General features: G+C 72.1%; 104 protein-coding genes and 2 pseudogenes (2 of these 106 running past the window's edge). 58 read left to right on the plus strand and 48 right to left on the minus strand.

Annotation, left to right across the window (positions count from 1 at the left end):
• On the plus strand, positions 1 to 502 hold the 3' portion of the coding sequence (locus tag ACWD5O_RS05780; RefSeq protein WP_354963586.1) for an SDR family oxidoreductase. Its footprint begins 413 nt before the window's first position; 502 of the gene's 915 nt are visible here — the last part of the coding sequence; its start codon lies beyond the left edge, outside the window; it ends in the stop codon at positions 500 to 502.
• On the opposite strand, the gene ACWD5O_RS05785 is transcribed toward ACWD5O_RS05780, so the two are convergent.
• Genes ACWD5O_RS05785 through ACWD5O_RS05805 form a run of 5 tightly spaced genes read right to left on the minus strand, consistent with a single transcriptional unit; the run spans position 493 to position 5,057 of the window.
• Complete coding sequence (locus ACWD5O_RS05785) at positions 493 to 1,461, minus strand: helix-turn-helix transcriptional regulator (RefSeq protein WP_450084690.1); 969 nt, start codon at positions 1,459 to 1,461, stop codon at positions 493 to 495. The genes ACWD5O_RS05780 and ACWD5O_RS05785 overlap by 10 nt on opposite strands.
• Positions 1,462 to 1,483: 22 nt before the next feature.
• Entirely contained in the window at positions 1,484 to 2,125 is a 642-nt protein-coding gene (locus ACWD5O_RS05790; protein ID WP_450084691.1) for a response regulator, read from the minus strand.
• On the minus strand, positions 2,122 to 3,390 hold the full coding sequence (locus ACWD5O_RS05795; RefSeq protein ID WP_354963589.1) for a sensor histidine kinase: 1,269 nt from the start codon (positions 3,388 to 3,390) through the stop codon (positions 2,122 to 2,124). The genes ACWD5O_RS05790 and ACWD5O_RS05795 overlap by 4 nt, the downstream gene beginning before the upstream one ends.
• A gap of 11 nt (positions 3,391 to 3,401) precedes the next feature.
• The gene (locus ACWD5O_RS05800) at positions 3,402 to 4,136 is read right to left on the minus strand and encodes an ABC transporter permease (protein ID WP_450084692.1); all 735 of its coding nucleotides are present in this window, start codon (positions 4,134 to 4,136) and stop codon (positions 3,402 to 3,404) included.
• Positions 4,137 to 4,148: 12 nt separating this feature from the next.
• A complete protein-coding gene (locus ACWD5O_RS05805; RefSeq protein WP_450084693.1) occupies positions 4,149 to 5,057 on the minus strand; it encodes an ABC transporter ATP-binding protein in 909 nt (302 codons plus the stop codon).
• A gap of 240 nt (positions 5,058 to 5,297) precedes the next feature.
• Here ACWD5O_RS05805 and ACWD5O_RS05810 point away from each other — a divergent pair, with 240 nt between their 5' ends.
• The gene (locus ACWD5O_RS05810; RefSeq protein ID WP_450084694.1) at positions 5,298 to 6,128 is read left to right on the plus strand and encodes an EI24 domain-containing protein; all 831 of its coding nucleotides are present in this window, start codon (positions 5,298 to 5,300) and stop codon (positions 6,126 to 6,128) included.
• Position 6,129: 1 nt separating this feature from the next.
• Entirely contained in the window at positions 6,130 to 6,654 is a 525-nt protein-coding gene (locus ACWD5O_RS05815; RefSeq protein ID WP_450084695.1) for an O-acetyl-ADP-ribose deacetylase, read from the plus strand.
• A gap of 210 nt (positions 6,655 to 6,864) precedes the next feature.
• Here ACWD5O_RS05815 and ACWD5O_RS05820 read toward each other — a convergent pair whose 3' ends face one another.
• The 8 genes and pseudogenes from ACWD5O_RS05820 to ACWD5O_RS05855 all read right to left on the minus strand — a co-directional run bounded on the left by ACWD5O_RS05820 (position 6,865) and on the right by ACWD5O_RS05855 (position 14,823).
• A complete protein-coding gene (locus tag ACWD5O_RS05820) occupies positions 6,865 to 7,761 on the minus strand; it encodes a GNAT family N-acetyltransferase (protein ID WP_450084696.1) in 897 nt (298 codons plus the stop codon).
• Between the two features lies 1 nt (position 7,762).
• Entirely contained in the window at positions 7,763 to 8,176 is a 414-nt protein-coding gene (locus ACWD5O_RS05825; protein WP_450084697.1) for a RidA family protein, read from the minus strand.
• 59 nt (positions 8,177 to 8,235) lie between these two features.
• Positions 8,236 to 9,243: a LacI family DNA-binding transcriptional regulator gene (locus ACWD5O_RS05830; protein WP_450084698.1), complete on the minus strand. Its 1,008-nt coding sequence runs from the start codon at positions 9,241 to 9,243 to the stop codon at positions 8,236 to 8,238.
• 18 nt (positions 9,244 to 9,261) lie between these two features.
• Positions 9,262 to 10,644, minus strand: coding sequence for a GH1 family beta-glucosidase (locus ACWD5O_RS05835; RefSeq protein ID WP_450084699.1), 1,383 nt, complete (start codon positions 10,642 to 10,644; stop codon positions 9,262 to 9,264).
• Entirely contained in the window at positions 10,641 to 11,474 is an 834-nt protein-coding gene (locus tag ACWD5O_RS05840) for a carbohydrate ABC transporter permease (RefSeq protein ID WP_450084700.1), read from the minus strand. Before ACWD5O_RS05840 ends, ACWD5O_RS05835 begins: the two co-directional genes overlap by 4 nt.
• Positions 11,471 to 12,478, minus strand: coding sequence for a carbohydrate ABC transporter permease (locus ACWD5O_RS05845; RefSeq protein WP_450084701.1), 1,008 nt, complete (start codon positions 12,476 to 12,478; stop codon positions 11,471 to 11,473). Before ACWD5O_RS05845 ends, ACWD5O_RS05840 begins: the two co-directional genes overlap by 4 nt.
• Before the next feature lie 70 nt (positions 12,479 to 12,548).
• Positions 12,549 to 13,856, minus strand: a pseudogene (locus ACWD5O_RS05850) (ABC transporter substrate-binding protein).
• A gap of 208 nt (positions 13,857 to 14,064) precedes the next feature.
• Complete coding sequence (locus ACWD5O_RS05855; protein ID WP_450084702.1) at positions 14,065 to 14,823, minus strand: maleylpyruvate isomerase family mycothiol-dependent enzyme; 759 nt, start codon at positions 14,821 to 14,823, stop codon at positions 14,065 to 14,067.
• Positions 14,824 to 14,892: 69 nt separating this feature from the next.
• On the opposite strand from ACWD5O_RS05855, the gene ACWD5O_RS05860 reads away from it, so the two are divergent.
• Positions 14,893 to 15,975 carry a UDP-N-acetylmuramate dehydrogenase gene (locus tag ACWD5O_RS05860; protein ID WP_450084703.1) on the plus strand — a complete coding sequence of 361 codons (1,083 nt, stop codon included), beginning with the start codon at positions 14,893 to 14,895 and terminating at the stop codon, positions 15,973 to 15,975.
• 18 nt (positions 15,976 to 15,993) lie between these two features.
• On the opposite strand, the gene ACWD5O_RS05865 is transcribed toward ACWD5O_RS05860, so the two are convergent.
• Positions 15,994 to 16,794: a class I SAM-dependent methyltransferase gene (locus ACWD5O_RS05865; protein ID WP_450084704.1), complete on the minus strand. Its 801-nt coding sequence runs from the start codon at positions 16,792 to 16,794 to the stop codon at positions 15,994 to 15,996.
• Between the two features lie 55 nt (positions 16,795 to 16,849).
• Complete coding sequence (locus ACWD5O_RS05870; protein ID WP_450084705.1) at positions 16,850 to 17,629, minus strand: SDR family oxidoreductase; 780 nt, start codon at positions 17,627 to 17,629, stop codon at positions 16,850 to 16,852.
• 216 nt (positions 17,630 to 17,845) lie between these two features.
• Between ACWD5O_RS05870 and mshA the strand changes: the two genes are divergently transcribed.
• The 3 genes from mshA to ACWD5O_RS05885 all read left to right on the plus strand — a co-directional run bounded on the left by mshA (position 17,846) and on the right by ACWD5O_RS05885 (position 21,074).
• Positions 17,846 to 19,210 carry a D-inositol-3-phosphate glycosyltransferase gene (gene mshA / locus ACWD5O_RS05875; RefSeq protein ID WP_450084706.1) on the plus strand — a complete coding sequence of 455 codons (1,365 nt, stop codon included), beginning with the start codon at positions 17,846 to 17,848 and terminating at the stop codon, positions 19,208 to 19,210.
• A 55-nt stretch (positions 19,211 to 19,265) separates the two neighbouring features.
• A complete protein-coding gene (locus tag ACWD5O_RS05880; protein WP_450084707.1) occupies positions 19,266 to 19,775 on the plus strand; it encodes a YbjN domain-containing protein in 510 nt (169 codons plus the stop codon).
• A gap of 360 nt (positions 19,776 to 20,135) precedes the next feature.
• Positions 20,136 to 21,074 carry a hypothetical protein gene (locus ACWD5O_RS05885; protein ID WP_450084754.1) on the plus strand — a complete coding sequence of 313 codons (939 nt, stop codon included), beginning with the start codon at positions 20,136 to 20,138 and terminating at the stop codon, positions 21,072 to 21,074.
• 390 nt (positions 21,075 to 21,464) lie between these two features.
• Here ACWD5O_RS05885 and ACWD5O_RS05890 read toward each other — a convergent pair whose 3' ends face one another.
• Both ACWD5O_RS05890 and ACWD5O_RS05895 read right to left on the minus strand, forming a co-directional pair.
• On the minus strand, positions 21,465 to 22,748 hold the full coding sequence (locus tag ACWD5O_RS05890) for an MFS transporter (protein WP_450084708.1): 1,284 nt from the start codon (positions 22,746 to 22,748) through the stop codon (positions 21,465 to 21,467).
• A gap of 118 nt (positions 22,749 to 22,866) precedes the next feature.
• A complete protein-coding gene (locus ACWD5O_RS05895; RefSeq protein ID WP_450084709.1) occupies positions 22,867 to 24,147 on the minus strand; it encodes an MDR family MFS transporter in 1,281 nt (426 codons plus the stop codon).
• A gap of 161 nt (positions 24,148 to 24,308) precedes the next feature.
• On the opposite strand from ACWD5O_RS05895, the gene ACWD5O_RS05900 reads away from it, so the two are divergent.
• Positions 24,309 to 25,076, plus strand: a complete 768-nt coding sequence (locus ACWD5O_RS05900) for a phosphoglyceromutase (protein ID WP_450084710.1) — start codon at positions 24,309 to 24,311, stop codon at positions 25,074 to 25,076.
• A gap of 60 nt (positions 25,077 to 25,136) precedes the next feature.
• Here the strand turns inward: ACWD5O_RS05900 and phoU are convergent, their stop codons facing one another.
• The gene (gene phoU / locus ACWD5O_RS05905; RefSeq protein WP_450084711.1) at positions 25,137 to 25,790 is read right to left on the minus strand and encodes a phosphate signaling complex protein PhoU; all 654 of its coding nucleotides are present in this window, start codon (positions 25,788 to 25,790) and stop codon (positions 25,137 to 25,139) included.
• 203 nt (positions 25,791 to 25,993) lie between these two features.
• Here phoU and ACWD5O_RS05910 point away from each other — a divergent pair, with 203 nt between their 5' ends.
• Complete coding sequence (locus ACWD5O_RS05910; protein ID WP_354963607.1) at positions 25,994 to 27,277, plus strand: sensor histidine kinase; 1,284 nt, start codon at positions 25,994 to 25,996, stop codon at positions 27,275 to 27,277.
• Positions 27,278 to 27,300: 23 nt separating this feature from the next.
• A complete protein-coding gene (locus ACWD5O_RS05915) occupies positions 27,301 to 27,984 on the plus strand; it encodes a response regulator transcription factor (protein WP_074314832.1) in 684 nt (227 codons plus the stop codon).
• Between the two features lie 253 nt (positions 27,985 to 28,237).
• Here ACWD5O_RS05915 and ACWD5O_RS05920 read toward each other — a convergent pair whose 3' ends face one another.
• Complete coding sequence (locus tag ACWD5O_RS05920) at positions 28,238 to 29,035, minus strand: hypothetical protein (RefSeq protein ID WP_354963670.1); 798 nt, start codon at positions 29,033 to 29,035, stop codon at positions 28,238 to 28,240.
• Between the two features lie 80 nt (positions 29,036 to 29,115).
• Between ACWD5O_RS05920 and ACWD5O_RS05925 the strand changes: the two genes are divergently transcribed.
• Positions 29,116 to 30,060: a Ppx/GppA phosphatase family protein gene (locus ACWD5O_RS05925; protein ID WP_354963608.1), complete on the plus strand. Its 945-nt coding sequence runs from the start codon at positions 29,116 to 29,118 to the stop codon at positions 30,058 to 30,060.
• A 76-nt stretch (positions 30,061 to 30,136) separates the two neighbouring features.
• Positions 30,137 to 30,943, plus strand: coding sequence for a sugar phosphate isomerase/epimerase family protein (locus ACWD5O_RS05930; protein WP_354963609.1), 807 nt, complete (start codon positions 30,137 to 30,139; stop codon positions 30,941 to 30,943).
• Between the two features lie 38 nt (positions 30,944 to 30,981).
• Here the strand turns inward: ACWD5O_RS05930 and ACWD5O_RS05935 are convergent, their stop codons facing one another.
• From ACWD5O_RS05935 to ACWD5O_RS05945, 3 genes are read right to left on the minus strand one after another with little or no spacing between them, the layout of a single operon-like run.
• Positions 30,982 to 31,569, minus strand: coding sequence for a CGNR zinc finger domain-containing protein (locus tag ACWD5O_RS05935; RefSeq protein ID WP_354963610.1), 588 nt, complete (start codon positions 31,567 to 31,569; stop codon positions 30,982 to 30,984).
• A 19-nt stretch (positions 31,570 to 31,588) separates the two neighbouring features.
• On the minus strand, positions 31,589 to 32,755 hold the full coding sequence (locus ACWD5O_RS05940) for a glutathionylspermidine synthase family protein (protein ID WP_450084712.1): 1,167 nt from the start codon (positions 32,753 to 32,755) through the stop codon (positions 31,589 to 31,591).
• A 1-nt stretch (position 32,756) separates the two neighbouring features.
• A complete protein-coding gene (locus tag ACWD5O_RS05945; protein ID WP_354963612.1) occupies positions 32,757 to 33,029 on the minus strand; it encodes a hypothetical protein in 273 nt (90 codons plus the stop codon).
• A gap of 85 nt (positions 33,030 to 33,114) precedes the next feature.
• Between ACWD5O_RS05945 and ACWD5O_RS05950 the strand changes: the two genes are divergently transcribed.
• The 11 genes from ACWD5O_RS05950 to ACWD5O_RS06000 all read left to right on the plus strand — a co-directional run bounded on the left by ACWD5O_RS05950 (position 33,115) and on the right by ACWD5O_RS06000 (position 42,934).
• Positions 33,115 to 34,035 (plus strand): proline dehydrogenase family protein, encoded by a 921-nt coding sequence (locus ACWD5O_RS05950; protein ID WP_354963613.1) that lies wholly within the window; start codon positions 33,115 to 33,117, stop codon positions 34,033 to 34,035.
• Positions 34,036 to 34,087: 52 nt separating this feature from the next.
• Positions 34,088 to 34,888, plus strand: coding sequence for an alpha/beta fold hydrolase (locus ACWD5O_RS05955; protein ID WP_450084713.1), 801 nt, complete (start codon positions 34,088 to 34,090; stop codon positions 34,886 to 34,888).
• 21 nt (positions 34,889 to 34,909) lie between these two features.
• Entirely contained in the window at positions 34,910 to 35,038 is a 129-nt protein-coding gene (locus ACWD5O_RS05960; RefSeq protein ID WP_450084714.1) for a hypothetical protein, read from the plus strand.
• On the plus strand, positions 35,035 to 36,324 hold the full coding sequence (locus ACWD5O_RS05965; protein ID WP_450084715.1) for a hypothetical protein: 1,290 nt from the start codon (positions 35,035 to 35,037) through the stop codon (positions 36,322 to 36,324). The genes ACWD5O_RS05960 and ACWD5O_RS05965 overlap by 4 nt, the downstream gene beginning before the upstream one ends.
• A 41-nt stretch (positions 36,325 to 36,365) precedes the next feature.
• Positions 36,366 to 37,757: an efflux RND transporter periplasmic adaptor subunit gene (locus ACWD5O_RS05970; protein ID WP_450084716.1), complete on the plus strand. Its 1,392-nt coding sequence runs from the start codon at positions 36,366 to 36,368 to the stop codon at positions 37,755 to 37,757.
• A complete protein-coding gene (locus tag ACWD5O_RS05975) occupies positions 37,754 to 38,683 on the plus strand; it encodes an ABC transporter ATP-binding protein (protein WP_450084717.1) in 930 nt (309 codons plus the stop codon). Before ACWD5O_RS05970 ends, ACWD5O_RS05975 begins: the two co-directional genes overlap by 4 nt.
• Positions 38,680 to 39,864 carry an ABC transporter permease gene (locus tag ACWD5O_RS05980; protein WP_354963619.1) on the plus strand — a complete coding sequence of 395 codons (1,185 nt, stop codon included), beginning with the start codon at positions 38,680 to 38,682 and terminating at the stop codon, positions 39,862 to 39,864. Before ACWD5O_RS05975 ends, ACWD5O_RS05980 begins: the two co-directional genes overlap by 4 nt.
• Before the next feature lie 223 nt (positions 39,865 to 40,087).
• On the plus strand, positions 40,088 to 40,297 hold the full coding sequence (locus tag ACWD5O_RS05985) for a helix-turn-helix domain-containing protein (RefSeq protein ID WP_007465625.1): 210 nt from the start codon (positions 40,088 to 40,090) through the stop codon (positions 40,295 to 40,297).
• 249 nt (positions 40,298 to 40,546) lie between these two features.
• Entirely contained in the window at positions 40,547 to 40,648 is a 102-nt protein-coding gene (locus ACWD5O_RS05990; RefSeq protein WP_007465623.1) for a 30S ribosomal protein bS22, read from the plus strand.
• Positions 40,649 to 40,769: 121 nt separating this feature from the next.
• Positions 40,770 to 41,843, plus strand: a complete 1,074-nt coding sequence (locus ACWD5O_RS05995) for an NAD-dependent epimerase/dehydratase family protein (RefSeq protein ID WP_450084718.1) — start codon at positions 40,770 to 40,772, stop codon at positions 41,841 to 41,843.
• A gap of 182 nt (positions 41,844 to 42,025) precedes the next feature.
• Positions 42,026 to 42,934 carry a lysophospholipid acyltransferase family protein gene (locus ACWD5O_RS06000; RefSeq protein WP_450084755.1) on the plus strand — a complete coding sequence of 303 codons (909 nt, stop codon included), beginning with the start codon at positions 42,026 to 42,028 and terminating at the stop codon, positions 42,932 to 42,934.
• A 12-nt stretch (positions 42,935 to 42,946) separates the two neighbouring features.
• Here the strand turns inward: ACWD5O_RS06000 and ACWD5O_RS06005 are convergent, their stop codons facing one another.
• From ACWD5O_RS06005 to ACWD5O_RS06015, 3 genes are all read right to left on the minus strand, one after another.
• Complete coding sequence (locus ACWD5O_RS06005) at positions 42,947 to 43,846, minus strand: HAD family hydrolase (RefSeq protein WP_354963671.1); 900 nt, start codon at positions 43,844 to 43,846, stop codon at positions 42,947 to 42,949.
• A 119-nt stretch (positions 43,847 to 43,965) separates the two neighbouring features.
• Positions 43,966 to 44,844 carry a DUF5667 domain-containing protein gene (locus ACWD5O_RS06010; protein ID WP_450084719.1) on the minus strand — a complete coding sequence of 293 codons (879 nt, stop codon included), beginning with the start codon at positions 44,842 to 44,844 and terminating at the stop codon, positions 43,966 to 43,968.
• A gap of 288 nt (positions 44,845 to 45,132) precedes the next feature.
• Positions 45,133 to 46,083, minus strand: coding sequence for an ECF subfamily RNA polymerase sigma factor, BldN family (locus tag ACWD5O_RS06015; RefSeq protein WP_354963623.1), 951 nt, complete (start codon positions 46,081 to 46,083; stop codon positions 45,133 to 45,135).
• Between the two features lie 574 nt (positions 46,084 to 46,657).
• On the opposite strand from ACWD5O_RS06015, the gene ACWD5O_RS06020 reads away from it, so the two are divergent.
• Genes ACWD5O_RS06020 through ACWD5O_RS06030 form a run of 3 tightly spaced genes read left to right on the plus strand, consistent with a single transcriptional unit; the run spans position 46,658 to position 49,219 of the window.
• Entirely contained in the window at positions 46,658 to 48,292 is a 1,635-nt protein-coding gene (locus ACWD5O_RS06020) for an AMP-binding protein (RefSeq protein ID WP_450084720.1), read from the plus strand.
• Complete coding sequence (locus tag ACWD5O_RS06025) at positions 48,282 to 48,536, plus strand: glutaredoxin family protein (RefSeq protein ID WP_354963625.1); 255 nt, start codon at positions 48,282 to 48,284, stop codon at positions 48,534 to 48,536. Before ACWD5O_RS06020 ends, ACWD5O_RS06025 begins: the two co-directional genes overlap by 11 nt.
• A 20-nt stretch (positions 48,537 to 48,556) precedes the next feature.
• Entirely contained in the window at positions 48,557 to 49,219 is a 663-nt protein-coding gene (locus ACWD5O_RS06030) for an HAD family hydrolase (protein ID WP_354963626.1), read from the plus strand.
• Here the strand turns inward: ACWD5O_RS06030 and ACWD5O_RS06035 are convergent.
• Positions 49,200 to 49,853: a response regulator transcription factor gene (locus ACWD5O_RS06035; RefSeq protein WP_450084721.1), complete on the minus strand. Its 654-nt coding sequence runs from the start codon at positions 49,851 to 49,853 to the stop codon at positions 49,200 to 49,202. The two genes, ACWD5O_RS06030 and ACWD5O_RS06035, sit on opposite strands and share 20 nt — an antisense overlap.
• A 58-nt stretch (positions 49,854 to 49,911) precedes the next feature.
• Entirely contained in the window at positions 49,912 to 51,216 is a 1,305-nt protein-coding gene (locus tag ACWD5O_RS06040) for a sensor histidine kinase (RefSeq protein WP_450084722.1), read from the minus strand.
• Positions 51,217 to 51,583: 367 nt separating this feature from the next.
• On the opposite strand from ACWD5O_RS06040, the gene ACWD5O_RS06045 reads away from it, so the two are divergent.
• The 6 genes from ACWD5O_RS06045 (at position 51,584) to ACWD5O_RS06070 (ending at position 58,057) form a co-directional block, all read left to right on the plus strand.
• Complete coding sequence (locus ACWD5O_RS06045) at positions 51,584 to 52,354, plus strand: redox-sensing transcriptional repressor Rex (RefSeq protein ID WP_354963628.1); 771 nt, start codon at positions 51,584 to 51,586, stop codon at positions 52,352 to 52,354.
• Positions 52,351 to 53,748 carry a glutamyl-tRNA reductase gene (locus ACWD5O_RS06050; RefSeq protein ID WP_450084723.1) on the plus strand — a complete coding sequence of 466 codons (1,398 nt, stop codon included), beginning with the start codon at positions 52,351 to 52,353 and terminating at the stop codon, positions 53,746 to 53,748. Before ACWD5O_RS06045 ends, ACWD5O_RS06050 begins: the two co-directional genes overlap by 4 nt.
• The gene (gene hemC / locus ACWD5O_RS06055) at positions 53,745 to 54,713 is read left to right on the plus strand and encodes a hydroxymethylbilane synthase (RefSeq protein WP_450084724.1); all 969 of its coding nucleotides are present in this window, start codon (positions 53,745 to 53,747) and stop codon (positions 54,711 to 54,713) included. Before ACWD5O_RS06050 ends, hemC begins: the two co-directional genes overlap by 4 nt.
• Positions 54,710 to 56,290 carry a bifunctional uroporphyrinogen-III C-methyltransferase/uroporphyrinogen-III synthase gene (locus tag ACWD5O_RS06060; RefSeq protein WP_354963631.1) on the plus strand — a complete coding sequence of 527 codons (1,581 nt, stop codon included), beginning with the start codon at positions 54,710 to 54,712 and terminating at the stop codon, positions 56,288 to 56,290. The genes hemC and ACWD5O_RS06060 overlap by 4 nt, the downstream gene beginning before the upstream one ends.
• Before the next feature lie 21 nt (positions 56,291 to 56,311).
• Entirely contained in the window at positions 56,312 to 57,295 is a 984-nt protein-coding gene (gene hemB / locus ACWD5O_RS06065) for a porphobilinogen synthase (protein WP_354963632.1), read from the plus strand.
• A gap of 258 nt (positions 57,296 to 57,553) precedes the next feature.
• Entirely contained in the window at positions 57,554 to 58,057 is a 504-nt protein-coding gene (locus ACWD5O_RS06070; RefSeq protein ID WP_354963633.1) for a helix-turn-helix domain-containing protein, read from the plus strand.
• Between the two features lie 89 nt (positions 58,058 to 58,146).
• On the opposite strand, the gene ACWD5O_RS06075 is transcribed toward ACWD5O_RS06070, so the two are convergent.
• From ACWD5O_RS06075 to ACWD5O_RS06085, 3 genes are all read right to left on the minus strand, one after another.
• Entirely contained in the window at positions 58,147 to 61,425 is a 3,279-nt protein-coding gene (locus ACWD5O_RS06075) for a lamin tail domain-containing protein (protein ID WP_387324485.1), read from the minus strand.
• A 93-nt stretch (positions 61,426 to 61,518) separates the two neighbouring features.
• Entirely contained in the window at positions 61,519 to 62,535 is a 1,017-nt protein-coding gene (locus ACWD5O_RS06080; protein ID WP_354963672.1) for a GNAT family N-acetyltransferase, read from the minus strand.
• Between the two features lie 72 nt (positions 62,536 to 62,607).
• Entirely contained in the window at positions 62,608 to 64,002 is a 1,395-nt protein-coding gene (locus ACWD5O_RS06085) for a lytic transglycosylase domain-containing protein (protein WP_354963635.1), read from the minus strand.
• 55 nt (positions 64,003 to 64,057) lie between these two features.
• On the opposite strand from ACWD5O_RS06085, the gene ACWD5O_RS06090 reads away from it, so the two are divergent.
• Together ACWD5O_RS06090 and ACWD5O_RS06095 are read left to right on the plus strand one after the other, a co-directional pair.
• On the plus strand, positions 64,058 to 64,270 hold the full coding sequence (locus ACWD5O_RS06090; protein ID WP_354963636.1) for an FmdB family zinc ribbon protein: 213 nt from the start codon (positions 64,058 to 64,060) through the stop codon (positions 64,268 to 64,270).
• A gap of 152 nt (positions 64,271 to 64,422) precedes the next feature.
• Complete coding sequence (locus ACWD5O_RS06095; protein WP_354963637.1) at positions 64,423 to 67,263, plus strand: ATP-binding protein; 2,841 nt, start codon at positions 64,423 to 64,425, stop codon at positions 67,261 to 67,263.
• 108 nt (positions 67,264 to 67,371) lie between these two features.
• Here the strand turns inward: ACWD5O_RS06095 and ACWD5O_RS06100 are convergent, their stop codons facing one another.
• Together ACWD5O_RS06100 and ACWD5O_RS06105 are read right to left on the minus strand one after the other, a co-directional pair.
• Positions 67,372 to 67,908, minus strand: coding sequence for a phospholipase (locus tag ACWD5O_RS06100; RefSeq protein ID WP_354963638.1), 537 nt, complete (start codon positions 67,906 to 67,908; stop codon positions 67,372 to 67,374).
• A gap of 187 nt (positions 67,909 to 68,095) precedes the next feature.
• Positions 68,096 to 69,757 (minus strand): glycoside hydrolase family 10 protein, encoded by a 1,662-nt coding sequence (locus ACWD5O_RS06105; protein WP_450084725.1) that lies wholly within the window; start codon positions 69,755 to 69,757, stop codon positions 68,096 to 68,098.
• Between the two features lie 376 nt (positions 69,758 to 70,133).
• Between ACWD5O_RS06105 and ACWD5O_RS06110 the strand changes: the two genes are divergently transcribed.
• On the plus strand, positions 70,134 to 70,562 hold the full coding sequence (locus ACWD5O_RS06110; protein ID WP_354963673.1) for an amino acid permease: 429 nt from the start codon (positions 70,134 to 70,136) through the stop codon (positions 70,560 to 70,562).
• A gap of 57 nt (positions 70,563 to 70,619) precedes the next feature.
• Here the strand turns inward: ACWD5O_RS06110 and ACWD5O_RS06115 are convergent, their stop codons facing one another.
• From ACWD5O_RS06115 to arfA, 5 genes are read right to left on the minus strand one after another with little or no spacing between them, the layout of a single operon-like run.
• Entirely contained in the window at positions 70,620 to 71,645 is a 1,026-nt protein-coding gene (locus ACWD5O_RS06115) for a glycoside hydrolase family 43 protein (RefSeq protein ID WP_354963640.1), read from the minus strand.
• On the minus strand, positions 71,642 to 72,496 hold the full coding sequence (locus ACWD5O_RS06120) for a carbohydrate ABC transporter permease (RefSeq protein ID WP_354963641.1): 855 nt from the start codon (positions 72,494 to 72,496) through the stop codon (positions 71,642 to 71,644). Before ACWD5O_RS06120 ends, ACWD5O_RS06115 begins: the two co-directional genes overlap by 4 nt.
• A 10-nt stretch (positions 72,497 to 72,506) precedes the next feature.
• On the minus strand, positions 72,507 to 73,472 hold the full coding sequence (locus tag ACWD5O_RS06125) for a carbohydrate ABC transporter permease (RefSeq protein WP_354963642.1): 966 nt from the start codon (positions 73,470 to 73,472) through the stop codon (positions 72,507 to 72,509).
• A gap of 6 nt (positions 73,473 to 73,478) precedes the next feature.
• On the minus strand, positions 73,479 to 74,810 hold the full coding sequence (locus ACWD5O_RS06130) for an ABC transporter substrate-binding protein (protein WP_354963643.1): 1,332 nt from the start codon (positions 74,808 to 74,810) through the stop codon (positions 73,479 to 73,481).
• Positions 74,811 to 74,869: 59 nt separating this feature from the next.
• On the minus strand, positions 74,870 to 76,384 hold the full coding sequence (gene arfA, locus ACWD5O_RS06135; protein ID WP_450084726.1) for an arabinosylfuranosidase ArfA: 1,515 nt from the start codon (positions 76,382 to 76,384) through the stop codon (positions 74,870 to 74,872).
• A 146-nt stretch (positions 76,385 to 76,530) separates the two neighbouring features.
• Between arfA and ACWD5O_RS06140 the strand changes: the two genes are divergently transcribed.
• Positions 76,531 to 77,580, plus strand: a complete 1,050-nt coding sequence (locus ACWD5O_RS06140) for a LacI family DNA-binding transcriptional regulator (RefSeq protein ID WP_354963645.1) — start codon at positions 76,531 to 76,533, stop codon at positions 77,578 to 77,580.
• On the opposite strand, the gene ACWD5O_RS06145 is transcribed toward ACWD5O_RS06140, so the two are convergent.
• From ACWD5O_RS06145 to ACWD5O_RS06155, 3 genes and pseudogenes are all read right to left on the minus strand, one after another.
• Positions 77,577 to 78,302 carry a methyltransferase domain-containing protein gene (locus ACWD5O_RS06145; RefSeq protein WP_450084727.1) on the minus strand — a complete coding sequence of 242 codons (726 nt, stop codon included), beginning with the start codon at positions 78,300 to 78,302 and terminating at the stop codon, positions 77,577 to 77,579. The genes ACWD5O_RS06140 and ACWD5O_RS06145 overlap by 4 nt on opposite strands.
• Before the next feature lie 465 nt (positions 78,303 to 78,767).
• A pseudogene (locus tag ACWD5O_RS06150) lies at positions 78,768 to 79,013 on the minus strand (hypothetical protein); the annotation flags it as partial.
• Positions 79,014 to 79,051: 38 nt separating this feature from the next.
• Positions 79,052 to 80,689: an ABC-F family ATP-binding cassette domain-containing protein gene (locus ACWD5O_RS06155; protein WP_354963647.1), complete on the minus strand. Its 1,638-nt coding sequence runs from the start codon at positions 80,687 to 80,689 to the stop codon at positions 79,052 to 79,054.
• Positions 80,690 to 80,751: 62 nt separating this feature from the next.
• On the opposite strand from ACWD5O_RS06155, the gene ACWD5O_RS06160 reads away from it, so the two are divergent.
• From ACWD5O_RS06160 to ACWD5O_RS06170, 3 genes are all read left to right on the plus strand, one after another.
• Entirely contained in the window at positions 80,752 to 81,522 is a 771-nt protein-coding gene (locus ACWD5O_RS06160) for an ROK family protein (protein ID WP_354963648.1), read from the plus strand.
• Positions 81,523 to 81,622: 100 nt separating this feature from the next.
• Positions 81,623 to 81,991: a tetratricopeptide repeat protein gene (locus ACWD5O_RS06165; protein WP_089018862.1), complete on the plus strand. Its 369-nt coding sequence runs from the start codon at positions 81,623 to 81,625 to the stop codon at positions 81,989 to 81,991.
• Positions 81,992 to 82,112: 121 nt separating this feature from the next.
• Positions 82,113 to 82,367 carry a Smr/MutS family protein gene (locus tag ACWD5O_RS06170; RefSeq protein WP_007465523.1) on the plus strand — a complete coding sequence of 85 codons (255 nt, stop codon included), beginning with the start codon at positions 82,113 to 82,115 and terminating at the stop codon, positions 82,365 to 82,367.
• A 57-nt stretch (positions 82,368 to 82,424) separates the two neighbouring features.
• Here the strand turns inward: ACWD5O_RS06170 and ACWD5O_RS06175 are convergent, their stop codons facing one another.
• Complete coding sequence (locus tag ACWD5O_RS06175) at positions 82,425 to 82,970, minus strand: tyrosine-type recombinase/integrase (RefSeq protein ID WP_354963649.1); 546 nt, start codon at positions 82,968 to 82,970, stop codon at positions 82,425 to 82,427.
• Between ACWD5O_RS06175 and ACWD5O_RS06180 the strand changes: the two genes are divergently transcribed.
• Entirely contained in the window at positions 82,948 to 83,229 is a 282-nt protein-coding gene (locus tag ACWD5O_RS06180; protein WP_450004984.1) for an NUDIX hydrolase, read from the plus strand. The two genes, ACWD5O_RS06175 and ACWD5O_RS06180, sit on opposite strands and share 23 nt — an antisense overlap.
• Here ACWD5O_RS06180 and ACWD5O_RS06185 read toward each other — a convergent pair.
• A complete protein-coding gene (locus ACWD5O_RS06185; RefSeq protein WP_354963650.1) occupies positions 83,217 to 83,783 on the minus strand; it encodes an HD domain-containing protein in 567 nt (188 codons plus the stop codon). The genes ACWD5O_RS06180 and ACWD5O_RS06185 overlap by 13 nt on opposite strands.
• Before the next feature lie 265 nt (positions 83,784 to 84,048).
• On the opposite strand from ACWD5O_RS06185, the gene ACWD5O_RS06190 reads away from it, so the two are divergent.
• Positions 84,049 to 84,450, plus strand: a complete 402-nt coding sequence (locus ACWD5O_RS06190) for a hypothetical protein (protein ID WP_450084728.1) — start codon at positions 84,049 to 84,051, stop codon at positions 84,448 to 84,450.
• A 931-nt stretch (positions 84,451 to 85,381) separates the two neighbouring features.
• The gene (locus ACWD5O_RS06195; protein ID WP_450084729.1) at positions 85,382 to 86,437 is read left to right on the plus strand and encodes an IS110 family transposase; all 1,056 of its coding nucleotides are present in this window, start codon (positions 85,382 to 85,384) and stop codon (positions 86,435 to 86,437) included.
• Between the two features lie 1,559 nt (positions 86,438 to 87,996).
• Here the strand turns inward: ACWD5O_RS06195 and ACWD5O_RS06200 are convergent.
• The 3 genes from ACWD5O_RS06200 to ACWD5O_RS06210 form a co-directional block, all read right to left on the minus strand.
• Positions 87,997 to 88,443, minus strand: a complete 447-nt coding sequence (locus ACWD5O_RS06200) for a hypothetical protein (protein ID WP_450084730.1) — start codon at positions 88,441 to 88,443, stop codon at positions 87,997 to 87,999.
• Between the two features lie 372 nt (positions 88,444 to 88,815).
• Entirely contained in the window at positions 88,816 to 89,196 is a 381-nt protein-coding gene (locus ACWD5O_RS06205) for a hypothetical protein (protein WP_354964871.1), read from the minus strand.
• 234 nt (positions 89,197 to 89,430) lie between these two features.
• Positions 89,431 to 89,685, minus strand: coding sequence for a hypothetical protein (locus ACWD5O_RS06210; RefSeq protein WP_354964870.1), 255 nt, complete (start codon positions 89,683 to 89,685; stop codon positions 89,431 to 89,433).
• Between the two features lie 500 nt (positions 89,686 to 90,185).
• On the opposite strand from ACWD5O_RS06210, the gene ACWD5O_RS06215 reads away from it, so the two are divergent.
• The gene (locus tag ACWD5O_RS06215) at positions 90,186 to 90,506 is read left to right on the plus strand and encodes an ArsR/SmtB family transcription factor (RefSeq protein WP_354964869.1); all 321 of its coding nucleotides are present in this window, start codon (positions 90,186 to 90,188) and stop codon (positions 90,504 to 90,506) included.
• Positions 90,503 to 90,985: an SRPBCC family protein gene (locus ACWD5O_RS06220; RefSeq protein ID WP_354964868.1), complete on the plus strand. Its 483-nt coding sequence runs from the start codon at positions 90,503 to 90,505 to the stop codon at positions 90,983 to 90,985. The genes ACWD5O_RS06215 and ACWD5O_RS06220 overlap by 4 nt, the downstream gene beginning before the upstream one ends.
• Before the next feature lie 271 nt (positions 90,986 to 91,256).
• Here ACWD5O_RS06220 and ACWD5O_RS06225 read toward each other — a convergent pair whose 3' ends face one another.
• Entirely contained in the window at positions 91,257 to 93,677 is a 2,421-nt protein-coding gene (locus ACWD5O_RS06225) for a M28 family peptidase (RefSeq protein ID WP_450084731.1), read from the minus strand.
• A 297-nt stretch (positions 93,678 to 93,974) separates the two neighbouring features.
• Here ACWD5O_RS06225 and ACWD5O_RS06230 point away from each other — a divergent pair, with 297 nt between their 5' ends.
• The 7 genes from ACWD5O_RS06230 (at position 93,975) to ACWD5O_RS06260 (ending at position 102,706) form a co-directional block, all read left to right on the plus strand.
• Positions 93,975 to 95,192: a PP2C family protein-serine/threonine phosphatase gene (locus tag ACWD5O_RS06230; protein ID WP_354964867.1), complete on the plus strand. Its 1,218-nt coding sequence runs from the start codon at positions 93,975 to 93,977 to the stop codon at positions 95,190 to 95,192.
• On the plus strand, positions 95,189 to 96,937 hold the full coding sequence (locus ACWD5O_RS06235) for a sensor histidine kinase (protein ID WP_354964866.1): 1,749 nt from the start codon (positions 95,189 to 95,191) through the stop codon (positions 96,935 to 96,937). The genes ACWD5O_RS06230 and ACWD5O_RS06235 overlap by 4 nt, the downstream gene beginning before the upstream one ends.
• A complete protein-coding gene (locus tag ACWD5O_RS06240) occupies positions 96,934 to 97,386 on the plus strand; it encodes a response regulator (RefSeq protein ID WP_354964865.1) in 453 nt (150 codons plus the stop codon). The genes ACWD5O_RS06235 and ACWD5O_RS06240 overlap by 4 nt, the downstream gene beginning before the upstream one ends.
• Positions 97,379 to 98,188: an inositol monophosphatase family protein gene (locus ACWD5O_RS06245; RefSeq protein WP_354964864.1), complete on the plus strand. Its 810-nt coding sequence runs from the start codon at positions 97,379 to 97,381 to the stop codon at positions 98,186 to 98,188. The genes ACWD5O_RS06240 and ACWD5O_RS06245 overlap by 8 nt, the downstream gene beginning before the upstream one ends.
• 193 nt (positions 98,189 to 98,381) lie before the next feature.
• Positions 98,382 to 99,398: a coiled-coil domain-containing protein gene (locus tag ACWD5O_RS06250; protein ID WP_354964863.1), complete on the plus strand. Its 1,017-nt coding sequence runs from the start codon at positions 98,382 to 98,384 to the stop codon at positions 99,396 to 99,398.
• Between the two features lie 36 nt (positions 99,399 to 99,434).
• Complete coding sequence (locus ACWD5O_RS06255) at positions 99,435 to 100,997, plus strand: fused MFS/spermidine synthase (RefSeq protein WP_354964862.1); 1,563 nt, start codon at positions 99,435 to 99,437, stop codon at positions 100,995 to 100,997.
• A 71-nt stretch (positions 100,998 to 101,068) separates the two neighbouring features.
• On the plus strand, positions 101,069 to 102,706 hold the full coding sequence (locus tag ACWD5O_RS06260; protein ID WP_387324503.1) for a protein kinase domain-containing protein: 1,638 nt from the start codon (positions 101,069 to 101,071) through the stop codon (positions 102,704 to 102,706).
• Between the two features lie 47 nt (positions 102,707 to 102,753).
• On the opposite strand, the gene ACWD5O_RS06265 is transcribed toward ACWD5O_RS06260, so the two are convergent.
• Positions 102,754 to 103,422, minus strand: coding sequence for a potassium channel family protein (locus tag ACWD5O_RS06265; RefSeq protein ID WP_354964860.1), 669 nt, complete (start codon positions 103,420 to 103,422; stop codon positions 102,754 to 102,756).
• Positions 103,423 to 103,578: 156 nt separating this feature from the next.
• Positions 103,579 to 104,913: a TrkH family potassium uptake protein gene (locus ACWD5O_RS06270; RefSeq protein WP_354964859.1), complete on the minus strand. Its 1,335-nt coding sequence runs from the start codon at positions 104,911 to 104,913 to the stop codon at positions 103,579 to 103,581.
• A 480-nt stretch (positions 104,914 to 105,393) separates the two neighbouring features.
• Here ACWD5O_RS06270 and ACWD5O_RS06275 point away from each other — a divergent pair, with 480 nt between their 5' ends.
• The 7 genes from ACWD5O_RS06275 to ACWD5O_RS06305 all read left to right on the plus strand — a co-directional run.
• Complete coding sequence (locus tag ACWD5O_RS06275; protein ID WP_354964858.1) at positions 105,394 to 106,599, plus strand: substrate-binding domain-containing protein; 1,206 nt, start codon at positions 105,394 to 105,396, stop codon at positions 106,597 to 106,599.
• A 3-nt stretch (positions 106,600 to 106,602) separates the two neighbouring features.
• Complete coding sequence (locus ACWD5O_RS06280) at positions 106,603 to 107,346, plus strand: ABC transporter ATP-binding protein (RefSeq protein WP_354964857.1); 744 nt, start codon at positions 106,603 to 106,605, stop codon at positions 107,344 to 107,346.
• Positions 107,343 to 108,113, plus strand: a complete 771-nt coding sequence (locus ACWD5O_RS06285) for an ABC transporter ATP-binding protein (protein ID WP_354964856.1) — start codon at positions 107,343 to 107,345, stop codon at positions 108,111 to 108,113. Before ACWD5O_RS06280 ends, ACWD5O_RS06285 begins: the two co-directional genes overlap by 4 nt.
• Positions 108,113 to 109,003, plus strand: coding sequence for a branched-chain amino acid ABC transporter permease (locus ACWD5O_RS06290; protein ID WP_354964855.1), 891 nt, complete (start codon positions 108,113 to 108,115; stop codon positions 109,001 to 109,003). Before ACWD5O_RS06285 ends, ACWD5O_RS06290 begins: the two co-directional genes overlap by 1 nt.
• Positions 109,000 to 110,124, plus strand: a complete 1,125-nt coding sequence (locus ACWD5O_RS06295) for a branched-chain amino acid ABC transporter permease (protein ID WP_354964854.1) — start codon at positions 109,000 to 109,002, stop codon at positions 110,122 to 110,124. The genes ACWD5O_RS06290 and ACWD5O_RS06295 overlap by 4 nt, the downstream gene beginning before the upstream one ends.
• Before the next feature lie 134 nt (positions 110,125 to 110,258).
• The gene (locus tag ACWD5O_RS06300; RefSeq protein ID WP_450084732.1) at positions 110,259 to 111,005 is read left to right on the plus strand and encodes an SDR family NAD(P)-dependent oxidoreductase; all 747 of its coding nucleotides are present in this window, start codon (positions 110,259 to 110,261) and stop codon (positions 111,003 to 111,005) included.
• A 108-nt stretch (positions 111,006 to 111,113) separates the two neighbouring features.
• Positions 111,114 to 112,980, plus strand: the 5' portion of a protein-coding gene (locus tag ACWD5O_RS06305) for a DEAD/DEAH box helicase (RefSeq protein ID WP_450084733.1). 266 nt of this gene lie beyond the right edge of the window; 1,867 of the gene's 2,133 nt are visible here — the first part of the coding sequence; it begins with the start codon at positions 111,114 to 111,116; the stop codon falls past the right edge of the window.

The following is a 112,980-nucleotide window of genomic DNA, read 5'->3' on the forward strand; positions in this document are numbered from 1 at the left end:
CCACTTCGCGCTGCCGCTGCTGATCCGCAGGCCCGGCGGCCTGCTGGTGGAGATCGGCGACGGCACCAAGGCCTACAACGACGACAACTACCGACTGTCGGTCTTCTACGACCTGGCCAAGGTCTCGGTCAACCGGCTCGCCTTCAGCCAGGCGCACGAGCTGAAGCCGCACGGCGGCACCGCCGTCGCGCTCACCCCCGGCTGGCTCCGCTCTGAGGCCATGTTGGAGCACTTCGGCGTGACCGAGGAGAACTGGCGCGACGGGGCGGCCACCGACCCGCACTTCCTCATCTCGGAGACGCCGGTCTTCGTCGGACGCGCGGTGGCCGCGCTCGCCGCAGACGAGGAGAAGGCCCGCTGGAACGGCATGTCCGTCGACGCCGGCACGCTGGCCAAGGTGTACGGGTTCACCGATCTCGACGGCAGCCAGCCGGAAGCCATCCGGTACATCGTCGAGGTGGTCGAAACCGGTAAGCCGGCCGACGTCACCGGCTACCGGTAGAGCGCGCGGAGCCGGTCGGCCGCCCCGGCGAACAGCTCCCGCAGCTCGGGTGGATCGAGAATCTCCACCTCGGGGCCGAGCCCGAGAAGCTGGTGGTACGCCACCTCGACGGATTCGACCGGCAGCCGCGCCGTCACCCAGCCCTGGCCGTCGGGTTGGGTGGCGGCGGCGACCACCTCGTCGTACACGAAGGGGGCGTCGACGAGGTGTCGGAGCTGGCGCAGGCCGGCGGGGCTGAACCGGACGCCGACCGCGGCCCGCAGCATGGTCCGCAGGAACGACCCGGCCTGCTCGCGCCAGTAACCGGCCAGGTCGAAGGCCTCGTCCCGGTCGAAGCTCTCCTCGCTCACCTCAACCCCGGTCACCCGGTCCACCCGGTAGGTGCGGGTGTCGTCGCCGACCCGTCCCACCAGGTACCAGACCCCGTTCTTGAGCACCAGCCCGTACGGCCACACCCGGCGCGTCACCTCCTGGTCACCGCGCCGGTAGCGCAGCCGCACCACCCGGTCCCGCCAGACCGCCCGGGCCAGCTCGGCCAGCCACGGCGGCGGCCCGGTCTCCCGGAACCAGCCCGGCACGTCCAGGTGGAACCGCTGTCCGGCGCGGGCCGGGGCGTCCCGCAGGGCCGGCGGCAGCGCGGCGAGCACCTTCAGCTCGGCGGCGGCGACCGCGTCGGCGAGCCCCATGTCACCGGCCGGCCCGGGCAGGCCGGCGAGGAAGAGCGCCTCCGCCTCGTCCCGGGTCAGCCCGGTCAACCGGGTGCGGTAACCGCCGAGCAGACGGTAGCCACCGGCGCGACCCCGGTCGGCGTAGACCGGCACCCCGGCGGCGGAAAGCGCCAAAACATCCCGGTAGACGGTCCGCTCGGAGACCTCCAGCTCCCGCGCCAGCTCGCCCGCGGTCATCGACCCGCGAGCCTGCAACAGCAACAGCAGCGAGATCAGTCGGGAGGCGCGCACCCGCCCATCCTGCCCGGCCCGCTCACCGCCCGTTCGGGGTGAGCAGCCCCCGGTCGTACGCGGTGGCCACCGCCGCGGCCCGGTCGTTGACCCCGAGCTTGGCGTACACGTGCAGCAGGTGCGTCTTGACGGTGGCCTCGCTGATGAACAGCCGGGCCGCCGCCTCCCGGTTGGAGGCGCCCCGGGCCACCAGGGTGAGCACCTCCAGTTCGCGTTGGCTGAGCGGCTCCTCGGCCGGCGCGCGCAGCCGACCCATCAGCCGGCCGGCGACGCTCGGCGCGAGCACCGACTCGCCCCGGGCGGCGGCCCGTACCGCCCGGACCAGGTCGTCGCGGGGCGCGTCCTTCAGCAGGTAGCCGGTCGCTCCGGCCTCGATGGCCGGGAGCACGTCCGCGTCCGTGTCGTACGTGGTGAGCACCAGCACCCGGGCGGTACTGCCGGAGCGGGCCAACCGTCCGATGGCGGTCACCCCGTCCATCCCGGGCATCCGCAGGTCCATCAGCACCACGTCCGGGTGCAGCGCCGCGACCAGCGCCAACGCCTCGGCCCCGTCGGCGGCCTCGCCCACCACGTCGAACCTCGGGTCGCCGGTGAACATCCCCCGCAGCCCGTCCCGCACCACCGGATGGTCGTCGACGATCAGCACCCGGACCGGCCCGCTCATCCGGCGCTCCCGGCGAGCGCGGGCACGGAGGCCGAGACGGCGGTGCCGACGCCCGGCTCGCTCTCGACGGCCAGTTCGCCGCCGACCCGGGCGACCCGCTGCCGCATGACGGTCAGCCCGTACCCGCCGTCGGGTCGGCCCAGGTCGGTCAGGTCGTCAACCGCGAAGCCCACCCCGTCGTCCCGGACGTCGAGGGTGACGACGTCCCCCATGTACGACAGGGTGAGCCCGACCCGGGTCGCCCTGGCGTGCCGGCCCACGTTGGCCAGTGCCTCCTGGCCGGTCCGCAACAGGGTCACCTCGACCTCCGGGTGCAGCGGGCGGGCGTCGCCGGTGACGTTGACCTCGGCGCGGATCTCGTTGATCGTCGACCAGCGCTCGGTCAGCTCCGCCAGCGCTTCCGGCAGCCGCGTACCCTCCAGGGCCTCGGGGCGGACGGCCCGTACCGAGCGACGCGCCTCGGTGAGGCTCTCCCGGGCCAGGGTGATGGCCCCCGACACGTGCCGCTGCCAGTCGGCGTGCCGGTCCCGGGCCACCCCGGCGGCCTCCAGCTGGGTGATGATGCCGGTGAGACCCTGCGCCAGGGTGTCGTGGATCTCCCGAGCCATCCGCTGCCGCTCGTCGGTCACCCCGGCCTCCCGGGCCTGGGTGAGCAGTTGGGCGTGCAGCCCGTCGTTCTCCCGCATCGTCTCGGCCAGCCGGCGGTTCGTCTCGGCCAGCTCCTCGACCAGCTGCTTGCGGTAGGCGTGCTGCCGGTCGTTGACGGTGCTGAACCAGGTCACGGCGCCGGCCAGACCCAGATTGAACAACACCAGCACGCCCCAGAGCAGCCAGTGCGACAGCACGGACGGCAGGCCCCCGCTCTGCGCGGTGGCCACCAGGACGGCCGACACGGCAACCCCGGCGAACCGCCAGTTGCCGGGCAGCGCGAACGCGTGCAGGAAGCCGCTCCACGCGAGGAAGCCGTACCACGGACTGTCGAGCACCAGGATGGCGCTGAACGTGAGGAGACCGAGGTAGTAGACCACCATCAGCACCCGCTGTGTCGCCCACCCGGGGTGCAGGGTGACGAACCAGGCTACCCAGGCCGCCGTCGCGGCGGCGACGAACAGGTGGGGGACGAACGAGTGGCCCCCGGGCGCGGGCGCGGCGGTGGTGAGCAGCGTTCCGACGGCCAGCCCGAGGTACGGCGCCAACCGGTGCAGGCCCGCTTCCCGGGCCTCCCAGGCGGACAGGCGGTCGACCTGCTCGACGGTGCTGGCCATCGGACCCCCGCTCATTCCCAGCGGAACAGTTTCGCCGCCACCACACCCGCGAGCAGGGCGACCGCCGCCATTATCCCGAGGTGCAACGGGTGTGGCGACGTCCCGGTCCAGGCATCGAGCAGCGCCTGCACCCCGGGCGGCGTGTAGTCGCCGATCCGGACCAGGAAGTCCGGCAGGAGGAACCGGGGAAGGTAGACGCCGCCGAAGAACATGGTCAGCATGAACACGGGCACCGCCATGGCCTGCGCTGCCTTGGCCGTGCGGGCCACCGCCGCCACCAGCAGACCCAGCGCGAGCAGCGCCGCCGTGCCGAGGACGAGGGCCAGCGCGAAGCCGAGCGGGCGTTGCGGCAGCGGCACGTCGAAGGCCAGCCGACCGACCACGATGAGCAGCACGGCGCTGACCAGGATGGTGGCGAGCGAGATGACCAGTTGGGCGGCCAGCAGCGCGGTCGGGCTGGCCGGAGTGGTGGCCAGCCGGCGCAGCACCCCACGCTCCCGGTAGGTGGCCAGCACCGTGGGCAGGATGTTCACCGCCGACATGGCGAGCGTGATCACCAGCAGCGACGGGACGAAGTACTCGATGAAGGACCGGTCACCGAACGCCGGATCCGGTTCGCGTAGGGCCGGAATCAGACCGAACACCACGAGCAGCGCGAGCGGCAACGCGACGGTCGTCAGCGGCGAGCCGAAGTCCCGCAGGAAGAGCCGTGTCTCGATCTTGAGGATCTGCCCGAAGGCGTGCATGTCGGTTCTCCCTCAGGCGTCGGGCCGGTGCCCGGTCAGCTCGACGAACGCGTCGTCGAGGGTGGACTGCTCCAGCCGCAGGTCGGCGGCGATGATCTGGTTGCGGGCGAGCACCGAGGTGACCGCGTGCAGCACGTCACCGGTGCCGGTGACCACCAGTTGAGCGCCGGTGCGGTGCACCGCGCTCACCTCGGGCAGGTCGGTGAGGAGCCGGTCGTCGACCGGGCTGGACGGGCGGAACCGGATGCGCTGCTCCGGGACCACCGCCGACACCAGACCCGCCGGGCTGTCCAGTGCGACGACCCTGCCCCGGTCGATCACGGCGATCCGGTCACAGAGCCGCTCGGCCTCCTCCATGAAGTGGGTGACCAGCACGATCGTCACGCCACTGTCCCGGATCTGCTCGATGAGGGCCCAGGTGTCCCGCCGGGACTGCGGGTCCAGCCCGGTGGTCAGCTCGTCCAGGATTGCGATCTGCGGGTTGCCGACCAGCGCCAGCGCGATCGACAGCCGCTGCTTCTGGCCGCCGGAGAGCTTCTTGTACGCGGTGTTCCGCTTCTCGGCCAGACCCAGCCTGTCGATCAGTTGCGCCGGGTCGGCCGGGTCGCGGTAGAACGAGGCGTACAGTTCCAGCGCCTCGGCGACCCGCAGTTGGTCCGGCAGTTGGCTCTCCTGGAGCTGCACGCCAACCCGCTGGCGGAGTTGGGCCGCGTCCCGGCGGGGGTCGAGCCCGAGGACCGACACCCCGCCCCCGTCCGGGACGCGAAGCCCGGCGACACACTCCACCGTGGTGGTCTTCCCTGCGCCGTTCGGACCGAGTACGCCGAAGATCTCCCCGGCCTCGACCGTGAACGACACGTCGGCAACGGCGACGACATCGCCGTACCGCTTGTGCAGGTTGGTCACCTCAATGACCGGCATCGTGCCGCCTTCCGCCGTCGTACCCGTACCTCTTCAGCGTGGCGGCAGCGGCCCGGCGGCGAATCGACCGGCCGTTGGTGATCTTTGTGGCAGCGGCTGACCCCGGCGATCCACCAACCGGTTGATGTGCAAGGAAGGGCACCTTGTTAACGCCTCGTGTAGAGCTGGGGCCCCCTATTAACGCGCCGCGTCAACGCGCCGCCCGGCGGGGGTCGGCACTGATCGCTAGGCTGCTCGGTCGTGGACGCCAGCAGAATCGCCAGCCCGGTGACCGGGGCCGTCGGACGCTTCTTCACCGGGGCGGGGCTGCTCCTGCGGGGGCTGGGTCTCTACGTCCGCAGCCCCGGTCTGATGCTGCTCGGCATCGTGCCGGCACTGATCTCCGGTGTGCTCTTCGTGGCCGCGTTCGCCACCCTCGTGTACTTCGTGGACGACATCGCCGCCCTGGTCACTCCGTTCGCCGACGACTGGTCGACCACCGCCCGGAACCTGGTCCGGGTGATCGCCGGGCTGGCCGTCCTGGGCCTCGGCGGCCTGCTCGCGGTGGTCAGCTTCACCGCGGTCACCCTGGTCATCGGCGACCCGTTCTACGAGAAGATCTCCGAGCGGGTGGAGGAGCGGTACGGCGGCACCCCGGGTGCGGTGGAGGTGCCCTTCTGGTCGTCGCTGCGTCGCAGCCTCGCCGATTCGGTACGCCTGGTGGCCCTCGCGGCGCTGGTCGGTATCCCGCTCTTCGTGGCCGGCTTCATCCCGGTGGTGGGGCAGACCGTGGTGCCGGTGATCGGGGCGGCGGTGGGCGGATGGTTCCTCGCCCTGGAGCTGGTCGGGGCGCCCTTCTACCGGCGCGGCATGCGGTTGCCGGACCGTCGGTCGGTGCTGAAGGCGGACCGGCCCATGGCGCTCGGCTTCGGCGTGGCGGTCTTCGTCTGCTTCCTGATCCCGCTCGGCGCGGTACTGGTCATGCCGGCCGCGGTTGCCGGCGCCGCGCTACTGGCCCGCCGCTCGCTCGGCCAGTCGATCGACGAACGGGCGTCCACGCCGCCGGCAGGCCACCCCATCGAGGAGAGCTGACATGGAGATCACCCTGATCGAGGGAGACATCACCGCCCAGCGGGTGGACGCGATCGTGAACGCCGCGAACTCGTCCCTGCTCGGCGGCGGTGGGGTCGATGGCGCCATCCACCGGCGTGGCGGGCCGGCCATCCTGACCGAGTGCCGGGCACTGCGGGCATCGCGATACCCGGACGGCCTGCCCACGGGACAGGCGGTGGCGACCACGGCAGGGGAGCTGCCGGCCCGCTGGGTCATCCATACCGTCGGGCCGGTCTGGTCGACCACCGAGGACCGCTCGTCGCTACTGCGTGACTGCTACGCCAACAGCCTGCGGGTGGCCGACGAGCTGGGCGCGACCACCGTGGCGTTCCCGCTGATTTCCGCCGGCATCTACGGCTGGCCGATTGAGGACGCCGTCGGCCAGGCGCTGTCGGTGCTGCGCCCGGCCGCGCCGGTGAACGTCACCGAGGCCCGCCTGGTCCTCTTCGGCGCCGACACGCACGCAACCGCCCGCCAGGTCTTCGACGCCGGCCCTCCGGCATAGCGAAAGCCCCCGGAGACGCCGGGGGCTTTCGGGATGTAGCGGTCAGAAGGTGGTCTTCACCTGGTCAACGAACCCCTGCCACGCCTGGGGGTCGAACCGCTCCTCGACGAGGCGTTCGCTGACGCGGTGCAGCTCGGCCTCACCCCCGACCCGGCGGCGTACGTCGAACGGTTCCTCGTCTGGGTCCGTCCCCGCGTCGACTGACGCTGATCAGGTCAGCTCGGCCAGGCAGGACCACTGGGACGCGACCGGCCGGTAGCCGAGCTTGGCGTTGATCGCCAGCATCGGCGCGTTGGCCTCGTCGTTCGAGGTGTAGGCGACGCGGACGCCGCCCGCGGCGGCCCGGTGCAGCGCCGCCTTCTTGACCAGCCGGGCCAGCCCCCGACCCCGGTACGCCGGCACGGTGCCGGTGTAGTCCGACCACATCCGGTCCCCGTCCCGCTTCACGAGGCTGAACGCGGCCACCTTCCCGTCGACCTCGACGGCGGTGCTGGCCGTCTTGTCCAGGCCGAGGTTCTCCCAGACGTCGTACTGCCAGCTCTGGAAACTGATCGCGTCGATCGGCACGTCGCTGGGCTCGTCGACCGACGAGGCGGCGTTGGCCTCGTACAGCAGGTGCGGGTCCAGCTCGGCGATCGGGCGCAGTCGTACGCCCGGCGGCGGCTCGGGTAGCGGGGGCGCCGGATCCAGGTCGAGCGCGGAGTAGCGCAGCTCGCGGCTGGGTTCGAAGCCGTGCCGCCGGGCGAACGGCAACGCGTCCGGCTGCGCCCAGGTGCGTATCCGGCGGACCCCCAGCGGGGTGAGGTGCTCGGTCGCGGCCGTCAGCAGCGCGGTGCCGATGCCGCGTCGCCGGTGCTCCGGGCGGACGTGCAGCAGTGCGATGTCACCGATGTCCGGCGTCGACGTCCAGCCGGGGCGTTGGGCTGACACCCAGCCGACCACCTGGGCGTCCACCTCGGCCACGAAGGCGGTCCAGCCCGCCTCGGGTGGCGGTTGGGCGATCATTTTCCGGGTCGACTCCACCCCGCGCACCAGGTACGGGTAGACCATCGCCCGCAGCGCCACCACGGCGGGGGCGTCGTCCGGCTGCGCCACACGGATCCGCATGTCAGTCCGCCATCCGTACGGCGGCGACGGCCTCGACCTCGACGAGCTGGTCGATGTAGCCGAGCACGGCCACCCCGAGCAGGGTGCTGGGCGGGTCGTGGTCGCCGAAGGAGTCCCGGACCACCTCCCAGACCTTCACGAGATCGGCCTGCTCGGACGACGCCACGTACACCGTGGTCTTGACCACGTCGGTCAGCCGGGCGCCGGCGGCCCCGAGTGCGGTCTCCAGGTTCGCCATCACCTGCCGGGCCTGCGCGGCGTGGTCGCCGGGCGCGACGGTCCGCCCCTCCGCGTCGAGCGGGCACGCGCCAGCGGTGAACACCAGCCGGGCGGGCGGTTCGACGGTGGAGGCGTACGCGTACTCGGCAACGTCGGAGAGATCGGGGACGTGCAGCAATGCGACAGGATCCGGCATGCCCGCGAGGCTAACGACGACGGAACACCGGGGCGACGGATTAATGACCGGCGAGACGCTCAGGCGGAGGCGCGCCGGATCAGCTCGGTGGGGAGCATGACCGCCGGTTCGATGGTCTCGCCGGCGGCCATCCGGAGCAGCTGCCGGGTCATCCGCCGGCCGATCTCCACGATCGGCTGCCGGACGGTCGTCAGCGGCGGCTCGATGTACGCGGCGGTCTCGATGTCGTCGAAGCCGACCACCGCGACGTCCTCCGGCACCCGCCGGCCTGCCTCGCGTAGCGTCCGCAGGGCGGCGTGCGCCATCAGGTCCGAGGCGGCGAAGACCGCGTCCAGGTCGGGGTGCTCGGTGAGCAGCCGGTGCATCGCCGCCGCCCCGGATTCCCGGGTGAAGTCCCCGATCGCGACCAGCTCGGGCAGCCCCGCGTCGGCGACCGTGCTGCGGTAACCGCTGAGCCGTTCGATCCCGGCCACCATGTCCTGTGGTCCGGCGATGGTGGCGATCCGCCGGCGACCGCTGTCGATCAGGTGCCGGACGGCCGCGGTGACCCCGCCGACGTGGTCGACGTCGACGTACGGCACGGGCACGTCGCCGAGCGGGCGACCGCTGCACACCACCGGGATGCCGAGCCGGGCGAGCGTGCCGGGCAGTGGGTCGGCGCCGTGCAGCGAGGCGAAGAGCACCCCGTCGACGTGCCGTCCGGTGGTGAACCGCTCGACCCGGTGGTGCCCCGCCGGTGAGCCGGCCAGCATCAGCACCAGCTGCTTGTCGGCCGACTCCAGCTCCTGGCTGACCCCGCGGATGATGCCGGGGAAGACCTGGTCGTCGGAGAAGACCCGGGTGGCCGCCTCCGGCATGACCAGGGCGATCGAGTCGGTGCGTTGGGTGACCAGGCTGCGGGCGGCCAGGTTGGGCACGTACCCCAGCTCGGCGACCGCCCGGTTGACCGCCTCCCGGATGGGCTGGGCGACGGTGGTGGAGCCGTTGACCACGCGCGAGACGGTGGCCCGGGACACCCCGGCCCGCGCCGCCACCGCCTCGAGCGTCGGCCGTTGCGCCGTCGTCATCGCGACTTCCCCCGCTCGTCACAGCCCGTTCCGGGAGATCACCTCCTGGTACCACCGGGCGCTGGCCTTCGGTGTGCGCCGCTGGGTCAGGTAGTCGACGTGCACGATCCCGAACCGCTTGCGGTAGCCCTCCGCCCACTCGAAGTTGTCCAGGAACGACCATACGAGATAGCCGCGCAGGTCCACGCCCCGGGAGATCGCCTCGTGTGCGGCCCGCAGGTGTCCGTCGAGGTAGGCGATCCGGTCGGTGTCGATCACCTGCCCCGGCCCGTCGGGCGAGTCGGCGCCCGGCTTGTCGGGGAACGCGGCGCCGTTCTCGGTGATCAGCAGCGGCACACCGGGGTAGTCGGTGGCGATCCGCTCCAGCAGCCGGGTCAGTCCGGCCGGTTCGATCATCCAACCCATGGCGGTGAGCGGCCCGGCGGCTGGCAGGAACTGCACGGCGCCCTCGGTGCCCGGGTACGCACCGCCGCCGCCGGCTCCGTCGGGTCGACCGGCGACGTAGCTGGGCTGGTAGTAGTTGATTCCGAGCAGGTCGATCGGGGCCGCGATCAGCTTCTCGTCGCCGTCCCGGATGAACGTGGGCTCGACGATGCGCGCCACGTGCTCCCGCACGTCGTCCGGGTAGCCGCCGGCCAGCAACGGGTCGAGGAAGATCCGGTTGTGCAGGCCGTCGACCAGGCGGACCGCGGCGGCGTCGGCCGCGCTCTGCGGGTCGGCCGGCCGTACGTCGGCGGGGTTGAGGGTGATGCCCACGCTGCGTGCGCCGGCCGCGCGCAGCGCCTGCGCCGCCACGCCGTGCCCGAGCAGCAGATGGTGTACGGCGGTGAAGGCCGCCGCCGGGTCCTGCTCGCCCGGGGCGTGCACCCCGTTGCCGTAGCCGAGGTACGCCGAACACCAGGGCTCGTTGAGCGTGGTCCAGACGTCCACCCGGTCGCCGAGGCGGGCGTACACGGCCGTGGCGTACGTGGCGAAGTGCTCGGCGGTGTCCCGGTTGGTCCAGCCGCCCCGGTCGCCCAGCGTCTGCGGCAGGTCCCAGTGGTAGAGGGTGACGATCGGGTCGATCCCCTGGGCGAGCAGCTCGTCGGTGAGCCGGTCGTAGAAGTCCAGCCCGCGCGGGTTGGCCGGGCCCGTGCCGTCCGGTTGGATCCGGGGCCAGGCGACCGAGAACCGGTACGCCCGCAGCCCCAGCTCCGCCATCAGCGCCACGTCGTCGGCGTACCGGTGGTAGTGGTCGCAGGCGACGTCGCCGGTGTGGCCCTGGTACACCTTGCCCGGTGTCCGGCTGAAGGTGTCCCAGATGGACGGACCGCGTCCGTCGTCGTGGGCCGCGCCCTCGATCTGGTAGGCGGCGGTGGCCGCCCCCCAGAGGAAGTGCTCAGGAAACCGGAGTTCGTTCACGCCTTGACCGCACCTTCCATGATCCCGCCGATGATCTGCCGGCCAAACAGCACGAAGACCAGCAGCAGGGGCAGCGTCGCGATGGCCGTCCCGGTGAACACCTGCGACATGTCCTGGTAGTACCCGTCCGACAGCGCCCGCAGGGAGAGCTGCACGGTCGGGTTCGCCGGGTCGTTCAGCACAGCGTACGGCCACAGGAAGTCGTTCCAGGTGGTCATGAACTTGAGCAGGCCGAGCACGGCGGCGGCCGGGCGCAGCGCGGGCAGCACCACGTGCCAGAAGATCCGGGCGGTGCCGCAGCCGTCCATCCGGGCGGCCTCGATCAGCTCGTCGCTGACCGCCTGGCCCGCGTACTGCCGCATCATGAACACCCCGAACCCGGTGACCAGCGCCGGCACGATCACCGCCGGCAGCCGGTCGTTCCAGTGCAGCCGGGTCATCAGCATGTACAGCGGGATCACACCGAGCTGCGTCGGCACCATCATGGTCGCGATGACCACGAGCAGCAGCGCGTTGCGGCCGCGGAACCGCAGTTTCGCGAAGGCGAAGCCGGCCAGGCTGGCGAAGAACACCACGGAGACGGTCACCGTGCCGGCCACGATCGTAGAGTTGATCAGGCCGGTCAGGAAGTACGCGTCGGTGTTGTCGAACAGTCGGGAGATGTTGGCACCGAGGTTGCCGCCGGGGGTGATCGGCGGCGGCAGCTGACCCATCGCGTCGCTGGTCCGGCTGGCCACCACGAACATCCACCAGATCGGGAAGATCGACATCCCGGCGGCGGCCACCAGGGCCAGGTAGGTGAGCGGGCTGGCCCGCCAGAGCCGGCTCATCGGGCCGCCCCCTTCCCGCCGGCCGGCTTCCTGGCGTCCGGTCCGCCGCCCAGCCGGCGCAGGACCAGCACGTTGACCGCCGCCACGATGGCGATGAGCGCGAACAGCAGCCAGGCCACCGCCGAGCCGTACCCGAAGTTGTAGTGCGGCGCGAAGGCGTTCTCGAACATGTACATGGTCACTGTCTGTGATTCGCGGAGCGGTCCGCCCCGGATCGGATTGGTGCCGGAGTGGAACAGCCGGGGCTCGGTGAAGAGCTGCAACCCGCCGATGGTGGCGATGATGACGCAGAAGATGAGCGTCGGTTTGAGCAGCGGCACGGTGATCGACCAGAACTGCCGGACCCGGTTGGCGCCGTCGATCGCCGCCGCCTCGTACAGGTCGCGGGGGATGGCCTGCATCGCGGCCAGGAGGATCAGCGCGTTGTAGCCGGTCCACCGCCAGTCGACCATGGCGGAGATGGCCACCCAGGAGGCGACCCGGTCGGATTTCCACGCCACCGCGTCCAGCCCGACCAGGTCGAGCAGCCAGTTGACCATGCCGAACTCGCGGCCGAAGAGCACCCCGAACACGATCGCCACGGCGGCCGTGGAGGTCACGTTCGGGACGAGCACCGCCATCCGCCAGCCGATGCGGCCCCGCAGCCCCCGGTTGAGCAGGTTGGCCAGCCAGAGTGCGGCGAGCAGCTGCGGGACGGTGGAGATGACGAAGATGCCCAGCGTGTTGACCACCGAGTGCCAGAAGTCGACGTCGGCCAGCAGCCGGGTGTAGTTCTCCGCGCCGACGAACGGGTGGTCGGTGCCCAGCAGGTCCCAGTCGTGCAGCGAGACCCAGAACGTGTACACCAGCGGGTAGACCCCGAAGACCGCGAAGAGCAGGAAGAACGGGGCGATGTAGAGGTACGGCGAGAACTTGGTGTCAAGCCGGCTGAGCCGCCCCGACGATCGCCGATGGTCGCCGGGCGCCGGTGCGACCGGCGAACGGGCGTCAAGCTGGACGGTCATGCCCGGGAACTCCTTTCCGCCGTGCGGGCGGGACTCCGGTTGTCGGAGCCCGCCCGCACGCTGATTCGGGCTACTTGGCGGCGGCCTTCTTCGCGTTGGTCACCGCGTCGGTCCAGCCCTGCTCGGGGTTCCGCTGGCCCAGCTCCACCGTCCGTACGGCGTTCTCCACCTCGGTGCGGACGGCCTGGTTCTTGGGGCCCATGTAGACCGGCTTCAGGCTCTTCGCGCCGATGCCGAAGATCGTGCCGACCGGCGCACCGGAGAAGTACGCGTTGGTCGCTCCGGTGATCGCCACATCGTCGAGTGCCTGCGGCGAGGAGGGCAGCGGGCCCTTGGCCTTGAACGCGCCGATCTGGCCCTTGGCGCTGGTCAGGAACTTGGCCAGCTCGATCGCCTCGGCCCGGTGCTTGCTCTGCTTGGGTACGGCGAGGTGCGACCCACCCCAGTTGCCGCCGTTGCCGGGCACCTTGGCGATGTCCCACTTGCCCTTGGCGGCCGGCCCGGCGTTGCCCTCGATCACCCCGGTCATCCAGGAGGGGCAGGCGATGGTGGCGAACTTCGACTGCTTGAAGGCGGACACCCATTCCTCGGACCAGGAGCCGTACTTTCCGGAGAGGCCCGAGTCGATCATGTCCATGGTGGTGTCATAGGCCTGCCGTACCGCCGGGTTGCTGTCGACGACCAGGTTGCCGCTGGTGTCGTAGTAGCTGTAGCCGTTCGTGTTGCCGGCGGTCTGCAGCAGGATCGTGTTGAAGGTGTTGGTCGCCGCGTCGAGGAAGGACGCCCCGGTCTTGGCCGCGACGAACCGTTCGCCGGTGGCGATGTAGTCCTGCCAGGTGGGCCAGAGCTGGGAGACCGCGTCCCGTTCGGTGGGCAGGCCGGCCTTGGCGAAGAGGTCCTTGCGGTAGCAGATGGCGATGCCGCCGACGTCGGTGCCGAGGCCGATCAGCTGCTTGCCGTCGGCGGTCAGCCCGGCGTTCCACTTCCATTCGAGGAAGTTGCCCTTGAGGTCGGCGGCGCCGTGGTCCAGCAGGTTGACGAAGTTGCCCGGGTTGGCCTTGTACTCGATCATCAGGCCTTCCTCGATGGCCACCACGTCGCCGGCGCCTCGGCCGGCGGCGAGCCACTGGGTGAGCTTCGGTGAGTACTCGTCGAGGTTGGTGCCGGTGCCGCGCTCGACGATCTTCACGTCGGGGTGCGCGGCCATGTACTCCTGGTAGAGCTGCTCGTAGCCGAACTGGCCGAAGACGTCGACGGTCAGCGTGACCGGCCCGTCCCCGTCCGCCTCGTCGCCGCCGCCTTAGCCGGCGGTGACGAGCAGGGCGGTGGCGGCGGCGAGGGCCACCGCGGCGAGGCGGCGGCGCGGGAAGACAGCCATGGGATTCGGACCTCTCTCAAGGTGGTCGGGTGGTGGCGGATGGCCAAGAGAGCGCTCTCACGACAGGTGGTGAGCCGTCCGTCCGCTGTCAAGAGAGCGCTCTCTCATCGATGCCCGTCCGTGACGTGCACGCCCACACGACCGAGAGCGCCACCCCCCCGTGGGGTGACGCCCTCCTCGTGTCGTCCCGGGCCGGCCCGGGCGGCGGTCAGCGGGTGCGCAGCCCGTCGAGCAGGCTGCGGTCGCCGCTGACGTCCAGCGTCTCGAAGTTGATCCGGCCCCAGAGCGCCAGCAGCAGGTCGCTCGCGCTGCCGCTGACCTGCGCCCGGGCGTGGTGATCGTCGTGGTCGAAGATGGTCGCGGTGTCGAGCAGCGCCACCCCCTCCCCGCGCAGCCGCAGATACCACTCCTGGGCGGCGTCGGTCGCGGAGAGCTGCACCACGCCGTGCCACTCGCCCGGATCCCGCCGCCGGCCCGCGGGCAGCCAGGTGTCCAGCACCTCGCTCACCCCGTCGGCGGCGAGCTTCGCCTCCACCGGCTCACCGGCGGCGATGGCGAGCTGGGCGTCCCAGCGGTGCACCGCCGTCTCGTGCGCCATCCGGCGCGGCCAGAAACCGGCCTTCTTCGGCTGCGGGGCCCAGTTCCACGCCGGAGCCTCCGCGTCGAGCCCGTCGAAGAGGGTCATCAGCTGGTCGTACCCCTGCTGCCAGAGTTGGAGGGGACTCCGGCCCGGGTCCGCCACGAGTGGCTCCCGGCGGGGCGGCGCGGTGGACAGGCCGGAGCCGACAAACGAGGAAACCCAGTGGTAGATGCCGGCGAGGTGCAGAGTGAGATCGTTGACCGTCCAGCCCGGACAGGACAGCACCGGCGTCTCCGGCGGCGCTTCGGCCACCGCCGAGGCGAAGGCGGGGCCCTCCGTCCGGAGCGCTCCGATCCAGAAATCCTTGCTGCCCTGTAATTTGCTCATCGCCATCCTCCCGGGGGTGCCGGGCCACCACTGGGTGCCACGGCTGCCCCTCAGCCTAAGGTGAAAGACGTGTCAGACGCCTACGCCCAGCCGACAACCGAAGCCGATCGTGCCAGCACTGGTCCACTGGCCGGCTACACCACGCTGCGGATGGGTGGGCCGGCCCGGCGGATCATGGCGGCGGGCAGTGCCGACGAGATCGTCCGGGCCATTCGGGCCACGGACGACCCGCTCCTGATCCTGGCCGGCGGCAGCAACGTGGTGATCGGCGACGCCGGTTTCCCCGGCACCGTCGTCCTGGTGCGCTCCCGCGGCCTGCGGATCATCGCCGAGGACGCTGATTCGGTCACCGTACGGGTCGAGGCCGGCGAGCCGTGGGACGACCTCGTCGCGGCGACCGTGGCCAACGGCTGGGCAGGGCTGGAGTGCCTCTCCGGCATTCCCGGCTCGACCGGTGCCACCCCGATCCAGAACGTCGGCGCGTACGGCCAGGAGGTCGCCGAGACCATCACCGGGGTCGAGGTGTACGACCGGGCCGAGGACAACCGCCAGTTCGTCCCCGCCGCCGACTGCGGCTTCGCATACCGGGGCAGCATCTTCAAGTACCGGGACCGGATGGTGGTGCTCTCCGTCGACTTCCGGCTCGCCCGGTCCCCGCTCTCCGGCCCGGTGCGCTACGCCGAACTGGCCCGGGCGCTCGGTGTCGAGGTGGGCGAGCGGGTGCCGGTGGCCGATGCCCGAGCGGCGGTGCTGCGGCTGCGCGCCGGCAAGGGCATGGTGCTCGACGCCACCGACCCGGACACCCGCTCGGTCGGCTCGTTCTTCACCAACCCGGTGCTCGACCGGGCGACGTACGAGCTGCTCCGGGAGCGCGCCGCCGAGCTGGGCGAGCCGCCGGCCTGGCCCGGCCACGACGACACGATCAAGGTGAGCGCGGCCTGGCTGATCGACAAGGCCGGCTTCACCAAGGGCCACCCCGGCCCGGACGGCGTGGCGATCTCCGGCAAGCACACGCTGGCCCTCACCAACCGCAGCGGGGCAGCCAGCACGTCTGACCTGCTCACCCTGGCCGCCGACATCCGGGACACCGTGCACACCCGCTTCGGCGTGACCCTGCACCCCGAACCCGTCCTCATCAACTGCGCCCTCTGACCCCCCGGCCCGGCCCCGTCAGGTGCTGGGAGCGACGCTGGGCCAGGGGAGGGTCAGTTCGCCCTGCCGCCAGCGGTGGGGGCGGTTCAGGACGGGCCAGCCGGCTTCTTTCAGGTGGGTCACGGCGCGTAGCCAGCGTTGGCGGGGGCCGAAGGTGGCGTACGGGGCGGCGGCCTGCCAGGCGCCCTCCAGCGCCCGGATCAGGTCGTGCACCGGCTCGCCGGGGACGTTGCGGTGGATCAGCGCCTTGGGCAGCCGCTCGGCCAGCTCGGCGGGGCTGCCCAGCGTGGTGAGTTTCGCGGCCAGGGTCAGCGTCCGGGGGCCGTCGGCGTCGATCAGCAGCCAGCCGGCGAGCCGGCCCAGCTCGTCGCAGGTGCCCTCGACGAGCACCCCTCCGGGGGCCAGAGCGGCGGTCATCGTCCGCCACGCGTCCGACACCTCGTGCTCGTCGTACTGGCGCAGCACGTTGAACGCGCGGACCAGCACCGGCCGGAGCCCGGCCAGCTCGAATCCGCCCCGGGCGAAGGTCAGCCCGGGTGGGTCGGCGTCCGGCGTCGCGGCCGCCACCCGGGCCGGGTCGATCTCCAGCCCGACCAGCCGTACGTCCCGGCGGACCCCGGCGGCCAGTCGGGCCCGCAGCTCCACCGCGGTCACCGGGGTGGCGCCGTAGCCGAGATCGACCACCAGGGGATCGGCCGCCGCCCGTAGCCGGTCGGCGCAGGTGGAGACGATCCAGTTGTCCACCCGGCGGAGTCGGTTCGGATTCGTCGTCCCCCGGGTGACCACGCCGAGCGGCCGCCGCCGCGCCGCCCCGCTCACTCCCGGCGCTTCACTGCGGCCCTCGGCTCGCGACTGCGGGGCTCGCAAAATCGGCTCACTCCTCGCGCTTCACTGCGACCCGGTGCACCTTGTGCTGGGCGGCCTGCGCGCGCGGCCGGACCACCAGCCGGTCCACGTTGACGTGCTCGGGGCGGGTGGCGCACCAGGCGACGCAGTCCGCCACGTCCTCGGCGACCAGTGGATCGGGCACACCGGCGTAGACGGCGGCCGCCCGGTCCGCGTCGCCGTCGAAGCGGACCAGCCCGAACTCGTCGGTCTTCACCATGCCCGGGTCGATCTCGATCACCCGCAGCGGTCGCCCGCACAGCTCCAGCCGGAGCGTGCCGGCGATGGCGGTCTGCGCGTGCTTCGCGGCGGCGTAGCCGCCCCCGCCCTCGTACACGGTCAGGCCGGCGGTGGAGGAGACCACCACGATCGTGCCCGCCCCGGACGCCTCCAGCGCCGGCAGCAGCGCCTGGGTCACCCGCAGCGTGCCGAGCACGTTCACGTCGTACATCCACTGCCAGTCGTCGATCGAACCGGACTCCACCGGGTCCAGCCCGCGCGCGCCGCCGGCGTTGTTGACCAGCAGGGTGACCGGCCCCGGTGCCCGCGCGGCGGCCTCGGCCAGCCCGGCCACCGACTCGTCCGAGGTGACGTCGCAGGTCACCGCGGTGGCCTGCCCGCCGGCGGCGGCGATCTCGGCGATCAGGTCGGCGAGCCGGTCGGTGCGGCGGGCGGCGGCGAGCACGTGGAAACCCTCGGCGGCGAGCCGGCGGGCGGTGGCCGCGCCGATCCCGCTGGAGGCTCCGGTCACGATGGCGACAGAGGTCATCCCGTCATTGTCACCCCGGCCCTCCAGCCCGGTCCGGGCGGGCGTGACGGCTGTCGGCAGCGGGCATGGAGGGTGAGCGGTGATGAGGTCCGTCACGCCGGGGGGCCGCGCCGACGAATTTCCGTAGGCCGATGGGGAAGATGAGATCCGGCGTACGGGTTGACCGAGAAGCGCCGGTCGTGCGAGGCGGCATTAACCGTTACAAGAGGAGCGGACGTGGCGGAACTGCACACCGGCGTCGGGCGTCAGCGAGGTGCCCAACCGTGGCCTCGGCCCCGCCGCATCGCGACCCTGTCGGTGCACACATCCCCGCTGCACCAGCCCGGCACGGGCGACGCCGGGGGAATGAACGTCTACATCCTGGAGGTCGCCCGGCGGCTCGCCGAGGCCAACGTCGAGGTGGAGATCTTCACCCGCGCCACCTCCGGCGACCTGCCCCCGGTGGTCGAGATGGCCCCCGGCGTGCAGGTCCGGCACATCACCTCCGGCCCGCTGGAGGGGCTGACCAAGGAGGAGCTGCCCGGTCAGCTCTGCGCCTTCACGGCCGGGGTGCTGCGCGCCGAGGCGTCCCGCCCGCCCGGCCACTACGACCTGATCCACTCCCACTACTGGCTCTCCGGCCAGGTCGGCTGGCTGGCCAAGGAGCGCTGGGGGGTGCCGCTGGTGCACACCGCGCACACCCTGGCCAAGGTCAAGAACGCCCAGCTCGCGGCCGGTGACCGGCCGGAGCCCAAGGCCCGGGTGATTGGCGAGGAGCAGGTGGTCGCCGAGGCCGACCGGCTGGTCGCCAACACCCGGGTGGAGGCCCGCGACCTCGTCGAGCGGTACGACGCGGACCCCAACCAGGTCGCCGTCGTGCAGCCGGGCGTCGACCTGGACCGGTTCCGGCCCGCGCCGGGCGACCGGTCCGCGGTCGCCCGGGCCGCCCGCCAACGGCTCGGACTTCCGGTCGACGGGTACCTCGTGACCTTCGTCGGTCGGATCCAGCCGCTCAAGGCACCCGACGTGCTGATCCGCGCGGTCGCCGCGCTGCGGGAGCGCGATCCGGCGTTGGCCGACCAGGTGACGGTCGCGATCTGCGGCGGGCCCAGCGGCAGCGGGCTGGACCGGCCGACCGCGCTCATCGAGCTGGCCGCCGCGCTCGGGGTCACCGACCGGGTGCGCTTCCTGCCGCCGCAGACCGGGGACGACCTGCCGGCCTTGTACCGGGCGGCCGACCTGGTCGCGGTGCCGTCGCACAACGAATCCTTCGGGCTGGTCGCCCTGGAGGCGCAGGCCTCCGGTACGCCGGTGCTGGCCGCCGCCGTCGGCGGGCTGGTCACCGCCGTACGAGATCAGGTGAGCGGGGTGCTGATCGACGGGCACGACCCGGTGGACTGGGCCCTCGCGCTGGCTCGCCTGCTGCCGGACCAGGCCCTGCGGGCGGCGCTGGCCCGAGGCGCCGCGCAGCACGCCCGGCACTTCTCCTGGGACCGCACGGTCGCCGGCCTGCTCGCCGTCTACGGCGAGGCGACCGCCGCGCACCGCGCCCGCCTCGTCGCCGACCTCGCCGGCAACCCCGCGCTCTCCTGCTCCTGGTGACCGGGCGCTGGTCGCCGCCCGGTGCTCCGGCCGGGCCGGTCGTAGAGTGGGTCCGGTGAGCCCACAGAGCGATCTTGCGACCCTGATCGAGTCCGTCTGTGCCGAGCGCGAGCTGGCCTGCGAGTCGACCGGGCCGGGCTCGTACGCGGTGACCCTGCCGGGCACCCACAAGCTCAAGACGGTCTGCAACCTGATCGTCGGCGAGCACGCGCTGCGGATCGAGGCGTTCGTGATGCGCCAGCCGGACGAGCGGCGTGAGGAGCTGTGGGCCTGGCTGTTGCAGCGCAACGCCCGGATGTACGGGGTGTCCTTCTCCACTGACGCGGTCGGCGACGTGTACCTGACCGGGCGGGTCAACCCGGCCGGAGTCGACGCCGACGAGCTGGACCGGCTCCTCGGTGCGGTGCTCACGTACGCCGACGAGTCCTTCGACACCATGCTGGAAATCGGCTTCGGCAGCTCCATCCGCCGGGAGTACGAGTGGCGGGTCAAGCGCGGCGAGTCGACCGCCAACCTGGCCGCCTTCGCGCACCTCTTCGAGCCCTCCGGCTCCGACCCGGCCTGACCGCCCGTCGCACCCCGGCTCGACCCCAGCGCCCGGAGGCGGGTTGCCGGCTGGTGGTTCGGAGCGGTCCTGACGGGTATGCCGCACCGCGCGGTGCGGCAAGGGACCCCCGCGCGCCGAGGACGGAGTGTCGAGGAGCGTGAGCGTCCCATGGCTCAGCGGAACAGCTCAGGTCGCGGCGGGACTGCGACCAGGACGAAACGACAGACCGGCAACCAGACGCCGAACACTCCCGGAATCTCCGAGTCGGAGATCTCCGGGATGCGGGTGGACGACATCCGCGGGCAACTGCGCAAACGCGGGGTCTCCGGGATCTCCGCACTGCGCAAGCCCGACCTGGTGAAACAGTTGGTGCGCTCGCTGCGCGCCGAGAGCAGTGGCGCGGGCCGGCGCAGCACCGGTCCGGCCGGCCGGGCCGCCGGCACCCGGGCGTCGGCGGGTCGTGCCGCCGCGACGAAGAAGTCGGCGGCGCGGGCGGCGCCGAGCCGCGCGAAGGCCGCGCCGGCGAACAAGAGCGCCCCCGCGAAGCGGGCCGCGGCCAAGAAGACGACGGCCGCGAAGAAAACGACGGCGGCCGCCAAGAAGGCGACGGCCGCGAAGAGAACGACGGCGGCCGCCAAGAAGACGACGGCCGCGAAGAGAACGACGGCGGCCGCCAAGAAGACGACGGCCGCGAAGAGGACGACGGCGCCGGCGAAGAAGACGACCGCGGCGAAGTCGACGACCGCCCGCAAGACGGCGGCCGCCCGCAAGACGACGGCCGCGCGTAAGGCGACGACGGCCCGGAAGGCGACGACGGCCGGGACCGCCCCCGCGCGGAAGGCTCCGGCCAAGAAGGCCCCGGCGCGGCCGTCGGCGGCGAAGCGGGCGGCGCCCGCCAAGCGTGCTGCGACGGCCCGGCCGGCCGGCGGCGGTACGGCGGCTGGCGGGATCCGGACCGGTCGGGGCACCGGACGGTCGGTTCGCAGCTCGCAGGTGATCTCGTCGATCGCGGACCGGCCGGAGCGCCCGGGACGGAGCCTGATCACCGCGAACCACGAGGTGATCCAGCGCTGGGCACGCGAGCGCGGGGCGAAGCCGGCGACCATCGCCGGCACCGAGCGGGAGGGCCGGGCGGGGGTTCTGACCTTCAACATCCCCGGTTACCGGGAGAGCAGCCGGATCCGTGAGATCACCTGGGATGCCTGGTTCCACACCTTCGACCTGCGTCGGCTGAACCTGATCTACCAGGAGCAGATGCGGGACGGCCGGCAGAGCAACTTCTTCCGGACCGAATCACCCGATCGGGAGGACGGTTGAGGTGTTTGCGGGAATGCGCGAGGGGTATGCGGCTGTTGCCACAGACCGAGGCCCGAACTGCGGATACTCGCCGGTTGTGACCGGCAAGACAGTGGTCTGGGTTGAATCCAGAATCCGGGCGAACTAACTTTATTGCACCGCGCCACGCTTGGAAACGTTCGGGGGAGCGGCGGATCGATCAGATCCGCGCACCAGGCGAGGCGCGAGGGGACGGGTGGATCAACCGTTGGGGGACGGTGCCCACCTGTTTGGACCGGCGGCGCGAGCGGGCGACGCTTACGGGGGTGAGTGTTGCCCGCCGCCGCCGGCCCCGCCGGCGGGCGCCCACCACGACCTTTGGTCGTGGTGGGCGCTTTGCGTGTGTCGTACCCCGTGGCGGGTTCGGCCCGATCAGGCGGCCGGCACGCGGTCCCCGGGCGGTGTCGGCTCCCGGTCGGCGGCCCGGCGTAGCGCGGCGACGTGCCGCTCCCGGGACGGCCCGGCCAGCAGATGCCCGAACGCGGCCAGGAGGCCGAGCCCACCCACGATCAGCCAGTGCCGGTCGCCGAGGTACTGGAGGCTCACCCCGCCGAGCGTGGGTGCGACGAACGCCGCGGCGGGGAACGTCAGGTAGAAGACCGACTGGTACCGCGCGCGCAGTTGCGGCGGTGCCAGATCCGCGTTGATCTGCGCGTTGGGCGGGGCGGCGAGCATCGAGCCGACCGTCCAGACGACCGCGGCGCCCAGGTAGACGGCCAGCTCGTCGGCGACCGCGAGTACGCCGAAGCCGACCGCGAGCAGGGCGGTCGAGGCCGCCAGCACGACGTCCTTGCGGTGCCGGTCGATCAGCCGGGGTACGAACAGTTGCCCGAGCACGATCAGCGCGCCGCCGAGCGCCACGACCAGCCCGTACGCCGAGGGGCCCAGGCCGTCCGCGCGCATGGCCAGCGGCATGATCGTCTGGGTCTGCAGGGTGAGCACGGCCAGCACGAACGTGAGCCCGACGAAGACCAGGAAGGTCCGGTCGGTGAGCGCGGTGTGCAGACCCGGTCCCCGGGACCGGACGGAGCGCTCCGCAGGCGGTGCGGTCGGCGTCGTCGCACTGGGCCGCAGGGTTTCCGGCACCTTCCAGCCGATCACGGCGGCGGCGGTGAGGGTGGCGGCCGCGTCGACCAGGAACAGCGCGGTGAAGCTCGCCTCGGCCAGCACCCCGGCGAGCACCGAGGCGACCGCCATGCCCAGGTTGAACGCCCAGAACTGGAGGTTGAATGCGCGTGAGCGGCGCTGCGCGGGCACCACGTCCACGATCGCCGCGACGAAGGCCGGGCTCGGCATGGAGTGCACCACGCCGACCAGTGCCGAGAGCACCGCGATCAACAGCAGGGGTCGACTGAAGGCCAGCGCCACCATCAGGACGGCGGTGACCAGGTGCGCGGCGAGCAGGGTGGACCGACGGCCCCACCGGTCGGCCAGCACCCCGCCGAGCAGCACGCCGGCCGCCCCGCCGGCCCCGTACGCGCCGACCACCGTGCCGGCCAGCGCCTCGCTGGCCCCTCGCGCGTCGGTGAGGTACAGCGACAGAAAGAGCATGGCGAACGCGCCCGCTCGGTTGATGAGCAGGCCGGCCCAGAGGTACCAGAAGGTGGCGGGAAGCCCACCCGCGGTGTCGTGCCACCAGTGCCGCAGGGCGTGCACTCGACCTCCCGACAGTTCGGTTTCCTAACTGTTTCCTCTGAACGGTAGGAAATCGACCCGGGTCCCGCTACCCGATTACCTGATCATGGGCTCTTCGTCACAGCGATCGGTCCGCCGGTCAGACGGTCGCCGCCTCAGCGGGTTGCGCCGCGGGCGGCGGGGTGGCGCTGATCGGTGCCAGCGCCTCGCCGGTGCGGCGCAGGGTGGCGGCGCGTCGCTCCCGGGCCGGGCCGGACACCAGGTGTGCCACCGCGGTCACGACGCCGATCGCGGCACAGGCGAGCCAGAGCGTGGCGTTGGCGGCATGCTCGCGCACCAGGCCGCCGAGGATCGGCGCACAGGCACCGGCGATCTGCCACGAGAGGGAGAACACGCCCTGGTAGCGCCCGCGCAGCTCGGCCGGGGAGAGCTCGGCGATCAGGGTGGAGTTGGACGGCGAGTTCAGCATCTCGCCGACCGTCCAGATCAGCACGGTCAGCCCGTAGAGCCAGACGGTGCCGGCGAACGCGGTCAGCCCGAACCCGGCACCCATCACCACGGCGGCCAGCGCGAGCACGTGCGAGCGGCTCCGGCCCCGGATCAGTCGGGGCACGAAGAGCTGGCCGATCACGATCAGGACGCCGTTGAGCGCGATCACCGAGCCGTAGGTGGCGGGGCTGAGGCCGTCGTCGCTCATGGCGATCGGCAGCATCGAGATGTGCTGGAGGAACACCAGGGCGGCCAACAGGTTCAGCGCCACGAAGCCGAGGTAGACCCGGTCGCTGAGGATCGTCCGCAGGGCGCCGCGCGGGGCCTTCGCCGCGGTGGCCGCACGGCCGCTCTGCCGGGTCTCCGGCACCCGGGTGAAGATGATCAGCGCGGTGATCAGCATGGTGGCCGCGTCGACCACGAAGAGCAGCAGGTAGTCGGCCTGCGCCGCGAGGCCGGCGAGGACGGCGGCGCAGGCGAAGCCCAGGTTGATCGCCCAGTAGTTGAGCGAGAAGGCGCGCAACCGGTCCTTCGCCGGCACCACATCGATCATCATGGCCCCGAACGCGGGCCGGGCCGCCTCGGCGAACAAGCCGAGCAGCAGCGCGCCCAACGCCACGGCCCAGAGGTCCTTGGCCAGCCCGAGGCCGAGCATCATCGCGGCCGCGCCCACGTGCGCGGTGAGCAACGTCGGTCGCCGGCCCCACCGGTCGGCCAGGGTGCCGCCAGCGGTGGTGCCGACCGCGCCGCCGACGCCCCACAGCCCGAGCACCAGGCCCGCCTGGGAGGCGGAGAAACCGCGCTCCTGGGTGAGGTAGATGGCGAGGAAGACGAGGACGAACGAGCCGAGCCGATTGATCAGCGTGCCGGTCCACAGGTACCAGAAAGTGGTTGGCAGGCCGCCGGTGGTATCCCGGAACCAGCTCCGCATCGTCCGCACGTGGTGCCCCCGCTTGCAAGTAATGACCGATGTGACTTGAGCGCCTTACAACCTAGTCGGGCGCGGAGTCGCTGGTCACCAGCTTTTTCACGTGGTGGTCGTCACGACGGGTGCCCGCGTGTCCCGGCAGCGGTTGAGGCAGGATGATCCGCATGACTGCGAGCGAGGGGCCCACCGTCGGGACGCTGGTCCTGCTGCGGCACGGCGAGAGCGACTGGAACGCCAAGAACCTCTTCACCGGCTGGGTGGACGTCGACCTGACCGAGAAGGGCGAGGGTGAGGCGCGGCGCGGCGGCGAGCTGATGCGCGAGCACAGCCTGCTGCCGGACGTCGTGCACACCAGCGTGATGCGCCGGGCGATCCGCACCGCCGAGCTGGCGCTGAACGCCGCCGACCGGCACTGGATCGCGGTGCGCCGGTCCTGGCGGCTCAACGAGCGGCACTACGGCGCCCTGCAGGGCAAGAACAAGAAGCAGACCCTGGACGAGTACGGCGAGGAGCAGTTCATGCTCTGGCGCCGGTCGTACGACACCCCACCGCCGCCGATCGCCGCCGACGACGAGTGGTCGCAGGTGGGCGATCCGCGGTACGCGCTGCTGCCGACCGAGCTGATGCCGCGCACCGAGTGCCTCAAGGACGTCGTCGAGCGGATGCTGCCCTACTGGTACGACTCGATCGTGCCGGACGTCCTGGCCGGCCGGACGGTGCTGGTGGCCGCGCACGGCAACTCGCTGCGGGCCCTGGTCAAGCACCTCGACCAGATCTCCGACGAGGCGATCGCCAAGCTGAACATCCCGACCGGCATACCGCTGCGCTACGACCTCGACCCGCAGCTGCGCCCGCTCACCCTGGGCGGCACCTACCTCGACCCGACGGCCGCCAAGGCGGCCGCCGCCGCGGTCGCCAACCAGGGCCGCTGAGACGTTAGCAAGGGCCCCTTGTTATGCGAAAAGCGATAACAAGGGGCCCTTCCTTGCACGTCAGCTGGCGGTGGGGGCGCTCTCCCCGGTGATCAGGTAGACCACGTGCTCACCGGCGTTGACCGCGTGGTCGGCGAAGCGCTCGTAGAAGCGGCCGAGCAACGTGGCGTCGATAGCGGTCTCCACCCCGTACGGCCAGTCGTCGCCGAGCAGCATGGCGAACAGGTTCTTGTGCAGCTCGTCCATCGCGTCGTCGTCGCGGTCCAGCTCGCCGGCGAGGTCGGCGTCGGGCTTCGCCAGCACCGAGCCGATCTTCACCGCCATCCGGTCGGCGATGTCCGACATCTCGGTGAAGATCGTCCGCAGCTCCGCCGGTACGGCGGGCGAGGGGTGCCGGCGCAGCGCGGTCTTCGCCACGTGGTCGGCGAGGTCGCCCATCCGCTCCAGGTCGGCGGCCACGTGCAGTGCGGTGATCATGGCTCGCAGGTCGGAGGCGACCGGCGCCTGCCGGGCGAGCAGGTCACAGACCCTCTCCTCGACGTGCCGGTAGAGGTCGTCGATCTCGGCGTCCCGCTCGATGACCGTCTCGGCGGCCTGCCGGTCGGCGGTGAGCAGGGCCCGGGTGGCCTGGCGCATGGCGGCGCGGACGCCCTCCGCCATGTCCACCAGTAGTTGGCTGACGATCTGGAGATCGGCCCGGAACTCGTCGCGCATCATCACGTCCTGTGGTCGGTCGCCGCCGACGGGTGTCGGCGCAGGGGTTGAGCAGGTGCGCCGCCAACGGTAGGTGGCGCGGGCGGACCGTTGATGAACCCCGGTGAACGACGCCAGACGCGGGGGTGAACATTCGCGAAAGTGAGGGTGGTTCGTCCCGGTCTGTGTGGTAGCCAGGTTAACAATGACCCTACGATCGCCGGGTGGAGTGGGCGGTGGCGGTCGTGGTGGCCGTGGCGTTGGTGGCCGGGTTGGCCGCCGGTTTCCTGCTGTCCCGGTTCCTGCCGGCGCGGGAGGGCCTCTCCACGTCGACGGGGGGCGCAGGCTCCCGCTGGAGCAGGGGGAGGCCCGCGATAGCCGACGAGCAGCAGACCGGGCTCGGCCGCCGGACGATCGACTCGCTCCGGGCCGGTGTCGTGGTGCTGGACAACGACGACGTGCCCGTGCTGATCAACCCGGCCGCCCGCGCGATGGGTCTGCTGCGCACCGGCAGCACCCCGGGCTCGATAGCCGCACACCCGCTGATCCGTACCCTCGCTGGCCAGGTGCGGCGCACCGGGGTGCGGCGCGAGATCGAACTGGACCTGCCCCGGGGTCGCGACAGCGCCGGGGAGAACCCGCTCGGCGTGCACCTGCGGGCGATGGGTCTCGGCAACGGCTTCATCGCCGTGGAGGCGGTCGACGTGACCGAGTCGCACCGACTGACGCGGGTGCGACGTGACTTCGTGGCCAACGTGAGCCACGAGCTCAAGACACCGATCGGGGCGCTTCAACTGCTTGCCGAGGCGTTGCTCGACGCCACCGAGCCGGCCGAGGCCGCGGCACCCGACCTCTCCGAGGACCTGGTCGCCGCCCGCCGGTTCGCCGAACGGATCCAGCACGAGTCGACCCGGCTGGGTCGGCTGGTGCAGGAGTTGCTGGAGCTGACCCGGTTGCAGGGCGCCGAGCCGCAGCCGCCGGCGGAACCGGTGGCGCTGGACTGGGTGATCGCCGAGGTGGTCGACCGGACCCGCACCACGGCCTCCGCCCGGGGCGTCGAGGTGTCGGTGACCGGGGAGCGCGGCCTCACCGCGTACGGCAGCGACACCCAACTCGCCACCGCGGTGGCGAATCTGGTGGAGAACGCCATCAACTACTCGGGTGCGGACACCACGGTCCAGGTCGCCATCCACGGCGACGACGAGCACATCGAGATCGCCGTCGCCGACCAGGGCATCGGCATCGCCCCGACGGACGTGGACCGGATCTTCGAGCGGTTCTACCGGGCCGACCAGGCCCGCTCGCGTGCCACCGGCGGCACCGGGCTCGGCCTGGCCATCGTCAAACACATCGCGAGCAACCATGGCGGACGGGTGGAGGTGTCGAGCACTCTTGGTGGTGGATCGACGTTCACCCTCCGGCTGCCCGCCCGTCCACCGGACGACCTGCTGGCGACACTGCCGCCGGCTGGGATCGAGGCCGGTCCGGCCGAGCTACGGCAGGTCTGACAGCAATGGAAAGGAAATCCCCGTTGAGCCGCGTTCTGGTGGTCGAGGACGAGGAGTCGTTCTCCGACGCCCTGTCGTACATGCTCCGCAAGGAGGGCTTTGAGGTTTCGGTCGCCGCGACCGGCACCGACGCCCTCACCGAGTTCGACCGAACCGGCGCCGACATCGTGCTGCTCGACCTGATGTTGCCGGAGATGTCGGGGACCGAGGTCTGCCGCCAGCTCCGGCAGCGGTCGGCCGTTCCGATCATCATGGTCACCGCCCGCGACAGCGAGATCGACAAGGTCGTCGGCCTGGAGATCGGCGCCGACGACTACGTCACCAAGCCGTACTCGCCCCGCGAGCTGGTGGCCCGGATCCGGGCGGTGCTGCGCCGGCAGAGCCCGGAGGTGGCCGACTCGGGTGCCCCCACCCTGGCCGCCGGGCCGGTGCGGATGGACATCGAGCGGCACGTGGTGACCGTCGACGGTGGTGCCGTGCAGCTGCCGCTCAAGGAGTTCGAGCTGCTGGAGCTGCTGCTCCGCAACGCCGGCCGGGTGCTGACCCGGGGTCAGCTCATCGACCGGGTCTGGGGCGCCGACTACGTCGGTGACACCAAGACGCTGGACGTGCACGTCAAGCGGCTGCGCTCCAAGATCGAGCCGGAGCCGTCCGCGCCGCGCTTCATCGTCACCGTCCGGGGCCTGGGCTACAAGTTCGAGCCGTGATCGGCGTACCCGAAAGGGCCCGCGCTCGGTGGGGCCAGACCGGCCGGGGAGATCACCCTCCCCACCTGTAGAGCTGCCCCAGATGTGGGACCGCCCAACCCCCCGAGAGCCGCCCGGCAGCCACCAACCGCGCGGCTCTCGGTGAGGCTTGACGGGCCCGCGGCGCGACGCGCGGTCAGCCCCACATCTGGGGCAGGTCGACAGGGCCCACGGGGTACGGACGCCAGACCAGCCACGTCCAGGGCGATGCCGGTCAGACCTCGTCGGCGGGGTGCGGGGCGACCAGGCCCTGCTTCGTTCGGGCCGCGCACAGCTCGGCCAGCCGCTCGTACGCGGCCGCGCCAATCAGCGCCGTCAACTCGGGCCCGTACGACAGGTACATCGGCTCGGCGCCGACGTGCGCGTCCGTCGAGGAGGTGCACCACCAGTCCAGGTCGTGCCCGCCGGCACCCCAGCCCCGCCGGTCGAACTCGGACAGGGTGGAGACCAGCACCTTGCTGTTGTCCGGACGCTTGACCCAGTCCTGGTCCCGTCGGATCGGCAGCTGCCAGCAGACGTCCGGCTTGTACTCCAACGGGTGCACGCCGTCGCGCAGCGCCTGGGCGTGCAGCGCGCAGCCACCCCCGCCAGCGAAATCGGCGTCGTTGAGGAAGACGCACGGACCGTCGGGACCCTGGGTCGCGGTCCGGCGGGCCGGGTTCTTGCCGTCGATGGTGTCGTTGTCGGTCCAGTTCTTGAACCCTCGCCGGAAGTGCTGCCAGGTCGACGGGGTGAGCGTTTTGACGGCGTTGCGGACCCGCTTCTCGTCGTCCGAGTCGGTGAAGAACGCCCCGTGCGAGCAGCAGCCGTCGGCGGACCGGCCGGCGATGATGCCGTGGCAGCCCCGGCCGAAGATGCAGGTCCAGCGGGAGAGCAACCAGGTCAGGTCGGCCCGGATCAGGTGGGCCTCGTCCGCGGGGTCGGCGAACTCGATCCACTCCCGGGGAAAGTCCAGCGGCACCTCGCGGCTGCGCGGGTCACCCGGATCGTCCACCACTACGCGGAGCTCCATCGTCACCCGGCCCAGCGTACGCGCGGTCCCCTCTGCGGGCCGGCGAGCCGCGCAAACGTCTTGCACCTAGGGTCTTCACCATGCGACTGGGTGTCCTCGACGTCGGATCCAACACGGTGCACCTGTTGGTGGTGGACGCGCACCACGGCGCGCACCCGTGGCCGGCGCACTCGGAGAAGGTGGTGCTCCGGCTGGCCGAGCAGATCGGCCCCGACGGAGCGTTGACCGACGCGGGCGCGGACGGTCTGGTCAAGGCGGTCGGCATGTCGAAGGCGGCGGCCGCCGGGCTGGAGGCCGACGACCTGATCGCGTTCGCCACCTCCGCGGTGCGTGACGCCACCAACGCCGCCGAGGTGCTGGCGCGGGTCCGCGACGAGACCGGCGTACGGCTGGCGGTGCTCTCCGGGGCGGACGAGGCGCGGATGACCTTCCTGGCGGTGCGGCGCTGGTTCGGCTGGTCGGCCGGTCGGCTGCTGGTGCTGGACATCGGCGGCGGCTCGCTGGAGATCGCCGCCGGGATCGACGAGGACCCGACCGTCGCGGTCTCGCTGCCACTCGGCGCCGGCCGACTGACCCGGGAGCGGTTGCAGGTCGACCCGGCGAGCGCGGCGCCGCCGTCCGCGGAGGCCGTCGACAAGCTGCGGGAGTACGTGGACGGCCGGCTGGACAAGGTGGTCGACCAGATGACCGGCGTCGGCTGGGACCGGGCGGTGGGCACCTCGAAGACGTTCCGCACCCTTGCCCGGCTGGCCGGGGCGGCGCCGTCCGGGGCCGGGCTCTGGGCGCGGCGCAGCCTGACCCGCGCCGGGTTGCGGCAGGTCATCGGCTTCATCCGGCACATCCCGCCGGCCCAACTGATGGAGCTAGAAGGGGTCAGTACGGGCCGGGCCCATCAGTTGCTGGCCGGCGCGGTGGTCGCCGAGGCGGTCATGCGCCGTCTGGATCTGGAGTCGTTGGACATCTGCCCCTGGGCGCTGCGCGAGGGGGTCATCCTCCGCCGGCTCGATCAACTCGCACCGATGTGACCGGGGCGGGCGGTAACGGGTGGTTTGCCGGCGCTCGTCACGATGGCGACGGCGCAGCCGGGCTACCCTGGCTGATGTGACTTCCCGCGTTCCGGTGCTCCTGTCCAGCTCGTCGGTCTTCCCCGAGCCGACCGCGGCGGCGTTCCAGCTGGCCGCGGCGCTCGGCTACGACGGGGTCGAGGTGATGGTCTGGACCGACGTCGTCAGTCAGGACGCGGGCGCGCTGCGCGGTCTCTCCGCCCACTACGACGTGCCGGTGCTCTCGGTGCACGCACCCTGCCTGCTGGTCACCCAGAGGGTGTGGAGCCCCGACCCATGGGAGCGGCTGCGCAAGGCCGCCGAGCTGGCCGAAACGCTGGAGGCACCGACCGTCGTGGTGCACCCACCGTTCACCTGGCAGCGCGACTACGCGCGCCGGTTCACCGAGGGGCTCGCCGAGGTGGAGGACCGGTTCACCGGGCTGCGCTTCGCGGTGGAGAACATGTACCCGGTGCGGATGGCGGGCCGGCGGTTCGTCCCGTACGTGCCCGGCTGGGATCCGACCGACACCGGGTACCCGTCGTACACCCTGGATCTGTCGCACTGCGCGGCCTCGCACAGCGACCCGCTGGAGATGGCCGACCGGATGGGCGCCGGGCTGGCCCACGTGCACCTCGGCGACGGCACCGGTGAGGGTCGCGACGAGCACCTGGTGCCCGGGCGCGGCACCCAACCCTGCGGGGAGCTGCTCTCCTCGCTGGCCGGGCGGGGCTTCTCCGGAGCAGTGGCGGTGGAGGTGGCGACCCGGGGCGCGAAGAGCCGGGCGGTGCGCGAGGCGGACCTGCGCGCCGCGTTGGAGTTCGCCCGCCAGCACCTGACCGCGCCGTCTCCGGTCGACGCCTGACCCCCGACGGGGACGTCAGGGCGTCGACCGGGACGACGTCAGCTGACCGGGGTGAGCGAGTCGGCGCCCGCCGTCGGCTGCGCGGCGACCGTCAGCTGCTCGCCGACCGCGGCCCGCTTGCGGGCCCGGTGCGCCGCCACGTGCGAGCGGGTGGCGCAGCGCTCGGAGCAGAACCGCCGGCAGCAGTTGGACGAGGTGTCCAGGTAGACGTTGCCGCACCGCTCGTCGGCGCAGACGCCGAACCGGGCGCTGCCGTACTCGCAGAGCCAGACCGACAGCCCCCAGACCGCGCCGGCCAGGTATTCGGCGCTGACCGAAGCGCCCCGGCTGGTCACGTGCATGTGCCAGTCGCTGGAGTCGTGCCCGGAGATGCGCGGCTGGACCGGGAACGCCTCGAGCAGCGCGTTCAGCTCCGTCACCGCGTGGGCGTCCCGCCCCGAAGTGCCGTACTCGAAGACGTCGCGCAACCGCTTCTGTGCCCGCCGGAAAATCGCGACATCCCGTTCCGCGACCTCGTCGCGCATCCAGGCGTTTTCGTCGGGGAAGAGGGCCCGCAGGTCGTCGAGGTCGTCCAGGCGGGCGTTGACCAGGTCAACGCCGGTCCGGGCGTACGCGTCGAAGTTCACGCCCCCAACCGTAGACGACTCACGGGGTGCGCGGCGCGTCGATGTAGTGCGGCAGAAACCGCGCGTAGCCGTCGGTGATCAGACTCGCGCTCTCCCGCACCCCCACGCCCGCCGATTCGCGGTCGACGATCCAGCTGCCCAACACCATCCGGTTGCCGTCGAACTGCGGCAACGCCCGGAATTCCTGGTAGCACCAGCCCTCGTCGCCGTAGATCCCCGGGTTGGTGATCTCCTGCTCGGCGGTGACGATGCGTACCGAGCCGCCCTCCCGGCCCAGCAGCGGCTTGGCCACGTACTCCGGCATGTCACGCGGCGAGTCGAGGTACGCCGGCAGCAGGTACTCGTGGCCGGGGTACAGCTCCCACAGGACCGCGAGCAGCGCCTTGTTGGACAGCAGCAGCTTCCAGGCCGGCTCGATCCAGGTGGTCGGGGTGCCCGGGGCCAGCGCGGGCGGCCCGTACGGCTCGGCCAGCATCCACTCCCACGGGTAGAGCTTGAAGCAGGTGGTCACCGGGCGGCCGGTGGAGTCGACGAAGCGCCGGCCGTCCCAGCCGATCTCCTGGATGGGCTGTAGCTCCACGGTCAGGCCGGCCTGCCGGGCGGTCTCGGCCAGGTAGCCGGCGGTCATGTGGTCCTCGCCCGACTCCTCCTCGTTCGACCAGAGCACGTGCACCCGGGGGTCGTGCAGCCCGGCCCCGATCTTCGCCCAGGCGCCGACCAGCCGCTCGTGCAGGCTGTTCCACTGGTCCAGCTCCGGCCGGGTCTGCTCCAGCCAGTACCACTGGATGATGCTCGCCTCGACCAGCGCGGTCGGGGTGTCCGCGTTGTACTCCAGCAGCTTCGGCGGCCAGACGCCGTCGTAGGCGAGGTCGAACCGCCCGTAGAGGGTGGGCGGCGCCTCGCGCAGCGAACGGGCCACCGCCTCGGCCGCCCACTCCGGGATGCCGAACTCGGCGTACCGGTGCTGGGCCACCACCTGCTCGGCGGCAACCACCGACATCCGGTGCAGCTCCTCGGTGGCCTCCTCCAGCCGCAGCACCTCATCCAGGTCGAAGGCGTACGCGGCGGTCTCGTCCCAGTACGACATGACGCCGCCGTCGGGCAGTTCGGTGTCGACGTAGACCAGCCCCTGAGCCCGGATGGTGGCGTCCCAGTCGGGTCGTGGCGTGACCTGCTCGCGGCGCACCTCAGCCGCCGCAGGCGGCGAGGTGGGTGCCGAACCCGCCGCGCTCGGGCAGGGCCGCGGCCGTCGGCTCGGGGGCGGCGCGGCCGACGCCCGGGTCGGCGACCCGCATCGCGAGCGCGACCGTGTCGCCGCCGCCGACCGGCCCGAGGGCGCAGTCGTCGTCATCATCGTCGTCCGAGGTCATGTTGCAGCCGGAGAGGGCGAGCGCGAGTGCGGTGAGCGCGCCGAGCTGCACGGAGGCCGACCGGAGCCGGCGGCGGGGGCGTTGGTCCACGGCATCGTTGTAGCCGATCGACGCCACCGCCGCAGCCCCGGCCGCCCCTCGGCGGGGGCTCTGGCAGGGGCGTTAGGCTCGGCTCATGCTCCGTTCCGTCATCCTCGCCGCCTCCCGGTCATCCCAGGTCGAGCGGCTCGTCGCGACCGCCCCGTTCACCCGGGACGTCGTCCGCCGGTTCGTCGCCGGCGCCGCCACCGACGACGCGTTGCGCGCGACCCGCGGCCTCGTCGACGACGGCCTGGCGGTCACCCTCGACCACCTCGGTGAGGACACCGTCCGTCCCGAGCAGGCCACCGCCACCCGGGACGAATACCTGAAGCTGCTGAAGATGCTCGGCGCCGCCGGGCTGACCCCGGCCGCCGAGGTGAGCGTGAAGCTCTCCGCCCTCGGCCAGATGATCGACGAGCAGTTGGCGTACGACAACGCGCGGGCGATCTGCGCGGCCGCCGACGCGGCGGGCACCACGGTCACCCTGGACATGGAGGACCACACCACCACCGACTCGACGTTGGAGGTGCTGGAGAAGCTGCGCAAGGACTTCCCGTCGACGGGCGCGGTGCTCCAGGCGTACCTGCGGCGCACCGAGTCGGACTGCCGGGAGCTGTCCTCGGCCGGGTCGCGGGTGCGGCTGTGCAAGGGCGCCTACAAGGAGCCGGAGTCGGTGGCGTACCAGTCGGCCCGCGAGGTGGACAAGTCCTACGTCCGCTGCATGAACATCCTGATGTCCGGCGACGGCTACCCGATGCTGGCCACCCACGACCCCCGCATGATCGCCATCGGCGAGGACCGGGCCCGGTGGTTCGACCGGGGGCCGGAGCGCTTCGAGTTCCAGATGCTCTACGGCATCCGCCCCGAGGAGCAGGCCCGGCTGGCCGGTGAGGGCTACACCGTGCGCACCTACGTCCCGTACGGCGACGAGTGGTACGGCTACCTGATGCGCCGGCTCGCCGAGCGCCCGGCCAACCTGGTCTTCTTCGGCCGGGCCCTGATCTCGAAGAAGTAGTCCGCACGCGTATCCGGGTCGACGGTCGTGGCTAATAGGGTTAGCTACGGCTATGACAACCAGCCAGGTGCGGCGGGACGGCGGCCACATCGCGTACGAGGTGCACGGCGAGGGCCCGTTGGTCGTCCTCTCGCACGGCATGGGCGAGAACCGGGCGAGCTTCCGGCACCTGGCGCCGCTGCTGGTCGCGGCCGGCCACCGGGTCGCCTCGGTCGACGTTCGGGGGCACGGCGAGTCCAGCGTCGGCTGGCCCACGTACGCCCCGGCCGAGGTCGGCGCCGACCTGCTGGCCGTGGTCCACGACCTCGGCGCCGGGCCGGCGGTGCTGGTCGGCAGCTCGTCCAGCGCGGCGGCGGTGGTCTTCGCCGCGACCGACGCGCCCGAGCTGGTCTCCGGCATCGTGCAGATCGGCGCGTTCGTCGGTCAGCAGAAGCCCAACCCGGGGATGCGGGTGGCGCTGGCGGTGGTGCTGCGCAGCCCTCGACTGTTCGGGATGTTCCACAAGACGCTCTTCCCGGTGCACCGGCCCGCCGACGACGTGGCGTACCGCCGATCGATGGTGGCCAACCTGCGCGAGCCCGGCCGGATGGCCGCGGCGCGTCGGGTGGTCGCGCCGGTCGAGCCGCACTGGACCGCCCGCGCCCCACAGGTCCGGCAACCGGTGCTGGTGCTGATGGGCGCCAAGGACCCGGACTTTCCCGACCCCGGTGCGGAGGCGCGCGCGGCCCGCCGGCTGTTCCGCACCGCCGAGGCCCGGATGATCGAGGAGTCCGGGCACTACCCGCACGCCGACCGACCGCAGCGCACCGCGGATGAGCTGCTCGGGTTCCTGGCGGTGTGCATCAGTGCCTAGGTCGGCCTCAACCAGCAGACCGTGTCGCTGAAGGCCGCGGGCGGCTTCGGCCTGTCCCGAGGGGTGGACCGCTCGTACCATCAACTGGTCGTCGGCCTCGACGTCTCGTTCCGTTCCTGGCCGCGCGCTCGCGTACCCTTCGCCGGGTGACCGACGGGGTGCATCAGCCATCACTGCGACGGCTCTGGCCACTGTGGACGGCGCTCGTGGTGTTAGTCCTCCTGCTGGGCTGCGGCCTGCCGACGGTGCTGCTGGTCGGCGTGGTGCGCGAGTCCGGGGACCGGGCCGTCGTCGGCCGGGTCGGCACGTCGGCTCCCGACGATCCCGCCACCGCGGTCGCCCGAGGACTGGGCGACCGGATGACCGACCAGCTCAGACGGCAGTCCACCGCGCTGCTCGGCGGGGACCGGGCCGGCTTCCTCGCCGTCGCCGAGCCCGCGGCGCAGACCGACCTGCGCCGCCGCTTCGCCGCGCTGCGCGCGCTCAAGGTCACCGTGTGGCGGGCCGAACCGAGCGGCCTGCCGGCACCGGTCGTCGGCAAACCGGGTGAGTGGCGGCTGCTGGTGCGCTTCCAGTACTGCTTCGTGGTTCCCGGCTGCCGCCCCAGCCCGGTGCTGATCGGCACCCGCTGGCGGGAGAACGGCGCCCAGCCCCTGCTGGTCGCCATGGAGGAGTCCAAGTCGGCGGAGACCGGCACCCGACCCTGGGAGATCAGTGACCTGGCCGTGGCGATCGGCCCGCGGACCATCGTGGCCACCACCCCGGCGCTGCGCGGCAGGTTGCCCGGCCTGCTCGCGCAGGCCGAGGCGGCGGCCACGGTCGCCGACGGGTACGTGGTGACCGGGTCGCCACCGGACCGGTACCGGATCTTCTACGCCGGGCGCAGCGAGTGGCAGAGCTGGTACGGCGGAGGCCGGCCACAGTGGACCGGCGGCTACGCGGTGACGGTGGGCGGCGGACACCACGAGGTGGTGCTAAACGCCGACGGGCTGCCGAGTAGCGGCGCCGACGACCTGCTGCGGCACGAGCTGACCCACGCCGCGTCGCTGCCGGAGCGCGGCTACCCGGGCAAGACGACCTGGTGGCTGGTGGAGGGGCTGGCCGAGTACGCGGGCGCCGGTGGCCAGCCGGTCGACCGGTACGAGGGACTCGCCCAGGTGCGCAAGCTGGTCCGGAGCAGCTGGGACGGCCGGCTGGAGGGCATCACCCCCGCCGACGACGCCTCCGCGGACCGGGTCGGTGGCAGCTACGGCGTCGGCTACCTGGCCGTCCGGCATCTCGTCGACCGGTACGGGCCGCAGCGGCTGCTCGCCTTCTTCGAGGCCGTGGTGCACGGGCGCAAGGCGTTCGAGGACGCCGCCGAGCAGGCGTTCGGCGAGCAGTGGTCGACGTTGCACGACGAGTGCGTGGCGTACGTCCGCGCCGCCGCCGCCTGACGGCCCGTGGGGGTCGTGGCGGTGAGCCGTACGATCGATGGGTGCGCCGCACCCAGTCGCCGCGGCCTACCCACGTCACGCGGCCCCGCCTGCTCACCGCCCTGACCGCCGTCGCCGTCCTCACCGCCACCACCGCCGCCTCGTGCGGCGACGACCAGCCGGCCGTCACGCTCGCCTCGGTCGCTCGCAACCCGGTCACCGAGGTGATCGACGCACCAGCGACGGTGACCGCCCGCGCCGCCGCCACCCTGACCGCCCCCGCCGACGGCACCCTGGCCAGCCTCCGCGTCGAGCCGGGACAGCGGGTGAAGCGGGGCCAGGTGCTCGCCGTGGTCGATTCACCCTCCGCGCAGCAGCGGTTCCGCCAGGCGAAGGAGGCGCTCACCGCCGCGAAGCGAGCCGGCCGGGGCGTCTCCACCGGCGACCTGGCCGGCAGCCGGCGCGGCACCGACAAGGCCGCCGACGAGGCGTTCGACGCGGCGCGCAAGGCCGCCGAGAAGATCTCCGACCCGCAGCTGCGGGACGCGCTGCTGACCCAGGTGACCTCCGCCCAGCGGCAGTACACCGCGGCCGCGCGCACCGCCGACCAGGCCGTCCGCGCGGTGCAGAGGGGGATCAGCGGGCTGAACTCGGCCGTCGGCGCGCTCTCCGCGGCGCAATGGTTGCAGGCCCAGCAGGCGTACGACCTGGCGAAGGCGACCGTCGACGCGCTGACCATGCGCGCCCCGATCGCCGGGGTGGTGCAGCCGGGCGGCACCCGGGCCGGCGGTGGCCCGGCCGGTGGTCTCGCCGGGTTGCTCGAGCAGGCCGGTGGCGCCCAGGCGGCCGGGATCGACCCGTCGGCGCTGGCCCCCAACCAGGGCGGGCCGCCCGCGGGCGTGGATGACGCGGTCGCGGTGGGCGGCCGGGTCACCGCCGGCACGCCGGTGCTCACCGTGGTGGACACCGGGCAGCTGGGGCTGCTGGCCGAGGTGGACGAGACCGACGTGCTGCTGGTCAGGGCCGGCGTGACCGCGATGGTCGAGCTGGACGCCGTCACCGGCGCCAGTTACGACGCCACGGTCCGCTCGGTCGACGTGCTCCCCACCAACTCCGCCCAGGGCGGTGTCACCTACCGGGTCCGCCTGGCGTTGGGCACCGGAAAGCTGGCTGAGGACGAGCTGGCCCCGACGCCGCGCCCCGGCATGAACGCGATCGTCCACCTGCGGGTGCGCGAGGCCGCCGACGCGGTGACCGTCCCCGCCTCGGCGGTGTTCTCCGCCGACGGCCGGGACGCCGTCTGGGTCGTCCGGGACGGAAAGGCGGACCGGGCACCGGTGACCGTCGGCGTCCAGGGATCGGACCTGGTGCAGATCCTCGACGGTGTGCAGGCCGGCGACCGGGTCGTGGTACGCGGTGCCGACCAGGTCCGCGACGGCCAGGAGGTGCGGTGACCGGCTCCCCGCCGGCGATCGAGGCGGTGGACGTGTCCCGGACGTACCAGCTGGACGGGGTGTCGGTCAAAGCGCTGCGCGGCGTGTCGCTGGTCGTGCAGCCGGGTGACCACGTGGCGCTGGTCGGGCCGTCCGGGTCGGGCAAGTCCACCCTCATGCACCTCCTCGGCGGGCTCGACCGGCCCACCGGCGGCCGGCTGGTGATCGGCGGCCGGGACGTCAACGCCCTGTCTCCGCCGGAGATGGCCACCCTGCGCAACGAGACGATCGGCTTCGTCTTCCAGGCGTTCCACCTGCTGCCGCGTACCTCGGCGGTGGAGAACGTGGCGCTGCCACTGGTCTACCGGGGCGTGCCGGCCCGCCAGCGCCGGGAGCGGGCTGCGGCGATGCTCGGCCGGGTCGGCCTCGGGCACCGGCTGGACCACCGGCCCAACCAGATGTCGGGCGGTGAGCAGCAGCGGGTGGCGATCGCCCGCGCGCTGGTCACCGAGCCGACGGTGCTGCTGGCCGACGAACCCACCGGCAACCTGGACAGCGTCACGGGCGCCGCGGTGCTGGAGCTGCTGGAACAACTGAACGCCGAGTCCGGGGTGGCGCTGGTGATGGTCACCCATGACCAGGAGGTCGCGGCCCGGGCCCGCCGCCGGATCACCATGCGCGACGGCGTGGTGGTGGCGGACAGCGCGGCCGACGACGACCCCACCCACCTGCATGATCGACCGCTGTCCGTTGATCATGGTCGACCTGCGACACTGGTCCCCGCTCCCAGCGCGGAGCCCCGGTCCGTGTCCGGAAGCGGCCCGGGGCACCCGTCCGGTGGCTCTGGTGGCGCCGCCGGAGCCACCGGGCGCCTTCCGCACCCGCCGGCCAACGGCCGTGGGGCCGACGACGCCGCCGCGGTGACCGGCGACGGAAGCGAGTCGTGAGGGTCGCCGAGGCGTGGCGGGTGGCGCTGGACGCGTTACGGGCCAACCGGCTGCGCAGTGCGTTGACCATGCTCGGGGTGATCATCGGGGTGGCCTCGGTGGTGCTGCTGGTGGCCATCGGCACCGGCACCAAACAGAAGGTGGAGCAGCAGGTCGAGGGGCTCGGCTCCAACCTGCTGCTGGTCGTCCCCGGCCGGATCGAGGTGGGGACCGCGCCGGTGGTCTCGCCGCTCACGCTCAAGGACGTGGACGCGGTCACCCGGGTGGTCGGCGACCCCGATCGGGTGGCGGTCACCATCGCCTCCGGGGCGACCGCGCGGGCCGGCGCCCGCTCCGACTTCACCACCGTGCAGGGCGTACTGGAGACCACGCCGGAGGTGTTCACGCGGTCGCTGGCCCGGGGCCGCTACCTCACCGGCACGGACGTGGACACCAGCCGGCGGGTGGCGGTGCTCGGCGACTCGGTGGCCCGCGCTCTCTTCCCCGACCGGGACCCGCTCGGGCAGCAGGTGACGCTGGCCGGCGTGCGGTTCCGGGTCATCGGCGTCTTCGCGCCGCTCGGGCAGAGCCTCGGCGTCGACCGGGACGACGAGGTGCACGTGCCGGTGACCGCCGCGCAGCGGCTCTGGGGCACCCAGCGGGTGGACGGCATCGCGGTGAAGGCACCGGACCGGGAGCGCATCGACGAACTGGGCGAACGGATCGTGGCCGAGCTCAGCCACCGGCATCCGGACACCGAGTTCAGTGCGGTCACCCAGCAGCAGATCCTCGGCGTGCTCGGCGACATCCTCGGTGTGCTCACCGGCGTGCTGGCGGCCATCGCCGGCATCTCGCTGCTCGTCGGAGGGGTGGGCGTCTCCAACATCATGCTGGTCAGCGTCCGGGAGCGGACACGGGAGATCGGGCTGCGCAAGGCCGTCGGTGCCCGCCCCCGTGACATCGGTGTGCAGTTCCTGTTGGAGGCGGTGCTGCTCACCACGATCGGTGGGCTGACCGGGATGGCGCTCGGCGTGGGTACCGCACTGCTGGTGGACGCGCTGTCACCGATCCCGGCGGCGATCACCTGGTGGTCGTTGGCGCTTGCCTTCGGCGTGTCGGCGGCCGTGGGCATCGTCTTCGGGGTGGTTCCCGCGCAGCGCGCCGGCCGGCTCGACCCGGTGGTCGCGCTGCGCGCGGAGTGAGCCACGACCACGCCGGGCTGCCGCAACCGGACGCCCGGCGCAGGCGGGGAGATACCGGGAGCGCGGACCGGGTGAACCGGCAACCAGAACATGATCAGTTGTACGAAGGGATCGCGCCGGTCACAGCCGCCCCGCTACCGTACTGGTAACACGCGCGTCGCCGGCCCGGCCCGGAGCATCCGTCGGGTTGGCACGCGCCGGGCATGGGATGGGTCGGTGAGCCATGGCCGGGTCGCAGTCCGACGGACGGCTGTCGGAGGTCAAGTTCCTCACCGTTGCCGAGGTGGCGACGGTGATGCGGGTGTCGAAGATGACGGTCTATCGCCTGGTGCACAGCGGTGAGCTCACCGCGGTCCGGGTCGGCCGTTCGTTCCGGGTGCCTGAGCACGCGGTGCACGAATATCTCCGGGGTGCCTTTCAGGAGACCGCCTGAGCCACCGCCGCGCTCACCGAGCGCGACGTAGCGGGAGCTTGCGGGCCCCACGGTCACGCCCGGAAAGCGGCATCGACGGGGGCGCGTTGGTCCTGCTGACGCTCTCCGGCTACCCTGGAGCCCGACCGAGACCCCACCGGTGCGCCCCGCCGCCCAGACTGGTCCGGTCCGTTGTCCGCAAGCGGTCGCCGTCGCCACCTGCGTGGTGTCAACCGGTCCGCCCCGCACGTTGTATCGAAAGGCTGTCGTATGGGCTCGGTGGTCAAGAAGCGCCGCAAGCGCATGGCTAAGAAGAAGCACCGCAAGCTGCTGCGCAAGACCCGCGTCCAGCGTCGCCGTCTCGGCAAGTGATCGCCGCCGGGCTTGCGGCCCGGCATCCGGCATCACTTGCCACCTGTCGACCTCCGGAGGCTCAGGTGATCAGGCCGTGGTCGTCCCGGCTCGATCACTCCTGCCGGGGTAGGTGCGTCAGATGACCCCCGGTAGCACCTCAGGTGCTCCGGGGGTCGTCGTCGTCACCGGGGTCGGTCGCTACCTGGGCGCCCACGTGGCGGCCCGGCTGGCTGCCGACCCGCGCATCGAGCGGGTCATCGGGGTGGACGCGCCCGAGCCCGGCGCCGAGTTCACCGACCTGCTGGACCGCGTCGAACGGATCCGCGTCGACGCCGGTTCGCTCGGCGGGCTCCTCGCCGACCTGGACGTCGACGCGGTGGTGCACCTCGCGCTGGTCAGCTCCGCCGACCCGCAGCACGGTGGCCGGTCGGCCATGAAGGAACAGAACGTCATCGGCACCATGCAGCTGCTCGCCGCCTGCCAACGGGCGCCCCGGCTGCGCAAGCTGGTGGTCCGCTCGTCGACCGCCGCGTACGGCGTGTCGTTCCGGGACCCGGCGGTGTTCACCGAGGAGACCGAGCCGCGCGAGGTGCCACGCGGCGGTTTCGGCCGCGACATCCTCGACGTCGAGGGATACGTACGCGGTTTTCGCCGTCGTCGGTCCGACGTCACCGCGACGGTGCTGCGCTTCGCGCCGTTCATCGGCTCGACCGCCGACACGACGCTGACCCGCTACTTCGCGCAGCCGCTGGTGCCCACCGTCTTCGGCCGCGATCCGCGCCTGCAGTTCCTGCACTTCGACGACGCGCTGGAGGTGCTGCACCGGTCGATCGTGGAGGATCACCCCGGCACCTACAACGTCGCCGGGCCGGGGGTGCTCTCCCTGTCCCAGGCGATCCGGCGGGCCGGTCGGGTGGCCGTCCCGGTGCTGGAGCCGGGCCTCTCCGGCGCTGCCGCGCTGGCCCGCAGCATGGGCTTCGGCCGTTACGGCCTGGACCAGGTCGACCTCTTCGTGCACGGTCGGGTGGTCGACACCACCCGGCTGGAGCGGGAGTACGGCTTCACGCCCCGCTCCACCGCAGCGGCCTTCGACGACTTCATCCGCGCCCACCACGGAGGCGTCGTGGTCACCCGGGATCACCTGGCCGTCGCTGAGCAACTCGTCCTGGACGGCATCCGGCAGGTCCGCTCGGCGATGCGGGAGCGGTCGTGACCGGGTCGGGGGAGGCGCGTGACCCAGCAGGCCTCGGGCGGTTCGACGTACCGCGGGAAACGACCGCGCCAGCCGCGGAGCCGGCGCGGCGCAACGGACACCGACCGACGGCCCGGGTCGCGCCGACCCCGGCGGCGGCCGACGAGGTCGACACCGCGGCCACCGATGAGCCGGCGGGCGGCCTGGCCACGGACGAGCCGGCGGGTCCGGCCCCCGGTGGCACTGAGCCGGCCGTTCCGGATCGGCCGGGCGACCACTGGGACCGGAAGGTCGCGAACGGCCTCGCGTTCCTGCGCCGGCGGCTCTCCGGCGACTACGAGGTCGACGAGTTCGGCTTCGACCCGGAGCTGACCGACGCGGTCTTCCACCCGCTGCTGCGGCTGCTCTACCGGGACTGGTTCCGCACCGAGGTCAGCGGGGTGGAGCACGTGCCCATCGACGGTCCCGCCCTGGCGGTCGGCAACCACTCGGGCACGGTGGCGCTCGACGCGTTGATCCTCTCGGCGGCGCTGCACGACAAGCATCCCGCTCATCGCTACCTGCGCCTGCTCGGTGCGGACCTGGTCTTCCGAATGCCGGTGGTGTCGGAGATCGCCCGCAAGACCGGTGGCACCGTGGCCTGCAACCCGGACGCCGAGCGGCTGCTCCGTAACGGCGATCTGGTCGGTGTCTTCCCCGAGGGCTTCAAGGGCATCGGCAAGCTCTACGCCGACCGGTACAAGCTGCAACGGTTCGGCCGGGGCGGCTTCGTCTCGGCGGCGCTGCGCACCGGCACCCCGATCGTGCCGGTCGCCATCGTCGGTGGCGAGGAGATCTACCCGATGCTCGCCGACATCAAGCCCCTCGCGCGGCTGCTCAAGCTGCCGTACTTCCCGGTCACGCCGACCTTCCCGTGGCTCGGGCCGCTGGGCATGGTGCCGCTGCCCAGCAAGTGGCTGATCCAGTTCTGCCCAGCGATCCCGACCGCGCACCTGACCGACTCCGCGGACGATCCGCTGGTGGTCTTCAACCTCGCCGACCAGGTGCGGGAAACCATCCAGCAGACCCTGCACACGCTGTTGGAGCGGCGGCCGGACCCGTTCGGCCCCTGAGCGGGAGTCGGGTCAGCCGCTGCGGCGGCGGCGTGACAACGCCAGGCCGGCGGTGACCGCGCCGGCGACCAGACCGGCCGCCGCGGTCGACGGTACGGCGATCTTCACAGCACGGCGGCCGGTACGGAAGTCCCGCACCTCCCAGCCACGCTGCCGCGCCTGCCGCAGCAGGGTGCCGTCCGGATTGACCGCCACCGCCCGCCCCACGGTGGAGAGCAGCGGCAGGTCGTTGGCCGAGTCGCTGTAGGCCGCGCAGCGGGCCAGGTCCAGCCGCTCCACGGCGGCGAGCTGGGTGACCGCCTCGGCCTTCGCCGGCCCGTGCATCAGGTCGCCCACCAGCCGCCCGGTGTACGCCCCGTCCACCACCTCGGCCACCGTGCCGATGGCGCCGGTCAGGCCGAGCCGGGCGGCGATCACCCGACCGATCTCCACCGGGGCGGCGCTGACCAGCCAGACCCGCTGGCCGGCGTCCAGGTGGCGCTGGGCGAGCTGGTGGGTGCCGGTCCAGATCCGGGGAGCCATCAGCTCGTCGAAGATTTCCTCCGTGAGGCGTTCCACGTCGTCCACCCGCCAGCCCTCGACGAAGGCCAGCGCTGCTTCCTTGGCCTGGGACATGTCACCGGCGTGCTCCCGGGCCAGCAACCGGAACCGGAGCTGCTGCCAGGCGAACCGGGCCAGGTCGGCGCTGGTGAAGTAGTTCCGGGCGGCGAGGCCGCGAGCGAACCAGTAGATCGACGCGCCCTGCATCATCGTGTTGTCCACGTCGAAGAACGCCGCCGCGGTGGGGTCTGGCGCGGCCGTCGGAGCCAACTCGGTCTCCGCCCAGCCGGCGGTGTGACCGTGGACGTCGGTGCTGACCGTCACCTTGCGGCTGCGGGCCACGCGTCTCCCTTCCTCGCCGGTGCGACGGATGCCTCCAGCGAGGGTAGCCGGGAAGCATGGTCGACCGGCCGGGCAGACCGCAAACTGTGGCACGACCGGCCGGACCTGCGGTACGGGAGTGGCCGGCGCGTCCGGCCGCCCCGGGTGGGTCAGCGGGTGCCGGGGCAGGCGGACGGCGCGGGGCCGAGGGCGTCGCTGGCCGCCGGCGCCGGCAGGCCGCAGGCGATCGCCGCGCGCAGCGTGTCCGAGCGTTCCCGGATGCTGTCCAGCAGCACCAGCGAACGCCGGGTGCGCTCCCGGTCGGCCCGGGTGGCCCCGTCGAGCAGGTTGCTCACCGCTCGGTGCTGACCGGCGACGAAGGTGTTGACGGTGTCCAGGCTGGCCGGCTCGGCCCGCTGCACGGCGGCGGCGGTGAGCAGGCGCACACCCTGCCGGGTGTCGGCGTCCATGTCGTCGAGGACCGCGCTGTAGCCGATCCGGTCACCGCGCAGCTCGGCGGCCTCGCCGAGCCGGGTCCGGGCGAAGTCCAGGAAGAGCTGACCGCGGCTGATGTCCGAGCTGGTCAGGGCCAGCTGGGCCCGCTCGGTCGAGCGCTTCATGCCGTACAGCGCGTCGCCAGGGACGGCGTTCTCGCTGGCGGCGGAGATGCCGGAGACGGCGATGGCGCCAGCCGCGATGCCGATCAGGATCGCGCCCCGGGCGCGGGCCCGGCGGGCGGTGACCGCCGGGAGCAGCGAACCGCGGGTGGTGCTGGGGGAACGCGTGGTGGCCGGTTCGCCGGCCGGCGGGGTGGTGCCCAGCCCTTCCCGCACGGCGGTGGCGAGCAGCATCGCCCGCAGGCCGGTGCGGAAGTCGGGGTCCACCTCGACCGCCGGTGGATCGACGCTGAGCCGCTGACCCACCGCGACGAGTGGGGCGAGCTGGCCGTCCACCCGGGACCGGACGTGGTGCCGCCGGCCGCCGTTCGCCTCGTCGAGAAGCTGCGCGAAGCGCTCCGCGCGCCGGCGGGAGAAGAGGATGTTGTCCACCGCAGGCACCTCCTCTCGCTGGTCACGGCCGGTCGGCCGCAGTCGTTGCCAGCGACCGGGCGGCAGTGTGACACCACGGAGGTGAGGCCCCGTCCGGCATGCCGGTCGGACCTCGGTGACCCGGGCCCTGCCGGGGCAACCACCGGTCGCACCCGGAGAAACGCCGCGGACCGGGCACGGGTTACGGGCCTGGCGGGGCGGAAATCACAGAAAGTGATCGTTGTCACCAGGCGGGACCGACTGAGCTGCCGGACGTCGATCGACGCCCATCGGTCTCGCGGAACAGAACTACGGCTGGAAGCCGTCGGGCAGGAGTCGGGCCAGCGCGCGGACCGCCCGGTACTGGAGGGCCTTGATGGCGCCCTCGTTCTTGCCCATCGCCCGGGCCGTCTCGGCGACCGAGAAGCCCTGGAGGAACCGGAGCACGATGCACTCCTGCTGCTCCGGGTTGAGCTGCTTCACGGCGGTGAGCAGGGCGACGTTGGTGATGTGCTCGACCACCGCGGCCTCCGGGCTGCCCTCCGGGCCCCGGTCCTCCCGGTCGGCGTCGAGCACGTCGCCGGTGGTGACCTCCAGCCGGTACCGGCCGGACTTGAAGTGGTCCGCGACCAGGTTGCGGGCGATGGTCACCAGCCAGGCGCCGAGGTCGCGGCCCTGCCAGGTGAAGCTGCTGATCCGCTTGAGAGCGCGGAGGAAGGTGTCCGAGGTGAGGTCCTCGGCGAGCTGCCGGTTGCCGACCCGGAAGTAGACGAATCGGAACACGGTGTCCACGTACCGGTCGTAGATGAGGCCGAACGCCTCGGACTCGCCGGCCTGGGCTCGCTCGATCAGCGTCCAGACCTCGGTGGCCGGGTCGGACGGATCCGGTCGGCTCGGAAAGCCGGTCGGGGTGGTGGTGGCCGGCACCGCCGGGATCACCGCCGTCTCGCCCGCGGACGGGTCGGTGGTCGCCGCCGGTGTGTCGCTGACCCGTCGGCCCTGGGCCGGCATGGTCGGTCGGGCCGGTACGGCGACCCGGCCCCCGGCCGGCTTCGAGTTCCCGCCGGGCACCGCTGGTCGCGGTGGCGGCTCGTTGTGGTGTGGCCTGTTGCGTATCCGCTGCGCTGTGCCGTCGCCCCGCACGGCGGCGCTGTGTGGTTCGTCCAGCGGGGCGCGGGCCGCCGGCCGCTCGTTGACCTGGGCACGAGTCGTCTGACCGGTCAGGCCGACCGGGCGTTCCGCGTAACCGAAGGTGGTCACCGCGTCGCCCCCGTCCCGTCGGTCGCCGGGCGGACCGGTCTGCGGGTCGTCGGTGCGGACCGACCGGGCTTCCGGTCGGGCAGGACGGTTCCGGGGTGTGCCGACGGGCGGCAGTTCCCCTTGAGGTGCTGGTCCAATGCGCTCACAGGCACGGGGGCCTCCTCGGGCTGAGGGGTGTCGACTCACGGCAAATGGGGTGAGCCGACCCGAGTGATGATAGGGCCAACGTCACCCGCGCGTGGCAAGTCCGTTACACAGGGCGGAAGTATTTCCCGCTCCATCGCACCGTCGGCGGACCGGTTGTCCGTCGTGTGCGCTTGACTTTGGAGCGGCGTGGCGCTCCAGGGTGGATCCCCTGGTCGGGGGCGGATTGCCCGTTCGGATGAACCGTCCCGCCGGGTGGTCGTGTACGCCCGGCCGAACCGCCGACGGATGGCGTCAGCCGTCCCATCGACGGGACCTGATCGGATCGCCGGTGGCGCAGAGATCAGTCCCGTGGGCGGGACTGTCGCGGCACCGCGGTCCGGCCGCCGGGCGTGGCCTGGCGGCGCCCGCTGTGCCAGACTCGATCACCGTGCAGGACGCATCGGCAAACCCCGCGCCGAACCTCGCCGACCGGGTCCACCGGGCGGCCCTCGACCACGGCGACCGGGCCGCGCTGCACTGGCGTGACCGGACACTCAGCTGGTCCGAACTGGACGCCGCAGTGGACTCCACCGTGCACGCGCTGACCGCCACCGCGCCGCCCACCGACCCGGGCGGTACGCCGCCACGCGTCGCGATCGCGCTGCCCAACACCCTCGACTTCGTGGTCAGCTGGCTCGGCGCCCTGCGCGCCGGACTGGTCGCGGTGCCGGTCAACCCCGGCTTCACCGCCCCGGAGCTGCGGCACGTGCTGGCCGACTCGGGCGCGTCGGTGCTGATCGGCACCGAGCGGATCCGGAGCCTGGTCGCCGAGGTGGCCGCCGAGCTGCCCGCGCTCACCGCCGTGCACGGCACGCCGCCGCGGTCGGTCGACGACGCACCGGAGCCGCCCACACGCCCGCGTCGGGGCGGTGCCGACCTGGCCGTGCTGCTCTACACCTCCGGGACCGAGGGCCGGCCCAAGGGCGCGATGCTCTCGCACCACGCGCTGCTGGCCAACCACGAGCAGGTCGGCCGGATCGAGCCGCCGGTGGTCGGTCCGGAGGACACCGTGCTCCTGGCCCTGCCGCTGTTCCACGCGTACGGGCTCAACCCGGGGCTCGGTGCGGTCGTCCACCATGGCGCGACCGGCGTGCTGCTCGACGAGCCGGGGCCCACGGCGGGGCTCGACGAGATCGCCCGGCACCGGGTCAGCGTGCTGGTCGGCGTACCGTCGATGTTTCTGGCCTGGGCCGGCGCGGCGGAAGTCCGCGCGGCGACCGCCTCCGTCCGGGTGGCGGTCTGCGGCGCGGCGCCGCTGGAGCCGGCGATCGCGGCACGCTTCACCGAGGCCACCGGCCATCCGGTGCACATCGGGTACGGCCTCACCGAGACCGCGCCGGTGCTCACCTCCACCCTGGTCGGCGGGGTGGCCAAGGCCGGCTCGATCGGTCGGCCGCTGCCCGGCGTCCGGTTGCGCCTGGTCGGCGCCGACGGCGCGGACCTCTGGCGCGACGGCCTGGCCACCCCCGACGAGGACCCGGACGAGATGGACATCTCCGACGCGGCGCCGGGCACCGACCCGGGGCAGATCGTCGTGCGCGGCCCCAACGTCTTCACCGGCTACTGGCCGGACGGCCGGGACGGGCCGGACGCCGACGGCTGGTGGGGGACCGGCGACGTCGCGTACGCCGACGAGGACGGCGACCTCTTCCTGGTCGACCGGCTCGGCGAGCTGATCCTCGTCAACGGGTTCAACGTCTATCCGCACGAGGTCGAGCTGGTGCTCGCCGGGCACCCCGGGGTGGCCGAGTCGGCCGTACTGGGTGTGCCGCATCCCCGGACCGGCGAGACTGTCCGGGCGTACGTGGTGCCGGCACCGGGGCGGCAGGTGACCGGCGAGGAACTGCTTGCCCACTGCGCGCGGAACCTGGCCCGGTTCAAGTGCCCGACCGGGGTCGAGTTCGTCGACGCCCTGCCGCACTCGGCGATCGGCAAGGTACGCAAGACCCAGCTCCGGTCGGCGACGCCGGCCGACCCGCCGGCGAACGCCGACACCCGCACGGAGGTAACCGATGTCCACTGACGCCCGGCTCGCCCTGGTCACCCGCCCGGGCTGCCACCTGTGCGACGACGCCAAGGCGGCGCTCGACCGGGTGGTGGCGGTCACCGGGGACAAGTGGGTCGAGTGGGACGTCACCGGCGACGAGGGGCTGGAGCGGGAGTACGGGGACCGGCTGCCGGTGGTGATGCTCGACGGCAAGGAGCACGGCTACTGGCGGGTGGAGGAGGAACGGCTGCTGCGGGACCTGACCACGCCGCAGCTCTGAGCGGTGCCTATGGTGCTCTGATGACCCCTGCGCGCCCCCACCTCGTGTGGGACTGGAACGGCACCCTGCTCAACGACCTCAGCCTGGTGGTCGCGGCCACCAACGCGGCGTTCGCCAGCGTGGGCGGGCCGGTGGTCACCTCCGACGAGCACCGGGTGCGGTTCCGCCGGCCGATCGCCGAGTACTACGCCGAGGTGCTCGGTCAGGCCGTGGACGACGACGAGTTCGGCCGGCTGGACCGGATCTTCCACGACGCGTACCGCAGCGGGTTGACCACCTGCGAGCTGGCCGCCGACGCGCGGACCGCGATGGCCACCTGGCCGGGCAACCAGAGCCTGCTCTCCATGTGGTTCCACGAGGAGCTGGTGCCGACCGTGCACACCTACGGGCTGACCGGCCACTTCACCCGGGTGGACGGGCTGCGTGCCACGGTCGGCGGCGGCCGCAAGGCGGAGTCGCTCGAACGGCACCTCGCCGAGCTGGGCGTGGACGGCGCGTCGGTGGTGCTGATCGGCGACTCCATCGACGACGCCGACGCGGCGCTCGCGGTGGGTGGCCGGGCGGTGCTCTACACCGGCGGCTTTACCGACCCGGCCCGGCTGCGCGCCTCCGGTCACCCGGTCGCCGACACCCTCACCGACGCCGTGACCCTGGCCCGGGAGGTCAGTTCCGCAGGTAGGTGAGGACGGCCAGCACCCGCCGGTGCTGCTCGGTGTCCGGTGGCAGGGTGAGCTTGGTGAAGATGTTGCGCACGTGCTTCTCCACCGCGCCGTCGCTGACCACCAGGGCGCGGGCGATGGCGGTGTTCGAGCGCCCCTCGGCCATCAGGGCGAGCACCTCGCGCTCGCGCGGGGTCAGCTCGCGCAGCGGGTCGTCCCGGCGGCGTCGGGCGAAGAGCTGACCGACCACCTCCGGGTCGAGCACGGTGCCGCCGGCCGCCACCCGGCGCAGCGCGTCGAGGAACTCGTCGATCGCGGCCACCCGGTCCTTGAGCAGGTAGCCGATCCCGCCACCCGCGCCACCGGTGGTGGCGAGCAGGTCGTCGGCGTACGAGACCTCGACGTACTGGGACAACACCAGGATCGGCGTTCGCGGCACCAGCCGGCGGGCCTCCACCGCCGCGCGCAGCCCCTCGTCGGTGTGCGACGGGGGCATCCGGACGTCGACGATCGACACGTTCGGCCGGTGCTCCACCACCGCCTCGACCAGCGCGTCGCCGTCCCCGACGGCGGCCACCACCTGGTGCCCGCTCTCGGTCAGCAGCCGCACCAGCCCCTCGCGGAGCAGGACGGCGTCGTCGGCGATCACGATGCGCATGGCTGTCTTGTCTACCACGTCCGGCTCGCCGAGAGGGCTCGACGCGGTGTCCGCCGGCTCACAGCGGAAGCTCCGCGCGGATCTCGGTGGGCCCGCCGGTCGGGCTGACGACGGCCAGTTCGCCGCCGGCGGCCCGCACCCGGTCGGCGATGCCGACCAGGCCGTGCCCCTTGGCCAGGTGCGCACCGCCCTGCCCGTCGTCGCCCACCCGGACCAGGAGACGGCTGCCCTGCCGGGTCAGCGCGACGGTGGCTTCGGTGGCCCGGCTGTGTTTGGCGACGTTGGTCAACGCCTCAGCCACCATGAAGTACGCGGTGTTCTCCACCGCCGGGTCGAGTCGCCCGCCCGGTGTGCCGAGCTGCGGGTCCACCTGAAGCTCGATCGGGATCAGCCCCCGGCCGGCGAGCGCGGCCAGGGCGCTGGGCAGGCCCCGGTCGACCAGGATCGGTGGGGCGATGCCCCGGGACAGCGCCCGCAGCTCGGCCAACGTGTCCCGGGTCTGGGTGACCGCCTCGTCGATGGTCCGGCCGGCCGCCTCCGGGTCGGAGGCGAGCTGCTGCCGGGCCCGACTGAGGTCCATCGCAAGCCGGACCAGGCGCTGCTGGGGGCCGTCGTGAATGTCGCGTTCCAGCCGGCGCAGCGCGGACGCCTCGGCGGAGACGGCGGCGCGCTTCTGCTCCTCCAGCACGGTGATCCGGTCCCGCATCTCGGCCACCCCGGTCAGCATGGCCCGGGCGAAGCTCGCCTGGAGCAGCGCGCAGCCCCGGATCACGATCGGCAGGGTGATCAGGAAGAACACCCCGATCGCGGTGGTCAGCCCGATCCGCGCGGTGGTCGAGTCGCCGAGGCCGAGCAGTTGGGCGAGGTCGCTGTCGCCCTCGCCGTCGCCGCGCGGCAGCGTCCAGTCGTACGCCCAGTAGAGCGAGCCGGTGACCGCGGCGGCCCACCAGGCCAGCGCCACCACGAACGTGACAACCGACACGATCAGACGCAGCACGCCGTGTGCCACGTCGAGCCAGGACTGGGCGTCCCGCATCGGCACGAAGATCCGCCGCCAGGCGTTCGCTCCCGCCTCCGGCAGCCGGTAGTGCGGCCGGATCCGGGGCTGACGGAGTACCGCCGGCAGCCGCAGCCGCTCGATGTCGGCGAGCCCGCGGGCGGCGTACAGGGTGCCGCTGATGATCGGCAGGCCGATCACCGTGACCACCAGCCCGACGCCGACCACGAGGCCCACCACGAGGACGACGAAGCTGGTCAGGGCCAGGGGTAGGCCGAGCAGCACGTACCCGGAGTCGACGAAGAGCTGGCGGGGGATGCTCGGTGCCAGCGTCGGCTGGTCGCTGGTGGCGGCAACGGCGGTCATGCCCAAAGGCTAGGCAGCCCGGGTCCGTCACCCCATCCCGAAGCCCTGCCTCTCCTCCGTAGTGCTGTCCCTACCTGCCTCGGCACGCCTGTCCGACCTGGGCGCGGGATTGGTCAGAGAAGTCGGGAATGAGCAATAATTACGCGGGCGGTGCGGGTGGACGCCGCTGGATCGATCTTGCAGAACGGAGGCGCTGGTGGGGTCGCGCCGCGCAGCGACAAGATCGCGATTTGTGCACGTCTTCACAAGCGCCTACTCTCTAGTTCCGACGCGCCCTGCTAGCACAGCCGGCAATCTCGGTCGCCAGCGGGAGTCCATAAGCGGCCGACCAGCGGAGTTGGCCGAGGATCGCACCGCACGGAGTCTCATGAGTCAGCATCGTCACCCAGGCGCGCCCGGCCGCGCCGGTGCCGTACCCGCGCTCCCGGACCTGCCCGAGGCGACCGTCGCGCGACTCCCGGAATACCTGCGTGCGCTGCACAACCTCGCCGACGTCGGCCACGAGACGGTCTCCAGCGAGGGCCTGTCCGCCGCCGCCGGCGTCAACTCCGCCAAGCTCCGCAAGGACCTCTCCCACCTCGGCTCGTACGGCACCCGGGGCGTCGGCTACGACGTCGCGCTGCTGATCGAGCAGATCGAGTACGTGCTCGGGCTCACCCAGCGCAGGGCGGTCGCCCTGGTCGGCGTGGGTAATCTCGGTCACGCTCTGGCCGGTTACGACGGTTTCGCGAGCCGGGGCTTCCGGATCGCCGCACTGCTCGACGCCGACCCCTCCCGGGTCGGCGAAGAGATCAACGGCCTGGTGGTCCGGCATGTCGACGAGCTTCCGGCGATCGCCGCGGAGGAGTCCATCGCGATCGGCGTGATCGCCACCCCGGCCGCCGCCGCCCAGCGGGTCGCCGACCAGCTGGTCGCGGTCGGCGTGACGAGCATCCTCAACTTCGCGCCGTGCGTACTCTCGGTTCCGGAGGGGGTTGACGTGCGCAAGGTCGACCTCGCCATCGAGCTGCAGATTCTGTCCTTCCACGAGCACCGCAAGGCGTCACTGACCGCGCTTCCCGCCACCGGCGGGTCCGCTCTCACCGCCCTGCCGGGTGGGCTCGCGGCCACCGACACCCAGGAGGCGATCGGCACGTGAAACTGCTCGTCGTCGGCGCGTCCTACCGGACCGCCCCGGTCGCCACGCTGGAGCAGCTGGCCGTGCCCCCCGCCGACCTCACCCGCACCCTGGACCGCCTGGTCGCCCAGCCGTACGTGGCCGAGGCGGTACTCGTCTCCACCTGCAACCGGGTGGAGGTCTACGCCGCCGTGTCCGGTTTCCACGGCGGGCTCGGCGACGTCTGCGCCGTCCTGGCCGAGCAGGCCGGCAGCTCGCCGGCGGCGCTCGCCAGCCACCTGTACGTGCACTACGACGCCGCCGCCGTGGACCACGTCTTCCGGGTCGCAACCGGGCTGGACTCGATGGTGGTCGGCGAGGCGCAGATCCTCGGGCAGTTGCGCGACGCGTACCACTGGGCCACCGGCGCGGACTCGGCCGGCCGCCTGCTGCACGAGCTGATGCAGCAGGCACTGCGGGTCGGCAAGCGGGCCCACGCCGAGACCGGCATCGACCGGGCCGGCCAGAGCGTGGTCACCGCCGCGCTGGAGCTGGCCGCCGGGCACCTCGACGGTGACCTCGCCGGTCACCCGGCCCTGGTTGTCGGGGCCGGCGCGATGGGCTCGCTCGGGGTGGCCACGCTGTCCCGGCTGGGCGCCGGGCCGCTCACCGTCACCAACCGGGGCGCCGACCGGGCCGCGCGGCTCGCCGAGTCGTACGGGGCGAACGCCGTGCCGATGGCCGGGCTGACCGAGACGCTCTCCACAGTGGACATCGTAGTGGCCGCCACCGCCTCCACCGAACCGGTCCTCAACCGGACGGTGGTCGGCGCGGCGCTGGCCGAGCGGGACCCGGCCCGGGGCCCACTGGTCCTGCTCGACCTGGCCGTCCCGCGCGACGTCGAGGAGGGCGTCGTCGACCTCCCCGGCGTCGAGGTGATCGACATCGACCGGATGGCGGCGCTGCTCGCCGACGGTCCGGCCGCCGCGGACGCCGCCGCCGTCGAGCGGATCGTGCTCGGCGAGGTGGAGAGCTTCCTGTCCTGGCTGCGCGGCGCCGACGTGGCGCCCACCGTGGCCGCGCTGCGCGGCCGGGCCGACGACGTGGTCACCGCCGAGCTGCGCCGGCTGGCCCAGCGCCGCCCCGACCTCGGTGGCGACCTGCGGGCCGAGGTGGCCCGCACGGTGCACCGCGTGGTGCAGCGGCTGCTGCACCAGCCCACCGTCAAGGTCCGCCAGTTGGCCGCGGAGCCCGGCGGCGACCAGTACGCAGCCCTGCTGCGCGAGCTGTTCGACCTCCAGGTGCCGCAGACCTCGCCGGTGGACACCGTTCCCGACGTGGTGGCACCCGACCTCGGCGCGGCGTTCAGCGCCATCGACCCGGTGCTCGGCGCGGACGCCACCGACCCGACCCCGCCCACCGGAGGTGCGCGATGACCGCCCCCCTACGCCTCGGCACCCGGGGCAGCGCCCTGGCCATGGCCCAGTCCGGTCAGGTCGCCGAGGCGTTGACCGCCGCCACCGGCCGCCCGGTGGAGCTGGTCGAGGTGATCACCGCCGGCGACCGCTCCAGCGCGCCGGTGCACCGGCTCGGCGTCGGGGTGTTCGTCTCCGCGCTGCGCGACGCGCTGGCCGCCCGGACCATCGACTTCGCGGTGCACTCCTACAAGGATCTGCCCACGGCCGCTGCCGGCGGGCTGCACATCGCCGCGGTGCCGACCCGGCAGGACCCACGCGACGCGTTGATCGCCCGGGGCGCCCGGACGCTCACCGAGCTGCCGCCCGGGGCCACCGTGGGCACCGGCGCGCTGCGCCGGATCGCCCAGCTGCACGCGCTCGGCCTGCAGCTGGAGGTCACCCCGATCCGGGGCAACGTGGACACCCGCCTGGCGCGGGTGCTCGGCCCCGAGGCCGACCTCGACGCCGTCGTGCTGGCCCGGGCCGGGCTGGCCCGACTCGGCCGGGCCGACGTGATCACCGAGACGCTGGACCCGATGCTGATGCTGCCCGCGCCCGCCCAGGGTGCGCTGGCCGTGGAGTGCCGGGTCGACGACCAGGACCTGGTCGAGTTGCTCGCCGTGCTCGACCACGCACCGTCGCACGCCGCCGTCACCGCGGAGCGCGCGTTGCTGGCCACCCTGGAGGCCGGGTGCAGCGCACCCGTCGCCGCCTATGCGGAACTCGCCGAAGGTGACGCCGGCGATGAGATCTACCTGCGCGGGGCGGTGATCAGCCCGGACGGCACTCGTGACCTCCGGCTGTCCCGCACCGGAACGCCCGCCGACGCGGCGGAGATCGGTAAGGCACTCGCCGCCGAACTCCTCGACCTCGGCGCCGACTCGATCCTCGGCCAGGAAGGAAACACCGGCTCGGGGACCCAGCAATTTGGGAGCACAGAATGACCCGCACCCGTAAGCCCGTCGGCCGTATCGCGTTCGTCGGGGCTGGCCCCGGCGACCCGGGCCTGCTGACCCGTCGGGCGCACGACGCCCTGGTCGACGCCGACCAGGTGATCTACGACCGGGGAGTCCCGGAGTCGTTGCTCGCCGTCGTACGCGCCGAGGCCAGGGACGACGCCGAATTCACCCCGGCCGAAGGCGCGCCGGGGGACGTGGCGAAGGTGCTGATCTCCGCGGCCCGGTCCGGGCTGAACGCGGTGCACCTGGTCGCCGGCGACCCGTTCGGCCACGACTCGGTGGTCAAGGAGGTGCAGGCGGTGGCCCGCACCGCCGCTCACTTCGAGGTGGTGCCCGGGGTCGGTCAGGCCGAGGGCGTGGCCACCTACGCGGGGGTCCCGCTGCCGGGTGTGCGTACCGCCGCCGACGTCGAGGACGTCAGCGCGCTGGACTTCGAGGCGCTGGCCGCAGCCGTCGGCCGGGGCTCGCTCGCCGTCGCGGTGGACGCCGGTGACCTCGCCGCCGTCCGGGACGGGCTGCTGGCCGCCGGGGTCGACGGCACCACCGGCGTCGGGGTGACCGGCGACGGCACCGGCGAGACCCAGTACACGACCACGTCGACCGTCGACAGCTTCGTGGCCGCCGCGCTCGGCTTCACCGGCCGGGTGGTGCTCACCGTCGGCGCCGCTGTGGGCCAGCGGGACAAGCTGAGCTGGTGGGAGAACCGCCCGCTGTACGGCTGGAAGGTGCTGGTGCCGCGCACCAAGGAGCAGGCCGGCGTGATGAGCGCCCGGCTGCGCGCGTACGGGGCGATCCCGTGCGAGGTGCCGACCATCGCGGTCGAGCCGCCGCGTACCCCGGCGCAGATGGAGCGGGCGGTCAAGGGCCTGGTCGACGGCCGGTACGCCTGGGTCATCTTCACCTCGGTGAACGCGGTCCGCGCGGTCTGGGAGAAGTTCGCCGAGCACGGCCTGGACGCCCGGCACTTCGGTGGCGTCAAGATCGCCTGCATCGGTGAGGCGACGGCGGACGCGGTCCGCGCGTTCGGCATCCAGCCGGAGTTGATCCCCGCCGGGGAACAGTCCTCCGACGGGCTGCTGGCCGAGTTCTCGCCGCACGACGAGATCCTCGACCCGGTGGGCCGGGTGCTGCTGCCGCGCGCCGACATCGCCACCGAGACGCTCGCCGCCGGGCTCACCGAGCGCGGCTGGGAGGTCGACGACGTGACCGCGTACCGGACGGTCCGGGCCGCGCCGCCGCCCGCCGAGATCCGGGACGCGATCAAGTCGGGCGGGTTCGACGCGGTGCTCTTCACCTCGTCCTCCACCGTGCGGAACCTGGTCGGCATCGCGGGGAAGCCGCACGCGCGTACCGTTGTTGCCGTCATCGGGCCCAAGACGGCGGAGACCGCGACGGAGTTCGGCCTGCGGGTCGACGTCCAGCCGCCGCACGCCTCGGTGCCCGACCTGGTGGAGGCGCTCGCCGCCTACGCCGTCGAGCTGCGCGAGAAGCTCGCCGCCATGCCGGCGAAGCAGCGTCGCGGCTCGAAGGTGCAGGGGCCGACCGCCCTGCGCTTCCGGTAGTCGTCTTCAGGAGGGGCTCCCATGTCGTACCCCGAGATCCGGCCCCGCCGGCTGCGCCGCACCCCGGCGATCCGCCGGCTGGTCTCCGAGACGCGGGTCGACCCGGCCGAGCTGGTCGTGCCGATGTTCGTCAAGGAGGGGCTGACCGAGCCCCGCGCCATCGCGTCGCTCCCGGGGGTGCTCCAGCACTCCCGGGACTCGCTGCGCAAGGCGGCGGTCGAGGCGGTCCAGGCCGGTGTCGGCGGGATCATGCTCTTCGGTGTGCCGGAGCATCGTGACCCGACCGGGTCCGGTGGCATCGACCCGGACGGCATCCTGAACGTCGCCATCCGCGACGTGGTGGCCGAGGTCGGCGACGCCACGGTGGTGATGAGCGACCTGTGCCTGGACGAGTTCACCTCGCACGGGCACTGCGGCCTGCTCACCCCGGGCGGCGAGGTGGACAACGACGCGACCCTGGAGGCGTACGCCGAGATGGCGGTGGCCCAGGCCGCCGCCGGGGTCCACATGGTCGGGCCGTCCGGGATGATGGACGGCCAGGTCGGCGTCGTGCGCCGGGCGCTCGACGCCGCCGGGCACCAGGACGTGACCGTGCTGGCGTACGCCGTGAAGTACGCCTCGGCCTTCTACGGCCCGTTCCGGGACGCGGTGGAGTCGGCGCTGGAGGGCGACCGGCGCTCCTACCAGCAGGACCCGGCCAACCTGCGCGAGTCGCTGCGCGAGGTGGCGCTGGACGTCGCCGAGGGCGCCGACCTGGTGATGGTCAAGCCGGCGCTGCCCTACCTCGACGTGGTGTCGGCGGTGCGGGCCGCGGTGGACGTTCCGGTCGCCGCCTACCAGGTCTCCGGTGAGTACGCGATGGTCGAGGCGGCCGCCGCGAACGGCTGGATCGACCGCGAGCGGGTGATGCTGGAGACGCTCACCTCGATCAAGCGGGCCGGCGCGCAGATCATCCTCACCTACTGGGCTGTCGAGGCCGCCGGACTGCTCCGCGAGCGCTACTGAGCGGCCGGTAGCGGGCCTCTCGCGCGCCCCCATCGCGCCCCCCCGACCCCCCTTTGCTCTGCTTCAACGGGCGCAACACTTTTCGGGTCCGGCTGTTGCGTCCGTTGAAGCAGAGCAAAGGGCGCCAACCACGCCCTCGCCCCCGCCTCCGCCCCCGCCTCCGCCCCCGCCTCCGCCTCGGCCCCCGCCCCCGCCGGGTGTCCACAGGTTTATCCACAGGGATTGAGCTCGGGTGGCACTACCGGGGATGGTGGCCGAATGGCGTCGGCACTCGATCCTCCTTCTCCCACCGGTCCAACCGTCGGTCAATTTCCCATTGCCGGTCTGGTTCGCCGGGCACGTCGGATCGTCCGGCTGAGCCAGCACCAGATGGCTCGCTTCGCCAAAGTTTCGCCCTCGACGGTGGGGCGGGTCGAAGCGGGCAGCCTGACCCCCAGCCTGGCCGTGCTGGAGCGCCTCCTCGCAGCGGCCGGGCTCTACATCGCCGTGGTCGACCAGAACGGCCGGGTGATTCTGCCGATGGCCGACCGGGAGGACATTCACGACGGCGCCGGTCGCCGCTACCCCTCACATCTGGACACCATCCTCGACCCGGAGCCGGGGGAGTGGTGGGCGGACATCTACGGGCTGGCCCGGCCGCCGGAGACCTATCACCGCTCCTCGGCGGATCGGGAGGCGCGGCGACGACGCAGCCAGTGGGAGGTACGGGTCGCGCAACACCGTCATCTGCCACCCCCGCCGGCCATCCACGACTACTACTGACCGCTGACGCCGGGAACGAGCGAGCGGGCCGTCGTCCGGCGCAAACCTGGACGACGGCCCGCTCGGACCAGCGAACGAGCAGAAACGGGTCAGTCGTCGTTCGTGATGGTGCCGGTCGCCGCCGGGTCGGCCAGCCGCAGGCCGGGCACGCCGGCCACCAGCAGCGTGAGCCTCTCGTCCGCCTCCCGCTTCCGGTCACCGCGCACGGTCACCGGCAAGGCCAGCGAGGTCTGCCCAGCGGCCAGGGTCCGGCAGCCGACGTACGGGTCGAAGTCCGAACCGGCCTGCGCCGTGCCGCCGAGGGTGGCGGCGCAGAGCAGCACCGGCTGGGACAACGGCCGGGACACGGTGGCGGTGAAGGTGAGCTGCCGGGTGCCCTTGTCGCCCTCGACCACCGTTGTGTCGGCGACGGTCAGCGACGCCCGGGAGCGGAACCGGGCCACCTGCGGGTCGTGGTCGCTGGAGCCCCGCGACCCGTCGCCGCTGAACTCCGCGGGCCAGTCCGCGTTGACGTGCGCTGCCCGCACCTGCACCAGGTCACCGTAGAGCGCGTCGTTGACGAACAGGTGGTCGAGCGTCTGCGCCTGCCCCTCGAAGCTGTACGAGTACGCGGCCGACGGGGTGTCCGCGACCAGGTTGTCCCACAGGTTGTGCAGGCCCGCCTCGTAGAGCGGGGCGAGCTGGTCCGACGGGGTAGGCTGGCTGCCCGTCGCGATGGGATCATCCGGGCGGGGGAAGACGTTCAGGTCCCCGCCGTAGACCACCCGGGCGTTCTGGTCGGCGGCCTCGATCGCGGTCACGATCGCCGCGCCGTACGCCGCCTGCTCCCGACGCTGCCCGACCCGGCTGTCCGGGCCGGAGGAGAAGTGGTTGCTGAGCGCGTACAGGGTGAACCGCTCCGCCGAGCCCGGCGTCGCGGCCACGCTGAACCTGCCCAACTGGGGAGCCCGGGTGAAGACGTTGTTCCCGTCCCGGCCCGTCGAGGTGTCCACGTCGGCCGGCAGCACCGCGTTGAGCGCCTTCGGGTTCTGCACGTCGGCGTTGGCCGGCAGCCCCGGGGCGCGGTACTGGACGGTCGGCGCCGAACCCAGCAGCGGGTCGGTCGCCGTCGCGGCAGCCAACGACAGCCGGTCGGTGCGGTACAGGAAGGCGGCCGTGATGCCGCGGGCGTCCGCGCCGGTCCGGTCGTAGGCAGCGGCGTACGCCGGACCGCCGGCCGCCGCCACCGCGAGCGCCAGCTCCTGGATGGTGTCCGGGGCGCCGTCGGCGTTGTTCGTGTCGCCGCAGGCCAGCGCGGCCCCGGACACCGTGCAGATGTCCTGGTCCTCGGCCTCCTGCACCAGGATCAGGTCCGGCGCGTGCAGGTCCTTGACGATCTGGTCGGCGAGCGCGGTGAGGTGCTCGCGGTAGTCCGCCTCACCGCTCGGCACGTAGTCGAACGGCGGGTTGACGCCCGGGCAGCCGGCGTTGCCGGTGAAGTCGCAGCCGTCGAACGGGTCGTCCCGGTGGTCGTAAAGGTTCTCCACGTTGTAGGTGGCGACCGCCACCTCCTGCGACCGGTCGGCCGGCTTCGGCGGGTTGTTCTTCGACGGGTCGGCCCCGGCGTCGAACTCCGCCCGCTCGACCTGGACGCCGTACTTCTCGAACGAGTAGTAGACCCCGCCCACCGCGTCCGCGCGCAGCGTGTCGAAGGTGTGCGCCGGCGGGAGCAGCGCGGTGCTGACCCCGGCGGTGGCCTTCACGCCCATGCTGCCGAGCAGCACCCGCTGGCCGTTGCCGTCGTCGAAGCGACGGGTCGGGTCGTTGTCCAGCGGGTGGGAGTCCCGGAACACCCGCCGGGCGTACGGGTCGGCGCGGTCCAACAGTGGGTCGTCCCGGTCGACCACCCACAGCTCCGCGTCGGCGGTGGAGGAGAAGACGTCCCGACCGCTCACCGCGCCGCTGCCCGCGCGTACCCGCAGCCGGGCGCCCTCGTGCCGCTCCCAGAAGCGCTGCGCGTCGGTCAGCTCAGCTGGCGGGGCCGCGTCCGTCACCGCGACCGCCGTGGCCACGTCCAGGCCGGTGGCGATCCGGCGGACCAGCGAGGCACCGGAGAGCTGAGTGAAGTTGAAATACTCGGACACCCGGGCCCGGAGCACCACCTCGTCGCCGACCGTCGGCACGTAGCCACCGATCAACGAGGTGAACGTGCCCATGAACACGAAGATGCCGTCGGAGCTGGTCGGGTCGCCGTCGGTGTCGCCGGTGCGGCTCTGCAGGAAGAACCCGTGCTGTTCCGCCCCGGCCGAGGTGCGGGCCAGGGTCAACTGGGTGATCACCCCACGTACGTCGTACAAAGTGCTGCTCGTGCCGTTGCCGCTCGCCGGTGCGAGCGGCGACCGGTCGGTCGGGCCGGACTCGGCGTCGGTGGTCGGGCCCTGCACCTCGCCGACGGTGAGCTCCCGGGTCACCTGCACGACCAGAGCGCAGCTGGCGGTGCCGCCGCCCGCGTCGGTCGCGGTCACCGTGACGGTGTACGCCCCGGCGGCGAGGTCGGCGCTCGCGCTGACCGTGGCGCGGGCGGTGCCACCCAGCCCTTCGGCCGGGGTCAGCGCGGTGCGGGTGATCGAGCCGGTGGCCGGGGTCGGGCTGACCGCGCTCACCGCCAGGTCGACGACGGTGTCATCGGGGTCGGTGGCGGTGACCTCACGGGTAGCCGCCGTGCCGGCAGCGGTGACCAGCGGCCCGCCGCAGGTCAGCGTGGCCGGCGCGTCGACCGGGCCACCACCGTCCACGGTGTGCGTGCCGAGCCCGTCGAAGGTGTCGACCGGGAAGCCGGCCCACTGCGCGGCGGGATCGAACGCGTCCGACGGGTCGGTGTCACCGGCGGTCACGGCGGGCAGCCGACGCAGGGTGTTGTCGGCCGTGCTGGTGACGCCGGTGCCCCACTCGGTGCCCGGGTCGACACCCACCTGGCCGATCGAGTCGAGCACCGTGGTGCCCCGGCGCAGCACGATCGCGTCGTCACCGTTGAACAGGCTCGCCCCGGTCGTCTGGTCGGCCTGGGCGAGGATGGCGGACCCGGCCGAGGCGCTGGCGAACACGAACGCGTCGCCAGCGGCCACCGTCCCGGTCAGCGCGATGTTGGTGGCCGTGGCGGAGCCGTTGAAGAAGAGCTGGAGCTGGTAGCCGCCGGTCGTGAGGTCGACGGCACCACCGGTGCCGTTGAACAGCTCGATCGCCTTGTTGTTCGACGAACCTTCGACGTACTCCGAGATGAACAGGTCGGTGGGTGCGGCGCTTGCCGCGGTGGGTGCGACGCCGAGGGCCGTGACGGTCACGGCGACGGTGGCGGTCGCGAGCGCGGCGATTGTGCGGCGCGGGCGCATAGGGCCTCCACGATGGGTGGATGGGAGTCAACGCACGTTAAGGTGCGCGACTGTCCACCGTCCATCCCCCATTGGACAGTTTCGTGAATTCTTTCAGCGTGGCGGATCGATGCGGTGCACCAGCTCGGCGATGTCGACGCTGTATTCGCACCAGTCCCGGTCGGGCCGGTAACCCAGCTCCGCGTTGACCTTGAGCATCGCCTCGTTGGCCTGGGCGTTCCAGGTCTGCACCTCGGCCAGCTCCGGCTCGGCGGAGCGCAGCTCCCGCAGCATCCGGGCCTTGATCGCTCGATCGATGCCGTAGCCCCGGTGGTCCTGGGCGACGATCGTGTCGTACTGGTCGGCGCGGGTCGGGTGCTGGGCCGGCACCACCACCTCGGTCAGGCCGGCCACCTCGCCGCTCTGCTCGTGCCGAGCGAGCACGATGTACGGCTTCATGCCCCGCCGGTGGAGGGTGTCCAGGCTGTCCCGCAGCCGCTGCGGGTCGTAGGAGCTGGGGCGCAGCTCGCCGTCGTCGACGTCGCGCACCTCCGCCTTGGCCCGCGCGTACGCCTCGATCAGGTCGTCCGGCGGCCCGCCGGGGAAGAACTCCAGGTGGTAGCCCGCGCCGATGCCGGTGGCCATTCCGGCCAGCTCGGTCCAGTCGACCGTGGAGAGGTCGAGCACGCTGCGGGTCTCCACGTACTCCCGGGTGAAGCCGAGCGCCTCGTAGAAGCCCACCGCCGGCGTGTCGCCGACCACCTCGACCCCGATCGACCGGAAGCCCTCCTGGTAGACCCGGCGGGCAGCGCGCAGCACCAGGTCACGGCCGAGCCCGGCGCGCCGCACGGACGGGTGCACCAGCACTTCGAGCACGCCGATGTCGCCCAGGAGCAGCACGTGGACCTGCCCGAGCACCGCGCCCGGACCGCCGGGGTCGGTCGGATCGGCCTGGGCGATCCAGGAGAGCCGCCGCTCACCGGGCATCACCTCGGCGAGGTATTCCCGCAGGGAGTCCTCCCGCCACGGCGGGTCCTGCGGCAGATCGACCGCCAGAACCGCGTTCAGCGTGTCCAGCAGCGACGCGATCTCGGCGGACGACGCGGTCCTGGGGTCCCACTCGCGCACCATCACCTGTCTAGCTTGCCGCTAACAGCTGCCCGGGGGAAGTGTCCAGTTCTCCAATGTATGCGGACGATCACTTCACGTACGGCTGGCCCGTCCGTATCGGTTTGCGGTGTCGTAGACGTCCTGGGCGTACCGGCGCACGTCGTTGTACGACAGGATCGCGTTCCACCAGTCGGCGGCGATGCTCAGGTTGCGGTTGTTCTTGCACAGGTAGTTTCCCGCCGCCAGGGCCGCGTCGTCCAGATCGTGCGGGTCCTTGACGCCGTCGTTGTCGGCGTCGGCGCCGATCTCCTGCCAGGTGGTCGGGATGAACTGCATCGGCCCGATCGCGCGGTCGAACGAGGTGTCCTGGTCGAGGTTCCCACGATCGGTGTCGATGATCCGCATGCGCCCGTCCCGCCCGTCCAGCGGCAGGCCGATGATCTGCGGAAGCGCCTTGCCGTCCGGCCCCAACCGGGCGCCGTTGGCCGTGCCGTGCCCCGATTCGACCTGGCCGATCGCGGCCAGCGTGGTCCAGCTCAGCGCGCAGCTGCGGTTGGTCTGGGCGAGCACCAGCTCGGCGTAGCCGTACGCCTGCATCGCGGCCGGCGGGACACCGACCTTGGTGCCGACCTGCTGCGCCCAGCCGGCCAGGGCGTCCGAGGGCCGCCCACCGGTCACCGGCCCACCGGCCGGCCCGGTCGGCAGCGCGCCGGTCGGCAGTCCGCCGGTGGGAAGGGGCCCGGTCGGCAGCGGTCCGGTGGGAACTCCGGACGGCAGCACCGGGGGCGGTACGGCCGCGGCCGGCGTGTCGGAGGCGTCGACGGCGACCGGCCGGGGTGCGCGGATGGCCGCCGGGACGAGCAGCGCGCCCGCCGCGGCGGTCGCGGCCACTAGGGCGAGCAGGAAGACCCCGGGCAGGGTGAGCCGACCGCTGGGGCGGCGGGCCCAGGCGCGGGTCGCCCGGGCAGCGGTCGCCGCTGCCTGCCGTGGCGGCAGGCGAAGCGCGTGCGCGAACGGCACCCGTCGCCGCCGGCCCGGATCGATCTTCGGTGCGCTGGCCACGTCGTCCACACTGGCCGGCTTCGGGTCTGCCTCGGCGGCGGGCAGGGGTGTGGTCTTCGCATCGCCAGCCGGCGTCTCGGCGCCCGCCCCGGCCGGCGCGGTCACCGCGTCCGAGTCGACGGCCGGGGGTGCGGCGGTCAGGTCGTCAGCGGGTGCGTCGGCGTTCGTCCCTCCACCGGTGGCGTCGGTCTTCGTCCCTTGACCGGGTGCGTCGGCCTTCGTGCCTCCATCGGGGGCGTCGGTCTTCGGGGCTCCGGCCGTCGGGTTGGGCGCAGCGGGGGCCTTGCCACTCAGCCAGGGCCGGCGGGGGCGGGGCACGGCCCGTGGCACCGGATCCGGCGCGGCCCCCGATCCTTCGAGCGGCCCGTCCAGCGGCGCGGACGGTCGCAACGGTTGCACACGCGTTTTGTCCTCGCCGTCCACCACCCGTCGAGTATCACCCATACCCCGTTGGACGTCAGGTCCCCGTACCCTGGTTGCCATGCCCAGGTACGAGTTCCGCTGCCGCGCCTGCGGCGACACGTTCGAGGTCAACCGTCCAATGGCGTCGGCTGGCGCGCCCGCCACCTGCCCGCAGGGCCACACCGACACGGTCAAGCTGCTCTCCGCGGTCGCGGTCACCGGCCGGGGTGCGGGCGGCGGCGCCGCGGCCGCCACCGGGGGCGGCTGCTGCGGCGGTGCCTGCGGCTGCTGATCCAACCAATTCGCGGCCGTCTGGTCGGCCGCCCTTGCCGGGAACGGGTCCGAGTGGCACTTTGAGGCGGCACGTGCCCGGCCGTTCTCACGATGTGTGACCGCTCGGACTCAGGCAGCATGAACCCGACGTCACGGGCGGAGGTTCCACGCATGTCGCCACGGATCCAGCTCCCGAGCGGTTGGGTGACCTTCGTGTTCACCGACATCGAGGGCTCGACCCGGCTGGCCCAGCTGCTCGGCCCGGACTACCGCCCGGTGCTCGCCGAACACCGACGGCTGCTACGCCGGACGCTGGCCAGCACCGGTGGCGCCGAGCTGCTGACCGAGGGCGACTCGTTCTTCCTGGCCTTCGACGACGCCGCGGCGGCGTTGACCGCCTGCCTGACCGCCCAGCGCGCGCTGGCCAGCCACGACTGGCCCACGGAGGAAGCGGCGCCGCGGGTGCGGATGGGCCTGCACACCGGTTACGCCGAGCCGCGCGACGGGGAGTACGCCAGCCCCGAGGTGCACCGGGCGGCCCGGGTGGCCGCCGCCGCGCACGGCGGGCAGGTGCTCTGTTCGGCGTCCACCGCCCGCCGGGCGGAACCGCTGCCACCCGGTGCCACCCTGCTCGACCTGGGCCTGCACCGGCTGCGTGGCTTCGACGACCGGGAACGACTGTTCCAGCTGGTCGCGCCCGGGCTGGAACGGCAGTTCCCCCGGCCCCGCACGGCCGACGCGGTGGCGCACAACCTGCCGACCCAGGTGACCTCGTTCGTCGGCCGGCAGGCCGAGCGGGCCGAGCTGGGCCGGCTGGTCGAGGAGCACCGGCTGGTCACCGTGCTGGGCGCGGGTGGGGCGGGCAAGACCCGGCTCGCCGTGGAGCTGGCCAGCGGGGTGGTCGAGGCGTACCCGGACGGGGTCTGGTTCGTCGACGTCGCCGTGGTGACCGACCCGGGGTTGGTGGCGTTCGCCATCGCCGCGGTGCTCGGGCTGCGACCCGAGCCGGGCCGGCCGATACTGGACACCCTTGTCGAGTACGCGGCCGGCCGTCGGATGCTGGTCGTGCTGGACACCTGCGACACGCAGCCGGCCGCCTGCGCGGAAGTCATTTCCCGCCTGCTCTCCGGCGGGGGCGGTGTGCGGGTGCTGGCCACCAGCCGCGAGTCGTTCAGCCTGCCCGGCGAAGTGGTCTGGCGGATCCCGCCGCTCTCGGTCGATCCGAGCGCGGAGGGCGCGGAGAGCGACGCGGTGGCGCTGTTGCTGGACCGTACGGCGGCCGCACGCGGTGGGCGGCAGCCGGATCCGGCCGAGTCGGCCGATCTGGGCCGGGTGGTGCAGCGGCTGGACGGTCTGCCGCTGGCCATCGAGCTGGCCGCCGCCCGGTTGCGGGTGCTCTCCGTCGGTCAGCTCGCCGAGCGGCTGGACGACGTGCTCGGCACGCTGGACGCCGGCCGGGAGGACCCGGAGCCGCCGCCGGTGGAGCGGGGATGGTCGGGGAACCAGCAGGACACCGTGGACCTGGTGGCCGCGGCGGCCGGCGCGTCGCCGCCCACCCCGGCGAGCAGGGCGGTGCAGCGCTCGGCCACCAAGCGGCACCTGACCATGCAGGCCACCGTCACCTGGTCGTACCGCACGTTGGGGCCGCGGGCCGCCCGGCTGCTGCGCTGGCTGGCGGTCTTCGCCGGGCCGGTGGACCTGGCGACGGTGGAGTGGCTGCTGGGCGACGACCCGTTGGATCCGCTCTCGGTGCTGGTGGACAAGTCGATGGTGCTGGCCGAGCCGCGTGCCGCCGGCAGCACGTACCGGATGCTCGACCCGATCCGGGCGTACGCCGCGCGGCGGCTGGCCGAGGCGGGCGAGGAGCAGGCCGCCCGGGACCGGCACGTGGCCTGGTCGGCGCACGCGCTGGAGCGGGCACACCTGGGCCCGGACGGTCGGCCGGTGACGCTGTCGCTCTACGCCCTCGACCCGCTGGCCGGGGAGCTTCGGGCCGCGTTGCGCTGGTGCACCACCGGCGGCAGCGCGCGCGCCGGCCTCCGCCTGGCCGGCGGCCTGGACCAGTGGTGGCGTGAGCGTGGGCTGGCCCGGGAGGGGCGGCTCTGGCTGTTCCGGCTGTACGGGCGGATCGCCGAGACCGGAGAGCAGATCCCGGAGGCCGAGCTGGCGGCGGCGTACCACATGCACTCGCTGCACGCCGGCGGGGACGGCGAGTTCGCCGAGGAGCTGCGCTTCTCCCAGCGGGCGGAGGCGGCCGCCCGGCAGGCCGGTGACGCCGGTCTGCTGGCCCGGGTGCTCGCCGGGCGGGCCGCGCCGCTGGTCGACATGGGACAGTGCGTCGAGGCGGAGCGGGTGTGCCGGGAGGTCATCGACTGGGCGCACGGTCAGGACGTGGTCGGCGAGGCGTTGTTCGCGGTGTTCAGCCTGGCCGAGCTGCTGTGGCGGAGGGGCGCGCTGGAGGAGGCGGCGGATCTGCTGGGTGCGGTCCGTCCGGTGGAGGCGGCCCGGCCGGTGGAGCGGGGCCGGCGCTCGGTCGACATGCTGCTCGGTATGGTCGCGCTGGCCCGGGGCGACGTGATCGCGGCGCACGAGCACCTGCTGGTGGCGCTGCGCTCCCGGATGGGCCACGGCTACCACGGCCTGGCGTGCGAGACGCTGAACGCGATCGCGGTGCGCTGCGCGGCCGGCGGGGACCAGTTGACCGCCGCTCGGCTGTTCGGGGCGGCGCAGGCGACGCGGGCCAGCATGCGGTCCACGCCGGGCATCTACGGCGGCTACTGGGACGACCAGCAGGCGGAGCTGCGTGGGGTGCTGGGTGACGCGGCCTTCGACGACGCGTACGGAGAGGGCGCCGAGCTGGGGTTGGACGAGGCGGCGGCGCTGGCGCTCGACGTGGAGCATCCGGACCTGGCGGCGGATTCGACCCGGTTCAGCACCGGGCTGTCCCAGCCGGCGCCGCGTCGTCCCGCCGAACCCGACCGGCACCCGGCCACGCGGACCGAACGCGCCTGACCCCACCCTCCAGCGTTGTTGATCAAGAGGTTTGCGTCAGGAAGCGGGCTTCCGATGACCGAAACCTCTTGATCAACGCGGCCAGGAGGCGGGGTGGGGTGGGTGGGTTTAGCGGGCGGCGGCGCGGCGCTCGGCGTCGGCCTTCATCCGGGCGGCACGGTCGATGTCGGCCTGCTGCACGGCCGCCACCGAACCGAAGATGCTGACCGCCTGGTAGTAGGTCCAGGCCAGGCTGTAGCAGGCGGGCCGGACGACCGCGTTGTACGTGGCGCAGACCCGCTTGAGGTCCTCGTAGAAGGCGCTGTCCAGCCGGGACTTGTTGGCGGAGAACTGACCGACCGACTTGTAGTTGCGGTAGCCGAAGTCGTGTCGGTAGCAGCCCAGGTTGAAGGTGAACCCGAGCGGGTTGTCGGGGCTCGACGAGCAGTAGTCGGTGGACCAGTTGAAGTTGTACTCGGCCCAGGGTGCCCGGTTGACCCGGGCGTTGTTCCAGGAGTTGTAGCTGCTCGCGCTGGTCTGGGTCCAGCTGGAGAGCACCGAGAGTCGCTGTGCGGGGGTGACGGCGGCGGCGGGGGAGGCGACGGCGAGGGTGGCGAGCAGCGCGAGCGCGCCCGAGGCGAGCAGGGTGGCGAGACGTCGGGACACGGGTTACCTCCGCGGGGGTGAGCGGGCGGGGCGGTAAGTTACCGGCGGGTTACCGGATGTCGATCAGTGTCGATCAACTGATCAACTCATCGGTATGTGTCTCGCGAACTATTGGTGACATACGTTGAAACAGACGAATGCCCCGGGTGCTCGATGGCACCCGGGGCACTCGGCGAGGGCCGTACGGTCAGCGCAGAACGAAGGCCGGCGGGCTCGCCGGGCTCTCGTTGGCCGACCGGTCCAGCGCGGTCACCTGGTAGGTGTACCGCCGGCCGGGCTCGGCCGACGTGTCCACCCAGGACTGCGCCCCACCGGCCGTGGCGCGGACGGTGTCGACCAGGTGCGATGCGTCCGCGATGCCGCACCGACCGGGCAGCGTGGTGCCGTCGAACCGGTAGATCGCGTACGAGGTGGCAGTGCCGAACGGCCCGGCGCCGTCGGCCGGCTGACGCCAGGTCAGCCGCACTCCGTCGGCGTTCCGGGTGGCCTTGGTGACCACCGGGAAGAGCAGCGGCTTGGACGGCAGGTGCGGCATGGCCGGCACCAGCGCCGGGCGGGAGTAGTGCTCGGCGGCGTAGATGTCGGTGGCGCCGAGCCGGTTGGCCCGCACCTGTACGGCGGAGAAGTGCACGTTGCCCTGCACCTCCGGGTACGCCTGATTGAGCGTCAGGTGGTCGGACAGTTCCTGCGGGTTCTGCCAGAACGGCCCGTACGCCGCGTCGCCGCTCTTGTAGTCGGCCTGGCCGATGTAGAGCTGGACGCGGGTCCCGCGCACCGTCTCGGCCCACCACGGCACCAGCCGGGCGTAGTCGGCCGCCGGGTACTGGCCGATGTACCAGTAGAGCTGCGGCACCACGTAGTCGATCCACTCCTGCTTGACCCACTTACGGGTGTCGGCGGAGATGATGTCGTACGACTGGCTGCCAGTGGTCTCCGAGCCGAGCGGGTCGGCGGCCTTGTTGCGCCAGATGCCGAACGGGCTGACTCCGAACTTCACCCACGGCTTCACCGCCTTGATCTTGCCGTTCATCTCCTGGATCAGCAGGTTGATGTTGTCCCGCCGCCAGTCGGCCCGGTCGGTGAAGCCCCGGTTGTACGCCGCGAAGGTGGCGTCGTCCGGCACCTGGTGGGTACCGCTGGGGTAGGGGTAGAAGTAGTCGTCGAAGTGCACACCGTCGATGTCGTACCGGCTGACCGCGTCCATCATCGCGGTCTGCACGAACTCGCGGACCTCGGGGATGCCGGGGTTGTAGTAGAGCCGGCTGCCGGCCACGCCGGCCGGCGGGTAGGCGAAGGTCCAGTCCGGGTGCTGCCGGGCCGGGTGGCCGGGGGCGAGCAGATTGATGTCCGCGCCGGCGCCACCGGGGGCCGGCATGGAGACGCGGTACGGGTTGAACCAGGCGTGGAACTCCAGGTTGCGCTTGTGCGCCTCGTCGACCAGGAACGCCAGCGGGTCCCAGCCCGGGTCCTGCCCGCGTACGCCGGTCAGGTACTCCGACCAGGGCTCGTACGGGGAGGGCCACAGCGCGTCGGCGGTCGGGCGGACCTGCACCACGACCGCGTTGTGGTTCAGCCGCTCGGCGAGGTCGAGCAGGCCGCGATACTCGGCCTGCTGGGCGGCGACCCGGTCCGGGTCGGTCTGAGATGCCTTGCTGGGCCAGTCGATGTTGACGACCGACGAGATCCACATCGCCCGGAACTGCCGCTTCGGGGTGGCCGGGTCGGTGCTGCAGGCGGCGGTGGTGGCGGTGCCGGCCGCGGCGGGCGCGGCGCTCGCGGGGGTGGCGGTGACGAGCGTGCCGAGCAGGGCTGCGACCAGCCCGGCGGCTCCGAGCCGAGTTGCCTTCATGCGGTGTGTCCCTTCGTTGGGGCTCCCGGGTGTTCAGCGCGGCACTACCGGCAAGATTCGCCGCTGGCTATCTGCCGCTGGAAGGAAATTTTCACACTCGGGTCGTTATCGCAAGGGTTCGCACGCGCTCGATTCGCCCGCCGGGCATCGGGTCGTTCCGCGCCGTTGCTCATCGTGGCGGAGGTCGCACTCGGTGTGAAGGATGGTTGCCGCGGTTGACAGCTCCCGTGGGTGGGTAGCAACGCCGGTCACCGGCCGCCACGGTGGTGGTCGCACGGTGGGAGGAGTGAGCACGACGGCCGGCCTGGGTTGAAGAGGCGGCTCGGCGCGGTCGACCTCACCGGCTTCGGCATCGGCATCGTGATCGGCACCGGGGCTGGTCCCGCCGTCGATCGCGGCGGTGCACCCGCGCTGGGGCACCCCGTACCGGATCTCGGCGATCATGACGGTCACGGTCGCGCTGCTGGCCGGCTTCCTGCCGCTCTCCGCCCTGGCCGACCTGGTCAGCATCGGCGCGCTGTGCGCGTTCGTGCTGGTCTCGGTCGCGGTGCCGATCCTGCGCCGCAAGCGTCCGGACCTGGAGCGGCCGTTCCGGGTGCCGTTCTCCCCGGTGCTGCCGATCGTCTCCGCGCTGGCCTGCTTCTACCTGATGCTCAACCTGTCGGTGGAGACCTGGCTGCGGTTCCTGGCCTGGATGCTGCTCGGCGGGCTGATCTACTTCGGCTACGGCTACCGCCGCAACCGGCTGGCCCGGCACGAGCCCGCCGTCGCCCCGGCCCCCCGCGAGCCGGCCGCCGACAGCTGAGCCCGAACGTGCGCAGGGGCCCCTCGCGATCGCGAGGGGCCCCTCCTTGCGTACGTGTCAGGGACGGGGCTGGGGTTCGCCCGTCGGGCCCTTGAGGACCGGCTTGCCGTCGACCCAGGTCACCTCGTCCAGCCAGGTCTGGCGGCCGGGGTCGACGCTGCCCTCCTGGCCGGGCGGCCAGGCGTGGTACAGCAGCCAGGTCCGACCGTCCTTGACCACCATCGAGGCGTGCCCGGGGCCGGAGGCGGCTTCGCTGGTCTTCAGGATCGGGTTCTCGGCGGCCTTCACGCACGGACCGGTCGGGCTCTCGCAGATTGCGTAGCCCTCGGCGTACTCGGCCCGGTCGTAGGCGTTCGCGGCGAAGAAGAGCAGCAGCCGACCGTCCTGGCGCTGGAAGAACGGCCCCTCGATCAGGGTGCCCTCCCACGGCTCGGTCTGCTTGAGCAGCTTCGTCGGCTCACCGACCAGCGTCAGGCCGTCCTCGGCGAGGCGCTGCGACCAGAGCCAGGTGTCCACCCCGATCGCGTTGCCGTCGTTCTTCCACAGCAGCCAGAGGCTGCCGTCGGTGTCCCGGAACGGGCTGGCGTCGATCGCTCCGCCCAGCTCCGCCTGGCAGATCAGCGGGCCGGCCGAGTCGTCCCGGTACGGGCCCTGCGGCGCGCTGGCCACCGCCCGCCCGACGCACTGCCGCCCGGACTCCCGACCGGCGACGGTGTAGTAGAGCAGGAACTTCTCCGGTGCCAGCTGGATCGCCTCCGGCGCCCAGGTCTTGCCGGCGTCCGCCCAGTCCGGCAGGGCCGGCAGGGCGTCCCCGGCTTCGGTCCAGTCGACCAGGTCCGTGGAGGTCAGCACCGGGACGTTGCGGCCTCCGGAGTTGGTGTGGAACAGGTACCAGGTGTCGCCCACCTGGATCGCCTGCGGGTCCGGAGCGTCCGTGCTGATGACGGGGTTGGTGAACATCCTGGAGCCGCCTCCGTTGCTGTTGTCGATGGATTCGTCGCCGTCGGAACAGCCCGTGACGAGCAGCGCGGCGGCGAGGGTGATCGCCGCCGCGCCGCGTCGCCGGGTGGTTGCCCGGGTCATCCCTTCAGACCGCTGCGGGAGACGCCCTGGATGATGTGCCGCTGGGCCAGCACGAAGAGGATCAGCACCGGCAGGCTGGCCAGCACCGCACCCGCCATGATCACCGGATAGTCGGTGACGTACGACCCCTGGAGCAGGCCCAGGCCCGGCGGCAGGGTGAGCTTCTCCGGGCTGAACAGCACGAAGATCGGCCAGAGGAAGTCGTTCCAGTTGGTGAGGAACGACAGGACGGCCAGGGTGGCCAGCGCCGGCTTGGACAACGGCAGCACCACCCGGAAGAAGATCTGCCACTGGTTGGCGCCGTCCAGCGTGGCGGCCTCCTCCAGCTCGTTGGGGAGCGAGAGGAAGAACTGCCGCAGGAAGAACACCCCGAACGCGCTGGCCGCGCCCGGCACCACCACCACGGCGAGGGTGTCGATCCAGTTGAGCTGGTCGACGATCAGGAAGTTCGGGATGAGCAGCGACGTCGGCGGGATGAACAGCGTCCCGACGATCAGCGCGAAGGTCACCCCGCGCCCCCGGAACCGCAGCCGTGCCAGCGAGTACGCGGCCATCGAGGCGGTCACCAGCACCAGCAGCGAGTGCAGCGTGGCGACCAGCATGCTGTTGAGGAACCAGCGCAGGACCGGGTTGGCCGTGTTGTTCAGGATCTGCTCGTAGCCGTAGCCGGCGAGCGGATTCGGTAGCCAGCTCGGCGGGATCTGCTGGGCGGCGGTGTAGGTCTTCAGAGAGGTGATGACCATCCACACCAGCGGGGTCAGGAAGATCAGGGCCAGCGCCACGAGGGTGGCGTAGAGCACGATCCGGCTCGCGGCCGCGGAACCGCGGCTGGTCCGCGTGGGCGTCGTCATGGCGGTCCCCTCAGTCTTCCTTGTAGCGGAAGAGGCGGAAGTTGGCGATGCTCACGACCGCCAGCATCAGGGCGAACACGATGCTCATCGCGGCCGCGCGGCCGGCGTCGTTGTCCCGCAGGCCCTCCTCGACGATGAACCAGACCACCGTCCGGGTCTCCGTGCCGGGCGCCCCCTGGGTGATCAGGAACGACTGGCCGAACATGTTCGCCGAGGCGAGCACGGTGGTGGTGATCACGAAGAGCAGCACCGGGCGCAACCCGGGCAGGGTGACGTTGCGGAACCGCTGCCAGGCGCTGGCGCCGTCCATTCGGGCAGCCTCGTACAGCTCCGGCGAGATGTCCTGCAGACCGGCCAGGTAGATCACCGCGTTGAAGCCGGAGGTCCACCAGACCGTGACACCAACCAGCGAGATCCACGCCCACGGCATGTTGGTAACCCAGGGGGTGTCCGCGGGCAGCCCGACGGCGCCGGCGAGCCGGTTGACCAGGCCCAGGTTGGCATCGAGCAGGAACCGCCAGAGCAGGCCGACCACCGCCACACCCAGCACGTACGGCGCGAAGTAGATCGCCCGGAAGAAGGTCCGACCCGGGAAGGAACGGTTCAGCAGCAGCGCCAGCCCGAGCGGTACGACCACCAGCAGCGGCACCGACAGCACCGTGAAGATCGCGGTGGCCCGGACGCTCTCCCACCAGTCGCCGTAGATGGCGGAGTCGCTGGAGAACAGGTCCTTGTAGTTGTCCAACCCGATGAACGGCCGGTTGGGCAGCTGGAAGTCCCACTGGTGCACGCTGAGCCAGAGGCCGAGGACGATCGGCAGCAGGCCGAAGACCCCGAACAGGACCAGGTAGGGGGCGAGGAACAGATATGGCGTCGCCCGTCCGGTCCGGCCCGCCGAGGCGCCCCGGCGGGCTGCGTTGGCCGCCGGGGGCGGCGCGTCACCGCGCGCCGCCCCGACCTCGATCACGTCCGCCACGAGCTATCAGCTCCCGTACTTCTTGCGGTTGTCCTCGAGCTGCCTGTTGGCCTTCGCGACCCCGTCGTCCAGCGCCTGCTTGGGCGACTTCTTGCCCAGCGCGGCCTCGTTGAACGAGTTGTAGAAGGTCGTCATGACCTCGCCCAGGCCCGGGGCCGCCGGCGGGAAGGCCGCGTACTCCAGCTCGGGGGCGAGCGACGAGATCTCCGGCAGCGCTTTGAACTCGGCGCCCTCGCGGACCGCCTTACGGGCCGGCACCTGGCCGCCCTTCGCCCAGTCCAGCGAGTGCTCGCTCAGCCAGTTGATGAAGACCTTCGAGCCGGAGACCTTGTTGGCGTCGTTGGCCCGCTGCTTCACGATCGTGAAGTTGTGCGAGTTGGCCCAGGCCGCAGGCTTGCTGCCGATCTGGGGCAGCGGGGCGACACCCCACTGCACCTCCGGGCTCTTCTTCAGATCGTTGATCTGCCAGATGCCGTTCCAGGTGAAGGCGTTCTTGCCGCTCTTGAACGCCAGGTAGTCGGCGTCCTGGCCGACGTTGGCTGGCGAGTAGCCCTGCCTGATCATGTCGACCAGCCAGGTGCAGGCCTCGACGGCCGGGTCGGAGTTGAAGGTGGCCTTGGCCACGTCGGCGTCGAAGAGCGTGGCGCCCCACTGGTTGAGCAGCGAGTAGAAGGTCATGCCGCCGGTGAACTGGAACGGGCTGACCCAGAAGCCCTGCACGCCGGCCTTCTTCAGCTCGGCCAGCGCTGCGACGTACTCGTCCTTGGTCGTCGGCGGCTTGTTCGGGTCCAGGCCGGCCTTCTGCATGACGGTCTTGTTGTAGTAGAAGCCCAGCGGGTGCATGTCCAGCGGGATGCCGTACCGCTTGTTGTTGTAGAGCCCGCCCTTCCACACCGTGGGGGCGAAGTCGCCCTCGGCGAGCTCCAGGTTCTTGGCCACGTCGTCCAGCTCGGTGATCACGCCACGGGCGGCGAAGGTGGCGAGCTGGTCCATGTGCATGACCGCGATGTCCGGGCCGTTGCCGCTGGAGGCCGCGCCGGGGAGCTTGTTGTAGTAGTCCTCCCACTGGTACGTGGCCACCGACACGGCGATGTTCTTGTGCTCGGTGTTGAACTGGTTCACCAGCGCCTTGAAGATGTCGCCGTCGCCGCCGGTGAAGCCGTTCCACAGCTTCAGGTCGACCTTGGGGCCGGTGTACTCCTTGCCGCCGTTGCCGGCGGCCGGACCGGAGCTGCTGTCACCGTCGCCGCCGCAGCCGGCGAGGGTCAGCGAGGCAGCGGCACCGAGTCCGAGACCGAGGCCGAGCAGGCGACGCCGACTCATGTCGTTCTGGATCATGCTGGTTCTCTCCTTGAGGGGGACGGAATGAATTGTGCCTGGTCAAACCCGGTACGACATCAGGCGCCGGCCGGGCCGAAGCGCAGCACGCTCCAGGACACGGCGGGCAGGCGCACAGTGCACCGGCCGCCGTCGGGGGTGGGGGTGGGCAGTTCCCGGGGCGTCACCCGGTCGGGCTCGGCCTCGGTGTTGATCGCCGACGGGTCAGACCCGGCGGCGAGACTGACGAATGACAGACCGGACATTCCCGGCAGGCCACGCAGGTCGATCTCCAACGGCAGGTCCTCCTCGCCGCGGTTGACCGCGAAGACGCTCAGCTCGCCGGTCTCCTCGTCGTGCACGGCGACGGTGTCGAGCACCGGCACGTCCCCGTACTTCTTCGTGTCGTAGCGCGGCGACACCGGCTCGGTCTGCAGCACGGTGCCGCGGGCGTACCGGGCGGTCAGCGCGAACGGGTGGAAGATGCTCTGCCGCCAGGCCGGGCCGCCGTTGCGGGTGCGGATCGGCGCGATCACATTGGCGAGCTGGGCCTGGGCGGCCACCCCGACCCGGTCGGCGTGCCGGAGCAGGGTGATCAGCAGGTCGCCGACGACCACCGCGTCGACCGCGGTGAAGTTGTCCTCGATCAGCGCCGGGGCCTCGACCCAGCCGCGCCTGTCCAGGTCGGCCTGGAGGCGGGACTCGTACCAGACGTTCCACTCGTCGAACGAGATCTTCAGCTTGCGCTTGTGCCGCTGCTTGGCGGCCACGTGGTCGGCGGTCGCGACCACCTCGGTGATGAAGTTGTCCATGTCGACGGCCGAGGCCAGGATGCTCGCCTGGTCGCCGTCGGACGGGTCGTAGTAGGTGTGCGCCGAGATGTAGTCGACGTGCTCGTAGGTGTGCTCCAGCACGGTCGCCTCCCAGGAAGCGAACGTGGGCATCCGCCGGTTGGAGCTGCCGCAGGCGATCAGGCTGATCGACGGGTCGACCATCTTCATCGCCCTGGCGGCCTCGGCGGCCAGCCGGCCGTACTCGTCGGCGGTCTTGTGGCCGACCTGCCACGGGCCGTCCATCTCGTTGCCCAGGCACCACAGTCGCACCCCGTACGGGTCCTCCGCGCCGTGCTTGCGTCGCAGGTCGGAGAGCTGCGTGCCGCCCGGGTGGTTGGCGTACTCCAGCAGGTCCAGCGCCTCCTGCACGCCGCGGGTGCCGAGGTTCACCGCCATCATCGGCTCGACACCGGCCTCGGCGGCCCAGGTCATGAACTCGTCCAGCCCGAACGCGTTCGTCTCGATCGTCTTCCAGGCCAGGTCGAGCCGGCGCGGCCGGTCGCCGACGGGGCCCACCCCGTCCTCCCAGCGGTAGCCGGAGACGAAGTTGCCGCCCGGGTAGCGGACCACCGAGACGCCCAGCTCCCGGGTCAGCTCCAGCACGTCGCCGCGCAGGCCGCGCGAGTCGGCGCTGGGGTGGCCTGGCTCGTAGACCCCGCCGTAGACGCATCGCCCCATGTGCTCGACGAAGGAGCCGAAGAGACGTCGGTCGGCGGGGCCGATCGCGAAGGCTGGGTCGATCGTCAGCTGCGCGGTCCGCAAGGGGTGCCACCTTTCCTCATTGCCGGTGCCGGGTGACCGCAGTCACCGCCCACCCGGCCTCCCTGCTTTCTACAACGTTGTAGGCAACGTTGTAAAGGGCTGGTGACGGGGTAGGGTGCGGAGTGTTACATCGGGGAGGTTGCGGAGTGCGACACAGGCTCAAGGATGTGGCCGAACGGGCAGGCGTGTCGGTGAAGACGGTCTCCAACGTGGTCAACGGCTACGTGCACGTCCGGCCGGACACCCGGGCCCGGGTCGAGGAGGCGATCGCCGAATTGAACTACCGGCCCAACCTCTCCGCCCGCCACCTGCGCAAGGGGCGCACCGGCGTGATCGCGCTGGCGGTGCCGGAACTGGACATCCCGTACTTCGCCGAGCTGGCCCGCTACGTGGTCACCGCGGCCGCCGACTTCGGCTGGACGGTGCTGATCGACCAGACCGGCGGTGGGCGCGAGCAGGAACGGGTGGTCGCCTCCGGCATCACCGACCACCTGATCGACGGGCTGATCTTCAGTCCGTTGGCGCTCACCGCGGACGACCTGGCCGGCCTGGACAACAGGCCGATGGTGCTGCTCGGCGAGCGCGTCGACCACGGCCCGGCGGATCATGTGGTGATCGACAACGTGGGCGCGGCGCGGGAGATCACCAGCCACCTGATCGGGCTCGGCCGGCGCCGGATCGCCGCCATCGGTTCGCAGCGCACCCCGGAGGGCGCCAGCGCCCGACTGCGCCTGACCGGCTACGCCGACGCACTGCGCGCCGCCGGCCTGGACTACGACGAGGCCCTGGTGGCGCCCGCGCCGGCCTGGCACCGCGCGGACGGCGCGGCCGCCATGCGCGGCCTGCTCACCTCCGGGGTACGCCCCGACGCCGTCTTCTGTTTCAACGACACGCTCGCCCTGGGTGCCCTGCGCGCCCTGCACGAGGCCGGCCTGCGGGTGCCCGAGGACGTGGCGGTGGTCGGCTTCGACGACATCGAGGACGGCCGGTTCTCGATCCCCACGCTGACCACCGTCGCCCCGGACAAGGCGCAGATCGCCCGGCTCGCCGTCGAACTGCTCGCCGAACGCCTCGACGGCGACCGCACGGCCCCCGCCCGCGAACTCTCCGCCCCCTACCGCCTGGAACTCCGCGAATCCACCCACCTCCCCCTAACCCCGGCCCAGCTCGGGGTGTGCGGGCGGGGTGGGGGTTAATTGAAGAAGCGGGCCAGGTGGGGTTGGGGGGCCGGGTCGGCGTCGGGTGGTAGTGGGGTCAGGTCGGCGAAGATGGAGGCGCCGTCGCAGCCGGCGTGCAGTGGGTACCAGCGCGGCGTGCCGGGCGGCCGGAGTTGGCAGATCCCCTTGAACGTCTGCACGTCCATTAGCCGGACGTGGGTCGGGTCCGCGACCGCGTTCACATGTCCCCACCAGGGGCTCATCACGTGCAGCACACCGCCCGGGCGGAGCACCCGGTGGCACTCGTCGACCAGCGGCAGGAAGTCGATCAGGTGCTCCAGGATGTGCACCGCGAAGAGGACGTCCACCGAGTTGTCGGCCAGCGGCAGCGAGCCGGAGAGGTCCGCCACCGCGTCCACCCCCGGGGCCGGGAAGATGTCCAGCCCCAGGTTGCCCGACCACTGCTTGGTCGGTCCGCAGCCGAGGTCCACCACCACGGGCGCACGCCCGCCGACGCCGACCCGGCACCACACGCCGTAGACCCCGGCCAGCCGCCCCACGAGGTCCCGGACGAGCCGCAGCTCGGTGGGCTCGGCCACCTCTCCGCTCAGGTGGGCGACACCCCGGTCGAACCGCACCTCGACCCCCAGGCCCCGCAGCCGGTCGTCGTGCCGGACCTGGTCCGCCCACGCCTGTGCGAGGAACTCGTCGATCGCCCGCAGCCGGTCGGCCGAGGGCGGAGTCTGTGCCAAAGCGACCATTCGGGCCACCTCCCGCCGCGCGTTACCCGCATCCGCGCCCGGTATGCCCCGCCCGTCGACTGGCTCGGCGGGTCTCCCGAGCGTCGGTCGGCGTGTCGCGGCGCGAGGCGGATGGCCGAGAAAGCGCTATACCTCACAGGTATAAATATGCCTCCCAGGTATAAGACTCAATCGCGCCGGTGCCGGCCGAGCCCCGGGTCGCGGCGGAGCCGCGGGGCCGCGTGCTAAGGCTTCCCGGCCGCGCTGCGGGGCCGCGTGACGGAGCGCCGCGCCGCGTGACGCAGCGTCGGGCCGCGTGATGGAGCGTCGGGACCGCGCGCCGGTGCCCGAGGGCGTTCCCCGGTGGCTGAGGACCGTGCGTCGCAGGGCAGTTCGCCCGGGGCCGGGCGGTCAGCCCGAGAAGGTGCGGCGGCCCGGCCGGCCGCCGCCACGCATCCGCTGGCGGGGAGGCGGGGCGGCCGGCTTCGGGCGCTTGAGGTGGTAGCGGTGCAACTCGTTGTGGCCGGGCAGGGACGGGTCCTCGCTCATCGCGACCAACTCCCAGCCCTGGTCGCCGGCCCGGTTCAGGTGGGCCAGCGCCGTGTCGCCGTAGGGCGTCACATCGACCATCGAGCCGTCGGGGCCGTACCAGACGAAGACGACCTCCCAGCCGAGATCGTTGGCCGCCGGTTGGCGACGGCGGATCAGTAGCGCGTACTCCCACTTGAGCATGGCGTCATTCTCACCCCGCGCCGGCCCGCCGGCACGGATCAATCCTCGGCGATCCGTCCGGCGTCGACCCGCAGCCGGCGGTTCGTCTCGATGGCGGCCAGCATCCGCCGGTCGTGGGTGACCAGCAGCAGCGTGCCCGGGTAGCTGGCCAGGGCCGCTTCGAGCTGCTCGATGGCCGGCAGGTCCAGGTGGTTGGTGGGCTCGTCGAGTACCAGCAGGTTGACCCCGCGCCCCTGGAGCAGGGCCAGCGCCGCCCGCGTCCGCTCGCCGGGGGACAGGGTGGCCGCCGGCCGTGGCACGTGCGCCGCGCGCAGCCCGAACTTGGCCAGCAGGGTCCGCGCGTCCGCCGGCGACATCTCCGGTACGGCCGCCTGGAAGGCGTCGATCAGCGGCGCGTCGCCGAGGAACAGCCCTCGGGCCTGGTCCACCTCGCCGACCACCACCCCGGGCCCGAGCGACGCGGTTCCGGCGTCCAGCGGCAGCCGACCGAGCAACGCGGCCAGCAGGGTGGACTTGCCCGAGCCGTTCGCCCCGGTCACCGCGACCCGGTCCGCCCAGTCGATCTGGAGGTCGATCGGGCCGAGGGTGAACCCGCCCCGGCGTACCACCGCGCCGCGCAGCGTGGCCACGACGGCGCCGGCGCGGGGCGCGGCGGCGATCTCCATCCGCAGCTCCCACTCCTTGCGGGGCTCCTCGACCACGTCGAGCCGTTCGATCAGCCGCTCGGTCTGCTTGGCCTTGGCCGCCTGCTTCTCGGTCGCCTCGCTGCGGAACTTGCGGCCGATCTTGTCGTTGTCGGTGGCCTTGCGGCGGGCGTTCTTCACGCCCTTCTCCATCCAGGCGCGCTGGGTGCGGGCCCGCGCTTCCAGGCCAGCCCGGGCGTCCGCGTACTCCTCGAAGTCGGCGCGGGCGTGCCGCCGCGCCACCTCGCGCTCCTCCAGATAAGCCGCGTAGCCACCGCCGTAGTGGTGCACCTGCTGCTGCGGCAGGTCCAGCTCCAGCACCCGGGTCACCGTGCGGGTCAGGAACTCCCGGTCGTGGCTGACCAGCACCGTGCCGGCCCGCAGCCCCGTGACGAACTCCTCCAACCGCTCCAGCCCGGCCAGGTCCAGGTCGTTGGTCGGCTCGTCGAGCAGGAACACGTCGTAGCGGCTGAGCAGCAGCGAGGCCAGCCCCGCCCGGGCGGCCTGACCGCCGGAGAGCCCGGTCGTCGGATGGTCCAGGTCGACCGCGAGCCCAAGGTCGGCGCTGACCTGCTCGGCGCGCTCGTCCAGGTCCGCGCCGCCGAGGGCCAGCCAGCGCTCCAGCGCGTCGGCGTACGCGTCGTCGGCGCCCGCGGCCCCGGCGGTCAGCGCCTCGGTCGCCACGTCCAGCGCGGCCTGCGCGGCCGTCACCCCGGTCCGCCGGGCCAGGAAATCGCGCACCGTCTCGCCCGGCCGCCGTTCCGGTTCCTGCGGCAGGTGCCCGACGGTCGCGGTGGGCGGGCTGAGCCGGACGCTGCCGGCCTCCACCGGCAGCAACCCGGCGAGGGTACGCAGCAGCGTCGACTTGCCGGCGCCGTTCGGCCCGACCAGGCCGACCACGTCGCCGGGGGCGACGACCAGGTCCAATCCGGCGAAGAGCGGGCGGTCGCCGTGCCCGGCGGCCAGGTCCTTGACGATCATCGTGGCGCTCATCAGGACGGCAGCCTATCCGGCCGCCGGCATACGGCCGGGCGGCAGCGGGCAGACTCAACGACGTGGTGACCACACTGGCGATCGACTGCGGTGGCGGGGGCATCAAGGCGTCGGTACTCGACGAGGCCGGCACGATGCGGGCCCGGCCGCTGCGGGTGCCGACCCCGTACCCGCTGCCGCCTGAGCTGTTCGTCCGAACCCTGCTCGACCTGGGCGGGCGGCTGCCGGCGGCCGACCGGCTCACCGTGGGCGTGCCCGGGATGATCCGGCACGGAGTGGTGGTGACCACACCGCACTACGTGACCCGCAGCGGACCACGCAGCCGGGTCGATCCGGACCTGCTCGCCGAGTGGTCCGGCTGGGACGCGCGGGGCGCGCTGGCCGACGCGTTCGGGGTGCCGGCGCTGGTGCTCAACGACGCCGAGGTGCACGGCGCCGGGGTGGTCGCCGGCACCGGATGCGAGCTGGTCCTGACCCTGGGCACCGGGCTGGGTAGCGCCCTCTTCGACGGCGGGGTGCTCGCCCCGCACCTGGAGTTGTCCCACGCGCCGGTGCGGTGGGGCACCACCTACGACACGTACGTGGGCGAGCCGGAGCGCCGCCGGCTCGGCGACGCCTTCTGGTCCCGGCGGATCCGGCAGGTGGTGGACGGGCTCCGCCCGGTGTTCCGTTGGGACCGGCTCTACCTGGGCGGGGGCAACTCCCGGCTGATCCGGCCCGAGCAGCTGGCCCGGATGGGCGACGACGTCGTCGTGGTGCCGAACACCGCGGGGATCGTCGGCGGCGTCCGCGCCTGGGAGCTGTCCACCGGACGCCGGGACGCCCGCACCTGACCCGCCGAGGGTGGAAAGAGACCCGGGGAACAGTCGCCAAACGCCCAGCGTTGTGCCAGCGTCGGAACAGTGACGGCGCGCGACCCGAGGAGGTGGGCAGATGGATCTTCTGGCGGACTACCGGCGGGCGACCATGTTCTTCGAAACAGGTGATCCGAGCGGAGCGGCCCGACTGCTGGAGCCGATCGTGGACGCCGAACCCGGCAACGCGGCGGTCCGGCAGCTGCTGGCCCGGGCGTACTTCCAGTCGGCTCAGCTCAACCGGGCCGAGGAGCAGCTGCGGGAGCTGGTCGACCGGGACCCGAGCGACCACTACGCGCACCACGTGCTGGGCCGGACGCTGGAGCGGCTGAACCGGCACTCGGACGCGCTGCGGCACCTGCGGATCGCCGCCGCGATGTACGCGGCCAACGACGACTACCGGGTCGCGCTGGAGCGGGTGGAGACCCGCCTGGGCGGTACGCGCTGAACGCGGACCGGTGACGTGCACGGGGCGGCCCTTCGGGGCCGCCCCGTCGTCGTCCGGCGGGCGCCCCGCCTGGCGTGCCTAGGATGGCGGACATGGGACCTGACCGGCCGGGGGCTGCGGCATGAAGCTCAAGCTGGACCTGCACGAGATCTTCAACAAGGGCCAGGACATCGACCGCGCGTTACGCGGGATCATGGACGAGGCGGTGGCGAAGAAGGCCACCCTCGTGGAGATCATCCCGGGCAAGGGATCGGGCCAGCTCAAGAAGCGGGTGCTGCGGTTCCTCGACCAGAAGGACGTCAAGCAGCTCTATCACCGGGTGGAGAAGGACTCCAAGAACTTCGGCCGACTCTTCGTGCACTTCCGCTGGAAGTAGAGACGGCGTGGCCTCTGACCTGCGTCTCAGGGCGCTGCCAAGGCCGACGAACCATGATCATGCCGTGTCCAGGCCGTCAAGGGCTTGCGGAGCGCCTTCGCCGGCCTGGTCTCCACCGAGTGCCTTGTCGATGGCCCGGCGGGTGCGATCCTCGCTGGCCGGCAGTAGGTGGGTGTAAGTCCGGAGGGTGAAGCCCGGGTCCGCGTGGCCCAGGTAGGCCGACAGAGCCTTGATGCTCTCTCCGGCGTCCAGGAGGACCGAAGCGTAGGTGTGCCGCAGGACGTGCATCCCGTTGTGTCGGTCATCGGGGATGCCGGTCGCCCGGATCGCGGGCTTCCAGACGCCGGAGTTGAACATCGAGCGGGACAGCGCCAGGCCGGCGGGTGTCGTCAGGTACAGCTCTACGGTTCGCGGTTCGCCGGTCAGCGTCTCCCACGGCAGGGTCACCGCAATTGGCGGGCAGTCTCGCGTGTGTTGCTCCAGCCTGCCGGCCACCGAGTCCGGCAACGGGACCTCGCGGGACCTGCCGCCCTTTGGCGGGGCGAAGATCAGCGAACCGCGAACGAGTTTGATCTGCCGAGTGACCCGCGAGGAGACCGGCATCAGCGTCGAAGTGTCTGGGATGGTTGGTGTCTACTCCGATCCTGGCCACGTCATCGAGTACTCAGACGGCGAGGTACGGCAGCAGTTCTCGCTCTGCTTCAGTGCCGTACCGGTCAGCGGCACACCGACCCCGAGCGACGAGTCACATGACGTCCGGTGGGTGGCCCGCGACGAGCTGGCCGCGCTCGACATTCACCCGTCGACCCTGCTGCGCATCACCCACGGCTACAAGGATCGTCCCGAGCCCTATATCGGCTGATGGACGCCGCCGACCAGACGGTGCTGAGTCCGCCGCACGGCAGCGACCATTTCTGGTTCCGCCCGGCAAATGAAGCGGGTCACCAGGTGCTCCGGCCCGTACCGCGAACGGATCTCCGCCAGCCGCTCCAACACCTCGAAATCCTGGCCATCCGGCCCGGTCGTCATGTCCGAGCAGCAGAGAGCGTCGGTCACCGCGGTTTCCTCCCGAGGGAACTCGGCAGCAAGAACCTCGCCTAGCCCACGCTCCTCAGCTTCCAGCCACGCACAGGAATGATGGGCCACCAGGGCGGCAATCCGCTCGTTGAACCGCTCACGGCGCAGCCAGCGACCACCATCAAGCGAGTGAAAGCCGGTGTCGACCAGGTCAGGGCTGTAGCCCACATCGTGCAACCACGCCGATGCTACAAGCACCTCTCGATCCTCGGCCGGTACCGCTGAACTGATCCTGTCCGCCTTGGCAGCGACCGCTTGGACGTGACTCCATCGACGGGGCAACGGCGTCTCCAACAGGTGTCGCGCAACTTCCCGGGCGGTGTCGACGAGGGCGGCCATGTCGCCAGGCTACGGAGCGACCCAGCCCGCGCACCATCCCGTGTCCAGTCGCTGGCCAGGCGAGGGCGGCCGGGCTGCCGGCGTGTCTAGTCCCACCACACGCTTGACGAATCCGTCCCAGAACATGCACGAAAGTCCGCCTTGATTACTCGATCATCCTGAGTACCTTCAGTGACCATCGAGCGGTGGTGACGGTGGGCTTACGCACCCATCCGCTCATGTGCGACACCACGTGCGACTGCTGACCCGCTTGATGGAGACACACATGGACGTGGCCTGGACCGCGATCGATCCCGAGAGTGGCGACCTGGCCGCCACGGAGACCCGGTCTAACGCCGACGGGTTCATGTCCCCGCTTCAGCACCTTCTGCGCGCCGGGGAGGGATACACGGAGGTGCGCCGCGTCGAGGTGGACTACCCCCTCCTAACGTTCTCGTTCAGAGGGGACTACGGGGTCATGCACCTGTTTGAGTCGCCAGACGACTGCCGCCTTCTCCGTGGGGATGGAAGGCTGCCCGCGATGAGAACCATCGACGTGCCGGTGTTCGGCGGCGACTGCACATTCTCGGGTGACTTCGTCTCCAGCGTGGCGACGGCAATGGCGGCGATCACGGCATTCATCGAAGGTGCTCCAGCCGAACGACTCGGAGAGTGGGTTCGGCTCTGAGCCAGCGCAGTGCCGTCTTGGTCGTCAGCACCGCTTGATCAGCGTCGCGCTCGTGCTGCGATGAGCCGGCCCTGCCGCGGACCGTAAGGGTCTCCGGGATCGTCCTGAGGATCATGTCAAGCGTCTGGTGGGACGCGAATGCCAAGCATCGGCCGTGACACGACAGGCCGACCGCCGGCGATGTTGTGCAAACTTTCTGTACGTCTTCAAGGCGGCCCGAGACGGGCCGCACGCGCCGCCGCCTGGGCGCGCGTCTGACCCCTCCCTTAGCCGGTCGGGGCCAGCCACGCCATCGCCCGTCGGCTGGCGCGGAGAGCGGGAAGCCCAGGGGCCGCCGCTGACGGTAGCGCCGAGGGTGGTTGAGGTTCGTGGGCCGGCAGCCGGCCGGGCCGCGCCCGATCGGCGCGGCGCAGGGAAGGGCACGCCGGGTCCGCGCGGCGGGTCGGGGCGGCGGGTTGGTCGCGGTTATCGCGCCTCCGGCGGGGGCGCAACGACTCGGAGATGGCCGGGGGTCCGTCGGCGGGTCGCGGTCCGTGGGTGGTTGCGCAGGGCCATCCCGCCAGCCGTCGACCCGGGCGAGCCGAGCAAACCACCACCCGGCCCGCCAGCGCCCGAACTTGCGTCAAGGCCGTCTTGACGTGGCGGACCGGGCGGCGGCCCGCTTCCCAGGAGGGCGGGTCGGCGGCAGACAGTGAGGATGGTGGGGTGGGTCGCTGGGTTGGTCTGACTCACCGGCAGACCGACGGTTGCTGTCCTCATCCCGATTCGTCGGCCAGCTCGGTGGCCCCGCGACCTGCATGTCACCGGTCAGGCGTCGTGACCTGATAGGAGCCTGTGCGAGAGGCGCCCACCACTGTGTTGTCCGCATCGCCTGACCGGTGACGTGTCCACAGGATTCTCGACGCAGACGAGAAAGGCGGACCTCACCAGCATGGCAGCCAAGAGACGATCTGTTATCGGTGGTGTTGACACCCATCGGGACACGCACCACGCCGCCGTCATCGACAGCACGGGCGGCCTCCTGGCCGACGCCGAGTTCCCCGCAACCACCGCCGGCTACGCAGACCTGCTGGCCTGGATGCGCTCCTTCGGCCGGGTAACTGCCGTGGGAGTCGAGGGCACCGGCAGCTACGGCGCTGGCCTGGCCCGCTACCTGACCAGCAAGAAGATCGCCGTCGTGGAGGTGGACCGGCCCGACCGCCGTGCCCGCCGCAATCACGGCAAGTCAGATCCGATCGACGCCATCGCCGCCGCCCGGGCAACCCTTGCAGGCACCGCGATGGGCACGCCGAAGACCCGCACCGGGCCGGTCGAGGCCATCCGCGCCCTGCGGGTCGCCCGCCGAGGAGCGGTCAAAGCCCGCACGGCCGCCCTGAACCAGATGCGCGGCCTGGTCGCCGCCGCCCCCGAACCTCTGCGAGCCCACCTGACCAGGACCAGCGCCGCCACGCTGGTCAGCCGGTGCGCTGCACTGATCTACGACCCGGCCACACTCCAAGAACCGGAGCACGCCACCGCCGCAGCCCTGGTCGGACTCGGACGCCGGGTCACCGCCCTCACCGACGAGATCACCCTCCTCGACCGACAGGTGACACCCATCGTCGCGAAGGCGGCACCCCGCACCACAGCCCTGTTCGGCGTCGGCCCCGACGTCACCGCGCAGCTGCTCACCACCGCCGGGGACAACCCCGACCGGCTGCACTCCGAAGCCGCCCTCGCCCACCTCTGCGGCGCAGCACCCATCCCCGCCAGCTCAGGAAGGGTGCGCCGCCACCGCCTGCATCGAGGAGGCGACCGCGGCGCCAACCACGCCCTACACACCATCGCGCTCTGCCGCATGCGCTACGACCAGCGCACCCGCGCCTACGTCCACCGCCGCATCACCGAAGGCCTCAGCAAGCAGGAGATCCTCCGCTGCCTCAAGCGCTACATCGTCCGCGACGTCTACACCGCCCTGCTCGCCGACTTCGCTGCCCTCGCCCCTTGACCTCCATAGGAGCATCGGGATGGCTTGAGGATGTCGTCTAGTCTCGCTGTGTCGGCGGGGCCGCCCGGGAGCCGTTCGGCGGAGGCATCGTAATGTGGCGGGTTTTGCTCGGGCTTTTGTTGGGAGTGCTCTTCATCGTGATTGGAGCGGCCCTCGCGACTGACTATCGCGGCATCGCGACAAAGCATATAGATCTATCGATGCAGATTGTGCGTCCGCTTAGTCCCTTCCGGTGGACGGATGACCGACTGGCTCGACGCCGCGCTTTCTTCATTGTGTTCGACAGGCTCTTTGGGGTGTTGATGATATTGGCGGGCGCGGCGATGCTGGTCGGCGGCGGGCAACTGCTACTCAGCGAGCGCTTGTAGCTCAACAAGGCGTTGCCCCCGCACGTATGGCGGGCGACCCGTGGGGATGTTGTGCGGGTGGGCGAGGCGGGCGACCCTGGGTGACTAACCGAGTGACGATCGGTGCGGACGTCAGTGGACAAGCTCGGACGATGGCGGACCGCGCCCCTAGGTCAAGGGCCATGGAATAGCAGCTCAGGTGGCAGTGCTGGTTGCCTGGGGGTCAAGGGGTCATCGGCCCGAATCCGGCCGTCCCGACAGCGGCCGAGTTAGCCAGGACTGGCGGTGCATCGGGTGTAGGGAACGTTGCCTAAATCGGGGAAACCGCCCAGGTCAGAGATGGCGGTGTCACCTGCCTGTGTGTAGGTGAGGGTGAAGAGGACCGGCATTGGCGCTGGGCAGGGCACGAGCACGTCGAACGTGATCGTCAACCAGGTGATGGCGCCAGGTGGGAGTGGGTGCGGTGTCCTGACGTCCATGTACGACAACTGGCCGCAGCTTCCCCATGCGCTCGTCGTTGCTCTCAGCCCGTTCAACGGAAGGACCGGTTCGATCCGGTCAAGCGTCGCGGTGGTGGCCGATCGGTTGACAATCTCAACGCCTAGTTGCAACCTGTCGCCGAGTTGAGCCGAACACCGGTTGCCGGTCCCGGTCACCGGTTGTGCCTCGGCCGTCACAACTGAGGCGGTTGTCGGCGCGTGCGGGCCGGGTCTGGCGGTATGGGCTTGGGTCTCGGCGCGTCGGATGCCGGCGAGGTATCCCGTGATGGCCCCGACGACGAGCGCGACAGCGATGGGGCCGGCGATTCCCCGTCCCCGCCACCATGGCAGGGGTGGCCTACGAGGCCCGATCTCGATGACGTCCATCTCGTTGTTGCGAGATTGCGATCCGCTAGTGATGGCACCGACCTCCGGTCTGGTTGGTCCATCGGCATTGACGCCCTTCATGCACCCAACATATGTCGGACAGCCAGAACGCGTGGGCTCGAAGCAGCCAACCGAGCAGCCAAGCCTGCAAGTCGTGGCGGGCACTGGCGGACGTCAGAAGAAGCTCGACAAGGACCGGGGCCACGCCGACAAGCAGGCCGCGGCGGACTCGTAATGCGTGGGTCGAGATGACAGCAACGAGCCGAACCCCAATGACCACAGTCAGGAGCCGACCGTCAAGGCAGAGGTGGCGCGGGCACGGTCACCGCTCAGGCCGTGCCCTCTTTTATCCTTCGCGGATGCGCTGACGGAAGAGGTTTGCGCTGGCGGTGGCGAAGGCCTCGGCGGCCAGCTTCGCTCGTTCGTAGAGGGCGTCGAGCTCGCCGGCGTCGATATTTTTTCGCCTCCAATACGCGCCGAGAGCCTTGCCAGACGAGTTCAGCTCGTCTAGAGCCCGAAGTACATGCTGATCACCGCACAGGATGCGCAGGCGTGCTGCGGCTAGCCGGAACTGGCCGAGGTCCCAGCCGTCCACGCGTCCGGGAAGTCCTAGCTCTCGTTCCTCCCACAACCGGTTCCGAAAATCCTCGGACAGTGCCAGGACCTGAGAGCACTGCTCGAGGAGGAGTTCGGCCAGCCGAGCGTTGCTCTCACCTCGCTTAGTTATTTGTTGCCCAAAGATCGCAATCCCAGCACCTGCAACGGCCGCGACTAGCGTCACCCACGCATCCACGTCGTCAGTCTCGCTGTGCGCGTCAACATCTACCGGAGGCCGCGAGCTAGCTGGCGCCGGCACGGTGGCCCGTTGCCGCCCGTTGTGGTCGAGAAGCGCCTGCGCCGCGCGAGTCGGTAGCGGTGGGCTCTCCGTGCGTCGTGCTCTGCCGCAGCCAACCGACGCCACCCGGCGCTAGCTTCGGAGCCCAGCTGCCGCGGTTGCTCGATGCTCACGAAGCAGCAAGGAGGCAGCGAACGGCCCGCCTGCCATCGACGCCTAACGACAGCAGGCGGGGTGGTGGCCAAGCCGAGGGGCACGGGACGACAGCCAATGGCAGGAGAAGGTGCGCCGCAACGGCGTTCGGGACGAAGTGTGCAACGGCGTGCGCGGTTAGCGGCCTCGACCGGGCTGTCTAGCCGGACCCCCGGCATGGTGCTGTTGATCGACCCCGATGCACGCCACCACCGCGAACGGGTCAGCAGTCAGGAACAGTTGGAAGTAGTACGGAGGATCGGTCTGCCTGACGCCTGCGATCTGCAACAGCTCGTCCTCTAGGGCGCCGAGGGTCATGACGGCCTCAGCGAAACCCACGGTGGGGATGCCAGCTTCCCGGGTGTGTCGCTCGCGCCTCTTGTAGATCCCTGCGAAGTGACGCGCAGGCAGAAGCCCGTCCCACAATGTGAAGGATGCCCCACGCTCTAGTGCCTGCCGGCAGGCCGCGAAGGATGCTGTCTGGCCGCCGAGCAGGGAGATCAGCTGTCCGCGTTCCACTCCGCGACCGTACAGCTCAGCAGTCATCCCCACGGCGCACGAGTCAGCAGGGAGTCAGCGAACGGTGCGATTCCGGCCGACACCAAAGATCACAGCCGGCGAGACGCCGAGAGCAGGACCACAGGGAACGACACCAGCCGACACTGAACGACAATGCCAACCAGGCTCCCCCCGACGGGGGTCATGAACGACGGGTCGGAGACGCCCGAGCCGACTAGATGCCGTTGCGGCGGGTCACCACAGCTCATCGAGGGCCGCGATCTGCTTGCGGAGGGTTCGGGCGTCCTGCGGCGGCAGGACGGCAACGGCGACGTCCAGGATCCAGCGCAACTCGGGCGGGTTCGGACAGCACTCCATCACTCCGCAGCCGGCATTCGGGTCCCACAAGCGATGCCAGGGGTGGCGCATGAACCATGACCAGGTCCGCAGTGCATCAGACACGGCCTGGTTCCAGAGGCGGGTGCGTTCGAGGTAGGCGATGGCTTTCAAGCCGCGGGCCGAGAGCCCGGGGATGACGGAGGTTGACTCGTCAAGCGGTCGCCGGTAGATGGAGTCGGCACGCAGTTGTGCGGGGCGCCTACGCGGCATTGCCCTTTCGTGGAGTCGACATGCCGATCATCGTTGCACACCCGCGTTCGGCTCACCTTCCGGGACAACTACGCGTGAGCCCTCAAGATCAGGCCGTCTCCAGGCCGTCTGAGGTGAACCAGCAGTGCCCACCGATGACCCTCGATGACGCGTCCCGGCCCAGGTCACAGGACGTCTCGTCCGGTTTGATCGACTACGCCTCGGCCCGCGATCAATACCGCTGGAAGTAGAGGCGGCGGGGCCGGCCTGGTCCCCGCCGAGTGCCATATCGATGGCCCGCCGGGTGCGATCTTCGCTGGCCGGCAGTTGACGAGATGGCCGGACGGGAGCGACCGGCCTGAGCGGCGAGCCGTTTCGTGGTTTGCCTTGACGACGGCAACGGTAAGTCGTAGCTTTCGTTCGTGGCCACTTACGGAATGCACCCGGGCTGGGAGGCGCTGGGTGATCCCAGCAGGCTCGCCATCGTTCAGCGCCTAGCCGAGCGACCACGCGCCGTGGGGGAGTTGGCAGATGAGCTGCCGATCAGTCGGCCAGCCGTGTCGCAGCACCTCAAGGTGCTCAAGAGCGCGGGCCTGGTCGTTGACCAGGCGGTGGGCACCCGCCGCGTCTACCGGCTCAGTCCGGTTGGGTTGGTCGCTCTACGGGACCAGCTCGACACATTCTGGCGACGGGCGCTGGACGGGTATCAGGACGTCGTTGAAGAGACCGAGGAGAGTTCATGACGCAAGCAGCTACGGCGGTGGTCCGCCGACAGATCGTCGTCAACGCGCCGATCGAGCAGGCCTTCACCGTATTCACCGAGCGGTTCGGCGACTTCAAGCCGCGCGAACACAATCTGCTCCAGGTCCCGATCGCCGAGACCGTGTTCGAGCCCCGGGTTGGCGGGCACATCTACGACCGGGGTGCCGACGGAAGCGAATGCCGGTGGGCGCGCATTCTCGCGTACGAGCCGCCGACCCGGGTCGTCTTCAGCTGGGACATCGGACCGACCTGGCAGGTCGAAACCGATCCGGACCTCACCAGCGAGGTCGAAGTCATATTCGTCGTCGAGACGCCAGCTCAGACCCGGATCGAGCTGGAACACCGGCACCTTGACCGGCACGGCCCTGGCTGGGAGTCGGTCCGAGATGGGGTCGACAGCGACACCGGGTGGCCCCTTTACCTCGGCCGGTATCTCTCCCTCTTTGGTGGCGACAGCTAACGGCCCGACCAAGCCGCCGTAGGAGTACAGCAGGGAAGTGCAGCAGCCGACGGAAGCGGGCCGAGCCGGTAGGGACGTGGCTCGGCCCGCCGACCGCGCACCGGACCTCAAGCGGCCCGCCTTGCCGGCAGTTCACACCGAGAAAATCGAATCCACCAAGATCATGCCGTTTCCGGGCCGTCGGGGGACCGCTGTCTACCAGGCGATCGATGATTGACCGCGGGGCCGATGGTCCGGCGGAGAATGCTCCAGCGGACCACCGGACCGCCCGTCAGATGGGATAGGTGCGGGCGACCGCCAGCATCTCGGAGCTGTGCGAGCCGACGATGCCGACGGCCGGTGGCCGGGGGCGGAAGCCGGGCAGCGCGTCCAGCCCGTCACTGGCGTCCATCGCCCGCACCGCAACCTGCCCGGCGATCGGTCGCAGGGTCAGCGTGACCTCGATCCCTTCCGCCGGTGGGGCGTGGAAGACCAGCCCGAAGCCCCATCGGCCGTCCCGGGGCTCCACCGGCACCGGCCGGCCGGCCACCTCGGCCCGCAGCACGGTGGCGGTCGACGTGTCGACGTGCAGGGTGGCGAGCCGGACCTCCCGCTGCGGGGTGAGCCGCAGCCGGAGCGTGCGTTCCCCACCCGAGCCGGAGTCGGCGAGCACCTCCAGCTTCGGCGCCGGCAGGTTCGCCGGCTGCGCCGGGCCGGTCCGTAGCTCACCGTCGCCGAGGCCGGGGAAGTCGTCGCCGACGTCGGTCACCCCGTCCACGTAGCCATCCGTCCACGGCTGCGGGTCGGTCTCATGGCTCAGCCAGCGGGCCTGGCCGGTGCCGGCGTCCATTGCGTACATCAGGTGGGTGGGCGCGGGGTGGGCGGCGTCGAACCGGTCGACGGCCAGCCCGACCCCGGCGAGCACCACGGCCGCCAGGGCGGCGGCTCCGGCCGGCAGGATCGCGAGCCGCCGGGCCCGCAGCGCGACCAGCCCGCGCTGGCCGCCGGCCTGCGGGTGCAGCAGGTCGACCACCGGAAGCGCGGTCAGGCCGAGCAGCACCGCGACCAGCGCGGCCACCCCACCCATCGCCATTCCCAGCGCGGGAAAGAGCAGCACCACGGTGGGCAGCAGGATGACCACGCCGACCGCCGCGGCGGCGGTCACCGCCACCACCGGCCACGGCCCGGTCTGCCGGGTGCGCAGCGCGAGCAGGCCGCCGAGGGCGCCGGCGAGCGCCGGCAGGGTGGTGAGGTACGCCCCGCCGGGCACCGCCACGGCGAGCAGCACCCCGAGCAGGGCCAGCCAGGCCAGCCCGCCGACGGCGAGCGCGGCCGGTCCGATCCGGCGGCGGGTCAGCGCGTACCAGGTGAACAGGATGGCGGCGGCGAGGGCCAGCACGGCCAGCCGGTACCAGGTCGGCCGGTAGGGGTCGAGCAGTTCGGCGTACCCCGGTCGGATCGCGGTGATCGCCATCCAGAGCAGTTGCGCGGCCACCGGCGCGGCCACGATCGGCACCAGGGCCAGCCCGAAGCCGGCGGCGAGCCGACCGGTGGTGGCCCGGCCCCGTCGCCGGGTCAGCCAGCCCAGCGCGGCCACCGCGAGCACCGCGAGCAGTGCCAGCGGCAGGGTGAGCCAGCCGGGGTAGCGGACCAGCCCGCCGGGGACCGGGAAGTAGGTGGCGTCGTGCCCGGAGCGCAGGTCGGTCAGGTCGGTGCGACCGAACTCCCGGGCCAGGCCCAGCGCGTTGTCCCCGTGCTGCTGGAGACTGCCGCGGTCCATGGCCGCCGGGGTGTCCAGCGGTGTGTGGTAGATCGCGCCGCCGTCGATGTACGCCGAATTCAGCCCGACGAACTTCCGGTCCAGGAAGGCGGTGAAGTCGGTGTCGTTGGGCAGCGCGCGGTAGATCTCCACGGCGAAGGAGGTGCCGACCGGGTGCGGGGCGGCCCGGCCGAAGACGTCCACCAGCTTCGCGTTGTTCCGGGACGTCTCGAACATGATCACCGGCCCGGTGGAGCCACGCGCCTCCAGGTTGAGCACCACCCCACCGTCGGCCGCCAGCGGGTGGCTGGCGGCGAACGCGGACGCGCCGCAGAGGCAGGCCTCCTCGGCGTCGGTCAGCACGAAGACGATGTCGTTGCGCGGCCGGGGGCCGGCAGCCAGCGCCCGGGCCACCTCCAGGATCGCCGAGGTGCCGGCGGCGTCGTCGTTGCCGCCCGGGCCCGTCTGCACCGAGTCGTAGTGGGCGACGAGGAAGACCCGGCCGGTCGGGTCGGTGCCGGGCATTCGGGCCACCACGTTGCGGACCCGGGCCAGGGTGGCCCCGCCCGCGGCCCCGCTGAGCTGGCCGGCTTCCGGTGCGACCGTGTCCTGCACCCCGGTCTCCAGGCCCAGACCGCGTAGCTGCTGCTCGATGTGCGCGCGAACCTGGTCGTTGGCCGGGCTGCCGGCGACGTGCGACCGGGCTGCGATGACCTGGACGTCCTCGTACGCCCGGGTGGCGCTGAACTCGTCGGAGGGCGCGTCGGCCGGCGTCGGGGCCGGGGTGCGCAGGTCGAGCAGGCTGCCGGCGCCGACGGCGACCAGCGCGACGAGGGCGGCCGCGACGGCCGTGAGCCGCCGGCGGGGCCGGGCCAGCGCGCGGTCGGCGGCCGGTACGCCCGGACCCGGGCGAACCGGCATGCCCGTCGTGGCGGGGGTGGGGGGTGCGCCCACGGGAACTCCTCGGGGTGGTGGTGCCTGGGGTGGCACCATCCTGCCCTCCGGCAGCCCCGGGTGGGACGGCCGGTCGGGTAGTCGTCGGGTGGGACGGCCGGACGCTCGAGTGTCCACCGTGCCCGGTTTGTCCTTCGGCGGGGCAGTGAGGCGGCCCATCCCCGGCCGCGCCGAGGCCGTCGTGTTGTGTGCGACCGTTGTCTAATACAGGATCAGCAGGGCACTCGGAAGGAGCCCGACATCACCAGCGATCTCCCGCGTCTCGCGGCGGTGACCCGGCCGCACCGGGGAGGCGGCATGGCCGGTTCCCCCGTTGTGCCGTACCCGCACGGCGGCTTGGCGCGGCACGCCAACCTACCGCCCGGTGAGCGGTTGCGGGTGCTGCTGGTGGAGGACGACGAGGGCGACGCCTTCCTGGTCGGCGAGCTGCTGGCCGAAACGAACTCGATGATCGACCTGCTGGTCGCCAGCAGCCTCAGTGAGGCGCGGCAGCGGATGATCGGCGTCGACTGTGTCCTGCTCGACCTGGGCCTGCCGGACGCGCAGGGCCTGGACGGCCTGCGTCAGGTGCTGGAGATGTCCAGTGGCGCCGCGGTCTGTGTGCTGACCGGCCGCTCAGACGAGCACCTGGGCATCGTGGCGGTCGCCGAGGGTGCGCAGGACTACCTGGTCAAGGGCCAGGTGGACGGGGTGCTGCTGACCCGGGCGCTGCGCTACGCGGTGGAGCGCAAGCGCGCCGACGTGAACGCCCGCCGGCTGCGCGAGGTCGAGCTGCGTCAGGCCGAGTCGGCTCGGCTCGAACGCGGCCTGCTGCCCCAGCCACTGATGTCCACCGACGAGGTGGCTGTGCACACCTTCTACCGGCCGGGCCGGCACGCCGCGCTGATCGGCGGGGACTTCTTCGACGTGGTGCAGACCCGTCCGGACCGCCTCGACCTGATCGTCGGGGATGTCTGCGGGCACGGCGTGGACGAGGCCGCGCTCGGCGTGGAGCTGCGGGTGGCCTGGCGGGCCCTGGTGCTGGCCAAGGTGCCGGACGACGAGGTGCTGCCGGCGCTGGAGCAGGTGCTGATGAGCGAGCGCCGCCTCCAGGAGATCTTCGCGACGGTGGCCACCACCCGACTCGACCTGGACGCCAACCGGGCGACCGTCCGGCTCGCCGGGCACCCGCCGCCGCTGCTGCTCGCGAACGGGCGGGTCGCCCCGGTGCCCGCGCCCGGGGGCCTGCTGCTGGGCGTACGACCGCGCCGCCCGATCGCCTATGACCTGGAGTTCGACACCGATGACTGGTCCCTGCTGATGTACACCGACGGCCTGATCGAGGGGCGGGTGGGCGAGGGCAACGAGCGGCTCGACGTGCCGGGCCTGAGCGGGCTGCTCGACGAGCCGGCCAACCGTGACGTGTCCCTGCCCGAACTGCCGGCGTGGCTGGTCGGCCGGGCCGAGCAGATCAACGGTGGCCCCCTCGCTGACGACGTGGCCATGCTGCTGGTCAGCCGTGGCGGTGGCCGGTGACGCCGGTGGTCGGCGGCTGGAGTCTGCGCCGCCGGGTCATCACCCTGCTCACCGTCGTGGGCGTGCTGTTGATCGGCCTGGCCGGGGCGGAGGCGGCGATGGCCGCGCGCAACCGCACCCAGATCGACGCCATCCTGAACGAGACCGGCCCGCTGCGGGTGCAGGCGCAGGAGTTGCTCAACGCGGTGCTCGACCAGGAGACGGCGGTTCGCGGGTACGCCGTCAGCGGTGATCCGAACGACCTGGGCCCGTACCAGGCGGGGCTCGACCAGGAGCAGAAGGTCGTCGCCGCGATGCAGGCCCTGCTCGACAACTACCCGCAGATCGGCCAGGAACTGCGGATCGTCGAGGAGCGGGCCGAGCAGTGGCGGCAGTCGGTGGCGTTGCCGGTGATCAGCACCACCGAGCAGAGCGGCACCAGCGCCGGTCAGGCGTTGGTCACCGAACGGGCCCGGCAGCAGTTCGACGAGGTCCGGTCGGCGATCGACGACCTCCAGCGGGAGATACTGGCGGCCCGGGAACAGTCCGCGTCTGACGTACGCAGCAGCAGCAACCTGCTGGTCGCGCTCTTGATCATTGCCGCGTTGGTGGTGGTAGTCGCCGGCGCGGTGCTGCTGCTCTCGCTGGACCGGATGGTGATCCGGCCGCTGATCGGGCTCGCCGACCAGGTCCGCGAGGTCGCCGAGGGCGACTACCAGCACGGCATCGCCACCACCGGCCCGCCGGAGTTCGTCCAACTCGGCGCGGATGTGGACGCGATGCGCCAGAAGATCGCCTCCGACCTGGCCGAGGTGCGGGAGGCCCGCGAGCGCATCGAGTGGGTCAACAGTCAGCTGCAGAAGCAGGCCGAGGAGCTGACCCGGTCCAATCGCGACCTGGAGCAGTTCGCGTACGTGGCCTCGCACGACCTTCAGGAGCCGCTGCGCAAGGTCGCCAGCTTCTGCCAGCTGCTCCAGCGCCGCTACGCCGGTCAGCTCGACGAGCGGGCCGACCAGTACATCGCCTTCGCGGTGGACGGCGCGCAGCGGATGCAGCGGCTGATCAACGACCTGCTCGCGTTCTCCCGGATCGGGCGGCTCACCAACGGCTTCGTCGAGGTCGACCTGAACAAGGTGATGGGCGACGTGGCCGGTCAGACCGAGGCCGCCCGGCAGTACGCCGACGCCGAGCTGACCTGGACCGAGCTGCCGGTGATCCGGGGCGAGGAGCCGCTGCTCACCAACCTGCTGGCCAACCTGGTCAGCAACTCGATCAAGTTCCGCCGCCCGGACGTGCCGCCGAAGGTGCACATTTCGACCCGGCTGGTCGGCTCCGAGTGGGAGATCAGCTGCCAGGACAACGGCATCGGGATCGAGCCGGAGTTCGCCGACAAGATCTTCGTGATCTTCCAGCGGCTGCACTCGAAGGACGCGTACCCGGGCACCGGCATCGGCTTGGCCATCGTCAAGAAGATCGTCGAATATCACGGCGGCCGGGTCTGGGTGGACACGGACGTACCGGAGGGCACGGCGATCCGGTTCACCCTGCCGGCGCTGCCCGAGGACGTCGAGCCGGCGGCAGCCGCCGCGGAGTCGCCGGAACCGCCGCAGGCGCCCGCGGCGGGTGTCGCGACCGGCGACGCCGTGCCCTCGAACGAGGCGCCGGCAACCTCCGCGGACCAGTCCGCCGGGGCGGACCGGCCGGACCGGGCCGACGGATCCCCGGAAGGCGGTAGAACGGGTGACATGAGGGAGACGGTGGGATGACCGCGCCGGCGGACGGCAAGAGCCCGATCGAGGTCCTGCTCGTGGAGGACGATCCGGGTGACGTGTTGATGACCCAGGAGGCGTTCGAGGAGCACAAGCTCCGCAACCGGCTGACCGTCGTGTCCGACGGCGCCGAGGCGCTCGCCTACCTGCGGCAGGAGGGCCAGTACGCCGAGGCCGTGACGCCCGACCTGATCCTGCTCGACCTCAACCTGCCCCGCCGCGACGGCCGGGAGGTGCTGGAAGAGATCAAGAAGGACGAGGAGCTGCGTCGGATCCCGGTCGTGGTGCTCACCACCTCGCAGGCCGACGAGGACATCCTGCGCAGCTACCAGCTGCACGCCAACGCCTACGTGACCAAGCCGGTGGACTTCGAGCGCTTCATCTCGGTGGTCCGGCAGATCGACGAGTTCTTCGTCAGCGTGGTCAAGCTGCCGCCGCGTGGCTGACGGCCTGCTCGACGACGTCGGTGACCTGCTCCGGGAGGCCGCCGACCAGATCGTGCTGCCGCTGTTCCGCAAGCTGGACGAGGCCGACGTGTCGGAGAAGGCGCCCGGCGAGATCGTCACCGTCGCGGACCGCCGCGCCGAGGAGCTGATCTCCGCGGGGCTGCGCCGGCTGCGGCCCGGCTCGATGGTGGTCGGCGAGGAGGGCGTCGCCGACGATCCGGGGTTGCTGCGGCACCTGCGCGACGGCGGGGACGTCTGGTTGGTCGACCCGATCGACGGCACCGCCAACTTCGCCGCCGGTCGCCGGCCGTTCGCCCTGATGGTGGCGTTGCTGACCGACGGGCGGCCGGCCGCCGGCTGGATCCTGGACCCGCTGGCCGGGATCCTGGCCAGCGGTCGGGCCGACGACGGCACCCTGCTCAACGGCCGGCCGGTGGGCGACACCGGTGCCGGGCCGCGCATGGGCGAGCTGCGTGGCGCCGCGATGACCCGGTTCCTGCCACCGGAGACCCGGGACCGGGTCCGTGCCGGTGGCCGGCGGCTCGGCGAGCTGCTGCCCGGCCAGCACTGCGCCGGCCGGGAGTACCTGGACATCCTCACCGGTGAGCAGCAGTTCGTCCTCTTCTGGCGCACCCTGCCGTGGGACCACGGCCCTGGCACCCTGCTGGTCCGTGCGGCCGGCGGCGTCGCCCGCCGGTTCGACGGGGTCGACTATCACCCGGCCGACGAGGGTCACGGCCTGCTCGTCGCGGCCAACGAGCAGGTCTGGGCCGAGGTGCACGACGCCCTGCTCGGCACCTGATCCGCGCACTCCGCGACGGTGGTGGCACGTTGCGTCGACACCGGAGCCGCCCAGCCGTCACGGGACTGGTCACCGGCGTGGCTTCCGGTATCGTGACCGGCGGTCTCCGCCAGCAGGCCGCCGACCGGCGCCGGCGGGGACGCCGCCGCGCAGTGGTTCACCGGGGGCCGGCGGTCGACGGAAGGACGCTTTCGTGCCCAGGATCAGGCTCAGCCAGCGACGCGGTCGCCGCGTGCTGCTCACTCTCGTCGCCGCCGCCGCGCTGGTGCTCGCCGGTGGCGCGGTGCCCGCGTACGCGGAGCCCGGCGAGGGCGGCAGCAAGAAGCTGCGGGACGCGCTGGAGCTGACCGCCAAGGGTCACATCGAGGCGAAGGCCAAGCTGGACAACTCCAAGCGTCGGCAGACGGCGCTCACCGGCGAGCTGAAGAGCGTCGAGGGCCGGCTGGTCGAGCTCACCGCCCAGGTCGGCGAGGTGGCCGCGCAGTCGTACCGCGCGGGCCGGCTCACCCCGGTGACGATGCTGCTCAACTCCGCCGACCCGCAGGCGTTCCTGCAACGCGCGGCCGACCTCGATCTGATGGCCCAGCGGGACGGCAAGCGGCTCCGCACGCTGACCGACGCCCGGCAGCAGGCGCAGCAGGCGAAGGTCGCCATCGACACGGAGGTCCGCGAGCAGCGGAAGCAGCTCGCCGTGATGGCGAAGAAGAAGAAGGAAGCCGAGGCGGCGCTCGCCGAGGTCAGCTCGGGCAGCAGCAACGGCTTCAGCGGCGGCAGCTCCGCCTCGGCCAAGCCGGCGCCGCGCAACTCGGACGGATCCTGGCCGTCAGAGTCCTGCTCGGTGGATGACCCGACCACGTCCGGGTGCATCACCCCGCGCACTCTCAACGCGCTCAAGCAGACCCAGGCGGCCGGCTACAAGCGGCACGTCTCCTGCCACCGCAGCGGCGGCGGCGGCGAGCACCCGAAGGGGCGGGCCTGCGACTTCGCGGCCGCCACGAATGGCTTCGAGGACCGCAACGCGACCGGCGGCGACAAGGCGTACGGGGACAGCCTGGCCGCCTGGCACGTGCGCAACGCCGATCGTCTGGGTGTGCTCTACGTGATCTGGTACAGGCAGATCTGGCATCCCGGCACCGGGTGGCGCTCGTACAGCGGCAGCGGCAGTCCGGCCGCCAGCCACACGAACCATGTTCATCTCTCGATGTACTGACCCGCGGCACCAGCTTGGCTGCGTACCATCGCGACGATGAGCTCCCCACCGTCCGATGTAGCGGCCCCGCCGGCTTCCTCGGCCCCGTCCGTGCCGGTCACCGGCCGGGCGCTGCCCAACGGCCTGGCCGCCTTCCTGGTCTTCTTCTCCAGCGGCGCCGTGCTGGTGCTGGAGACGGTCGCGCTGCGCCTGGTCGGCCCGTACGTCGGGGTGACCCTCCAGGTGACCAGTTCGGTGATCGGCATCGCGCTGGCCGCGATCGCGTACGGGGCGTGGTCCGGCGGCTGGCTGGCCGACCGGCGCGACCCGCGGGGCCTGCTGGCGCCGGCGCTGGTGCTGGCCGGCATCGCCACCGCGGTCACCCTGCCCGTGGTCCGGTACGCCGGTGAGGTGCTGCGCGGCGGTGCCGCCAGCGCCATCCTGCTGCTGGTGGCGCTGGCCGTGTTCGTGCCGGCGGCGCTGCTCGCCGCGGTCACCCCGCTGGTCGTGAAGCTCCAGCTCGCCGACCTGCGTCGGACCGGCCAGGTGGTCGGCCGGCTCTCCGGGATCGGCACCCTGGGCGGCATCACCGCCACCCTGCTCACCGGCTTCGTGCTGGTCGCCGCGCTGCCCAGCACGGTGATCCTGCTGGCGCTGGCGGTGGCGCTCGGGCTGGCCGGCATCGGCCTCGGCTGGTACCTGCGCCGGCAGTCGCGCACCGAGCTGCCCGGTCCGGCCAGGACCCGGGCCGCGCTGGCGGTGCTCGGCCTGGTCGGGGCGGGGCTGACCACCGTCGCGCCGAACCCGTGCGACATCGAGACGGCGTACCACTGCGCCCGGGTGACGTCGGACCCGGACCGGCCCAGCGGGCGGACGCTGCTGCTCAACTCGGCCCAGCACTCGTACGTGGACCTGGCCGACCCGAAGCACCTGGAGTACGCGTACACCAAGTGGATCGGCGCCGTCGCGGACGTGGCCGCGCCCGCCGGGCAGCGGCTGGACGCGCTGCACCTGGGCGGTGGCGGGTTCACCGTGCCGCGCTACCTGACCGCCACCCGGCCGGGCACCGACAACGTGGTGTTCGAGATCGACGGCGGGCTGGTCGAGCTGGGCGAGCGGGAGCTGGGCGTACGCCCGGGGCCGGGGCTGCGGGCGGTGGTGGGCGACGCCCGGATGCTGGTCGTCGGCGAGCCGACGGACAGTCGCGACCTGGTGGTCGGTGACGCGTTCGGCCACCTGGTGGTGCCCTGGCACCTGGCCACCCGGGAGATGGTCGCCGAGGTCCGGCGGGTGACCCGCCCCGGCGGGGTGTACGTGCAGAACGTCATCGACTACCCGCCACTGCGGTTCATCCGCGCCGAGCTGGCCACGGTGTCCGCCGAGTTCGCGCACGTCGCGTTGATCGCCCCGCCGGAGGCGCTCGCCGAGGAGCAGGGCGCGAACTTCCTCATCGTCGCCTCCGACGCGCCGCTGCCGCTGGCCGCCGTCCGTGCCCGGTTGGACGAGGTCGACCGGCGGGTCAGCCTGCTCTCCGGCGCGGACCTGACGGACTTCATCGGGGACGCGCTGGTGCTGACCGACGACTACGCCCCGGTGGATCAGCTGCTGGCCACCGCCTGATCGGGTGACATTCCTGACCGATTCCGATACCCGAGGTGTAGCCGGGCCGCACCTGGGCAACAACGGCCACCATGGGCGGTGGGGACCGGAACAGTGCGCAACTCCTCGATGAGCGGTACCGGCTGATCGAGCAGCTCGGCGCGGGCGGCATGTCGGTGGTCTGGCGGGGCTACGACGAGGTGCTCGGCCGGCAGGTCGCGGTGAAGGTGCTCGCCTCCCGGCTGGCCACCGACCGGGCCTTCCGGCACCGCATCCGCATCGAGGCGCAGGCCGCCGCGCGGCTCTGCCACCCGAACATCACCAACGTGTACGACTACGGCGAGTCCGAGCAGGCCGGCCTGACCGTGCCGTACGTGGTGATGGAGCTGGTCGACGGCGGTTCGCTGGCCGGCAGGCTGGGCCGGGAGGGGCGGCTGCCGTGGCGGGAGGCGGTGACCATCGGCGCGGAGGTCAGCTCGGCGCTGGCCACCGCGCACGCCCGGGGTGTGGTACACCGGGACGTCACGCCGGGCAACGTGATGCTCACGTCGACCGGGGTCAAGGTGGTCGACTTCGGTATCTCCGCGCTGGTGGGGGAGAGCGAGAAGGGGCCGGACGGGACGCTGCTCGGCACGCCCGCGTACCTCGCCCCCGAGCGACTGGACAACGGTCAGGTCTCCCCGGCCACCGACGTCTACGCCGTCGGGCTGCTGCTCTACCGGATGCTCACCGGCCGGCTGCCCTGGCAGGCCAGCACGACCACGCAGATGCTGCGCGCGCACATGTACAACGACCCCGACCCGATGCCGCAGGTGTCGGAGCTGCCCGACGAGGTGACCGACCTGGTGCGGCGCTGTCTGGCCAAGCAGCCCGGGGAACGACCCGCCACCGCCGAACTGGCCCGGACCCTCGCCGACGCGGCCGGAATGCTGGCGGCGGTGCCGGTCTCGCCGGCCGCCTGGCCAGTGGACCCGGCCGCGCTGGCCAGCGCCGGCACCACGATCCTGCCCTGGTCGGCGGAGACCGACGCGTTGCCGCTGTCGCGCACCCGCAACCGAAGCAGGCGGGCGACCAGGCGTCGGCGGGTTGAGGCCGGGGTGGCCGCCGCCAGCCTGCTCGCGGTCACCGGGGCCCTGTGGGGGCTCACCTCGCGCAGCCCGGCCAACGGCGGGGACCAGCCGCCGACCGAGGCCCGGATGGGTCTGCCGCCGGCGGCGCCCTGCGAGGTGGCGTACGCGCTGCGCGCAGACTCCGGCAAGGACTTCGCCGCCGAGCTGACCCTGACCAACACCGGGGGCAGCGCGCTGCGCGACTGGACGCTGAGCTTCACCTTTCCCGGTCAGCAGACGGTGACGAAGGCGCAGCCGGCCCCGGTGCGCCAGCAGGGCCGCACGGTGCTGATCCGGCCGGCGGCCCAGCGCGGCACGCTCGCGCCCGGCGCGGCCGAGAAACTCACCCTGGCGGGGAAGTACAGCGGGGCGAACCCGCTGCCGGTGGAGTTCCGGCTCGGCGACGCGACCTGCGGGGTACGGGTCTCCGGGGTGGCCGGCAGCACACCGTCCGCCGCCATGCCGAGCAACGCCGCCACGACGAAGGCCCCGCCCAAGGCGGCGACGGTCCGCGGCGGCTCCGGCTCGGGTGGGCCGGGCGGTGCCCCGACGAAGGCGAAGCCGGAGAAGCCCGGCAAGGGCAAGGGGCCGGGTGGTGGTTCGGGAAAAGGGGGAAAGTGACCAAGGGTGAGGGGAGGGGGCACGGCGGCGGGAAGAAGTGAGGCGGTTCAGCGGAGCCCCGCGAACCGTTGCACCTGGTCGATCCCACCCTCCACCACGAGCAGCCCGCCCTGGGGAAGTTCCGTGCTGTCCGACGCGTACTTGAAGCGCTCGCCGGGCAGCTTGGCGCCGATGACCCGGACCCCGTAGCGATCGTCCGGGCGCAGGTCGAGCACGGTGCGCCCGACCAGGGACTCCGGCACGCGAACGGTGGCGATCGCGAAGTCGTCGTCGAACTCGATGAAGTCGAGCAGCCGGCTGACGATCAGGTGTGCCACCCGGTCGCCCGTCTCCGCCTCCGGAAAGATCACGTGGTGCGCGCCCACCGACGAGAGAATCTTGGCGTGCTTCTGCGAGGTCGCCCGGGCCCAGATCTGCGGCAGGCCCAGCTCGGTCAGCGCCAGTACGGTGAGCACGCTCGCCTCCACCGAGGCGCCGATGGCCACCACCGCCCGCCCGAAGCTGGCGACGCCGACCTGCCGCAGCGCCCCGTCCTCGGTCGAGTCGGCCTGGACGACCCGGTCCAGCTGGGCCGACCAGCGCTGTACCCGGTCCGGGTTGCGGTCGATGGCCAGCACCTCGTGGTCCATCTGGGTCAGCGAGCCGGCCAGGTGGCTGCCGAACCGACCCAGCCCGATCACCACGACGCCGCTGCCGTCCGCTCGCCTAGCCGACACCTCGACCCTCCTCGCTGCCAGGGCCCGCGGTAGAGCCCCTGGCCGGCCTGCGGCAGGCCCAGATGACAACCAACCGCGTTGGAGATTCTTCCGGATGAAACACCGGTATCCGGAAGAATCTCCGCCTCCGCTCGACCGGCGACTCTGACACCGGTCCTAGCCGACAATGGGTTGTTCCTGCGGATAGCGGTAGAGCCGGCGTCGGGTGTTCAGTGCGATCGCCGACCCGAGGGTGAGCGGCCCGACCCGGCCGATGAACATCAGGACGGTCAGGGTCAGTTGGCCGCTGGCCGGCAGCTCGCCGGCCAGCCCGACGGTCAGCCCGGTGGTGCTGAACGCGGAGGTGACCTCGAACAGGGCCCCGACGAAGCGGACGCCCTCGGTGATCAGCAGCAGGATCATCGTGCCGGCCGTGACCAGCGCGACGCTGAGCAACGACACCGTGACGGCCTGCCGCTGGCTGGCGTTGGCCACCCGGCGGCGCCCGACCGTCACGTCCGGCTCGCCCCGCAGCTCCGCCCAGATGGTGAACGCCAGCAGGAAGAACGTGGAGACCTTGATCCCGCCGGCCGTGCTGGCGCTGCCGCCGCCGATGAACATGAGCACGATCAGCAGCGGGTAGCTCTCCTCCTGCAGGGCGGTGATGTCCAGGACGCTGAAACCCCCGGTGCGGCTCAACGCGATCTGGGTGAACGACGCGAGCACCTTGCCCCGGACGTCGTACGTGCCGATGGTGCCGACATTGGTCCACTCGGCGGCGAGCAGACCGGCGAAGCCGAGCAGGAGCAGCGCGACACTGCCCCAGATGGTCAGCTTGGTGGCCACCGCCCAGCGCCTCGGTCGGCGCCACTCGCGCGCCGCCTCGAACAGGGCGGGAAACCCGAGCCCACCGACGATCGCGCCGAACGCCAGCGGCAGCGACACCCACGGGTCGCGGTCGAACGCCAGCAGGCCTTCGGAGTAGAGCGCGAAGCCACCGTTGTTGAACGCCTGGATGGCGTGGAAGAGGCCCGACCAGAGGGCTCGCCCGGGTGGATACTCGTAGGCCAGCCAGAGCCGGCCGGCGACCAGCGCGGTCATCACCGCCTCGCAGGCGAAGACGGTGACCGCGATCCGGCGCAGCAGCCGGGCGACGTCACCGATGCCGAACTCCGCCGTCTCGGCCTGCACCAGAAGCCGGTTGCGCAGCCCGAGCTGGCGGGCGACCACCAGGATGACCAGTGCCGCGCCGGTGAGGATGCCGAGGCCGCCGAGCTGGGTGAGCAGGGTTATCACCACCAGTCCTCCGCCGGACCAGTAGTTGGGGGTGTCGGTGACCGCCATGCCGGTGACCGACACGGCCGAGGTGGCGGTGAAGAGCGCGGTGACCAGCGGCGGGCGCTGGTGTTCGACGGTCGCCCAACGCGCCATCAGCAGCCCGGTGCCGAGCAGGATCGGCACCAGAAACCCGAACGGCACCAGCCGCACCGGGTTGCGGAAAAACTGGCGCACCAGACAATCTTCCGTTTTCGCGCCGGGGTGTGAGCGGGAACGCCCATTCCGGAGGGTCCCCTGCCGCCGCTCGGCGGCGCACGCCCGTCCAAGATCGCGCTTGATCCTGGATGTAGTGGTCTCCCGAAACGTCTGACACCACTACATCCACGATCCAGCACGACCTTGAGCGGGAGCGGCTTTGGAGCCGCTGCTGCGACAACCTGCTCGACGGTCGCCGGCGGTGCCCGCGCCCGGCGGCGCACGAGGGGCCCTGCGGTCGTTCGGGTGGATGAGTGCGACACAGCGGCCGGGCGGTCCGTGGGGGTTCGGGCCATCGGGAGGCCGGGCCCTCGGGTGGTAGTGCGGCCAGTTGTAACGTCCGGCTACCCCTCTCCTGTTACTTGTGTGTTTCCACCACATAGCTCGTGGGTGACGTCACTTCTAGCGTGGGCCGTCACGAAGAAGTTCTCTCCCTCCGAGTCCTCATGTGGAGTCGCAATGACGGTCCGGACGACGCGGCGGGTGTTCCTCTCCGCCGCCACGATGATGGCCGCGGCGTTGGCCGCCACGGCCTGTGGCAGCCCGCAGGACACCGCCACCGGCGGCGGCGACAGTGCCGCGCCGGTCAAGGTCGGCCTGGTGTACTCCCAGTCGGGTGCCCTGGCCAGTTACGGAAAGCAGTACATCGAGGGGTTCAAGGCGGGGCTCGACTTCGCCACCAAGGGCACCGGCAAGGTCGGTGACCGCAAGATCGAGCTGACCGAGGTCGACGACGCGGGCGACCCGGCCAAGGCGGTCTCCGCGGCCAAGAACCTGATCGGCAAGGGCACGAAGATCATTGCCGGCTCCACCGCCTCCGGCGTGGCGCTCCAGGTCGCGCCGATCGCGGCGCAGAACAAGGTCCTGTTCATCTCCGGGCCGGCCGCCACCGACGCGGTTACCGGGGCGAACAAGTACACCTTCCGCTCTGGTCGCCAGTCGTACCAGGACGTGGTGACCGCGAAGTCGTTCATCGGCGACCCGGCCGGCAGGAAGGTCGTGGTCTTCGCCCAGGACGGCGCGTTCGGCGACGCCAACGAGGCGGCGGTCAAGGCGGTCATCGGCGGCGCGGGCGCGACCGTGAGCAGCGTCCGGGCCCCGGCCAGCGCCACCGAGTTCACCCCGTTCGCCAGCCAGATCAAGACGGCCAAGCCGGATCTGCTCTTCGTCGCCTGGGCCGGCGCCACCGCCCCGGCCATGTGGCAGAGCCTCGACCAGCAGGGCGTGCTCTCCTCCACCACGGTCGTCACCGGCCTGGACATCCGGGCCTCCTGGCCGACGTTCGGCGCCGCCGGCACGAAGATCTCCTTCCTGTCGCACTACTTCGACGGGGCGAGCGACACCGAGGCGTCCAAGGCCGCCAAGGCGAAGATCCCCGGCGGCACGCTCGACCTGTTCCACCCGGACGGCTTCGCCGCCGCCCAGATGGTGGTCCGCGCGGTGCAGGAGGGTGGGGACGACGTCGACAAGATGGTCACCGCCCTGGAGGGCTGGAGCTTCGACGGGGTCAAGGGCAAGATGACCATCCGGGCCGCGGACCACGCGCTGCTCCAGCCGATGTTCCAGGCCAAGCTGACCGGCAGCGGCACCGCCTTCACGGCGACCGCGCAGAAGAGCCTCACCGGTGACGAGTCCGCGCCGCCGGCCGTGGCCATGAAGGGCTGACCCATGCTCGCCACCCGCGGTCTGACCTGGCGGATCGGTGAGGTCGCCATCGTCGACAGCGTCTACCTCGACCTGGCGCCCGGGGAGTTCCTGGGCGTGATCGGGCCGAACGGCGCCGGCAAGACCTCACTGTTCAACCTGATCACCGGCCTGCGCCGGGCCACGGAGGGCCGGATCACCCTGGACGGGCAGGACATCGAGGCGCTCCCGCCGCACCGGCGGGCCCGCCTCGGGTTGGGCCGTACCTTCCAGGCGTCGTCGGTCTTCGGCTCGCTCAGCGTGCGGGAGAACGTCCGGCTCGCCGTGCAGGCGCACCGCGGGGGCTCGATGAAACTGTGGCGGCGGGCGGCGGCCGACCGGGAGGTGGCCGCCGCCGCCGACGCGGCGCTCGACCGGGTCGGCCTCGCCCACCGGGGTACGGCGCTGGCCGGCACCCTCGCGCACGGCGAGAAGCGCAAGCTGGAGATCGCCCTGCTGCTCGCCGGTGAACCGCGGGTGATGCTCCTGGACGAACCGATGGCCGGGGTCAGCGCCGAGGACGTGCCCGAGCTGGTCTCGGTGATCAAGTCGTTGACCGGGGACAGCGGCCGGGCGGTGTTGATGGTCGAGCACCACATGGACGTCATCCTGGAGCTGGCCGACCGGATCGCCGTCATGCACCACGGCGCACTGCTGGCCTGCGACACCCCGGAGACGGTGATGGCCAACCCCACGGTGCAAGAGGCCTATCTCGGAGAGGCGCTATGACCGAGCCGATCCTGAACGTGGAGGATCTGTCGGTCCGGATCTCCGGGCTGCACATCCTCCAGGGCGTGTCCTTCACGGTCGCACCCACCGGCGTCACCGTTCTGCTCGGTCGCAACGGTGTCGGCAAGACCACCACGCTGCGCGCGATCGTCGGCCTCACCCCGCCCGCCGGGGAGGTCCGCGGCACCATCCGGATGGGCGCGCAGAGCCTGCTGGCCCGCCCCACCCACCGGCTGGTCCGCGGCGGGCTCGGCTACGTGCCGGAGGACCGCTGCGTGTTCGCCGGCCTCACTGTCGCGGAGAACCTGCGGCTGGCCGAGCGGCGCGGCGTCAGCCCGGCGTACGACAAGGTCTTCGCGCTCTTTCCGGAGCTGGACCGGCGCGGACGGCAACGGGCCGGCTCGCTCTCCGGCGGGCAGCAGCAGATGCTCGCGATCGGCCGGGTGCTGCTCAACGACAACCGGCTGCTGCTGGTCGACGAGCCGACCAAGGGGTTGGCGCCGAAAGTGGTGACCGAGGTGGCCGAGGTGCTGGAACGGGTCGCGGAGTCCGTGCCGGTGCTGCTCGTCGAGCAGAACCTGGCGGTGGTCCGGCGGCTCGCCAGGGACGCGGTGGTGCTCGCCGCCGGCAAGGTCGCCTGGACCGGTGACGCGCAGGAACTGCTGCTGGAGACGGCGCTGACCAGGTCCCTGCTGGGCGTGGGCAGCGGCGAATCGCACCACCCGGCAGAGCCGGGCCGCGCCGCGGCGGGGAAGGACGGCCACTGATGGGGACCGTGATCCTGTTGACGCTGACCGGGCTCGGCCTGGCGGCGCTGTACTTCCTGGTCGCCTCCGGGTTGTCGCTGGTCTTCGGCCTGGCCGACGTGCTCAACTTCGCGCACGGGCTGTTCCTCGGCGTCGGCGCGTACGCGACGTGGTGGGCGGCGGGCAACCTGCCGGGCGCCGGGTCGGACGGGTTCGGCTTCGTGCTCGCGGTCGTCTTCGGGGTGGCCGCCGGCACGCTGGTGGCGGTGCTGGTCGAGCTGGTGCTGATCCGGCCGCTCTACTCGCGCACCATCGAGCAGGTGCTGGTCACCGTCGGCCTCTCGCTGGCCGGGGTGGCGCTGCTCCAGGCCACCTGGGGCGCCGACGCCCGGCCGTTCCCGCGGCCGGACTGGACCCGGGAGGTCACCGGGATCCTCGGCGCGCAGGTGCCCAACGGCGGGCTGCTGCTGATCATCGCGGCGGTGCTGGTGCTGGGCGCGCTGCTCGCCTTCCTCCGCTGGACCCGCTACGGCCTGGTGATCCGGGCCGGGGTGGAGAACCGGGAGATGGTCACCGCGCTCGGCATCGACGTGCGCAAGGCGTTCACCCTGGTCTTCGCGATCGGTGGGGCCGCCGCGGCGCTGGCCGGGGCGCTCGGCGGGGTCTACTTCGGCACCGTCTCGCCCGGGCAGGGCAGCTCGCTGCTGATCTTCGCGTTCATCGTGGTGGTGATCGGCGGGATGGGCTCGGTGGTCGGCTCCGCGTACGCGGCGGTCGCCGTCGGGCTGCTGCAACAGTTCGTCAACTACTACGGCCCCTCCGGTCTCGGCGACGTCTGCGTGGTCGGGCTGCTGGCCGTGGTGCTGCTGCTGCGCCCCCAGGGCATCGCCGGAAAGGTGGCAACGGCATGACCGAGGTCAAGAGCCCCGAGGTACCCGCCCCGCCGGCGGCGGTACCCGCCGAGCTGACCCCCGGTCGCGGGCGGTGGCACCGGGTACGACCGTTCCTGCCACTGGTCGCGCTGGTGGTCGCGCTGATCGTGCCGTACTCGACGCTGCCCCTGCCGGGGATCTTCGAGGGACCGCTGAACTCGCCCGGCACCCTGCAGGTGCTCGCCGTCTGCCTGGTCTTCGGTGGCCTCGCCGCCGGTTACGACCTGCTCTTCGGCCGAACCGGGATGCTCTCCTTCGGGCACGCGCTCTACTTCGCCGCCGGGGTGTACGGCACCGACATCCTGGTCACCAAGGCCGGGTTGCCGCTCTGGCAGGCGGCGCTGCTGACCGTCACCGGCGGGACGATCCTGGCTGCGCTGCTCGGCGCGGTGGCGCTGCGTACGGTCGGCATCGCGTTCGCCATGGTGACGCTGGCCTTCGCCCAGGTCGGGGCGATCCTGGTGGCCCGTGACTTCGGTGGCTTCACCGGCGGCGAGGAGGGCCTGCCGCTGGACGTCTCCGGGCTGCCCGCCGGGCTGGTCGGGGTGACCAACACCGTCAACCTCTACTGGTTGGCGCTGGCGTACCTGACCCTGGTGGTCTTCGTGGTGCACCGGGTCTCCGGCTCGCCGACCGGGCGGGTGCTGGCTGGGTTGCGCGACGACGAGCGCCGGATCGGCGTGCTCGGGCTCGACCCGTACCGCTACAAGCTGGTGGCGTTCACCCTGGCCGGCGGGCTGGCGGCGGCCGGGGGAGCGGTCTACTGCCTGATCGTCGGCGGCGCCTCGCCGCACATCACCTCGTCCGAGCTGACCCTGTCGCTGCTGGTCATGGTGGTGCTCGGTGGGCCGGGCACGCGGTGGGGGCCGGTGCTCGGCGGCGTCCTCTACATGTACCTGGACCACCGGCTCACCGCGTTCGGCAGCTCCGACGCGGTGGAGAGCCTGCCCGCCGTGCTCAGCCGGCCGCTCTCCCAGCCCCTCTTCGTGCTCGGCACCCTCTTCATCCTGGCCGTCTACTTCTTCCCCGGCGGCCTCGCCAGCCTCGGTCCCCGCCTGACCCTCCTCCGCCGCTCCCTACTCCCACCCTCCCGCCGCTGACCCACCCCCGCACCCCGCCCCGGCCGCACCCTGCGTCTCACCCCGTCGATCATGAAGTGATAGCCGTGACAAGCCGCGGCGGATGGCGATAACTTCATGATCGACGGGGTTCTACGCCAGGGGAGGTCGGGGAGATGGACTCGCGGGTTGCGGTTGTCAGTGGGGGCGGGACCGGGATCGGGGCGGCCGTCGCGAGGGTTCTTGCCCGGGACGGGTACGACGTACTGATCGTCGGGCGGCGGGTGGAGGTGTTGACGGCCACCGCCGAGCAGATCGCCGCCGACTGCGGGCGGCCGGTCGCCGTCACCGCCGTGACCGCGGACCTGACCGACCCAGAGCAGCTCGACCGGGTCCTGGCGGCGGTCGGCGGTCGACCGGTCGACGTGGTGGTCAACAACGCTGGCGGCTACCTGGGCGGGGACACCGGCACGTTGGCCGGAACCGCCGCACACTGGCGGGCCAACCTGGACGCCAACGTGCTCACCGCCGTGCTGCTGACCGAGGCGCTGCGGCCGGCCCTGCGTCGACCGGGCGGGCGGATGATCCTGGTCAGCTCGATCGCCGCGCAACGTGGGGGCGCCGGGCCGTACTCGGCGGCGAAGGCGGCGCTGCACGGCTGGGCGTACGCCCTGGCAGCGGAGCTCGGCCCGGAACAGATCACGGTCAACGTGGTGAGCCCCGGCTACGTCGCCGACACCGAGTTCTTCGGCGATCGGATGACGCCGGAGGGCCACGCGACGCGGGTCGCGGCGACCCTGGTCGGGCGGGCCGGGCTACCGGACGACGTCGCCGAGGCGGTCCGCTATCTGGCCAGCCCAACAGCCGGCTACGTGACGGGCCAGGTCCTGGGCGTCAACGGAGGCTCAGTCCTCGGCCGCTGAGCACCCGCGCCCTGTTGATCAGGAGGTTTGCGTCAGGATTCGGCCGGAGGATGACGCAAACCTCTTGATCAACAGGGGGATGACGGACGGCGCTGGTAGAAATGCCGGGTGGAGACAGCAGAGCGGGCGGCGGTACGGGAGCGGGCCGAGGCGGTGCTGCGCCGGCTGGCCGGTGAGCACGCCCGGCTGCGCGAGGACCAGTGGCGGGCGATCGAAGCGCTGGTCGTGGACCGGCGGCGGGTGCTCTGCGTGCAGCGCACCGGTTGGGGCAAGTCGGCGGTCTACTTCGTGGCCACCGCGCTGCTCCGAGACAGCGAGCAGGCCGACCAGGCCGGCCCGACCGTCATCGTCTCGCCCCTGTTGGCGCTGATGCGTAACCAGGTCGAGGCGGCCGCTCGGGCCGGCATCCGGGCCCGCACGATCAACTCGGCGAACCTCGACGAGTGGGACGAGATCACCGCCGAGATCCAGACCGGCGCGGTGGACGTGCTCCTGATCAGCCCGGAGCGGCTCAACAACCCGGACTTCCGCGACGGCGTACTGCCGAAGCTGGCCGCGACCACCGGGCTGCTGGTCGTCGACGAGGCGCACTGCGTCTCCGACTGGGGGCACGACTTCCGGCCGGACTACCGGCGGCTGCGCACCTTCCTCGCCGAGCTGCCGGAGCGCACCCCCGTGCTGGCCACCACCGCCACCGCCAACACCCGGGTCACCCAGGACGTGGCCGAGCAGTTGGGTGACGCCCTGGTGCTGCGCGGCACGCTGGACCGGGAGTCGCTGCGCCTCGGCGTGCTCGACCTGCCCAGCCCGGCGCACCGCCTGGCCTGGCTCGCGGACCACCTGGACCAGCTGCCCGGCTCCGGCATCGTCTACACGCTGACCGTCGCGGCGGCTGGGGAGACCGCCGAGTTCCTGCGCACCCGGGGCTACCCGGTGGCCTCGTACACCGGGCAGGCCGACGACGCCGACCGGCGGGCCGCCGAGCAGGACCTGCTGGACAACAAGATCAAGGCGTTGGTTGCCACCAGCGCGCTCGGCATGGGCTTCGACAAGCCCGACCTGGGCTTCGTCGTCCACCTCGGCGCGCCGCCCTCGCCGATCGCCTACTACCAGCAGGTCGGCCGCGCCGGCCGCGCCGTCGAACACGCCGAGGTGCTGCTCCTGCCCGGTGCCGAGGACGCCGCCATCTGGCGCTACTTCGCGTCGCTCGCGTTCCCTCCCGAGCAGCAGGTGCGGGCCGTGCTGGCCGCCCTGCACACCGACCGCCCGCTCTCCACCCAGGCACTCGAGCCGCTGGTCGACCTGCGCCGGACCCGGTTGGAGCTGATGCTCAAGGTGCTCGACGTGGACGGCGCGGTCCGCCGGGTGCGCGGTGGCTGGCTCGCCACCGGCGAGCCCTGGGTCTACGACGAGGCCCGGTTGCGGCGCGTCGCCGAGGCGCGCACCGTCGAGCAACAGGCCATGCGGGAGTACGCAACCACGTCCGGCTGCCGGATGCGGTATCTACGTGAGTGCCTCGACGACACCGGGGCGGCCGACTGCGGCCGGTGCGACCGGTGCGCCGACCCGCTCTTCGGCTCGGACGTGTCGACGGCCGCGCTCACCGCCGCGCAGACGTTCCTGGGGCGGCCCGGCGTGGAGATCGCCCCGAAGAAGCTCTGGCCGACCGGGCTGGACGCGGTGGGCGTACCCCTGAAGGGCCGGATCCCCCCGGCGGAGCAGGCGCTGCCGGGGCGTGCCGTGGGGCGTCTCTCCGACCTGGGCTGGGGTGGTCGGCTGCGCGACCTGGTCGGCCCGGATGCTCCCGACGCGCCGGTGCCCGACGATGTGGCCGGCGCGGTGGTGGAGGTGCTGAAGGCGTGGGCGCACGGCGACGACCCGTGGCCCCGCCGCCCAGCGGCGGTGGTCGCGGTCGGCTCCCGACGGCGGCCCCGGCTGGTCGGCTCGCTGGCCGAGCGGATCGCCGCCGTGGGTC

It is taken from the genome of Micromonospora sp. NPDC005161, assembly GCF_053599855.1.

Bases quoted from the DNA above. Each gene is read 5' to 3' on its own strand.
- ACWD5O_RS06170 (WP_007465523.1), top strand. From the start codon at position 82,113: ATGAAGCTCAAGCTGGACCTGCACGAGATCTTCAACAAGGGCCAGGAC.
- ACWD5O_RS06115 (WP_354963640.1), bottom strand. From the start codon at position 71,645: ATGACCCGGGCAACCACCCGGCGACGCGGCGCGGCGGCGATCACCCTC.
- ACWD5O_RS05955 (WP_450084713.1), top strand. From the start codon at position 34,088: ATGACAACCAGCCAGGTGCGGCGGGACGGCGGCCACATCGCGTACGAG.
- ACWD5O_RS06030 (WP_354963626.1), top strand. From the start codon at position 48,557: ATGACCCCTGCGCGCCCCCACCTCGTGTGGGACTGGAACGGCACCCTG.
- ACWD5O_RS06190 (WP_450084728.1), top strand. From the start codon at position 84,049: ATGGACGTGGCCTGGACCGCGATCGATCCCGAGAGTGGCGACCTGGCC.
- ACWD5O_RS06165 (WP_089018862.1), top strand. From the start codon at position 81,623: ATGGATCTTCTGGCGGACTACCGGCGGGCGACCATGTTCTTCGAAACA.
- ACWD5O_RS06090 (WP_354963636.1), top strand. From the start codon at position 64,058: ATGCCCAGGTACGAGTTCCGCTGCCGCGCCTGCGGCGACACGTTCGAG.
- ACWD5O_RS05990 (WP_007465623.1), top strand. From the start codon at position 40,547: ATGGGCTCGGTGGTCAAGAAGCGCCGCAAGCGCATGGCTAAGAAGAAG.
- ACWD5O_RS06080 (WP_354963672.1), bottom strand. From the start codon at position 62,535: ATGGTGCGCGAGTGGGACCCCAGGACCGCGTCGTCCGCCGAGATCGCG.
- ACWD5O_RS05920 (WP_354963670.1), bottom strand. From the start codon at position 29,035: ATGGAGCTCCGCGTAGTGGTGGACGATCCGGGTGACCCGCGCAGCCGC.
- ACWD5O_RS06060 (WP_354963631.1), top strand. From the start codon at position 54,710: ATGACCCGCACCCGTAAGCCCGTCGGCCGTATCGCGTTCGTCGGGGCT.
- ACWD5O_RS06290 (WP_354964855.1), top strand. From the start codon at position 108,113: ATGGGGACCGTGATCCTGTTGACGCTGACCGGGCTCGGCCTGGCGGCG.
- ACWD5O_RS06275 (WP_354964858.1), top strand. From the start codon at position 105,394: ATGACGGTCCGGACGACGCGGCGGGTGTTCCTCTCCGCCGCCACGATG.
- ACWD5O_RS06120 (WP_354963641.1), bottom strand. From the start codon at position 72,496: ATGACGACGCCCACGCGGACCAGCCGCGGTTCCGCGGCCGCGAGCCGG.
- ACWD5O_RS06040 (WP_450084722.1), bottom strand. From the start codon at position 51,216: ATGACCGCCGTTGCCGCCACCAGCGACCAGCCGACGCTGGCACCGAGC.
- ACWD5O_RS06185 (WP_354963650.1), bottom strand. From the start codon at position 83,783: ATGGCCGCCCTCGTCGACACCGCCCGGGAAGTTGCGCGACACCTGTTG.
- ACWD5O_RS05925 (WP_354963608.1), top strand. From the start codon at position 29,116: ATGCGACTGGGTGTCCTCGACGTCGGATCCAACACGGTGCACCTGTTG.
- ACWD5O_RS06260 (WP_387324503.1), top strand. From the start codon at position 101,069: ATGGGCGGTGGGGACCGGAACAGTGCGCAACTCCTCGATGAGCGGTAC.
- ACWD5O_RS06295 (WP_354964854.1), top strand. From the start codon at position 109,000: ATGACCGAGGTCAAGAGCCCCGAGGTACCCGCCCCGCCGGCGGCGGTA.
- hemC (WP_450084724.1), top strand. From the start codon at position 53,745: ATGACCGCCCCCCTACGCCTCGGCACCCGGGGCAGCGCCCTGGCCATG.
- ACWD5O_RS05795 (WP_354963589.1), bottom strand. From the start codon at position 3,390: ATGGCCAGCACCGTCGAGCAGGTCGACCGCCTGTCCGCCTGGGAGGCC.
- ACWD5O_RS05825 (WP_450084697.1), bottom strand. From the start codon at position 8,176: ATGCCGGATCCTGTCGCATTGCTGCACGTCCCCGATCTCTCCGACGTT.
- hemB (WP_354963632.1), top strand. From the start codon at position 56,312: ATGTCGTACCCCGAGATCCGGCCCCGCCGGCTGCGCCGCACCCCGGCG.
- ACWD5O_RS05855 (WP_450084702.1), bottom strand. From the start codon at position 14,823: ATGAGCAAATTACAGGGCAGCAAGGATTTCTGGATCGGAGCGCTCCGG.
- ACWD5O_RS06075 (WP_387324485.1), bottom strand. From the start codon at position 61,425: ATGCGCCCGCGCCGCACAATCGCCGCGCTCGCGACCGCCACCGTCGCC.
- ACWD5O_RS06255 (WP_354964862.1), top strand. From the start codon at position 99,435: ATGAGCTCCCCACCGTCCGATGTAGCGGCCCCGCCGGCTTCCTCGGCC.
- ACWD5O_RS06070 (WP_354963633.1), top strand. From the start codon at position 57,554: ATGGCGTCGGCACTCGATCCTCCTTCTCCCACCGGTCCAACCGTCGGT.
- ACWD5O_RS06095 (WP_354963637.1), top strand. From the start codon at position 64,423: ATGTCGCCACGGATCCAGCTCCCGAGCGGTTGGGTGACCTTCGTGTTC.
- ACWD5O_RS06230 (WP_354964867.1), top strand. From the start codon at position 93,975: ATGGCCGGTTCCCCCGTTGTGCCGTACCCGCACGGCGGCTTGGCGCGG.
- ACWD5O_RS06175 (WP_354963649.1), bottom strand. From the start codon at position 82,970: ATGCCGGTCTCCTCGCGGGTCACTCGGCAGATCAAACTCGTTCGCGGT.
- phoU (WP_450084711.1), bottom strand. From the start codon at position 25,790: ATGCGCGACGAGTTCCGGGCCGATCTCCAGATCGTCAGCCAACTACTG.
- ACWD5O_RS06045 (WP_354963628.1), top strand. From the start codon at position 51,584: ATGAGTCAGCATCGTCACCCAGGCGCGCCCGGCCGCGCCGGTGCCGTA.
- ACWD5O_RS05900 (WP_450084710.1), top strand. From the start codon at position 24,309: ATGACTGCGAGCGAGGGGCCCACCGTCGGGACGCTGGTCCTGCTGCGG.
- ACWD5O_RS05985 (WP_007465625.1), top strand. From the start codon at position 40,088: ATGGCCGGGTCGCAGTCCGACGGACGGCTGTCGGAGGTCAAGTTCCTC.
- ACWD5O_RS06300 (WP_450084732.1), top strand. From the start codon at position 110,259: ATGGACTCGCGGGTTGCGGTTGTCAGTGGGGGCGGGACCGGGATCGGG.
- ACWD5O_RS06280 (WP_354964857.1), top strand. From the start codon at position 106,603: ATGCTCGCCACCCGCGGTCTGACCTGGCGGATCGGTGAGGTCGCCATC.
- ACWD5O_RS06240 (WP_354964865.1), top strand. From the start codon at position 96,934: ATGACCGCGCCGGCGGACGGCAAGAGCCCGATCGAGGTCCTGCTCGTG.
- ACWD5O_RS05845 (WP_450084701.1), bottom strand. From the start codon at position 12,478: ATGACCGTCCAGCTTGACGCCCGTTCGCCGGTCGCACCGGCGCCCGGC.
- ACWD5O_RS06035 (WP_450084721.1), bottom strand. From the start codon at position 49,853: ATGCGCATCGTGATCGCCGACGACGCCGTCCTGCTCCGCGAGGGGCTG.
- ACWD5O_RS06285 (WP_354964856.1), top strand. From the start codon at position 107,343: ATGACCGAGCCGATCCTGAACGTGGAGGATCTGTCGGTCCGGATCTCC.
- ACWD5O_RS05995 (WP_450084718.1), top strand. From the start codon at position 40,770: ATGACCCCCGGTAGCACCTCAGGTGCTCCGGGGGTCGTCGTCGTCACC.
- ACWD5O_RS05895 (WP_450084709.1), bottom strand. From the start codon at position 24,147: ATGCGGAGCTGGTTCCGGGATACCACCGGCGGCCTGCCAACCACTTTC.
- ACWD5O_RS05840 (WP_450084700.1), bottom strand. From the start codon at position 11,474: ATGAGCCGGCTCTGGCGGGCCAGCCCGCTCACCTACCTGGCCCTGGTG.
- ACWD5O_RS05815 (WP_450084695.1), top strand. From the start codon at position 6,130: ATGGAGATCACCCTGATCGAGGGAGACATCACCGCCCAGCGGGTGGAC.
- ACWD5O_RS06130 (WP_354963643.1), bottom strand. From the start codon at position 74,810: ATGATCCAGAACGACATGAGTCGGCGTCGCCTGCTCGGCCTCGGTCTC.
- ACWD5O_RS05830 (WP_450084698.1), bottom strand. From the start codon at position 9,243: ATGACGACGGCGCAACGGCCGACGCTCGAGGCGGTGGCGGCGCGGGCC.
- ACWD5O_RS05820 (WP_450084696.1), bottom strand. From the start codon at position 7,761: ATGCGGATCCGTGTGGCGCAGCCGGACGACGCCCCCGCCGTGGTGGCG.
- ACWD5O_RS06155 (WP_354963647.1), bottom strand. From the start codon at position 80,689: ATGAGCGCCACGATGATCGTCAAGGACCTGGCCGCCGGGCACGGCGAC.
- ACWD5O_RS05805 (WP_450084693.1), bottom strand. From the start codon at position 5,057: ATGCCGGTCATTGAGGTGACCAACCTGCACAAGCGGTACGGCGATGTC.
- ACWD5O_RS05790 (WP_450084691.1), bottom strand. From the start codon at position 2,125: ATGAGCGGGCCGGTCCGGGTGCTGATCGTCGACGACCATCCGGTGGTG.
- ACWD5O_RS06025 (WP_354963625.1), top strand. From the start codon at position 48,282: ATGTCCACTGACGCCCGGCTCGCCCTGGTCACCCGCCCGGGCTGCCAC.
- ACWD5O_RS06105 (WP_450084725.1), bottom strand. From the start codon at position 69,757: ATGAAGGCAACTCGGCTCGGAGCCGCCGGGCTGGTCGCAGCCCTGCTC.
- ACWD5O_RS06195 (WP_450084729.1), top strand. From the start codon at position 85,382: ATGGCAGCCAAGAGACGATCTGTTATCGGTGGTGTTGACACCCATCGG.
- ACWD5O_RS05870 (WP_450084705.1), bottom strand. From the start codon at position 17,629: ATGACCTCTGTCGCCATCGTGACCGGAGCCTCCAGCGGGATCGGCGCG.
- ACWD5O_RS05800 (WP_450084692.1), bottom strand. From the start codon at position 4,136: ATGCACGCCTTCGGGCAGATCCTCAAGATCGAGACACGGCTCTTCCTG.
- ACWD5O_RS06145 (WP_450084727.1), bottom strand. From the start codon at position 78,302: ATGGTCGCTTTGGCACAGACTCCGCCCTCGGCCGACCGGCTGCGGGCG.
- ACWD5O_RS05950 (WP_354963613.1), top strand. From the start codon at position 33,115: ATGCTCCGTTCCGTCATCCTCGCCGCCTCCCGGTCATCCCAGGTCGAG.
- ACWD5O_RS06220 (WP_354964868.1), top strand. From the start codon at position 90,503: ATGACGCAAGCAGCTACGGCGGTGGTCCGCCGACAGATCGTCGTCAAC.